Annotated in this window: 112 protein-coding genes and 1 other RNA gene (2 of these 113 cut by a window edge); 40 read left to right on the forward strand and 73 right to left on the reverse strand. The window is 58.1% G+C overall.

Going from position 1 to position 112797, the window contains the following annotated elements:
* Positions 1-426, forward strand: partial view of an adenosine kinase gene (locus BSK21_RS02615; protein ID WP_067550021.1) — the final stretch only. The gene continues 567 nt to the left of window position 1, outside the view; the window shows 426 of its 993 coding nt (coding positions 568-993); the start codon falls outside the window, past its left edge; it ends in the stop codon at positions 424-426.
* Positions 427-439: 13 nt separating this feature from the next.
* On the opposite strand, the gene BSK21_RS02620 is transcribed toward BSK21_RS02615, so the two are convergent.
* Positions 440-1387 carry a 1-phosphofructokinase family hexose kinase gene (locus tag BSK21_RS02620; protein WP_067550539.1) on the reverse strand — a complete coding sequence of 316 codons (948 nt, stop codon included), beginning with the start codon at positions 1385-1387 and terminating at the stop codon, positions 440-442.
* 66 nt (positions 1388-1453) lie between these two features.
* Entirely contained in the window at positions 1454-2371 is a 918-nt protein-coding gene (locus BSK21_RS02625; RefSeq protein ID WP_067550019.1) for an MBL fold metallo-hydrolase, read from the reverse strand.
* Positions 2372-2530: 159 nt separating this feature from the next.
* Here BSK21_RS02625 and gltX point away from each other — a divergent pair, with 159 nt between their 5' ends.
* Positions 2531-3853, forward strand: coding sequence for a glutamate--tRNA ligase (gene gltX, locus BSK21_RS02630; protein WP_067550017.1), 1323 nt, complete (start codon positions 2531-2533; stop codon positions 3851-3853).
* 6 nt (positions 3854-3859) lie between these two features.
* On the opposite strand, the gene BSK21_RS02635 is transcribed toward gltX, so the two are convergent.
* The 21 genes from BSK21_RS02635 to secG form a co-directional block, all read right to left on the reverse strand.
* Positions 3860-4990 carry an MFS transporter gene (locus tag BSK21_RS02635; RefSeq protein ID WP_067550015.1) on the reverse strand — a complete coding sequence of 377 codons (1131 nt, stop codon included), beginning with the start codon at positions 4988-4990 and terminating at the stop codon, positions 3860-3862.
* Between the two features lie 111 nt (positions 4991-5101).
* Positions 5102-5611: a copper chaperone PCu(A)C gene (locus BSK21_RS02640; RefSeq protein ID WP_067550012.1), complete on the reverse strand. Its 510-nt coding sequence runs from the start codon at positions 5609-5611 to the stop codon at positions 5102-5104.
* A 39-nt stretch (positions 5612-5650) separates the two neighbouring features.
* A complete protein-coding gene (locus BSK21_RS02645) occupies positions 5651-5998 on the reverse strand; it encodes a hypothetical protein (protein ID WP_067550010.1) in 348 nt (115 codons plus the stop codon).
* A gap of 117 nt (positions 5999-6115) precedes the next feature.
* On the reverse strand, positions 6116-6397 hold the full coding sequence (gene rpmB / locus BSK21_RS02650; RefSeq protein ID WP_067550008.1) for a 50S ribosomal protein L28: 282 nt from the start codon (positions 6395-6397) through the stop codon (positions 6116-6118).
* A 126-nt stretch (positions 6398-6523) separates the two neighbouring features.
* Positions 6524-7321: a hypothetical protein gene (locus BSK21_RS02655; RefSeq protein ID WP_067550006.1), complete on the reverse strand. Its 798-nt coding sequence runs from the start codon at positions 7319-7321 to the stop codon at positions 6524-6526.
* Positions 7314-8303: a methylmalonyl Co-A mutase-associated GTPase MeaB gene (meaB, locus tag BSK21_RS02660; protein ID WP_067550004.1), complete on the reverse strand. Its 990-nt coding sequence runs from the start codon at positions 8301-8303 to the stop codon at positions 7314-7316. The genes BSK21_RS02655 and meaB overlap by 8 nt, the downstream gene beginning before the upstream one ends.
* Positions 8304-8401: 98 nt before the next feature.
* The gene (locus BSK21_RS02665; RefSeq protein WP_067550002.1) at positions 8402-8725 is read right to left on the reverse strand and encodes a hypothetical protein; all 324 of its coding nucleotides are present in this window, start codon (positions 8723-8725) and stop codon (positions 8402-8404) included.
* A gap of 160 nt (positions 8726-8885) precedes the next feature.
* On the reverse strand, positions 8886-10082 hold the full coding sequence (locus BSK21_RS02670) for a DegT/DnrJ/EryC1/StrS aminotransferase family protein (protein WP_067550000.1): 1197 nt from the start codon (positions 10080-10082) through the stop codon (positions 8886-8888).
* Positions 10083-10163: 81 nt separating this feature from the next.
* A complete protein-coding gene (locus BSK21_RS02675; protein ID WP_067549998.1) occupies positions 10164-11468 on the reverse strand; it encodes an FAD-binding oxidoreductase in 1305 nt (434 codons plus the stop codon).
* Positions 11465-11692, reverse strand: a complete 228-nt coding sequence (locus BSK21_RS02680; RefSeq protein ID WP_067549996.1) for a hypothetical protein — start codon at positions 11690-11692, stop codon at positions 11465-11467. The genes BSK21_RS02675 and BSK21_RS02680 overlap by 4 nt, the downstream gene beginning before the upstream one ends.
* On the reverse strand, positions 11692-13050 hold the full coding sequence (locus tag BSK21_RS02685; RefSeq protein ID WP_074038950.1) for a glutamine synthetase family protein: 1359 nt from the start codon (positions 13048-13050) through the stop codon (positions 11692-11694). Before BSK21_RS02685 ends, BSK21_RS02680 begins: the two co-directional genes overlap by 1 nt.
* A complete protein-coding gene (locus BSK21_RS02690; protein ID WP_067549994.1) occupies positions 13047-13733 on the reverse strand; it encodes a type 1 glutamine amidotransferase in 687 nt (228 codons plus the stop codon). Before BSK21_RS02690 ends, BSK21_RS02685 begins: the two co-directional genes overlap by 4 nt.
* A gap of 60 nt (positions 13734-13793) precedes the next feature.
* Positions 13794-15128, reverse strand: a complete 1335-nt coding sequence (locus tag BSK21_RS02695; protein ID WP_067549992.1) for a glutamine synthetase family protein — start codon at positions 15126-15128, stop codon at positions 13794-13796.
* Between the two features lie 178 nt (positions 15129-15306).
* Positions 15307-16113 carry an ABC transporter permease gene (locus BSK21_RS02700; protein WP_067549990.1) on the reverse strand — a complete coding sequence of 269 codons (807 nt, stop codon included), beginning with the start codon at positions 16111-16113 and terminating at the stop codon, positions 15307-15309.
* Entirely contained in the window at positions 16110-16994 is an 885-nt protein-coding gene (locus BSK21_RS02705; protein WP_067550537.1) for an ABC transporter permease, read from the reverse strand. The genes BSK21_RS02700 and BSK21_RS02705 overlap by 4 nt, the downstream gene beginning before the upstream one ends.
* 78 nt (positions 16995-17072) lie before the next feature.
* Entirely contained in the window at positions 17073-17801 is a 729-nt protein-coding gene (locus BSK21_RS02710; protein ID WP_067549988.1) for a transporter substrate-binding domain-containing protein, read from the reverse strand.
* Positions 17802-17920: 119 nt separating this feature from the next.
* Positions 17921-18694: an ABC transporter ATP-binding protein gene (locus tag BSK21_RS02715; protein ID WP_067549986.1), complete on the reverse strand. Its 774-nt coding sequence runs from the start codon at positions 18692-18694 to the stop codon at positions 17921-17923.
* A 145-nt stretch (positions 18695-18839) separates the two neighbouring features.
* Positions 18840-19277, reverse strand: coding sequence for a TerB family tellurite resistance protein (locus BSK21_RS02720; RefSeq protein WP_067549984.1), 438 nt, complete (start codon positions 19275-19277; stop codon positions 18840-18842).
* Between the two features lie 42 nt (positions 19278-19319).
* Complete coding sequence (locus BSK21_RS02725; RefSeq protein ID WP_067549982.1) at positions 19320-20102, reverse strand: 23S rRNA (adenine(2030)-N(6))-methyltransferase RlmJ; 783 nt, start codon at positions 20100-20102, stop codon at positions 19320-19322.
* 98 nt (positions 20103-20200) lie between these two features.
* Complete coding sequence (locus BSK21_RS02730; protein ID WP_067549980.1) at positions 20201-21844, reverse strand: CTP synthase; 1644 nt, start codon at positions 21842-21844, stop codon at positions 20201-20203.
* Between the two features lie 175 nt (positions 21845-22019).
* Positions 22020-22391 carry a preprotein translocase subunit SecG gene (gene secG, locus BSK21_RS02735; protein ID WP_067549978.1) on the reverse strand — a complete coding sequence of 124 codons (372 nt, stop codon included), beginning with the start codon at positions 22389-22391 and terminating at the stop codon, positions 22020-22022.
* Between the two features lie 242 nt (positions 22392-22633).
* Between secG and BSK21_RS02740 the strand changes: the two genes are divergently transcribed.
* Positions 22634-23929, forward strand: a complete 1296-nt coding sequence (locus BSK21_RS02740; RefSeq protein WP_067549976.1) for an adenylosuccinate synthase — start codon at positions 22634-22636, stop codon at positions 23927-23929.
* Positions 23929-24141 (forward strand): DUF2842 domain-containing protein, encoded by a 213-nt coding sequence (locus tag BSK21_RS02745; RefSeq protein WP_067549974.1) that lies wholly within the window; start codon positions 23929-23931, stop codon positions 24139-24141. The genes BSK21_RS02740 and BSK21_RS02745 overlap by 1 nt, the downstream gene beginning before the upstream one ends.
* 68 nt (positions 24142-24209) lie before the next feature.
* Here BSK21_RS02745 and BSK21_RS02750 read toward each other — a convergent pair whose 3' ends face one another.
* Positions 24210-26093, reverse strand: a complete 1884-nt coding sequence (locus BSK21_RS02750; RefSeq protein ID WP_231924788.1) for a hypothetical protein — start codon at positions 26091-26093, stop codon at positions 24210-24212.
* 239 nt (positions 26094-26332) lie between these two features.
* Here BSK21_RS02750 and BSK21_RS02755 point away from each other — a divergent pair, with 239 nt between their 5' ends.
* The gene (locus BSK21_RS02755) at positions 26333-26980 is read left to right on the forward strand and encodes a thiamine diphosphokinase (RefSeq protein ID WP_067550535.1); all 648 of its coding nucleotides are present in this window, start codon (positions 26333-26335) and stop codon (positions 26978-26980) included.
* Here BSK21_RS02755 and BSK21_RS02760 read toward each other — a convergent pair.
* The 3 genes from BSK21_RS02760 to BSK21_RS02770 are packed head-to-tail and all read right to left on the reverse strand — an operon-like array spanning position 26977 to position 29981.
* Positions 26977-27897 (reverse strand): DMT family transporter, encoded by a 921-nt coding sequence (locus BSK21_RS02760; protein ID WP_067549970.1) that lies wholly within the window; start codon positions 27895-27897, stop codon positions 26977-26979. The genes BSK21_RS02755 and BSK21_RS02760 overlap by 4 nt on opposite strands.
* Positions 27898-27933: 36 nt before the next feature.
* Positions 27934-29307, reverse strand: coding sequence for an L-serine ammonia-lyase (locus BSK21_RS02765; protein ID WP_067549968.1), 1374 nt, complete (start codon positions 29305-29307; stop codon positions 27934-27936).
* On the reverse strand, positions 29307-29981 hold the full coding sequence (locus BSK21_RS02770; protein ID WP_197498171.1) for a glutathione S-transferase family protein: 675 nt from the start codon (positions 29979-29981) through the stop codon (positions 29307-29309). Before BSK21_RS02770 ends, BSK21_RS02765 begins: the two co-directional genes overlap by 1 nt.
* 154 nt (positions 29982-30135) lie before the next feature.
* Here BSK21_RS02770 and rpiA point away from each other — a divergent pair, with 154 nt between their 5' ends.
* The 6 genes from rpiA (at position 30136) to BSK21_RS02800 (ending at position 36231) form a co-directional block, all read left to right on the forward strand.
* Positions 30136-30924 carry a ribose-5-phosphate isomerase RpiA gene (gene rpiA / locus BSK21_RS02775; RefSeq protein ID WP_067549966.1) on the forward strand — a complete coding sequence of 263 codons (789 nt, stop codon included), beginning with the start codon at positions 30136-30138 and terminating at the stop codon, positions 30922-30924.
* A gap of 86 nt (positions 30925-31010) precedes the next feature.
* Positions 31011-32366 (forward strand): glutathione-disulfide reductase, encoded by a 1356-nt coding sequence (gene gor, locus BSK21_RS02780; RefSeq protein ID WP_067549964.1) that lies wholly within the window; start codon positions 31011-31013, stop codon positions 32364-32366.
* Between the two features lie 75 nt (positions 32367-32441).
* The gene (hflK, locus tag BSK21_RS02785; RefSeq protein WP_067549962.1) at positions 32442-33587 is read left to right on the forward strand and encodes an FtsH protease activity modulator HflK; all 1146 of its coding nucleotides are present in this window, start codon (positions 32442-32444) and stop codon (positions 33585-33587) included.
* The gene (gene hflC / locus BSK21_RS02790; protein ID WP_067549961.1) at positions 33587-34456 is read left to right on the forward strand and encodes a protease modulator HflC; all 870 of its coding nucleotides are present in this window, start codon (positions 33587-33589) and stop codon (positions 34454-34456) included. The genes hflK and hflC overlap by 1 nt, the downstream gene beginning before the upstream one ends.
* The gene (locus tag BSK21_RS02795; RefSeq protein WP_197498169.1) at positions 34456-34653 is read left to right on the forward strand and encodes a DUF2065 domain-containing protein; all 198 of its coding nucleotides are present in this window, start codon (positions 34456-34458) and stop codon (positions 34651-34653) included. Before hflC ends, BSK21_RS02795 begins: the two co-directional genes overlap by 1 nt.
* Positions 34654-34827: 174 nt before the next feature.
* Entirely contained in the window at positions 34828-36231 is a 1404-nt protein-coding gene (locus BSK21_RS02800; RefSeq protein ID WP_231924796.1) for a Do family serine endopeptidase, read from the forward strand.
* 45 nt (positions 36232-36276) lie between these two features.
* Here the strand turns inward: BSK21_RS02800 and BSK21_RS02805 are convergent, their stop codons facing one another.
* On the reverse strand, positions 36277-36804 hold the full coding sequence (locus BSK21_RS02805) for a peptidoglycan-binding protein (protein WP_067549958.1): 528 nt from the start codon (positions 36802-36804) through the stop codon (positions 36277-36279).
* 159 nt (positions 36805-36963) lie between these two features.
* Here BSK21_RS02805 and BSK21_RS02810 point away from each other — a divergent pair, with 159 nt between their 5' ends.
* Both BSK21_RS02810 and BSK21_RS02815 read left to right on the forward strand, forming a co-directional pair.
* Positions 36964-37287, forward strand: coding sequence for a 2Fe-2S iron-sulfur cluster-binding protein (locus BSK21_RS02810; protein WP_067549956.1), 324 nt, complete (start codon positions 36964-36966; stop codon positions 37285-37287).
* Positions 37287-37985 (forward strand): hypothetical protein, encoded by a 699-nt coding sequence (locus BSK21_RS02815; protein WP_067549954.1) that lies wholly within the window; start codon positions 37287-37289, stop codon positions 37983-37985. Before BSK21_RS02810 ends, BSK21_RS02815 begins: the two co-directional genes overlap by 1 nt.
* Here BSK21_RS02815 and cobS read toward each other — a convergent pair.
* A complete protein-coding gene (cobS, locus tag BSK21_RS02820) occupies positions 37971-38741 on the reverse strand; it encodes an adenosylcobinamide-GDP ribazoletransferase (protein WP_067549952.1) in 771 nt (256 codons plus the stop codon). The two genes, BSK21_RS02815 and cobS, sit on opposite strands and share 15 nt — an antisense overlap.
* 78 nt (positions 38742-38819) lie before the next feature.
* On the opposite strand from cobS, the gene cobT reads away from it, so the two are divergent.
* Entirely contained in the window at positions 38820-39836 is a 1017-nt protein-coding gene (gene cobT, locus BSK21_RS02825; protein WP_067549950.1) for a nicotinate-nucleotide--dimethylbenzimidazole phosphoribosyltransferase, read from the forward strand.
* On the opposite strand, the gene BSK21_RS02830 is transcribed toward cobT, so the two are convergent.
* Positions 39833-41767 carry a monovalent cation:proton antiporter-2 (CPA2) family protein gene (locus BSK21_RS02830; protein WP_067549948.1) on the reverse strand — a complete coding sequence of 645 codons (1935 nt, stop codon included), beginning with the start codon at positions 41765-41767 and terminating at the stop codon, positions 39833-39835. The two genes, cobT and BSK21_RS02830, sit on opposite strands and share 4 nt — an antisense overlap.
* An 85-nt stretch (positions 41768-41852) precedes the next feature.
* A complete protein-coding gene (locus BSK21_RS02835; RefSeq protein ID WP_156894206.1) occupies positions 41853-44408 on the reverse strand; it encodes a hypothetical protein in 2556 nt (851 codons plus the stop codon).
* Between the two features lie 164 nt (positions 44409-44572).
* Here BSK21_RS02835 and BSK21_RS02840 point away from each other — a divergent pair, with 164 nt between their 5' ends.
* Positions 44573-45301, forward strand: a complete 729-nt coding sequence (locus BSK21_RS02840) for an SIMPL domain-containing protein (RefSeq protein ID WP_067549945.1) — start codon at positions 44573-44575, stop codon at positions 45299-45301.
* A gap of 38 nt (positions 45302-45339) precedes the next feature.
* Here BSK21_RS02840 and BSK21_RS02845 read toward each other — a convergent pair whose 3' ends face one another.
* Complete coding sequence (locus BSK21_RS02845) at positions 45340-46626, reverse strand: O-acetylhomoserine aminocarboxypropyltransferase/cysteine synthase family protein (RefSeq protein ID WP_067549942.1); 1287 nt, start codon at positions 46624-46626, stop codon at positions 45340-45342.
* Between the two features lie 90 nt (positions 46627-46716).
* Positions 46717-47535 carry a sulfotransferase family protein gene (locus BSK21_RS02850; RefSeq protein WP_067549940.1) on the reverse strand — a complete coding sequence of 273 codons (819 nt, stop codon included), beginning with the start codon at positions 47533-47535 and terminating at the stop codon, positions 46717-46719.
* A gap of 152 nt (positions 47536-47687) precedes the next feature.
* Here BSK21_RS02850 and BSK21_RS02855 point away from each other — a divergent pair, with 152 nt between their 5' ends.
* From BSK21_RS02855 to modA, 3 genes are read left to right on the forward strand one after another with little or no spacing between them, the layout of a single operon-like run.
* Positions 47688-49265, forward strand: a complete 1578-nt coding sequence (locus BSK21_RS02855; protein ID WP_067549938.1) for a DUF5928 domain-containing protein — start codon at positions 47688-47690, stop codon at positions 49263-49265.
* A gap of 8 nt (positions 49266-49273) precedes the next feature.
* Positions 49274-49639 carry an HIT domain-containing protein gene (locus BSK21_RS02860; protein ID WP_067549937.1) on the forward strand — a complete coding sequence of 122 codons (366 nt, stop codon included), beginning with the start codon at positions 49274-49276 and terminating at the stop codon, positions 49637-49639.
* 4 nt (positions 49640-49643) lie between these two features.
* A complete protein-coding gene (modA, locus tag BSK21_RS02865; RefSeq protein WP_067549935.1) occupies positions 49644-50384 on the forward strand; it encodes a molybdate ABC transporter substrate-binding protein in 741 nt (246 codons plus the stop codon).
* Here modA and BSK21_RS02870 read toward each other — a convergent pair.
* The gene (locus tag BSK21_RS02870; protein WP_067549933.1) at positions 50381-51313 is read right to left on the reverse strand and encodes an ABC transporter ATP-binding protein; all 933 of its coding nucleotides are present in this window, start codon (positions 51311-51313) and stop codon (positions 50381-50383) included. The genes modA and BSK21_RS02870 overlap by 4 nt on opposite strands.
* A 93-nt stretch (positions 51314-51406) precedes the next feature.
* On the opposite strand from BSK21_RS02870, the gene BSK21_RS02875 reads away from it, so the two are divergent.
* Entirely contained in the window at positions 51407-51589 is a 183-nt protein-coding gene (locus BSK21_RS02875; protein ID WP_067549931.1) for a zinc-finger domain-containing protein, read from the forward strand.
* Positions 51590-51592: 3 nt separating this feature from the next.
* On the opposite strand, the gene BSK21_RS02880 is transcribed toward BSK21_RS02875, so the two are convergent.
* A complete protein-coding gene (locus BSK21_RS02880; protein ID WP_067549929.1) occupies positions 51593-52054 on the reverse strand; it encodes a hypothetical protein in 462 nt (153 codons plus the stop codon).
* Positions 52055-52095: 41 nt separating this feature from the next.
* Here BSK21_RS02880 and polA point away from each other — a divergent pair, with 41 nt between their 5' ends.
* Positions 52096-54903, forward strand: a complete 2808-nt coding sequence (gene polA / locus BSK21_RS02885) for a DNA polymerase I (RefSeq protein WP_067549926.1) — start codon at positions 52096-52098, stop codon at positions 54901-54903.
* A 259-nt stretch (positions 54904-55162) separates the two neighbouring features.
* On the opposite strand, the gene BSK21_RS02890 is transcribed toward polA, so the two are convergent.
* Positions 55163-55630, reverse strand: coding sequence for an Hsp20 family protein (locus BSK21_RS02890; protein WP_067549924.1), 468 nt, complete (start codon positions 55628-55630; stop codon positions 55163-55165).
* A gap of 124 nt (positions 55631-55754) precedes the next feature.
* The gene (locus tag BSK21_RS02895) at positions 55755-56546 is read right to left on the reverse strand and encodes a serine protease (protein WP_067549922.1); all 792 of its coding nucleotides are present in this window, start codon (positions 56544-56546) and stop codon (positions 55755-55757) included.
* 112 nt (positions 56547-56658) lie between these two features.
* Here BSK21_RS02895 and BSK21_RS02900 point away from each other — a divergent pair, with 112 nt between their 5' ends.
* Entirely contained in the window at positions 56659-57357 is a 699-nt protein-coding gene (locus tag BSK21_RS02900; protein WP_067549920.1) for a DUF599 domain-containing protein, read from the forward strand.
* Here BSK21_RS02900 and BSK21_RS02905 read toward each other — a convergent pair.
* From BSK21_RS02905 to BSK21_RS02920, 4 genes are read right to left on the reverse strand one after another with little or no spacing between them, the layout of a single operon-like run.
* Positions 57354-59420, reverse strand: a complete 2067-nt coding sequence (locus tag BSK21_RS02905; protein WP_067549918.1) for a hypothetical protein — start codon at positions 59418-59420, stop codon at positions 57354-57356. The genes BSK21_RS02900 and BSK21_RS02905 overlap by 4 nt on opposite strands.
* Positions 59417-62170, reverse strand: a complete 2754-nt coding sequence (locus BSK21_RS02910; RefSeq protein ID WP_067549916.1) for a DUF4159 domain-containing protein — start codon at positions 62168-62170, stop codon at positions 59417-59419. Before BSK21_RS02910 ends, BSK21_RS02905 begins: the two co-directional genes overlap by 4 nt.
* Before the next feature lie 2 nt (positions 62171-62172).
* A complete protein-coding gene (locus tag BSK21_RS02915) occupies positions 62173-63036 on the reverse strand; it encodes a DUF58 domain-containing protein (protein ID WP_067549914.1) in 864 nt (287 codons plus the stop codon).
* On the reverse strand, positions 63033-64037 hold the full coding sequence (locus BSK21_RS02920) for a MoxR family ATPase (RefSeq protein WP_067549912.1): 1005 nt from the start codon (positions 64035-64037) through the stop codon (positions 63033-63035). The genes BSK21_RS02915 and BSK21_RS02920 overlap by 4 nt, the downstream gene beginning before the upstream one ends.
* A gap of 69 nt (positions 64038-64106) precedes the next feature.
* Here BSK21_RS02920 and BSK21_RS02925 point away from each other — a divergent pair, with 69 nt between their 5' ends.
* From BSK21_RS02925 to BSK21_RS02945, 5 genes are all read left to right on the forward strand, one after another.
* A complete protein-coding gene (locus tag BSK21_RS02925) occupies positions 64107-64670 on the forward strand; it encodes a DUF1285 domain-containing protein (protein WP_067549910.1) in 564 nt (187 codons plus the stop codon).
* 178 nt (positions 64671-64848) lie between these two features.
* Positions 64849-65733 (forward strand): formyltetrahydrofolate deformylase, encoded by an 885-nt coding sequence (gene purU, locus BSK21_RS02930; protein WP_067550526.1) that lies wholly within the window; start codon positions 64849-64851, stop codon positions 65731-65733.
* Between the two features lie 143 nt (positions 65734-65876).
* Positions 65877-66236: a VOC family protein gene (locus BSK21_RS02935; RefSeq protein WP_067549908.1), complete on the forward strand. Its 360-nt coding sequence runs from the start codon at positions 65877-65879 to the stop codon at positions 66234-66236.
* Positions 66236-66946: a YafY family protein gene (locus tag BSK21_RS02940; RefSeq protein WP_067549906.1), complete on the forward strand. Its 711-nt coding sequence runs from the start codon at positions 66236-66238 to the stop codon at positions 66944-66946. Before BSK21_RS02935 ends, BSK21_RS02940 begins: the two co-directional genes overlap by 1 nt.
* Before the next feature lie 30 nt (positions 66947-66976).
* Entirely contained in the window at positions 66977-67591 is a 615-nt protein-coding gene (locus BSK21_RS02945; protein ID WP_067549904.1) for a bifunctional 2-polyprenyl-6-hydroxyphenol methylase/3-demethylubiquinol 3-O-methyltransferase UbiG, read from the forward strand.
* On the opposite strand, the gene BSK21_RS02950 is transcribed toward BSK21_RS02945, so the two are convergent.
* Both BSK21_RS02950 and BSK21_RS02955 read right to left on the reverse strand, forming a co-directional pair.
* Positions 67588-68574 (reverse strand): NAD(P)H-quinone oxidoreductase, encoded by a 987-nt coding sequence (locus BSK21_RS02950; RefSeq protein ID WP_067549902.1) that lies wholly within the window; start codon positions 68572-68574, stop codon positions 67588-67590. The genes BSK21_RS02945 and BSK21_RS02950 overlap by 4 nt on opposite strands.
* A gap of 12 nt (positions 68575-68586) precedes the next feature.
* Entirely contained in the window at positions 68587-69279 is a 693-nt protein-coding gene (locus tag BSK21_RS02955) for a COQ9 family protein (RefSeq protein WP_067549900.1), read from the reverse strand.
* A gap of 106 nt (positions 69280-69385) precedes the next feature.
* Between BSK21_RS02955 and rpsU the strand changes: the two genes are divergently transcribed.
* Positions 69386-69592 (forward strand): 30S ribosomal protein S21, encoded by a 207-nt coding sequence (gene rpsU / locus BSK21_RS02960; RefSeq protein WP_067549898.1) that lies wholly within the window; start codon positions 69386-69388, stop codon positions 69590-69592.
* Positions 69593-69649: 57 nt separating this feature from the next.
* Here the strand turns inward: rpsU and BSK21_RS02965 are convergent, their stop codons facing one another.
* Positions 69650-70123, reverse strand: coding sequence for an Lrp/AsnC family transcriptional regulator (locus BSK21_RS02965; RefSeq protein ID WP_067549896.1), 474 nt, complete (start codon positions 70121-70123; stop codon positions 69650-69652).
* Between the two features lie 120 nt (positions 70124-70243).
* Between BSK21_RS02965 and ald the strand changes: the two genes are divergently transcribed.
* Positions 70244-71356, forward strand: a complete 1113-nt coding sequence (ald, locus tag BSK21_RS02970; RefSeq protein ID WP_067549894.1) for an alanine dehydrogenase — start codon at positions 70244-70246, stop codon at positions 71354-71356.
* A gap of 72 nt (positions 71357-71428) precedes the next feature.
* On the opposite strand, the gene mscL is transcribed toward ald, so the two are convergent.
* Positions 71429-71863, reverse strand: coding sequence for a large conductance mechanosensitive channel protein MscL (gene mscL, locus BSK21_RS02975; protein ID WP_067549893.1), 435 nt, complete (start codon positions 71861-71863; stop codon positions 71429-71431).
* 145 nt (positions 71864-72008) lie between these two features.
* Between mscL and BSK21_RS02980 the strand changes: the two genes are divergently transcribed.
* Positions 72009-72704, forward strand: a complete 696-nt coding sequence (locus BSK21_RS02980) for a glutathione S-transferase N-terminal domain-containing protein (protein ID WP_067549892.1) — start codon at positions 72009-72011, stop codon at positions 72702-72704.
* Here the strand turns inward: BSK21_RS02980 and BSK21_RS02985 are convergent.
* From BSK21_RS02985 to rpe, 5 genes are all read right to left on the reverse strand, one after another.
* On the reverse strand, positions 72701-73381 hold the full coding sequence (locus BSK21_RS02985; RefSeq protein WP_067549891.1) for a glycosyltransferase family 2 protein: 681 nt from the start codon (positions 73379-73381) through the stop codon (positions 72701-72703). The genes BSK21_RS02980 and BSK21_RS02985 overlap by 4 nt on opposite strands.
* Positions 73378-74010, reverse strand: a complete 633-nt coding sequence (locus BSK21_RS02990) for a DedA family protein (protein ID WP_231924785.1) — start codon at positions 74008-74010, stop codon at positions 73378-73380. Before BSK21_RS02990 ends, BSK21_RS02985 begins: the two co-directional genes overlap by 4 nt.
* Positions 73956-75095, reverse strand: a complete 1140-nt coding sequence (locus BSK21_RS02995; RefSeq protein ID WP_067549885.1) for a ceramide glucosyltransferase — start codon at positions 75093-75095, stop codon at positions 73956-73958. The genes BSK21_RS02990 and BSK21_RS02995 overlap by 55 nt, the downstream gene beginning before the upstream one ends.
* Positions 75092-76009: a UDP-2,3-diacylglucosamine diphosphatase gene (locus BSK21_RS03000; RefSeq protein WP_082959419.1), complete on the reverse strand. Its 918-nt coding sequence runs from the start codon at positions 76007-76009 to the stop codon at positions 75092-75094. The genes BSK21_RS02995 and BSK21_RS03000 overlap by 4 nt, the downstream gene beginning before the upstream one ends.
* Before the next feature lie 213 nt (positions 76010-76222).
* Positions 76223-76912, reverse strand: coding sequence for a ribulose-phosphate 3-epimerase (rpe, locus tag BSK21_RS03005; RefSeq protein WP_067549883.1), 690 nt, complete (start codon positions 76910-76912; stop codon positions 76223-76225).
* A gap of 124 nt (positions 76913-77036) precedes the next feature.
* On the opposite strand from rpe, the gene BSK21_RS03010 reads away from it, so the two are divergent.
* Positions 77037-77885 (forward strand): helix-turn-helix domain-containing protein, encoded by an 849-nt coding sequence (locus tag BSK21_RS03010; protein WP_074038951.1) that lies wholly within the window; start codon positions 77037-77039, stop codon positions 77883-77885.
* A 278-nt stretch (positions 77886-78163) separates the two neighbouring features.
* On the opposite strand, the gene BSK21_RS03015 is transcribed toward BSK21_RS03010, so the two are convergent.
* The 8 genes from BSK21_RS03015 to BSK21_RS03050 form a co-directional block, all read right to left on the reverse strand.
* Positions 78164-78844, reverse strand: a complete 681-nt coding sequence (locus BSK21_RS03015; RefSeq protein ID WP_067549881.1) for a DUF1523 family protein — start codon at positions 78842-78844, stop codon at positions 78164-78166.
* A 7-nt stretch (positions 78845-78851) separates the two neighbouring features.
* Entirely contained in the window at positions 78852-79118 is a 267-nt protein-coding gene (locus tag BSK21_RS03020) for a hypothetical protein (protein ID WP_067549879.1), read from the reverse strand.
* 1 nt (position 79119) lies between these two features.
* Positions 79120-80466, reverse strand: coding sequence for a DUF6638 family protein (locus BSK21_RS03025; protein WP_067549876.1), 1347 nt, complete (start codon positions 80464-80466; stop codon positions 79120-79122).
* Positions 80466-80795: a hypothetical protein gene (locus BSK21_RS03030; protein ID WP_067549873.1), complete on the reverse strand. Its 330-nt coding sequence runs from the start codon at positions 80793-80795 to the stop codon at positions 80466-80468. Before BSK21_RS03030 ends, BSK21_RS03025 begins: the two co-directional genes overlap by 1 nt.
* Positions 80792-82723 carry an ATP-binding protein gene (locus tag BSK21_RS03035; protein WP_067549869.1) on the reverse strand — a complete coding sequence of 644 codons (1932 nt, stop codon included), beginning with the start codon at positions 82721-82723 and terminating at the stop codon, positions 80792-80794. The genes BSK21_RS03030 and BSK21_RS03035 overlap by 4 nt, the downstream gene beginning before the upstream one ends.
* Before the next feature lie 12 nt (positions 82724-82735).
* The gene (locus tag BSK21_RS03040; protein ID WP_067549867.1) at positions 82736-83863 is read right to left on the reverse strand and encodes a hypothetical protein; all 1128 of its coding nucleotides are present in this window, start codon (positions 83861-83863) and stop codon (positions 82736-82738) included.
* A gap of 6 nt (positions 83864-83869) precedes the next feature.
* Positions 83870-84949, reverse strand: a complete 1080-nt coding sequence (locus tag BSK21_RS03045; RefSeq protein ID WP_067549864.1) for a hypothetical protein — start codon at positions 84947-84949, stop codon at positions 83870-83872.
* 126 nt (positions 84950-85075) lie between these two features.
* On the reverse strand, positions 85076-85912 hold the full coding sequence (locus tag BSK21_RS03050; RefSeq protein WP_067549862.1) for a L,D-transpeptidase: 837 nt from the start codon (positions 85910-85912) through the stop codon (positions 85076-85078).
* 168 nt (positions 85913-86080) lie between these two features.
* On the opposite strand from BSK21_RS03050, the gene BSK21_RS03055 reads away from it, so the two are divergent.
* The 3 genes from BSK21_RS03055 to BSK21_RS03065 all read left to right on the forward strand — a co-directional run bounded on the left by BSK21_RS03055 (position 86081) and on the right by BSK21_RS03065 (position 88671).
* Positions 86081-86665 (forward strand): TetR/AcrR family transcriptional regulator, encoded by a 585-nt coding sequence (locus BSK21_RS03055; RefSeq protein WP_067549860.1) that lies wholly within the window; start codon positions 86081-86083, stop codon positions 86663-86665.
* A 14-nt stretch (positions 86666-86679) separates the two neighbouring features.
* Complete coding sequence (locus BSK21_RS03060) at positions 86680-87102, forward strand: hypothetical protein (RefSeq protein ID WP_067549858.1); 423 nt, start codon at positions 86680-86682, stop codon at positions 87100-87102.
* Positions 87103-87198: 96 nt separating this feature from the next.
* On the forward strand, positions 87199-88671 hold the full coding sequence (locus tag BSK21_RS03065) for an NAD-dependent succinate-semialdehyde dehydrogenase (RefSeq protein ID WP_067549857.1): 1473 nt from the start codon (positions 87199-87201) through the stop codon (positions 88669-88671).
* Positions 88672-88707: 36 nt separating this feature from the next.
* On the opposite strand, the gene BSK21_RS03070 is transcribed toward BSK21_RS03065, so the two are convergent.
* Positions 88708-89343, reverse strand: coding sequence for a ribonuclease T2 (locus BSK21_RS03070; RefSeq protein ID WP_067549856.1), 636 nt, complete (start codon positions 89341-89343; stop codon positions 88708-88710).
* A gap of 132 nt (positions 89344-89475) precedes the next feature.
* On the opposite strand from BSK21_RS03070, the gene BSK21_RS03075 reads away from it, so the two are divergent.
* Positions 89476-90243 (forward strand): DUF1013 domain-containing protein, encoded by a 768-nt coding sequence (locus BSK21_RS03075; RefSeq protein WP_067549854.1) that lies wholly within the window; start codon positions 89476-89478, stop codon positions 90241-90243.
* A 57-nt stretch (positions 90244-90300) separates the two neighbouring features.
* On the opposite strand, the gene recR is transcribed toward BSK21_RS03075, so the two are convergent.
* From recR to BSK21_RS03095, 4 genes are read right to left on the reverse strand one after another with little or no spacing between them, the layout of a single operon-like run.
* Complete coding sequence (gene recR / locus BSK21_RS03080; RefSeq protein WP_067549850.1) at positions 90301-90894, reverse strand: recombination mediator RecR; 594 nt, start codon at positions 90892-90894, stop codon at positions 90301-90303.
* A 2-nt stretch (positions 90895-90896) separates the two neighbouring features.
* Positions 90897-91241, reverse strand: a complete 345-nt coding sequence (locus tag BSK21_RS03085) for a YbaB/EbfC family nucleoid-associated protein (RefSeq protein ID WP_067549847.1) — start codon at positions 91239-91241, stop codon at positions 90897-90899.
* A 1-nt stretch (position 91242) separates the two neighbouring features.
* Positions 91243-91650, reverse strand: coding sequence for a hypothetical protein (locus BSK21_RS03090; protein ID WP_156529574.1), 408 nt, complete (start codon positions 91648-91650; stop codon positions 91243-91245).
* The gene (locus BSK21_RS03095) at positions 91626-93386 is read right to left on the reverse strand and encodes a DNA polymerase III subunit gamma/tau (RefSeq protein ID WP_067549841.1); all 1761 of its coding nucleotides are present in this window, start codon (positions 93384-93386) and stop codon (positions 91626-91628) included. Before BSK21_RS03095 ends, BSK21_RS03090 begins: the two co-directional genes overlap by 25 nt.
* Before the next feature lie 134 nt (positions 93387-93520).
* Between BSK21_RS03095 and BSK21_RS03100 the strand changes: the two genes are divergently transcribed.
* Positions 93521-93871: a DUF6404 family protein gene (locus BSK21_RS03100; RefSeq protein WP_067549839.1), complete on the forward strand. Its 351-nt coding sequence runs from the start codon at positions 93521-93523 to the stop codon at positions 93869-93871.
* Between the two features lie 12 nt (positions 93872-93883).
* Here BSK21_RS03100 and ffs read toward each other — a convergent pair.
* Positions 93884-93982, reverse strand: an RNA gene (ffs, locus tag BSK21_RS03105) — signal recognition particle sRNA small type.
* Positions 93983-94156: 174 nt separating this feature from the next.
* Here ffs and BSK21_RS03110 point away from each other — a divergent pair.
* The gene (locus tag BSK21_RS03110) at positions 94157-95770 is read left to right on the forward strand and encodes an FMN-binding glutamate synthase family protein (RefSeq protein ID WP_067549837.1); all 1614 of its coding nucleotides are present in this window, start codon (positions 94157-94159) and stop codon (positions 95768-95770) included.
* A 1-nt stretch (position 95771) separates the two neighbouring features.
* Here BSK21_RS03110 and BSK21_RS03115 read toward each other — a convergent pair whose 3' ends face one another.
* The 3 genes from BSK21_RS03115 to BSK21_RS03125 are packed head-to-tail and all read right to left on the reverse strand — an operon-like array spanning position 95772 to position 98855.
* Positions 95772-96803 (reverse strand): ABC transporter substrate-binding protein, encoded by a 1032-nt coding sequence (locus BSK21_RS03115; protein WP_067549835.1) that lies wholly within the window; start codon positions 96801-96803, stop codon positions 95772-95774.
* The gene (locus tag BSK21_RS03120) at positions 96800-98191 is read right to left on the reverse strand and encodes a sensor histidine kinase (RefSeq protein ID WP_067549833.1); all 1392 of its coding nucleotides are present in this window, start codon (positions 98189-98191) and stop codon (positions 96800-96802) included. Before BSK21_RS03120 ends, BSK21_RS03115 begins: the two co-directional genes overlap by 4 nt.
* Entirely contained in the window at positions 98184-98855 is a 672-nt protein-coding gene (locus BSK21_RS03125; protein ID WP_067549823.1) for a response regulator transcription factor, read from the reverse strand. The genes BSK21_RS03120 and BSK21_RS03125 overlap by 8 nt, the downstream gene beginning before the upstream one ends.
* A gap of 186 nt (positions 98856-99041) precedes the next feature.
* On the opposite strand from BSK21_RS03125, the gene BSK21_RS03130 reads away from it, so the two are divergent.
* The 3 genes from BSK21_RS03130 (at position 99042) to BSK21_RS03140 (ending at position 102096) form a co-directional block, all read left to right on the forward strand.
* Positions 99042-100031 carry a tripartite tricarboxylate transporter substrate binding protein gene (locus BSK21_RS03130; RefSeq protein WP_067549822.1) on the forward strand — a complete coding sequence of 330 codons (990 nt, stop codon included), beginning with the start codon at positions 99042-99044 and terminating at the stop codon, positions 100029-100031.
* Between the two features lie 85 nt (positions 100032-100116).
* The gene (locus tag BSK21_RS03135) at positions 100117-100548 is read left to right on the forward strand and encodes a tripartite tricarboxylate transporter TctB family protein (protein WP_067550522.1); all 432 of its coding nucleotides are present in this window, start codon (positions 100117-100119) and stop codon (positions 100546-100548) included.
* Between the two features lie 9 nt (positions 100549-100557).
* Positions 100558-102096 carry a tripartite tricarboxylate transporter permease gene (locus BSK21_RS03140; protein ID WP_067549821.1) on the forward strand — a complete coding sequence of 513 codons (1539 nt, stop codon included), beginning with the start codon at positions 100558-100560 and terminating at the stop codon, positions 102094-102096.
* Positions 102097-102154: 58 nt separating this feature from the next.
* Here BSK21_RS03140 and BSK21_RS03145 read toward each other — a convergent pair whose 3' ends face one another.
* The 6 genes from BSK21_RS03145 to BSK21_RS03170 form a co-directional block, all read right to left on the reverse strand.
* Positions 102155-102838 carry a TetR/AcrR family transcriptional regulator gene (locus BSK21_RS03145; RefSeq protein ID WP_067549819.1) on the reverse strand — a complete coding sequence of 228 codons (684 nt, stop codon included), beginning with the start codon at positions 102836-102838 and terminating at the stop codon, positions 102155-102157.
* A complete protein-coding gene (locus BSK21_RS03150; RefSeq protein WP_067549817.1) occupies positions 102835-105879 on the reverse strand; it encodes an efflux RND transporter permease subunit in 3045 nt (1014 codons plus the stop codon). The genes BSK21_RS03145 and BSK21_RS03150 overlap by 4 nt, the downstream gene beginning before the upstream one ends.
* Positions 105876-106922 (reverse strand): efflux RND transporter periplasmic adaptor subunit, encoded by a 1047-nt coding sequence (locus tag BSK21_RS03155; protein ID WP_067549815.1) that lies wholly within the window; start codon positions 106920-106922, stop codon positions 105876-105878. The genes BSK21_RS03150 and BSK21_RS03155 overlap by 4 nt, the downstream gene beginning before the upstream one ends.
* Positions 106919-107959 (reverse strand): efflux RND transporter periplasmic adaptor subunit, encoded by a 1041-nt coding sequence (locus BSK21_RS03160; RefSeq protein ID WP_067549811.1) that lies wholly within the window; start codon positions 107957-107959, stop codon positions 106919-106921. The genes BSK21_RS03155 and BSK21_RS03160 overlap by 4 nt, the downstream gene beginning before the upstream one ends.
* A gap of 271 nt (positions 107960-108230) precedes the next feature.
* On the reverse strand, positions 108231-110423 hold the full coding sequence (locus BSK21_RS03165) for an NADP-dependent isocitrate dehydrogenase (protein WP_074038953.1): 2193 nt from the start codon (positions 110421-110423) through the stop codon (positions 108231-108233).
* 153 nt (positions 110424-110576) lie between these two features.
* Positions 110577-111683 carry a class I SAM-dependent RNA methyltransferase gene (locus BSK21_RS03170; RefSeq protein WP_067549809.1) on the reverse strand — a complete coding sequence of 369 codons (1107 nt, stop codon included), beginning with the start codon at positions 111681-111683 and terminating at the stop codon, positions 110577-110579.
* A gap of 605 nt (positions 111684-112288) precedes the next feature.
* On the opposite strand from BSK21_RS03170, the gene BSK21_RS03175 reads away from it, so the two are divergent.
* Positions 112289-112797, forward strand: the 5' portion of a protein-coding gene (locus BSK21_RS03175; RefSeq protein ID WP_156529573.1) for a hypothetical protein. It continues 130 nt past the right edge of the window; only the first 509 of its 639 coding nucleotides appear in the window; its start codon is at positions 112289-112291; the stop codon falls past the right edge of the window.

Raw genomic sequence — 112797 nt, forward strand, 5'->3', positions numbered from 1 at the left:
TCTGACCCGTTCTGTGTCGAGCGCCATCGCGATGCGTTCCGCATGATGATCCGCGAAGACGTGGACCTGCTGTTCTGCAACCGCGCTGAAATGCTGTCGATGTATCAAACCGAGGATTTCGACGCGGCCTTGGCCATGGCGGCGAAAGAAGTGTCCATCGTCGCCTGCACGGACAGCGATAATGGTGCGCATATCATGTCAGGCGGTCAGCGTTGGCACGCGCCCGCGGTTCCGACACAGATCGTTGATGCAACGGGTGCGGGCGATCTCTTTGCGGGTGCATTCCTCTGGGGCCTGACCAACGGCCATGACCTAGAGACCTGTGGCCGTATGGGCTGTGTTGCGGCAAGCGAAGTGATCAGCCACATCGGCGCGCGCGCTGAAAGCGACTTGAAGGCATTGTTCGCGCAACACGGCCTTATCTGATGTCGACGTGGCGCTAGAGCGGAGAGGTCGCCGTTCTAGCCAAACACTCGGCAAAGTCGTCTTTGCGGCATAGCTCTGTTCCGTCGGTCATGCAGGCGGCAGAAGCAGCGGCAGAGCCGTGGGCGAGGGCTGTTGGTAAATCATGGCCCTGCGCAAGCGCCCACGTGAAACCGCCGACAAAGCTGTCACCCGCGCCGACCTTCGATTTAACAGTGACGTTCACGGCAGGGCAGAACCAACGGTTTGTCCCGTCCGAGAGGATGTTTCCGTCTGATCCGCGCGCGATAATCACGATGTCGGCGGCGCCTTTGGCAACCAGACCAGTGGCAAAATCAGCCGTGTCCGTGCGGGTGGTGAGGGGCAAGGCGCTGATTTCTTGGGCTTCGGCTTGATCGATGCGCAGCACGTAAGGGCGGATGGCGTGACCTTCGGCCAAATGCGACAGAGCCGCGCCTGAGGTGTCGACGACAACCTGCACGCCACGCCCTACGAGGTCTGCGCATAGCTGCGAATAGAGCGACGCCGTTGTACCTGATGGTCCAGACCCCGACAAAACCACATACCCGCCTTCGGGCGCATTCGCACAGATGGCCGCGCTGGCAGATGCGACGTCGGTGTCGCTCCAGTTTGGACCGGGCAGCATAAAGCGGAACTGATTGTTGATGGACAGATCGGTGACGGCGAGGCTCTGCCGCGTGTCGCCGGGTGCGGCGTGGGCAATGACGGGGATGCCCGCCGCGTCCAGTAGTCGACGCAGATGCGCACCCGTATCGCCGCCCAAGGCTACAAACGCCGATGCGCGCCCGCCAAGTTGAATAATCGCGCGGGCCACGTTGATGCCACCACCACCCGGATCGATCTGCGGGTCAGAGCAGCGCAGCTTATGCCCCGCCGTGACCTGCGGCGCGGATGTCGCGATATCGAGCGCTGGGTTGAGCGTGACAGTTAAAATTTCAGGCATCGGGGCCGCCATCAAAGCGTTTCGTTAGCCCTAACTTAGAGCGCTGACGGCCCCGACGCCACTGTCTTACATCAATTGATAGCTGTGCGGTACGAAGTGATATCCACCTTCGCCACGCTTCTCCACAAAGCCAAGCCCGGGGAAAGGCATGTGGTAACCGATCAGCGGAATACGATCGGTAGAAGCCATGTCAAAGATGGTCTTGCGGGTCTGGGCTGCAGCGGCCTTATCCGCGTCAAAACGCACCTCCCACTCAGGGTTTTGCAGCGACCATACATAGTGGTTCGCAACATCGGCCATCAGCAATAGTTCTTTTCCGCCAGACTCGATCATGTATGCCATATGTCCGGGGGTATGCCCAAAGGCTTCGACCGCGGTGATGCCAGACCGAACACTGTCGCCGCCATTCAAGAATTGCATACGATCAGCGAGGGGGCGGACCTTTGCTTCGAACCCTTCGTTACCCGACATATCCCAGTGGTCGTATTCCATTTGCCCTGTGATATAGGTCGCATTCGTGAAGGTTTCGCCTGCGTCGCCTGTCAGGCCGCCGATATGGTCGCCATGCATATGGGTTAGAACGACATGAGTGACGTCAGAGGTCTGGTATCCCGCGGAATTCAGCGCCCACGTTAAACCGCCTGCATCGGTCCCTGTGTCGAACAGAATAACATCTGACCCCGTGTTAATGATTGTCGGTGTGAAAAAGAACCGCGCAACATCCGACGGAATAAACGCTGCCTCTGCTGCCGCGTTAAAGTCGTCATCTGACACATTGGTTCCAAATATCTGATGCGGATTTTCCACGTTACGAGATCCTGCAAGCAGGGTCGTTACCTTGAAATCGCCCAAGGTAAAGTCGCGGTGCGTTGGCAGTTTGGATTCCATGGTCATAGCATGTCCCTCTGCACGAGTCGCCAAAGGCACGGCGGCCATGGGCAGTGATGCACCAGCTAATAAAGCCTGACGGCGTGTAAGTGTCATTCTAAAACTCCCCCGATGGATGAATGGGTGAGATGTAGCGCATGGTTCCATCTTGCCAATCACAGCGATGTGAAATGGTGTCTTCAAGGGGCCGAAACCACAGCCGATATGGACAAAAGCGGGCCAATATGAAACAGGCGAGGGGAACAGGAGATACACATGACCACAACCCGTTTCGCCCCTTCGCCCACTGGCTGGATGCACATTGGTAACCTGCGCGCCGCGCTGATGAACTTCTGTATTGCCCGACAGCAAGGCGGCACGTTTATCCTGCGGATCGACGACACCGATCAGGAACGGTCGAAGCCGGAATATGTGGACGGTATCTTGGATGCGCTGGCTTGGCTGGGCATCACCTACGACCGTATCGAATATCAGTCCAAGCGTCTGGAACGCTACGAAGCCGCTAAGGCGCAGCTCATCGAGATGGGCCGCCTCTACGAGTGCTTTGAAACGCCGACCGAACTGGACCTGAAGCGTAAAAAGCAGCTGAACATGGGCAAGCCACCGGTCTATGACCGTTCGGCTCTGGACCTGTCGGAAGCCGACAAAGACCGCCTGCGCGAAGAGCGTGGCGGGTCGCACTGGCGCTTTAAGCTCGACTGGGAGCGCATCGAATGGACCGACGGTATCCTCGGCGATATCTCGATTGATGCGGCTTCTGTATCTGACCCCGTTCTGATCAAAGAAAGCGGTCAGTTCCTCTATACCCTCGCCTCTGTTGTGGATGACGTGGATATGGGCATCACCAACGTTGTGCGTGGCTCTGACCACGTGACCAACACCGCGACGCAAATCCAGATGATCCGCGCGCTTGGTGGCACTGTTCCGCAATTCGCGCACCATTCGCTGCTTACTGGTCCGCAAGGCGAGGCGCTGTCGAAACGTCTGGGCACTCTGTCGCTCAAAGACCTTAAGGCCAAAGGCATCGAGCCGATGTCCGTGATGAGCCTGATGGCGCGTCTGGGCTCTGCTGATCCCGTCGAACTGCGTGACACGGTTCAAGAGATCATTGACGGCTTTGAACTGGGCAAATTCGGCGTCGCGCCGACCAAATTCGATGTCCTCGACCTCGAACCGCTGACCGCCCGTATCAACGCCGCGAAACCGTTCGACGCGGTCAAGGATGAGGTTCTGGCATTGGGTGTTCCTGCACATCTGGCCGAAACGTTCTGGACCGTTGTTCGCGAGAACATCACCTTCATGAGCGATATGGCCGAATGGTGGACACTGTTCCGCGATGGCGCACCTGCCTTGGTCGATGATGAAGACCGCGAGATGATCGAGACGGCGTTCAGCCTCTTGGGCGAGCCTGCCTACAACGCCGACACATGGGGTGAATGGACCAACGCCGTGAAAGAGGCCACTGGTCGCAAGGGTAAGGGTCTGTTCATGCCGCTCCGCAAGGCGGTCACTGGTCGCGCAAGCGGTCCAGACATGAGCAACGTCATGCAGCTGATGCAGGTAAAACCACGCTTCTGATTGGGGTTAGCGGCGTAACGCTCCGGCCATAGAGAGCGTGACGCCGGCTAAGGCGATCAACAGCCACAACGATCCGTTCAGTGATGTGGCTTCGGCCACGAAACCGATCAACGGCGGCCCAATGAGGATGCCGCCGTAGGTCAGTGTTGCGACGCTCGCGATGGCACGGCCTGCGGGCACGTCGGGGTCATTGGCCGCTCGCGAAAACGCCAATGGGATGATCATCGCGTAACCGATGCCAAAAGCGGCAAAGCCGATCAACGCGATGGCGAGGGACGGTGCCACGAGGACCAATAGCCCGCCGATCATCGCGCTTGCTGCCGAAACTCGGGTGGTGTGCGCGGGTCCCAGTTGAGCAACCAGAATCGGTCCAGCGAGGCGCGTTGCCACCATCAGGGTCGAAAACACCGTGTAACCCAGCGCCGCCTGTGCCTGATCGACGCCTTTCGCAGCAGTCAGGATAAGCGCTGACCAATCGACCATCGCACCCTCGCCGATGGCCGACGACAAGCCGACGATCCCTACCATCAACAGCGGGCCTTTGGGGAACGCAAAGAGTGGGCCGTGTTCTGCGATGCCAGTGACGCTGTTCCACGGGATAAAGGCAAAGAGTGCGACGAACGCGGTGACCCCTAGGCCGCCGAGCCAGAAGTGCAGCACAACGCTTGCCCCCCAGTTGATCGCGATAAACCCAGACCCTGCACCGATCCCCGCGCCCAACGAAAATGCGGCGTGGAAGCTCGACATGACGGGACGCGCCATGTGTCGCTCAACCTCAGCCGCCCAAGCGTTCATCGCAACGTCTTGCCCTCCGTGGGCCATGCCGAACAGGGCGAGGATAGGGGCGAGAACCCAGACGTTTGGCGCAAGCGGTAGACAGAGGAACGCGACGATGTAGAGCGCGCCATAGAGCATCGTTGCATTGCGTGCGCCGCGCAGGTCAGCGGTGCGCCCAGCAAGCGGAAAGCCGACAATGGCACCCGCCGCCAAACACAACAGCAGCAAGCCCAGGTTGGCCGGGGAAAGCGCAAAACGCTCCGCAAAAGCAGGGATGCGCGAGGCCCAAAGCCCGAACAGGGCCCCGTTAAAGAAAAACACTGAGGCAACAGCGCGCCAAGGGCCTGACAGTCGGATCACTTTCGTCTCCTAAAACGATTTCGGAAAATCTAGCCGCGCCGAATGCCCTGCACAATGAAAAACGGCTCACCACGAGGGTGAGCCGTTCTTTGGTTTAACTGTCGGTATCGATCAGTTGTTCATGTTGCCGTGGCCCATATTGCTGTGGTCCATTTGGCCTTGGTTCATCTGACCGCCTTGGGGCTGACGTTCGAGGTCGACAGGGATGTCGACGGTGATTTCGCCCGCTTCACGGAAGACGAGGGTGACGGTGACGGTATCGCCTTGTTCCATCGCGCCCTTGAGGCCCATGAACATCACGTGGTCAGCGCCACGTTGCAAAACATGTTCGCCGCCAGCAGGGATCGGAAAGCCACCTTCGACCTGACGCATCTTGGCAACGCCGTCTTCCATAATGTGCGTGTGCAGTTCGACCTTGGCTGAAATGTCCGAGCGAGCATCGATGAGTTGGTCATCGGTATCGCCGGTGTTGGTGATCACCATAAAGGCAGCGCCAGCCATCGCCGACATGCCAGACGACCGCGCATAGGCGTCGTTGACGGTGATGATGCTCTCAGCAGAAGCAGCGGTTGCGAAAAGGGTAGCGGCAACTGCCGCCAGTTTAACGGATTTGAAAAACATTGGTTTGTCCTGTGATGTGTAGATGTTCGATGTTGGGGATCAAACGATCACAGGTGGTCCTCTGGCGGAGTGAGAAAGGCGCTGCGCTTCGGCTGCATGGATGTCATGGACCGGAAGAAGGGTTAGAGCACGGCCAATGACGACCCGTTGAGGCAGATCCGGTGTCGCCAGCGCGACGATCACATTCAGGGCACAGTCTGGACAGATATGACGCGGACCGACGGGTTTCCCGTCCGCATCTACGGCGACTTCGACAGCGACCTCACCGATACACAACACAGTCGTGCCAACGGCGCCGGTCTGCCCACGCAATATCGCCATTTCCTGCGAGGTGACGGTCACCAGCAGGGCAAGCGCGACAGCAATGAGCGATCTGAGCCAAACCATAGCTCACCATTATCACCGCCAATCAGGCGGGAAAAGGGTCAGCGCGTCGCAGGGGCTGGAAACGAAAAAGCCCAGACAGTGATGTCTGGGCTTTGTCGAATTCGATAGTGAGTCAGATTAAGCGGATGCTTTAACGACTTCTTTTTTGATTTTGAGTGCTTCGCTCGACAGCTCGGCGTCTTTCGCCTTGAGGAGGAACGCATCAAAACCACCGCGGTGGTCAACGGTACGCAACGCAGCGGACGAAATCCGCAGGCGGAACGAACGGCCCAGTACGTCAGAGATCAGTGTAACGTCCTGAAGGTTCGGCAAGAACCGGCGGCGGGTGCGGTTTTTAGCGTGGCTGACGTTGTTGCCCGACATCGGGCCTTTGCCAGTGAGTTCGCATTTACGCGACATGGGTATATCCTTATTTATTGGTTCCAGCCACCAGGGCCAGTTTGTTGAACGGGCAATAGCCCAACGGGCCCCACACCTCGTGGAACCAGTTATGAGCGCTGGCAATAGGTCGATTCCGCGAAACGGTCAAGCCTGCAATGATGCGGACCGTCGTTTTGCCCATGCGGCGGCCTCTGGAAACCTGACTTTGCCGCGTTGTGACAGTCGGTCGAGGTAGAATGGCACGTCGCGGCGCAAGTCGCGATGCATCTTGGTCAGCACCGTCGGATCGGGCGGATCAGAGAGGAGCGCCCGCACAGTGGCACCATACCGACCGCCCCGCGTGATGACTTGGGTCGCTGGGTGCCCACCGAACGCGAGCCGTGCGATGCGCAGGGCGGGAAAGATCATCTGAAGCCGCTCAGCGTGCCACAGGTCCAGACGGTTCATCGGGTCGACGGCGATGATCCCTCTAAGCGTCGGCACAGCTCTGGGCTCTAGTGCGCCGAGCCGTTGGTCATAGTCGCTTGCCTCAGTGCGATAGCGTTTGTCGAACGGCACATCGTCAGGATGGATGGACCATTGGGGGGAAACAGAGAGCACCCGGGTGGCCCCAATCGCGCGGGCAAAGCGGAGGGCACCATAGGCCCCCATCGAAAACCCGACCGTGGCCACATCGCGATAAGGTTTCGCGACGGCTTCTAGCACGCGCTCAGCAGCAGTAGTTTCACCGTTGATGAACCAATCATTGACTGATGTACGCACGGAAATCTGGTCATAGCCACGCCGATCATAGACGTTGATCATATTGGGCGGCTTAAAACCTGTGCGGCCAATCTCGCGGCTGTCAAATGACACGAGCAGTTTGTCATGGCCCCGCGCAAAATGGGTCAGGCGCAAACGGGCGCCGTCGAATATTCGGATGCCGTTGTCGGCCTCAGCCACCTGTGAACCCGTCCAAGACCCGCGCGGCGGCTTGGGTCGGGGTCGTTTCGCCACGTTGCAATTGGTCCTCAGCCTGCGCCAATCGTGCCGCGAGCGCTGGATCGCGTTGGAGCCGTTCAAGCAGTTGCAAACGCACCTCTTCGTGGAACCAATACCGCGCTTGCTCTGAACGACGCGCATCCCAATGCCCCTCGTCACGGCGCCATTTGGCGAGTGTGGTCATTTCCTCCCATGCCTTCGCGATGCCATCGCCTGAGTAAGCGGACACCTTCATAGCCTTGGGGAAATCGGCGGGGTCTTGGGGGCGTTTGCGCAGGAGGCGCAGGGCGCCCGCATAGTCCGCACAGGTGCGGGTCGCTTGCGGTTTGAGGTCGCCATCTGCCTTGTTCACAAGGATCAGATCGGCAATTTCCATGATGCCGCGTTTGACGCCCTGTAGTTCGTCGCCACCTGCAGGAGCAAGCAGCAGGGTAAAGATATCGCACATCTCAGCGACCATCGTTTCGGACTGACCGACGCCGACGGTTTCAATCAGAACCACGTCGAACCCTGCCGCCTCACAAAGGGCGATAGCCTCACGCGTACGGCGCGCCACGCCGCCCATTTGTGCCTGCGACGGCGAAGGGCGGATAAAGGCATTCGGATCGCGGCTCAGCTGCTCCATCCGCGTTTTGTCGCCGAGGATCGACCCGCCAGACCGTGCGGAAGACGGATCAACGGCAAGTACGGCGACACGCAAGCCAGAGCTAGTAAGCGCGAGGCCGAAAGCTTCGATGAACGTGGATTTCCCGACGCCGGGGGTGCCAGAGAGGCCGATGCGGAGCGCCTGTCTATCCGTGCCTAGCGCATCAAGAAGGTCCAGCGCAAGCGCGCGGTGATCAGCGCGGCCGCTCTCAACGAGGGTGATCGCGCGAGCAAGAGCACGGCGGTCGCCTTGTTTCAGGGCTGCGGCGGTCGCGGGAATATCGAATGGTTTAGCCATGCAAACTGTTTAGCGGATGGCACGAGCCTGTCCAGTGCGGCGGTGGGACGCGGGGTGATTTCGACGGACGGAAAGAGGGGGCAGAGCCCCCTCTTGGTTTACTGGAACACGTCGTTCAGGTGGTCAAACATGCCCCAGCCACAGGCGTAGTAGAGTTTGTACTGATCGGTGGTGCGATACCAAATGTAACCCGCACCCTGTAGGTTCCCACGGATCGACATATAGGTGTCGTAGGCGTTCTGGTTGGGTAGCCAGTAGTCCCGCCCGCAAGCGGTAATCTTGGCAATGCCGGACCCGTCGGTGGTCACCCCGATCGAGTAGGTCCCGTCGCTGAGGCGCGGAGGACCTTGTATCTGCTGGGCTTCGGCGCCAGAAACGCTGGCCGCGAGGATCGCAGCCGCAAGAATATGTGTCCGTTTCATAGGTGAACTCCTCTTACTCGAACTAGCTATTACAACTTTAACATGTGTTCTCAGAGGGTTCATTGACATCAGTCAAAGAGAGGCAGCGGGGCACGCAAAATGTCCCGCCGTCGTTCTTTCTACCTTGAGGGTATTTGCCGCACAAAGGCTGGTGGCACGGTTATTCCGCGGCCACCGTGTCGAGCGATTGGCCCATGACCGTTTGTGCAGCGTCAACCAGAGCGCCAGCGACGACGTCACATTCTTCGAGCGTGAGGCGGGCAGGGAGGCGCACGTCGCAGGCATTCATTAGCATCGCGCGGGTTTGTGGTAGGTCGGGCGTGTCACCCAAAAACTGCCAATTCCAAAATGCACGCGCGTTGTCTTGGCTACGGCCAAAGACCTGCACCTTGATGCCGCGTTCTGCGGCTGCGGCGGCAAAGGCCTTGACCGCGTTGTCGCCCATACCAACGAGGTTAAACTGGATCGAGTCTGGTGCGCGGTCTTCGGCGGCGAGCTTGTCGGGGACCGAAATCCAAGGCGAGGCGTTCAATTGCGCCGCCACGTGGTCATGGTTGCGACGACCGTCGGTGATGCGGCGGTTGATCTCTGGGATCTGGGCGCGAACAATGGCGGCAGAGAGGTTGTTGAGGCGCACGTTGTAAAGCGGCAGTTGGTTCTGCCAGCGTTCAAACGCCTCCTTGAGGCCCATGTTTTTGTTCCAGTTGTGCTCATACGCGCCCGACATAATGACCGCGCGGGCGATCAGGTCGGCGTCGTCGGTGACGAGAATGCCGCCTTCGCCAGAGTTGAGCATTTTGTAGCTCTGGAAGCTGAAACAGCCGATCTGACCAATGGTGCCGATGTTTTTGCCGTGCCATTTGGTGCCGAGGCTGTGGGCGGCGTCTTCGACAACGGGAATACCTGCGGCGTCACAGGCCTCCATAATTGCGTCCATGTCAGAGGTGTGGCCACGCATGTGGCTGATGATGACCGCGTCCACATCAGGCAGTTTGGCACGGAAATCATCCATGTCGATGCGGTAGTTGTCCCCGCATTCGCACAGAACGGGGATGCAATCAGCGTGCACGATCGAAGACGGCACGGCAGCGAAGGTGAAAGCTGGGATCAGGACTTTTGCGTCGCGGGGTAGGCCAAGCGCCTTGAGCGAGAGGAACAGCGCCGCAGAGCAGGACGATACCGCCAGCGCGTATTTAGAGCCGAGGAATGCTGCGAATTCTTGTTCCAGAAGATGAACTGGGGAACCCTCGTTTGTGTAGCGAAACAGATCGCCAGAGGTCAGGAGGCGTTCGACTTCGGCCAATGCAGAGGCTGGGATCGCTTCGGCGTCATATACATTCGGCGGCAGTGTAGTCATTTTGGGATTCCTGAAAACTCATTTCGGAAATCCTTAACACATGAATTGTTACAATTCTACGAAAGTCTGCCTTAGAGGCGATTAAATGCCGAGCTTATCGCGCAGTCGGAACCATGCCATTGCGAGCGTCAAAAGCGGTCCTTGGGCCATATGGCCAGCCGGATAGGTGCCTTGGGGGAGGGTGCTGAACGTGTCAAAACGTTCGGCTTGACCCGCGACCGCTTCGGCCATGAGTTTTCCCGCAAGACCTGCCAAAGCAACGCCGTGACCAGAGTAGCCAGATATCGACAAGACATTCGGAGCAACACGTCGAACGACGGGCAGGCGCTTTATTGAAATACCAAGCGACCCACCCCATATGTGGGTAAAAGGCACATGCCGTATTTGCGGGAACATTTCGCCCATACGTTTGTGTAGCTTGCTGCCGATATCGTCGGGAAACTGGCGCGTATAGTTCGCGCGGCCACCAAATAATAGGCGGCGGTCTTCGATCAGGCGGAAATAATTCACCACATTCGATGAATCGCAGGCGGCAATGTCTTCGCCCAGAACCGTTTCGGCCAAATCGCCCAAGGGTTCGGTCACGCCGATAAAGCTATTCACTGTCATTACGCGCGCATCGTTCCCACGATCAAGGCCACGCATATAGCCATTGCCCGCAAGGATCACATGATCCGCCGCAACGGTTCCGTTTTCGCAATGAACGACGGGCTTTGCGCCGTGCTGGATGCGCTTTGCCTCGGTCATCTCAAAAATTTTGGCACCTGCGGCCTCTGCCTCACGGGCGAGGGCAAGCACATAGCGGAGAGGATGAACATGGCCCGCGCGACGGTTGATGGTGCCGCCCGCGTAGAGCTTGGAATTGACCAAACGGCGAAACGCTTTTTCGTTCAGGACCGTCGTCTCATGGCCCGGATAATGTTTGTCCATCAGGTCGTAAACGCGGCGCTCCATCTCAACATCTTTGGCGTCAAAGCTGCCGTGCGCGATCCCATGGCGGAAATTTGCTTCGGGGGCGTAGGTGGTGCAGAAATCCTTGACCATGTCGGTGGCTTCGTGCGCCAGCTTCCATAGGTCTTGGGCCAGAGGTTGGCCGATCCGTGCACCCAGCCAAATCTGGCTTTTGTTGTAATCGCTGCCGACCTGCCCGCCATTGCGACCAGAGGCTCCCCATCCTGCGCGGTGCGCATCAAGGACGATCACCGACAGCCCGCGTTTGCGCAATTCCCACGCCGCATGGAGGCCCGTGTAGCCCGCGCCGATAACCACAACGTCCGCCTTTTGATCCCCTTTCAGGGACGGGCGCAGCGCAGGAAGTGGAGTGGTTGCCGCATACCAAGAGGGTGGAAATTCACCGCGCGTGTCGTTGCAATAGAGCGGGTTCATTCGTCACTCTTGGGCTCAATGGCGACCGTGAATTGGGTTTTCTTTACGGGCTGCGCGACCTCGACTTTATCTTCGCGAAAGGCCGAAATACCATTGAGGGAGGGGCTATTTTTCATGCTCAGCCGTCCTGCGGATTTCTGCGCTTTGCCCCCATGCGAAAACATCCCCGCCGACCGTGGTCCGGTTGGTTTTTCCATCTTTGTCGGGCGGCGGGTTGGTTTCATCAGACGTTCAACAGCAAATGTTCACGTTCCCACGGGCTGATCACCTGAAGGAATTCTTCATATTCGGCGCGTTTCACGATGGAATAGACGCGGGCGAATTCTGGGCCGAGAATGTCGTGCAGCGTGGTCGCCTCCTCGAAGAGGTCGAGAGCATCACCCATCACACGCGGCAGATCTTCGTCCCCTTCATAGGCGTCGCCTTTGAACGACGGACCTGCGCGGTGTTCTTCCATCATGCCCAGATAGCCGCAGGCCAAGGACGCAGCGATGCCAAGGTATGGGTTGCAGTCCATCCCAGCCAGTCGGTTCTCAATCCGACGCGAGGACGGACCAGAGAGCGGAACACGGATACCCGTTGTGCGGTTGTCACGGCCCCACGCAAGGTTGATCGGTGCGGCGTGGTCGCGCACATAGCGGCGGTAGCTGTTCACATAGGGCGCCATCACTGCAATCGCCGACGGCAGGTATTTCTGCATCCCACCGATGAAGTGATAAAACGCGTCCGTTTCGCCACCCTGCGGACCAGAAAAGATGTTCTGACCCGTTTCAATCTCTTTGACCGAATGGTGGATGTGCATCGCGCTGCCGGGTTCATCGGCAATCGGTTTCGCCATGAAGGTGGCAAAGCAGTTGTGACGCAGGGCGGCTTCGCGGATCAGGCGTTTGAAATAGAACACCTCATCGGCCAGTTTCACGGGGTCGCCGTGCTGGAGGTTGATCTCGAGCTGACCTGCGCCGCCCTCTTGGGTGATGCCGTCGATCTCGAACCCTTGGGCTTCGGCAAAGTCGTAGATGTCGTCGATCACAGGGCCGAATTCGTCAACGGCTGTCATCGAATAGGCCTGACGTGCCGCAGCAGGGCGACCAGAGCGGCCCATCATCGGTTCGATGTTTTTCGCAGGGTCGAGGTTGCGGGCAACGAGGTAGAATTCCATCTCGGGCGCAACTACGGGTTCCCACCCTTGCTTGCGATACAGTTCGACCACGCGTTTCAGAACGTTGCGGGGTGCGTATTCGATCGGGTTGCCCTTGCGGTCGTAAGCGTCATGGATCACCTGCAGCGTCCAGTCGCCCGTCCACGGCGCAGCGGTCGCCGTGTCGAGGTCTGGTTTCAGGATCATATCACGCTCGATAAAACCGTCCTCACCTGCGGCGTCACCCCATTCACCTGTGATGGTTTGGTAAAAGATGCTGTCGGGCAGATGAAAGTACTCTTGGCGTGCGAATTTGGACGCGGGAACGGCCTTACCGCGGGCAATGCCGGGCATATCGGCGATGATACATTCAACTTCGTCTAAACGGCGGTCCTTCAGGTATTCCTGAGCCGCCTCGGGTAATTTTTCAGTCCAGTCGGTCATGACTGTGGCTCTTTCTGTTTAAAAAATGCACCGATGCGACGGGCCAGAATGGCGCTATCGGTCGGCTTTTCCGTGTTTTCGATCGCAATATCGATCAGCGGATCAGGCACCACGCCCCGTCCACGGCTTTCGGCCAATTTGCCGAGGAAACCGTTCGAGAACTCAGGGTGCGCCTGCACGGTGAACGCTTTGTGCCCATAGCCGAGAGCGGCATAGGGGCAGGTGTCGTTGTAGGCGATGACTTTGGCATCTTTGGGCAATTCGACCACTTGGTCCTGATGCCACGCGTTAAGCGCCACAGCCTCGCCTTCGAAGTTGTAGACCTGACGACCAACCATCCAGCCCTTATCGGACTTTTCGACCTTGCCGCCGAGGGCTTGGGCGATGATCTGGTGACCAAAGCAAATCCCGACCAGAGGCACAGCCGCCGCATAGACCGCGCGAATGAAGTCTTCGAGCGGGGGAATGAACGGCAAGTCCTCATATGCGCCGTGGCGCGATCCAGAGATCAGCCAGCCATCCGCCGCATGCACGTCGTCGGGTAATTCGCCATCAACGGCAAACCACGTTTGAAAGGTAAACCCCTGACCAGCCAGCAGGTTTTGAAAGAACACGTCATATTCGCCGTGTTCCGGCCTTAGGTTTTCGGGCGAATGCCCAGCGATCAGAATGCCGATCTTCATAAGTCACCAAATAAGGAGCGTTAACTCAGGCTACCTGCGGTTTTCACAGGCGGCAATGGGTCAGACGGTATCCAGATAAAGGTCTAGGATTTCCTGTTCCGACAACTCGCCCAGATAATGGAGTTCTTGGCGCTTCGTCATCACAAGGTTGTCAATCAGTGTCCGTGGAAAGACACGTTCCGCAAGGAATGAGGTCTCGAACCGATCAATGGCTTGAGCCCACGTATCGGGGATCTGGGCCATTTCCTGTTCGTAGGCGTTCCCGCTGATGGGCGGCGGCGGGGTGAGTTTGTCCTCAATCCCAACCAGAGCCGACCCCAGCACGGCAGCGAGGAACAGATAGGGGTTCACGTCGCCCCCTGCCACGCGGTGTTCGATCCGACGTGCAGCGGGGTTACCACCTGGTACGCGGATGGACGCGGTGCGGTTGTCGTAGGCCCAGCAAATGCCTGTTGGCGCATGGCTTTCGGGCACCAGACGCGCATATGAGTTTTCATGCGGGGCAAAGACCAACGCCAAATCAGGGATACCACGCAGACAGCCCGCAATCGCGTGCTTGAGCGTATCTGTGCCCTCAAAGCTGCCATCGGCAAAGACGTTGTTCCCATCTTCATCCACGACCGAGAAATGGACGTGCAGACCGTTGCCCGCGTATTCTTCATAGGGCTTTGCCATGAAGGACGCCGCCATCCCGTGTTTACGGGCGAGGCCACGCACCAGCATCTTGAACAGATAGGCGTCATCCGCAGCTTTAAGTGCGTCTGCCACATGGACGAGGTTCATTTCGAACTGCCCTACGCCAACTTCCGAGGTCGCCGCCTCAGTTTCGATCTCCATCAGATCGCAAGCGTCGTAGAGGTCGTTAAAGAAGTTATCGAAGGCATCCAACGCACGGAGCGATAGGATTTCACCACCCGCGCGGCGTTTTCCGGAACGCGGACTTTTCGGCTGCTGGATTTCTTTGCCGCTGTCATCGATGAGGTAGAATTCCATCTCGAAGGCGACGACAGGTTTCAGGCCCAGTTCGGCATAGCGTTTCACGACACGCGACAGTGCGTGGCGCGGGTCACCGTCAAACGGGACGCCCTCTTCGGTGAACATCCACATCGGCAAGAGCGCTGACGGGGTCTGGAGCCACGGCATCGGAACATAGCCGCGCTCTGTCGGGAACAGCATTCCGTCGGGGTCGCCAACTTCGAAAACCAATGGGCTGTCTTCTACGTCTTCGCCCCAGATATCGAGGTTCAAAACCGACAGCGGGAACCGCATGCCTTCGGTTTCCATCTTACGCGCAAATTTAACAGGGATGCGTTTGCCCCGTGCCTGACCGTTAAGGTCGGCAGCGCCCGCACGAATGCTGCGGATATGCGGATTCTCGTCCAGCCAACTACTCATGTCTCACCCGTTTAAGAGGGCCGTTGACAAGGCAATGGTACGGGGTGGCGCGCGGAATACGCAGCCACGTCACAGGTCCATGCCCTTGGCCCTTCATTGATCGGATCAAACCCCGTCGCTTGGGTTGTAGCTGCCGCTTGCGCGGACCCACCCGGTAAATTTGATCAAATTATGTATACTACCGGATCAGATTTAGACGCAAGCGTATTTTAGCACGATTTGTTTGCGGTAAATGGCGGTTAAGCTGTTTGTTAATCAGCCCAAAGGTGCCGATCACAGTCAATGTCAGCAGGATAAAGAACCCAGCGAGGATCGGGTAAGGGATGAACGGGTTGAACGTTTTGTCCGCAAAATAGCTCGCGTAGTAAAGCGCATCACCCATTTGGCTTCGCGCTGGAAAGCCCGACATGAACACCAGTGTTGTGGCGTGGAACAAGAAGATCGCTTCGTTCGTGTAGGCAGGCCACGCAAGGCGGAGCATGGTCGGGAAGGTGATCCGACGGAACCGTTTCCAGCCTGACATGCCATAGGCGTCTGCAGCTTCAATGTCGCCTTTTGGGATCGACATCAGCGCGCCGTAAAAGATCTCTGCCGAATAGGCCGCTGTGTTGAGGAACAGCACGATCAACGCGCCGAGCCAAGCCGAGGTCAGCGGCGTAAAGATCGGATAAGCGCCCTTGAGGCTCTGGAAGGTGAAGTAGGCAAAGAAGAACTGGATGAACAACGGCGACCCACGGAACACAAAGATGAACCATTCAGCGGGTTTGCGGAACATCGGGTTGTGGTGCGATTTGCCTACTGCGGTGGCCACGGCCAAGAAGAACCCAGACACCAACGCCAAAAGGCCAAAGTAGATGTTCCAGATCATACCCGATCCGATCAGCACGACCTGCTGACAGATGGTAAAGTTATCACGCGGCAGCAACCGTTCGCCAAAGCCCACGCTGCGCAAGCCGTAGTCCGATAGGATATCCCAACAGGTCATGCTGCGGCCTTTCTCTGGGCTTCGCCAGCAGCGGTCGCTTGACCACGTGTGAGGCGCGACATGATTTTATCGAGCACGACTTCGGACACTTTGGTGAAGCCGAGATAGAAGACCAAGAGAGCGAGGAAATACCACATCCGCCAATCACCGTGTGGGTAGTCGGTGAACTTGGCGGTTTTCGTCGCGCCCAATTCGCGGGCCCAATAGACGATATCCTCAACGCCGAGGAGGAACAGAAGGGGGGTCGCTTTGATCAAAACCATCCAGAGGTTCGATAGACCAGGCAAGGCGTAGACCCACATCTGCGGGACCAGCACGCGCCAGAAGGTTTGGCGCTGCGTCATGCCGTAGGCCTCTGCTGTTTCGAGCTGGGCATGAGGCACGGCCCGCATTGCCCCAGACAATACGTTCGCGGCAAACGCTCCAAACACGATCGCAAAGGTCAGAACGGCAAGAGAGAATCCGTAGGTTTCATGTACCCACTGAGGCGCTGTGCCCAATGGCAGCTTTGCCTCTGGGCAGACGACAAAATCGTTGCCCTGTCGGATTGGCATATCCCAGTCGGGACATTTTACCTCGTGTCGGATCCATTCAAAGAACTGATCGAGCGCGATGACGAAGAATAGGAAAAAGGCGATATCGGGCACGCCTCGAACGATCGCGGTATATCCCTTCCCGAACCAAGCAATCGGAAGGATGCGCGAGCGTGCGGCGCTTGCCCCTGCAAAGCCGAAAAACAGCGCAACGGGTGCGGTGATGGCCAGCAACAACAGGACCGTCCCAATAGACCAGTAGATCCCCAGATGTTTGCCTGTGGTCAAATAGCAGCTGAGCCATTCGATGCCTTCGAGCGAGGCTGGATCGGAACAGAAACTGAAAATAGCTGCCACCGTCTGTTGAGAGGATAGAGAAAACGGGGCGACTGGTGTCAGTCGCCCCGCGAAATTCAGGTCAGGCGATTAGAACTGTTCGCCGATTTCCCATTTTGCGATCATCGCGTTGAGCGAGCCGTCTGCTTTCATCGATTGGATCGCAGCGGTGAACTTGTCGCGCAGTTCGGTATCCGACTGACGAACGCCCATGCCAACGCCGCCACCGATGAGAACGTCGTCACCAGTGAATGCGAGGTCTGCTTCGGCTTCTACGACAGGAGCAAGGAATGCTTTGTCAGCGAGAACCGCATCAGCTTCGCCGTTGCGAACCGCTGCAATCGACTCTTCAGGAGTTGCGAACTCGAGCAGGGTTGCGCCCATTTCAGCAACGTAAGACGCCTGAATGGTGGCTGCCTGTGCTGCGATCACTGCGCCAGCGAGGTCAACATCGTTGCCTGCAACAGCGACGAATGCCGACGGATCCGGCTGGGTGTAGTTTTCGGTGAAGTCGATGACTTGCTTACGCTCGTCGGTGATCGACATGCCAGCGATGATGGTGTCGTAGTTGCCCGATACGAGGTTCGGGATGATCGAATCCCAATCGTTGGTCACCCACTCACAGGTCAGTTCAGCGCGTGCGCACAGCTCGTCGCCCAGTTCGCGCTCGAAACCGTCAACTTCGCCAGCGTCGTTGATGAAGTTGTACGGAGGGTAGGCGCCCTCGGTGCCCATGCGAACGGTTGCGCCATGGCCTTCAGCCAGTGCTGCGCCAGCGGCCAGCGCGGCAATCGCGGTGCTGAGGATAAGGGTTTTCATTGGTCTCTCCCAAAGGTTGGTGGGCTGTTGCCCGTGGAATCGCCCCTTAACGGGACTTTGTGGTTGTCTATGTGCCGCATCGTGCCAAAATTGACCATTGGGTCAATCAGCACGGCTCCTTAATGGAGCGAATGCGACAAAAATTGTTGAAGACGCTCGGATTTGGGCGCCCCAAAGAGCGCATCTGGTGCGCCTTCTTCTTCGATCAAGCCTTGGTGCAGGAACACGACATGATCTGAGATATCTCGTGCCATCCGCATGTCGTGGGTCACGATCATCATCGTGCGGCTTTCTTCGGCGAGTCCACGGATCACTTTCACCACTTCCTGCTCTAGTTCTGGGTCCAGAGCCGACGTCGGTTCGTCGAACAATAGCGCCTCGGGCTCCATGCAGAGCGCGCGCGCGATTGCAGCGCGTTGCTGCTGCCCGCCGGACATCTGCGCAGGATAAACATCGCATTTGTCCCCGATGCCCACTTTGTCGAGATACATCCGCGCCTTTTCTTCGACCTCGGCCTTATCGCGGCCAAGCACGGTCACAGGCGCTTCCATAACGTTCTGCAGAACCGTCATGTGCGCCCAAAGGTTAAACTGTTGGAACACCATCGACAGGTTCGTGCGAATGCGCAGCAACTGTTTGCGATCCGCAGGTCGGCGCTGGAGGCCTTCGCCCTTCCACGCAACAGGCTCACCCTTGAACAGGATGTCGCCTTTTTGGCTGTCTTCCAGAAGGTTGGCGCAGCGCAACAGCGTTGATTTCCCTGACCCCGACGAGCCAATGAGCGAAATGACCTGTCCGGCCTCGGCGCTAATATCCACACCCTTAAGAACCTCCAAGGCGCCATAGGCCTTGTGTAGGTTGCGAATTTCGATGACGGGGCTGTTCAAAGTCACGGCGTCTGTATTCCCTGTTTGGCTGCGGAGTAGTGCGGAATTTTCTGTCCAGCGCAACGTCCATTATGGGTTGACGTTAGGGCCACTCGACCGATTTGCGCAATCCATTTGCCCGTTTTGTGCATTTTGCTCGCTTAAGGTGCGATTAGTTTTTCGTAATCGCGATACGGATGCGGTTGCTGTCCTGATCGGTAAAACCCAGCAGCGGCGCGACCATCCGCATCAATGCGTCCTCATGCTGGTCCCGTGATCCGTCCGTCAGAACAACCTCCCACATGGCACGCACCACGGCTTCGCGGTCGTCCAACGGAATGGCTTCTTTGATCACGCGGGTGAAACGAACAGTGTCAGGCGCCTCGGCCTCAATCGTTTCGCATTCCTCGCGGAGCGCCTTTGCCTCCACGTCATTTAGCCCAAATCGCGTTCCCAAAATCCGATCAATCCGCGCCTTTTCGTCGGGGGCGTAGTGGTTGTCGGACCGCGCGATCCGAACCAAAAGCGCACCGATCGCACGGCGGGCATCTACATCGGACAGAGGGTCTTGGGCGGGGGCGGTCAGACGCCGCAGAAAATCAGCTATCATAAGAGAGGTATAAGCCCCTGTAGACCCGTGGGAAAGTCCCGCTCACGCCAAAGTGCCAAAGAGCTTGGACAGACGCGCCGATTCTTCGGTGAACCCGTAGGGCGCGTTCACTACAAACATGCCCGATCCGATCATACGGTGCCCATCCCGAGCGGGTGGGAATTTCACCTCATGGCGGATCCCATCAGGAATCGCCTGCTCTAACGTGCGCAGCATCGGCTTGTGCGGCCCATCCTTCAGAATCGGATACCAGAGCATCAAAACGCCCACGTTCCACTTTTTGTGCACCTGCACCAAAAGGTCCGCCATCGTTTTGTAATCGTCTTTGATTTCGTAAGGCGGATCAACGAGCAGCACACCACGCCGTGGTTCTGGGGGCAAAATAGACTTCGCATATTCGACGCCGTCCCGCTTCACGCGAACCGCGCGCCCCGCCATCAATTCATCCAGTACCGCGAATTCCTTAGGGTGCAACTCGGCGAGCTGCAGGTTGTCCATCGCGCGCAGTACCCCCGCTGCGACCAGCGGTGATCCGGGATATGCGTCGGGCCCATGCTCTTCCCGAACGTCCTTCAGGACCTTTGCATAGGGATGATCTGGCCCAAACCAATCGCGCTCTTCTGCGACAGAAATCCCCGCCGCGGCTTCTCCCGTTTTCAACGCTTCAAACGACCCAAGGTCATAAAGCCCGCGCCCCGCATGCGTCTCTACATATGTCAGAGGCTTATCTTTCTTGGTTAGATAGGCCAGCACCCACGCCAACAGCGCGTGCTTTTGCACATCGGCCAAATTTCCAGCGTGATAGATATGTTGATAAGAAAGCATCGCCCTGCCTTTGTGCCCCAAATATCCCGGGGGGGTCTGCATCGCAGACGGGGGCAGCGCCCCCAATGAAACACGGCGCCCGAAGGCGCCGCAATCCGTTAAACCAGCCGCGAGTTTTCGACCGCGGCCCGAACGAAGTCCGCAAACAGCGGGTGCGGTTCGAACGGCTTGGATTTGAGCTCGGGGTGGAACTGAACGCCTATGAACCAAGGGTGGTCTTTCCACTCAACGATTTCTGGCAGGCGACCATCAGGCGACATACCGGAGAAGCACAAACCTGCCTCTTCAAGTTTCTCGCGGTATTTTACGTCGACTTCATAACGGTGACGGTGACGTTCTTCGATTTTTGTCCCGCCGTAGACGTTCGCCACTTTGGACCCCTCTGCCAGCGTCGCGTTGTACGCGCCAAGACGCATGGTGCCGCCCTTCGCGTCATCCGCTTTGCGGGTCACAGTATGGTTGCCTTGGACCCACTCTTTGAGGTGGTAAACAACGGGTTCAAAACGCTTTTCGCCTGCTTCGTGGTCGAACTCTTCCGAGCCTGCTTTGGCGATGCCAGCCGCGTTTCGCGCCGCTTCGATGACTGCCATTTGCATGCCGAGGCAGATGCCAAGATATGGGATGTTTCGTTCACGTGCGAATTGCGCCGCTTTGATTTTGCCTTCGGTACCGCGTTCGCCAAAGCCACCGGGAACCAGAATTGCGTGGTAGCCCGACAGGTGTTCACCAACGTCTTCGCGGTCGAACTCTTCGGCGTCGACCCAATTGACGTTGACCTTAACGCGGTTGGCCATGCCACCGTGAACCAGCGCTTCTTTGATCGACTTATAAGCGTCCTCAAGCTGCACGTATTTCCCAACAATCGCGACGTTCACTTCGCCGTCGGTGTTGTGGATGCGGTCTTGAACGTCGAGCCAGCGATCGAGGTTCGGTTTCGGCGCCGGCGCGATACCAAAGCAATCGAGAACCGCCTGATCCAGACCTTCGCCGTGGTAAGCCAGCGGGGCCTCGTAGATCGACTTCAGATCGTAAGCTGCAACGACATGCTCTTTACGGACGTTACAGAACAGAGCGATCTTCTCGCGCTCACGCTCTGGGATTGGCTGTTCGGAACGGCAGACCAGAACGTCGGGGGCCAGACCTATGGACTGCAGCTCTTTTACAGAGTGCTGGGTTGGTTTGGTTTTCAATTCGCCCGATGCAGCGAGGTATGGCAACAGCGTCAGGTGCATCAGGATGCATTCGCCACGTGGTTTTTCGTGGATGAACTGACGGATTGCTTCAAAGAAGGGCAGGCCCTCGATGTCGCCCACGGTGCCGCCAATTTCGCAAAGCATGAAATCAACTTCGTCTTCGCCGATGCGAATAAAGTCTTTGATTTCGTTGGTGACGTGCGGAACCACCTGAATGGTTTTACCCAGATAGTCGCCACGACGCTCTTTCTCGAGAACGTTGGAATAGATGCGGCCCGAAGAAATAGAATCGGTCTTGCGGGCAGGAACGCCAGTGAAACGCTCGTAGTGACCGAGGTCGAGGTCGGTTTCTGCACCGTCGTCAGTCACGAACACTTCGCCGTGTTCAAACGGGGACATCGTGCCAGGGTCGACGTTCAGGTAGGGGTCAAGCTTGCGCAGGCGGACCGAATAGCCACGCGCCTGCAACAGCGACCCGAGCGCAGCAGAGGCAAGCCCCTTGCCGAGGGAGGACACAACACCACCAGTAATAAAAATGAAACGTGCCATGGTCAGGCATCCCCCGTGAGTCAATCCGAAATCATGTGGAAACGCTGTCCGAATCTATCGAACAAAACGCAGTATCACGGGAGTTAAGTATAACCGGAATCGCCCCGCGAACGCAACCGGGTACGCAATATGATGTTGGGGCAAATGCCCCAAAACCTATACGTAGTGGTAAGACTTAGTTTGCAGGCGCTGGCGGCAGAGTGCTGTCAACCGACGGCGGAAGCAGGTCGCTCCCCAAGCCAGGCAGTGCAGGCGCATCAGCCGCAGGGGCTTCTTCGACCGCAGCAGGTGCCGCAGTGTCAAGAGCAGACGCGGTGCTTGCGTTCTGCTTTGCAATGATCGTCAAGGTGATCGAGGTTACGATAAACGCAGCCGCCAGACCCCACGTCACTTTACCCAATGCAGTTGCCGCACCACGTGCAGACACGAGGCCGTTACCGCCGCCGCTGCCCATGCCAAGGCCGCCGCCATCAGATTTCTGCATTAGCACAACGCCAATGAGGCTGAGGGCGAGGATCAGGTGGATGACCAGTACGACGCTTTCCATAGGGCTCTTCTCTGCACTTTCGTGAACGGTGGGTATCTAGAAGGTCAGTGCGCTCCCCGCAACCCCTCAACGTGACCGAGTGTCGGTTTTCTGCAGTCTTGCATCTTTGACGGGTAAGTCAGCAAACTAAATTGGACGAAACACGCTTTCGTATCGGTTCTATGACAGATTGCGGTTTCCTGCCTCGTCTGACCCCGTTATACGGGCGCGGGTTTTGAGCCGGAAATCGAGGAGACTCAGGTATGGCCAACGTAGTTGTCGTCGGCGCTCAGTGGGGCGACGAAGGAAAAGGTAAGATTGTAGACTGGTTGTCGGAACGCGCTGACGTGATCGCGCGATTTCAGGGCGGTCACAATGCAGGCCATACGCTCGTTATCGACGGGAAAGTTTATAAACTTCACGTGCTGCCGTCTGGCGTTGTGCGTGGCGGCAAGCTTTCGGTCATCGGCAACGGCGTCGTTCTCGATCCGTGGCACCTCGTCAAAGAGATCGCGACCGTTCGCGAACAGGGCGTGGAAATCACACCGGAAACGCTGATGATCGCGGAAAACACTCCGCTGATCCTGCCGATCCACGGTGAACTCGACCGTGCTCGCGAAGAAGCCGCAAGCCAAGGCACAAAGATCGGCACCACCGGTCGTGGCATTGGTCCGTGCTATGAAGACAAAGTAGGCCGCCGCGCAATTCGCGTTGCTGACCTTGCGGATGAGGCAACCCTCATCGCCCGTGTTGACCGTGCTCTCCAGCACCATAACCCGCTCCGCAAAGGTCTGGGAATGGAAGAGGTCAACCGTGACGATCTGATCCAGCAACTCAAAGACATCGCTCCGTCGGTTCTGGAATTTGCGGCTCCTGTTTGGAAGGTTCTGAACGAAAAACGCAAAGCAGGTAAGCGTATCTTGTTTGAGGGTGCACAAGGCGCGCTGCTCGACATCGATTTCGGCACATATCCATTTGTGACCTCCTCGAACGTGATCGCAGGTCAGGCGGCTACGGGCGTTGGCATTGGTCCGGGCTCGATCGACTACGTTCTGGGTATCGTCAAAGCCTACACCACCCGCGTTGGCGAAGGTCCGTTCCCGACCGAACTGCACGACGCTGATGGCGACCGCTTGGGCGAACGTGGTCACGAGTTTGGCACCACCACTGGCCGTAAGCGCCGTTGTGGTTGGTTCGACGCCGCTCTGGTCCGTCAGACCTGCGCGACCTCGGGCATCACTGGTATTTCGCTGACCAAGCTGGACGTTCTGGACGGCTTTGAGACGCTGAAAATCTGCGTGGGCTACGACCTCGACGGTAAGCAAATGGATTACCTGCCGACCGCAGCTGACGAACAAGCACGTTGCACACCGATCTACGAAGAAATGCCAGGCTGGTCAGAATCGACCGAAGGTGCACGCTCGTGGAACGATCTACCTGCTAACGCGATCAAATACGTCAAACGCGTTGAAGAGCTGATCGAATGCCCCGTGGCACTTCTGTCGACCTCGCCAGAGCGTGACGATACGATCCTTGTCACTGACCCGTTTGCGGACTGATGGACTATAAGAAACGGAAACGCCTGTCGCTGTTGATCCTCATTGTGGGGATGCCGCTCTATGTCATTTTCGCGGTGACGGTGATGTCGAACATCGACCGACTGCCAAAATGGCTAGAGCTGCCCACCTATGTGGTCTTGGGAGTTGCATGGGCGTTGCCGTTCAAATGGGTCTTTCTCGGGATCGGCAAAGAAGATCCCGATCAGAAATAAGCATTTGCGATGACAAACGTAAAAAGGGGGCCGGAAAACCGACCCCCTTTTTTCATTTTGTGGTGCCCTTATCCGCGAGCGGCGCGGGGTTCGGGGCGAAAGCGTGTGCCCTCGGACACTTGGAACCGACCGTTTCGGACTTTGCTGATCCGGCCTTCGCGCAGGAGCGTGCCGAAAACACGCAGACCGTCTTCGCGGTTAAAGTCGTCGTCTTGCAGAACCTCACGGACTTTTTTCATCACATGAGGACGCGAGAATTCCTCGTGGCCCTCGACGAAGGACGTGTAAGCCGCTGCCGCTTCGAGAAGATCAGGCAGGCTATGCGCACCCATTTCCTCGACATAGTCGGCAAAGCTCTCTGAGTCGCGGGCATCAATGGATGAGACCGATTCCGTTGCGACACGGCGCGGACGCACGGGTGCGACGGGACGAGCGGGGGCGGCCTCTTCGGGGGCCAGATCAACGCGCTGGGCGGCAACCAGTTTGAGCGGCGCAGGACGCGGACGCTCAGTGCGTGGCTGGTCGTTTCCACGTTCGGCGCGACGGGGCAGGACGCCACCAGCGGTCGGACGTGTCGGGCGAACTACCGCGCTCAGATCGCTACGGAAATCGGTCTCTTCGTCTTCTTTCGATTTGACCGGCTCACCCATGCGGCGGGCCGCTTCGGTCGCAGCAACAGCGGCCTTAAGGTGGCTCAGCGTGCGACGGCGCAGATCGGTTTCCGGTGCGCGAAGCTGTTCGTCCGTGCGGTCCATGATACGGGACATGTCACGTTCGTCTGCCTCGGGTTCGCGGTCCAGCAGGGCGCGGGCACGTTGGTCGGCACGCGCATCTGCAACAGGCTCTTCGTCCTCATCCTCGTAGTCGTCTTCCATAACGAAGGCGTTCTGCGATTCGACTTCGTCTGCGTCATAGTCGTCTTCGTCGTCATCCAGAGCAGACAATTCACGCAGTAGGTCGGCTTCTTCTTCGTCAGAGAGAGAGCTATCCGCGTCGAAATCAATGTCGTCCGCACCATCCAAAGAGGCGAGGTCGAATTGGTTTGCTTCGGCTTCGTTCGCATCAACCTCTGCAGCGGCGAGTTTGGCCATAATGCTGGCCTCAACGACATCCGCATCGTTATAGGTTTCGTCGTAGTCGTTTGCGGTGGTGGTATCGGCCCAGTTTTGGACCTCGTCGACTGGCTCTTCGGTCGGTGTCGCAGCAAGCGCAGCGGCGACAACATCCTCATCAGCTTTGTCAGCCACCGCTTCGATGGTGCCGTTGTTCAGCGCGCGGTTAAATTCCGAACGCTTCAAACGGATCACACGAGTGCGGCGGAGTGGGGCGGCCTCCCGCGGCGATGCCACATCGGCAACAGGAGCAGACTGTTGCGCAACGGGTTCAGCCGCAGGGGCGTCCTCACCAAGCGTGTCCTCTGGGTCATCAAAGGTCACTTCGGTCTCTGCAATCGACACATCCATCGGCGCGACCTGAGCGGGCGCTTCTTCCGTGGCATCAATAACAGAGCCAAGGTCAAAGTCCTCTTCGGGTTCGGCCGCGTGAATGTCTTCGATGTAATCGGATTCGCCAGTCGACGATTTGCCGACGACAGCGCGGATACGCTGAAGTTTCGCGGCAACGCTTTCGGACATTGCGGGCGCTGGGGCAGGTTGCGGTGCAACCTTTTCCACGACCTCAGGGGTCTCGACGGGCGGCGGCATAACGGGTGCCACGCTCGGCGCTACGGCCTGCGGTTCTTCTACCACGGGTTCGGCCGCGCGGTTTTCTGAGGCTGCCAAAGCAGCCGCACGCAACACGATCCCAGATGATTCCATACGGGCTTCGACCCGACGCGCAATTTCGTTTTCGGCAATGCGCGCCAGCATTTCTGCATCTGGTGTTGGGGGTTCAGCCCCAAAATATCTATCGTCCGCCGCCAGATCGCGGAAATATTCCGCAATGGCCTTCATCGTGTCGAAGGAATCATCGAATCCCTCAAGTGTGCACGCGAAGGTTCCGTAGGAGACGGTTAAAATCTTGCTCGATCCAACCATAACTACATGCGCTCGCTTTCTTTCCCCTAGTCCAGTAATTCACTGTCTGACGTCCAATTGGTTCGTAAAACGGAACGAAATCAGGTTATGGACGGTATTATTTCGTGACCCTTTTGGGGCAAGTTGCGAATTTGTGGACAATCAATGGGTCGGTAATGGGAACTGTTGCTTATAACGAACCAGTCACGCTGATCGGCGGTGCGCAATCTGGCAACGATGAGATTAGCACCGCTATGCGATTGGCGCCAAGGATTGTTGCAGCCGATGGTGGTGCGGCGCATGTGATTGCCGCTGGATACCGCCCTGAGCGGGTCATCGGTGACCTCGACAGCCTCTCCGACGATTTGCGTCTGAGCTTGGCCGATGTGATCGAACAGGTCAGCGAACAAGACACGACTGATTTCGAAAAATGTCTTATGCGCATTGATGCGGCGCGCGTGCTGGCCTTGGGGTTCATGGGCGGTCGGATCGACCACCAGCTCGCCGTTCTCAATGTCTTGGCCCGTTATGCGGATCGCCGCGTGGTTCTTTTGGGCGTTGGGGATTGTGCCGTTGTCGTTCCCAAAGAGGGGTTGTCCCTTACACTGCCCGTTGGGGAGCGAATTGCCCTGATGCCTTTGGGGGCGTCGCAAGCATGGACAACGGGGTTGCGGTGGAACCTCGACGGTCAGACCCTCGCACCCGATGGTAAGATCAGTTCGTCGAACGAGGTCGCTGGCCCGATCACGGTCCGTGCTGAGGGGCCAGTGCTTCTATCCACCTCTGCCGCAAATTTACCCGCGCTTTGGTCCGCGCTGGATTAAAGTTCGGCTGGAACTTTCAAACGGACCTTGCCCTTTTCGGTCAGCCGTTCGCGGTGGATGATGTAGAGCCCTGACGACACGATGATCGCGATGCCTGCCCACGTCAGCGTGTTCGGGAAGTCTTGGAACACCAAGAGGCCCAAGATCGCGGCGCTGATGATTTCCAAATAGTGCAGCGGCGCGAGGGTCGCAGAAGGTGCAAACCGCAGGGCGTAGGTCATCATGATATGTGCCAGCGCCGACGCCGCACCGACGCCAAAGAGCCAGAGCCACGTGACCCCTTCGGGCATCACGGGGGCATGGGCATCCCACTGACCGATCCACGCGACCCCAACAAAGAGACTGCAGAACAACGCGGTCAGAACCGAAGTCGCGAACTGCATCGGGATCGGGTGCATCTTTCGGCTCAGGGATCGGGTCTCCAGCATATAGAGCGCGAAACACAGCGCTGTCCCGAGAGGGTAGAGCGCGACAAGGCCAAAGGTCACGAGGCTCGGTTGAATGACCAAAAGCGATCCACCGAAGCCGACAACCGACGCGATGATCCGCCGCATCCCGACCTCATCACCGAACAGGAATTTACCGAGGATCAGCAGAATGAACGGCTCTACAAACGCGATAGCAAGCGCGTCAGCGATGGGCATTTCATTCGTCGCCGCGACAAAGCAATAGGTCGAAATGCCGAGGAACAGCGCACGCCGCACCAGTGGCCAGCGCAGCGATGGATCACGCGGGATGGCGTGGCGTAAGAGAACCAGAACGGGCAACATGATCGCCGCCTGCACGATGAACCGCGCAGAGGCGATTTGCATCACGGGGGTTGTATCCGTCGCCAGCTTTGCGAAAACGTCCAAAATGGGCGCCGTCACACAAAAGCCGAGCATCAGCAGAATACCGGGCAGGATGCGGTCGTTCATGGTCTCTCCGACAGAGTGAGGATGTCCGCGCCAGCTTCAGCAGTTTGGCACGTTCACGGCAAGCCCGCCGAGAGAGGTTTCTTTGTATTTCGCGTTCATGTCGACGCCTGTCTGACGCATCGTCTCGATCGCGGCATCCAGCGGAACGAGGTGGGTGCCATCGCCGCGCAGCGATAGGGACGCCGCCGACACCGCCTTGATCGCGCCGAGGCCATTGCGTTCGATGCACGGCACCTGAACCAAGCCGCGCACAGGATCGCAGGTCATGCCGAGGTGGTGTTCAAGCGCGATCTCAGCCGCATTTTCGATCTGTTCGGGCGTGCCGCCCATGACTGCCGCGAGGCCCGCCGCAGCCATCGCCGACGCGCTGCCGACTTCGGCCTGACAGCCACATTCCGCGCCAGAGATGGACGCGTTGTATTTGATCAACCCACCAATCGCAGCGGCGGTGAGAAGGAACTCGGGGACTTTGGTAGCGGTCGCACCGGGAACATGGTCAAGCCAGTAGCGGATCACTGCAGGGATCACGCCTGCCGCACCGTTTGTCGGCGCGGTCACCACCTGACCGCCCGCCGCGTTTTCTTCGTTCACGGCCATCGCGTAGGTCGCCATCCAGTCGTTGATCTGGTGCGGGGCAGAGAGGTTCATTCCGCGTTCTGCCATGAGGCTGTCGTAAATCCCCTTCGCGCGGCGTTTCACGAATAGCCCGCCAGGAAGTATGCCGTCGCGGGCCAAACCGCGATCAATGCATTGGTTCATCACGTCCCAAATGCGCTCCACACCACGGTTCAATTCGTTCAACCCACGGCGCGAAAGTTCGTTCTTGCGTTTCATATCCGCAATCGACAGCCCGCTTTCCGCCGCCATATCCAGCATTTCTTTGGCGGACTTGAACGGGAAGGGCACAGGCGCGCCGTCGTCAGTGTCTTTCCCCGCAGCGAGTTCGTCAGCCGTCAGGACAAATCCACCACCGACCGAATAATAGGTCACTTCGGTGATCACGTCGCCTTGGGCGTCGAGGCCGCGTAGGATCAGACCGTTGGCGTGACCCTCAAGGTTAGGACCGTAGTCAAATATCACGTCGTCTTTGGGGTTAAAGGTCAGCACGGGCAGCCCTTCGGGCGTCACGGTCCCTTCGGCTTTGATGCGTTCCAGTTCTGCATCCGCTTTTTCAGCATCGTAAGTGTCAGGTAGAAACCCAGCGAGGCCGAGGATCACAGCGCGGTCAGTCGCGTGGCCCACACCCGTAAACGCCAACGACCCATGCAGCGACGCGCGTAGCCCGGCTACGCTGAACGGCTGTTTGCGCAGGTGGTCGAGGAACATCGCACCAGCCACCATCGGGCCCATTGTGTGCGAAGACGACGGGCCAACGCCCACCTTGAACATGTCAAAGACAGAGAGAAACATTAGAGTGCGCTTCCTTCGGGGGGATTAGGATATGACGGTTTAGAGAACGGCGTAGGCCCCAGACCTTCGGCCTGCATCGCGGCCAAGGTTGCGGGACGGTCGTCCATCATTGTGCAGAAGTCAAACAAGGCGGGCCACTTTGATAAATCGAACCACGTCGTGTCATCGATAGGGTAAAGCGCCAGCCACCGCAGCAGCGGCGCGACGTAAGTTTGCAGGATCGACGGTTCCATCAGATCAGGACCATCGGCCAAAATATCGAGCAGCCCCGCAATCCGCAATTTTGTCGAATCCCGAAGCGCGGTCGGGTGATCTGCGCTGAATTTCTCAGGGTAGAACAGCATCCGCAGGGCAGGGTGCAATGTGTTCGCCACCCAGAACAGCCATTTCAGGAAATCACCACGGGCAGGGCTCTGCGGATCAGGGGCGAGCGCACCGTGCCGATCAGCTAGCCACAACAGGATTGCACCCGTTTCAAACATCACCCCATCGGGGGTTTCCAGAACGGGGATGAGGCCATTGGGATTGAGGGCGAGGTAGGCTGGACCGCGCTGGGCAGACTGGCTCCGATCCACCAAAACGGTGTCATAGGCCACGCCCAATTCCTCTAGCGTCAATCGAACGCAGAGCGAGGCATTGTCAGGGGCGTAGTGCAGGCAATAGCGCGTCATCATTCTGCGAGTGTATCTGGCAAAACCACGCCGCTCTGTCAGATAACGACATTGGGGCAGAGTTTTACGCCCAGCGGTTCGGGTTTTTCGACCGCGCCCCTCGCCAGTTGTGGGGGAAGGCCCTACAAGATCGGCAACATCCATGAGGAGCTGCCATATGCCCATCGATCTGTCCCCAATCGACAAAGCCAAATTTGTCGCCGCGAAACGCGCAGCGCAGTTTGTAGAAAGCGGTATGAAGGTTGGCTTGGGTACGGGATCAACGGCGGCTTGGTTGGTGAAATGCCTGGGCGAAATGGTGCGTGAAGAAGGTCTAAGGATCAAGGGTGTGCCCACATCGACCCGCACAGCGATCCTTGCCCGTGAAGTCGGGATTGAAGTGATCACTTTGGACGAGGCGAAATGGCTTGACCTGACCATCGACGGTGCAGACGAATTTGACCCACAATTGAACCTGATCAAAGGCGGCGGTGGTGCTCATCTTCAGGAAAAGATTGTTGCGACCGCATCTGACCAGATGATCGTGATCACAGATGCATCGAAATCCGTCGAAACCCTCGGTGCGTTTCCTCTGCCGATTGAGGTGATCCCCTTCGGTTGGCAGACCACGAAATCCATCGTCGAAGAGGCGCTGATCGGCATGGACGTTCTGGGCCGTGATGTGACCCTGCGGATGAACGGCGATGCGCCCTTTGTGACCGATGAGGCGAACCATATCCTAGACCTGCATTTGAAACGGATCGGCAACCCACGCCAGTTGAGCTTTGTTGTGAACCAAATCCCGGGTGTCGTGGAAAACGGACTGTTCCTTGATGTCTGTGATGCGGTTGTCATCGGCTACGGCGATGGTCGCGTCGAAGTGCGCGATATCCACGAGGGCACAATCACCGAGGATAAATTCGATTTCCTTGCTGACGATAACATCTTTGGCGATATCGCAGATTAAGCGACTGCTGTGTGCGTGGGGGCAGATTGACCGCCACCTTTCGGCCCACCACATCAGGGCCAAACAGATTTAGACGGAGACATCCCATGTCCTTTGATTATGACCTCTTTGTCATCGGTGGCGGTTCGGGCGGTGTGCGTGCCGCACGCGTTGCCGCAGCCACCGGCGCAAAGGTTGCCTTGGCCGAAGAATACCGCATGGGCGGCACTTGCGTGATCCGTGGCTGTGTCCCGAAAAAACTGATGGTGTTTGCGAGCGAATTCCCCGACGCCATCGAAGACGCGCAAGCCTATGGCTGGGATGTATCTTCGGGCGATTTCGACTGGACCGATTTCCGCACCAAAATGCATGCCGAGCTTGATCGCCTCGAAGGTATTTATCGTCGCCTTTTGGACGGGTCGTCTGTCACGGCATACGACGCGCGGGCGACGATCAAGGACGAACACACGGTTACCCTGTCGACGGGCGAAGACATCACAGCGAAACACATCCTGATCGCGGTCGGTGGTCGTCCTGTGAAACCTGAACTGGCGAACGCCGATCTGGGCATCACATCGAACGAAATCTTCCTCCTCGAAGACCTGCCGAAATCGATCCTGATCATCGGTGGCGGCTATATCGCGTGTGAATTCGCGGGCATCCTCAATGGCCTCGGCGTTGAGGTCACGCAATACTACCGTGGTGCCCAAATCCTGCGTGGTTTTGACGATGAGGCGCGTGGCCTGATCGCGGACCAGATGCGCGACAAGGGCGTGAACCTGCATTGCGGCACCAATATCCTCGAAATGGAACGTCGCGACGGAAAGATCTGGACCAAAGCGACCAATGGAACCGAGGCAACTTTTGATCAGGTCATGTTCGCGACAGGTCGCACCCCGAACGTCGAAGGCCTTGGCCTCGAAAACGTCGGTGTGAATGTCGGCCGCCGTGGCGAAATCATCGTTGATGAATATAACCAGACCAACGTTCCATCGATCTACGCCGTGGGCGATGTGACCGACCGCGTCCAACTGACCCCCGTCGCGATCCGCGAGGCTATGGCTTTTGTTGAGACCGTGTTCAAAGGTAACCCCACACCCGTTGATCACGAACTGATCCCCTCTGCTGTCTTTACCCAGCCCGAATACGGTGCTGTGGGCTTGACCGAAGAACAAGCCCGCGATCAGGAGCCGATCGAAGTTTACACTTCGTCCTTCCGTCCGATGCAGACCCTCTTTGCTGGGCGCGAAGATCGCGTTTTGATGAAATTGATCGTCTCGCAGGCGACGCGCAAGGTTCTCGGCGTTCATATCGTCGCACCGCAAGCAGGCGAAATGATCCAGATGGTGGGCATCGCCGTTAAAATGGGTGCAACCAAAGAGGATTTCGACCGCGTTTGTGCTGTTCACCCGACCATGGCCGAAGAGCTGGTCACGATGAAATCGCCGACGCGAACGGCTTGAAATTCGGGGCTAAGTCCCCAAATCTGAATAAAGGCCCCGAATGACGGGGTATTACATAGGGATATAAAGAGGTTCATGGCTGGGAATAACGGTGGCCCATGGGGCGGCGGCGGAAATAGAGGCGGCTCTGGCGGAGACGACGACAATAACCGAAACAACGGTCCGCGGCGTCCGGCGGGCGGGGACCAGATTCCCGAACTCGACGACCTGTTGAACAAAGGGCGCGAACAGTTTCGCGTTCTGATGGGTGGCGGCAATGACGGTGGTAACCGTTCTGGCGGCGGCGCGCCCTCTGGGCCCGCGTTCACCCGTGGCACAATCGGCCTCGCTGCTTTGGCTGCTGTGGTCGTTTGGGGCATGGCGTCGTTCTACACCGTGAAGCCCGAAGAACAGTCGGTTGAACTGTTCCTTGGTGAGTTTCATCAGGTCGGCAATCCGGGCCTGAACTTTGCACCGTGGCCCTTGGTCACGCGCGAGGTTCTTGCTGTTTCGACCGAACGCAACATTGAAATCGGCACCTCTAGCGTCGGTAACGATGCAGGTCTGATGCTGACGGGTGACGAAAACATCGTCGATATCGACTTCCAAGTCGTATGGAACATCCGCGACCCACAGCGTTTCCTGTTCAACCTTGCTGATCCTGCCGCGACCATCGCTGCTGTGTCTGAATCGGCAATGCGCGAGATTATCGCTCAGTCTGAACTGGCTCCGATCCTCAACGTGAACCGCGCCTCGATTGCGCAGCAGTTGACCGACCTCGTACAGTCTACTCTCGACAGCTACGACAGCGGCGTGAACATCGTTCGTATTAACTTCGATAAGGCTGACCCGCCGCAACCTGTTATCGCATCCTTCCGCAAGGTGCAGGACGCCGAACAGGAACGTGACCGTCTGCAGTCGCTCGCCGATGCCTACGCAAACCGTGTTGTGGCAGAGGCCCGTGGTCAGGCAGCACAGCTTCTTGAGGAAGCCGAGGCGTATCGCGCGCAAGTTGTCAACGCCGCCGAAGGTGAAGCGAGCCGCTTCAGCTCGATCTTGACGGAATACCAGATGGCTCCTGATGTGACCCGCCAGCGTATGTATCTGGAGACCATGGAAAAGGTTCTGGGTAGCGTTGATCTGATGCTCTTGGACGACAACAACGGCGACGGTTCTGGCGTTGTGCCCTATCTGCCGCTCAATGAAATCCGCCGAAGCACCACAGCAGGAGGGTCAAACTAATGCGTAAGGCTGCGTTTTTTATCCCCGCCGTAGTGGTCGTAGGCGCTGTCGCCCTATCGTCGCTCTTCATCGTTGATGAACGCGAAAAGGCGCTTGTTCTTCAATTCGGTCAAATCGTCCGCGTCCAAGAAGAACCGGGCCTCGGTTTTAAAATTCCGTTCATTCAGGAGGTTGTCACCTATGACGACCGCATCCTGAGCCGTGACATGGAAGAATTGGAAGTCACGGCCTCTGACGGTCGCCGTATCGTCGTTGACGCATTCGCCCGCTATCGCATCACTGACGTGGAAACCTTCCGTCGTGCGGTTGGTGTCGGTGCTGAACGGGCTGCTGCATCACGTCTGGACTCCATCCTGCGGGCCGAAACCCGTCAGGTTCTGGGTAGCGTAACCTCGAACGACATTCTGTCGACTGACCGTGCCGCGCTGATGCAGCGCATCCGTAACGGCGCGATTGACGAGGCACAGGCGTTGGGCCTGCAAATCATCGACGTGCGTCTGAAACGCACCGACCTGCCGCCGGAAAACCTTGCTGCGACCTATGACCGTATGACGGCAGAGCGTGAACGCGAAGCCGCCGACGAAATCGCCCGCGGTAACGAAGCGGCACAGCGTATCCGCGCGCAAGCTGACCGTACCGTGACCGAACTTGTGTCGGATGCGGAACGTCAGGGCGAGATCATCCGCGGTGAAGCCGACGCAACGCGCAACCGCGTTTTTGCAGAAGCTTATGGCGCTGACCCAGAGTTCTTTGAATTCTATCGGTCGATGAACGCCTATGCGACCGCGCTCGAAAACGGCAACACATCCATGGTGTTGTCGCCGAATAGCGAGTTCTTCAAGTATATGAAGTCCTCGGAAGGCAACTGATGATTTGGATGATTGGCATCGCCCTCGGGTTGGTGTTCGTGATCGAGGGGCTGGCCTACGCGCTGGCCCCTTCTTTCGTTGAGAAAATGCTCGCCGCGCTGGCAGAACTGACGCACCAACAGCGGCGCAGGGTCGGCCTGATCGCGGTTTTTATCGGCGTTCTACTTGTGCATTTTTGCGCACGCGGCCTACACTGAAATTCACAGGTGGTTGAGGTGGCTGTAGCATGCCTTGAGTTACCTCGCGCCATGCATAAAGTTTGGATTGCCATCGGGGTGTGACACCCCGCAACCGCAAAAAGGAGAGGCACCGTGACGTCTCAAGCACTCACTGTTTCCCGCCACACAGAACAGACCCGTCTGTCCTATGCCGTGGCAATCTTGCTGTCTTTTGTATTCCTCTTGGCCCAAACCGTTGCGGGTTTCGCGCAATCGCGCCCCGACAGTTTTGCCGATTTGGCCGAGAAATTTAGCCCTGCCGTTGTGAACATCACGACGACGACTGTTGTGTCCACCAATGCTGGCCCACGTGGTGTGGTCCCAGATGGGTCCCCGTTCGAGGACTTCTTTAAGGACTTCCAAAACCAAGGACCGCGCCGGTCGTCGGCTCTGGGGTCTGGCTTTGTGATCTCGTCGGATGGTTACATCGTGACGAACAACCACGTCATCGAAGGCGCGGATGAAATCCTGATCGAATTCTTTCCCGGTGGGACCGAACCGCTCGCGGCGACCTTGGTCGGCACCGACCCGAATACCGACATTGCGCTACTGAAAGTGGACGCGACCGACCTGCCGTTCGTGAACTTCGGTGACAGCGACACGGCGCGTGTCGGGGATTGGGTGATGGCGATGGGTAACCCGCTCGGGCAGGGGTTCTCAGTCTCGGCTGGTATCGTCTCTGCACGAAACCGCGAACTGTCGGGCACCTATGACGACTACATCCAAACCGACGCGGCGATTAACCGTGGTAACTCTGGCGGTCCGCTCTTTAACATGGACGGCGATGTTGTCGGCGTGAACACTGCGATCCTGTCGCCCAACGGTGGCTCCATCGGGATCGGGTTTTCGATGGCGTCAAACGTGGTGAAAAACGTTGTGGCCCAGTTGAAAGAGTTTGGTGAAACCCGCCGCGGTTGGCTTGGCGTACGTATCCAAGACGTCACCCCTGATATGGTAGAAGGCATTGCTGGCCTTGATCACGCGGCTGGTGCTTTGGTCAGCTCGGTTCCTCCTGGTCCTGCGATGGACGCAGGTATTGAGGCTGGCGACGTGATCCTGACCTTTGACGGCAAAGAAATCACCGACACCCGCGAACTCGTTCGCATCGTTGCGGATGCCCCCGTGGGTCAAGAGGTCCTTGTGAACGTTCTGCGCAATGGTGAAACGGTTGAACTGACTGTCACTCTGGGTCGTCGCGAAACCGCCGAAGCCTCCATGCCCGGCTCTGAGGCTCCGATGGAAGACGCAGCACCGACACAGACCGAAATGCTCGGCCTGACGCTGTCTGAGGTGAACAAAGAGACGATCAGCCAGTTTGGCCTCGCACCGAATGCCTCGGGTCTGGTGATCACTGCCGTCGATCCGACCTCTGATGCAGCGTCGAACGGTCTACAGGCTGGCGATCTGATCTCTGAAGCTGGTCAGCAGCCTGTAACATCGGTCGCCGATTTCGAGGACCGCGTGAACGAAGCGCGCGACGCTGGTCGCAAATCCCTGCTGATCCTCGTGAACCGTGACGGTATGACCCGCTTTATGGCGCTACGCATCGTGGAATGATCGGAAGACGAACTTGATACAAAAAAGGCGCCTTCGGGCGCCTTTTTACATGCCTAGATCGGTTGGCGTGAGAGCGACAAGACCCAGTACCTTTGCCGCATCAACAGACAACAACGGACTGTCCACGCCTGTCTGTTGGCGTTGATAGAGCCGAACCGCTGCCGTCGTCGTCTCATCCATCACACCCGTGATCGGAGCCTGATAAAATCCGCGCGCGGCCAGCGCCCGCTGAACCGAGGCAATGAAACCGCTGTTCATCTCAGAGGGGCAGACGACCTCGAACAGCACTTCACGGCGTTCACGGATGATCTGTTGATTGGTGACTGTCTGGTAAACGGCTGGTTCTAAAACGCTGCCATCAGGTGCGAGGATTTCTTCTTTAACCAGTTCTTGATCCGTGACCGTATGGGTCTGTGCAGGGGTCACATCGCGGCCAAAACATTTGCCGTAATAGTCAGTCTCAATCCCAGCTTCGGTAAAGGCAGGCGGGTTGGAATACGGCGGCACCCCACCATCCGAACAAGCGGACAGCGCCAGCCCAAATAGGGCTGCGGAGTGGGTGACACGTTTCATCTGGGGCTGCTCTGCCTCTCTTTTATAAAAACTCTATGGCATTTTTCGACCAATGGCGCAAATTTTATGAACCGTGTCGGTTAAACTGCGACAGAAGGCTGGAACAGCCACGTACAACGCATTAAATCTACGCAGACTTTACAGGAACGAGAGCAGATCATGGCCAAAATCACCTACATCGAACACAACGGCACCGAACACAGCGTTGAGGTGAAAAACGGTATGACCGTGATGGAAGGGGCTCGAGATAACGGTATCCCTGGCATCGAGGCCGACTGCGGTGGCGCTTGTGCCTGTTCGACCTGCCACGTTTATGTGCCTGCTGAGTGGAAAGACAAAGTTCCGGGCATGGAAGCGATGGAAGAAGACATGCTCGATTTCGCCTACGAAGTGGACTCCGACCGTTCGCGCCTGTCCTGTCAGATCAAAGTGACAGATGCGCTGGACGGTTTGGTTGTGAACCTGCCAGAGCGTCAGATCTAATGCGCCTCTGGCCGCTCTTGGCTCTTTGGCCATGTGCGGTTAGCGCCGATCCCTTGACGGCTCGCTATGTGGACCCGACTGATGCCTATGGGCACGGGGCGGTTGCAAATGGCGAATTCGCAGGGCTTGAGGTCACGTGGCAGGGTCAGACCCATACATTTCAATTCAAAGACGCGGTGTTCGAAGATACGAACCCGCGTCTTTTTGATTTTAACGAGGATGGCACGGCTGAAGTCGTCACTGTCCTCAGCGGATTTAACGATGGTGCACGGATCGCGATCTTTGGCGTGTCATCCGACCAGATCGCACCCATCGGTTTTGGTGCGCCGTTTGGGCGACGCAATCGGTGGTATGCAATCGCAGGTATCGCGGATTTCGACGGTGATGGCGCGGCAGAGATTACCTATGTTGACCGTCCGCACCTCGCCAAAACGCTGCGGTTTTTAGAAATCGGGCCCTCTGAAGGCACGTGGACCCTGACGCCCGATGGCGCGGTTGAGGGGCTGACCAATCATCATCTAGGTTCTGCCGTGATCGAAGGCGGATTGCGCGATTGCGGTCAGCCAGAGGTCGTCACAGCCAACGCCAATTGGACCCGCATTATGGTCACGTCTCATGACGGCACAGGCTATACCACCCGCGATGTCGGCCCCTATTCGGGCCCCGATAGCCTCGCCGCCGCCTTAGCCTGCGATTGACGCCAACACGCCCAGAGCTGTGATCTCTGCGATCTGCTGCGCCGCGCCGAGGATATCGCCTGTTTGCCCGCCGATTTTCGCCTGCGCGATCAGCGCGACCTTAACCGTGGCGAGGGTAACAAAGATAAAGAGCGGGAACACAGTCCAGCCGCCCAAAGCGGCCGCAACGGCCAAGCCAATCAATAGCGCGACCCCAACAGGAGCCTTATCAGGCCGCCCGACAGAGCGGGACAAACCGCCCGCCCGTGCGGGCTCCATCAGGTGCATGAGGGCGACCATCGGAACGCGGCTCAGGGTGGCAATGATGGGCAGTGCGCACCACATCCAACCTGCGCTGATCAGGGTCTCAATCGCAATCCAGCGCGCCAAGAGCGACAGGCAGAGCGCGATTACCCCATAGGACCCGATACGGCTGTCTTTCATGATCTCAAGCCGACGATCCCGATCCCAGCCGCCCCAAAGCCCATCGGCACTATCGGCCAGACCGTCCTCGTGCATCGCACCTGTGATGATCACCATCACGGCCAGAACGGCGGCGGCCACCAGACCGTCGGACACCCCAAACCACTGCCAAACACTGCCGACACACGCGGCGATCACCCCGACTGTCAGACCTGCCAGCGGGTAGGCCCAGACGGCCTTGGACGCGCGTGCGCCTGCGGCCTCGTGGTCGACCTTTACGGGAAGGCGGGTCAAAAGACCCAGCGCAGCCAGCACATCGGCGGGTTGAAAATTGCGAATGTCGGAGTTGGACATAGGTGCGACCCTTTCTGACCTTTCATTCTGTGCCACGAGGGTTATTCAAGGCGCACAAAAAGTGCAACGAGGACCGCCATGACCCGCCCATTTTCTAGTCTCGCCGAATTTCGCGCTCTTCTGTCTGCCGCCCCGTCGCTCGATAGCGAGGCTAAGGCTGGCGCAGAGGAGCGCAACGGCCAGTTGACGAAACCTCCAGGGGCATTGGGCCGTCTCGAAGATCTGGCGATCTGGTATGCGTCGTGGCGCGCCAATCCGCGTCCGTCGATTGAAAACCCCCAAGTGATCATCTTTGCGGGCAATCACGGCGTTTGTGCGCGTGGCGTTTCTGCCTTCCCGCCTGAAGTCACCGTTCAGATGGTTGCGAACTTTGAACACGGCGGCGCTGCGATCAACCAATTGTCCAAGGCGTTTGGCGCCGACATGTCGGTCGTGTCCCTGTCGCTCGATACGCCGACCGCCGATTTCACCACGGCCCCCGCAATGACCGAGGACGAAGTGGTCGATGCGCTGGTTGCTGGCTGGACCGCCGTCAAAGACACAAGCGATCTGTTGGTCGTAGGAGAAATGGGTATCGGAAACACCACCGCTGCGGCGGCTGTTGCTGCGGCCTTGTTTGGTGGTGACGCTGCCGATTGGACGGGCCGTGGAACTGGCGTCGATGATGAAGGTCTAAACCGCAAAACCTCTGCTGTCGCGGATGGCCTCGCGCTTCATGCTGATGTGATCGCTGACCCGCTAGAGGCACTGCGCTGCCTCGGTGGTCGTGAATTGGCGGCGATGGCGGGTGCAATCGCACGGGCGCGGAACCTGCGCATCCCTGTGATCCTCGACGGGTTCATCTGCACGGCTTCTGCCGCTGCGCTGGAATGCGCTGTTGCTGGGTCGCTTGATCACACTGTAGCGGGCCACGTCAGCGCCGAAGGCGCACATGCGAAACTGCTGGCGCACTTGAAAAAAGCCCCGCTTTTGAACCTTGGTCTGCGTCTGGGCGAAGGCTCTGGCGCGGCATTGGCTATCGGCGTCCTCAAGGGCGCGATTGCGTGTCACTCTGGCATGCTCACCTTTGCAGAAGCAGGTGTATCGGACGCCTAAGCGTCCCCTTGATCCTTAGGCAGTAGGGCGCTGTCGCTACGGCGGCGCCCGATGCCACCCTTGGATTCAGTCTCAGCTTCGGCCTCTTCTTTTGACGCAAGCGACAGCTCCAAATCGGAATTCAATTCCTTTGCCCGTTTAAGATAGGCCGTGTTTTTCGATGTCGGCACATCGGGTTTCCAGAGCGTTGCCAATTCCTTCATCATGCCGCGATCATGGTGGTAGAACATGGTTTCTGCCTCGGCCGCCTCGTATTCCGACAGCCCAAGGTTTTCGAGCGCATAGCGCCCTGCACGCAGCGAACTGTCGAACAATTCACGCACGATGTCATTGGCGCCCGCCGCGTAGAGTTCATAGACATGCTGCCGATCCCGTGCGCGGGCAACGATGTGGATGTCATCGCGCATTTGACGGGCATAGCGCACCAATGCCGTCGCCTTGTCCCGTCCATCGACGGCCACGACCAGAACCTTTGCCTCTGCAATCCCCGCAGCCTTCAGCAGGTCAGGCCGTGTCGGATCGCCAAAGAAGCCCTTGAACCCGAACTTACGCATGGTCTGAACGGTTTCCAAATCCGAATCCAGAACCACGGTGGAGAATCCAGCCGACTGCACCAGTCGGTTCACGATCTGCCCAAACCGCCCGATCCCCGCAATGATCACCGTGCCCGTTTCATCGATATCGTCGGCGTCATGGGTTTCATCCTCGCTCGCCATTTTGCGAGTGCGATATTCGTAGAGAATAAACAAGAGCGGCGTGATCAGCATCGACAGAGCGATCATCAAAAGCAGCTTTTGCGCGAGCGCAGGAGACAGCGCGCCGATCCCCAAGGCAAAGCTGATCAGGACAAAGCCAAACTCGCCCGCCTGACCGAGGCTGAGGGTAAACAACCAACGGTCATGGGGCTTCAGCCTCCAAATCCGAGCTAGACCATAGAGGATGCCACCTTTGACTGCGATCAGAAGGAAGGTCAGCAGCACGATCCGCACGGGGTCGCCAAAGAACGCTTGGAAATCAAAACCCGCGCCAACGGTGATGAAAAACAGACCGAGCAGCAGCCCTTTGAACGGTTCAAGGTCGGTCTCTAGTTCGTGTTTGAATTCAGAGTTCGCGAGCACCACGCCCGCAAGGAACGTCCCCAGCGCAGGCGATAGGCCAACCATCTGCATCAGCACAGCAATCGCCACGACCATAAGAAGCGCGAGCGCCGTATACATTTCCCGAATGCGGGCTTGATGGATGTAGCGGAACACGGGCCGTGTGAGGAACACACCCGCGAGAATGATCACCGCGATTGCGCCGACAGTGACCAATGTGACGCCCCATCCTGGTAATCCTTCAACGAGCGAGAACGTGCCATGGTGCGTGTCGTCCGCGGCGCGTTGGATTGATCCATCGGGCGAAATCATCATCGGTGCGGCCACAGCCAACAGCGGCATGAGCGCCAGCATGGGGATCACGGCGATATCTTGCGTCAGCAGAACAGAGAACACATTACGCCCACCCGCTGTTTGCACCAGCCCCTTTTCCGACAGGGTTTGCAATACGATCGCGGTTGAGGACAGCGCGAGGATCATCCCGATGGCGATGGAATCCCGTGCCGTTTCGTTCATCAGATAGGCTAGCCCAGACAGGGCCGCGACGGTCAGGATGACCTGCAGGCCGCCCAGTCCCAAAAGTTTGGCCCGCATCCGCCAGAGGACGCGAGGTTCCAGCTCTAACCCGATCAGGAACAGCATCACCACGACGCCAAATTCGGCAAAGTGCTGGACGTCTTTGGATTCAGAGCCGACCAATCCGAACACGGGCCCGATGACGATCCCTGCCAACAAATACCCCAGCACAGACCCAAGGCCCAAACGTGCTGCCAAGGGCACCGCAATCACTGCTGCGCCTAGGTAAATGGTTGCCTGAAAGAGAAAGCTTTCCATCGGTATCCGTCTTAATATCTGAAATCAAAGGGCAGCGTGGAGGCCGTCACTTACACTTGGGGCAGGAATTGGAAATTGCTAGGGATCAACCCCTCGGCATTTCCAAAGACACCACGCGACCCCGTTTTTCGTAGTTCAAAACAGATTCGCCAATCGCGGTGACCCGACCTCCGTCGAGGGTATCACCTACCCGAACCGATACAATCCGCCCGTTGCCCATCCGCACCAAAGCGATCCGGCTGGAACTGCTGCCCGCGATCCCGATCAGGGCGATATCGCGCATCGTCAAAACGTTGTTTTCGGTTGCTGCGCGGGCCACGCCACCAGGGACAGAGCCCGTAGGCCGCATGGTGGCCGATGCATCTGTTGGTGCGCTTGCCTCGGGTTCTGATTGGAGCGAGGCGGCAGTTGCCGTGACGATCCGATCAAAGTTGCGTGGACGCGAGATCGGAAGCGGCGACGACGAAACCGCGTATTGGGACGCCCCTGCAGTCAAATCTGGCGGAGCCGCAGCCGCGATCGCGGCGGCGATGGCGTCAACGTCGGCTTCGGGGATTGGCAGTGGCTCGGGCTCTGGCGCTACGATGACCAAGTTGTCAGGACGTGCACGCGGACGCAGCGCGGCCAACTCTGACGCAGTATATCCGCCCAGAGTATCCCGTTCGATGTTCTCAGCGAGGTTATCAGGACGGCTCCGCGGACGGAGACTGGCCAGTGAGACACCACCAGCGGTCACAAGGTCAGGATTGGTGGTCGGCGCGGCCTCTAGATTTGGCGCAATCCCGTCTGGACGCGCAATCGGGCGGGTCGTGGTGGCGGTTGCCGCAAAGACAGTGATGCCCGTTGGCAGAACGGTGCCCGCTTCCGTCGCGCGGATATTACCGTTCGCGTCACGGTCAAATTCGGTTCCCGCGGCGGGTGGTGCGAGAGGGGACACAACGGACAGATCGGGTTGCATTGCCGTGATCGAAGGCAATGCAACCGCATCTGTCCCGAACGTTACGGGGTCGATGGCGGCGATGGTGACACCGTCTGTCGTCTCTATCTTGGGCGTGTAGGGGAAGGTCGGCGCACGCTGCCAAACACCCGTTGCGGCATAAAGGCGTTGCGCCTCTGCGGGGCTGAGCACTTGACCAAGCGGCAGGTCAGTCGGGGGCAAGAGCGCCCCGTCTTGGGTCAGATTTTCAATCGCGATATCCACGTCAGACATCGCATCGCCAAGGTCGGCCGCGGCTTCATCTTCGGGGGCAGGGTTGTCGGCGTCGAGCGTGGCAACCGTCACGTCACTGCCGCCGAACAATCCCGCGATCCCGTTTTCCAAGGTCGACGACCAGATCGCGACGGCCAGAAGGAAGGCCAACAAAAGCGCCATCAAAATCGCAAAGACGTATTTGGGCCGTTTGATCGCTTTGGCTTGTGCTTTGCGGCGGGCACCGAAAATGGTGAGCCGCACTTTTTCGTCGGCGGGCTCAGCATCGCCGTCGAGTTCGGCTACCACTTCCTGCGCTTTGGCCTCCAACTTGGCCAAGGCAGCGGCATCGCGTTCCGCATCCTTTTCCGTGCGGCGGGCCTTACGACGGTCGTTCAGCGCCGTGAGACCATTGGCGAGCGCCGCCTTTGCAGAGGTCGCCGCCGCCATTACAGGTGCGAGCGGCGAGGTCTTGTCCTCTTGTTTGGTTTCTGTCGGGATGGTGCGTGGCGTTGCTGCGAAAACAGGTGCGGCGTCCAGATCACTTGGAGCAGGGGGAATACCTACCGTAGGGGTGATCGTCGGCGTGATCCGTGGCTGGATCGTGGCCGTCGCTTTGTCGCCCGTGGTTAACGTCGGTGTCGTGGCATCAGACGTCCGCGCGCGGCTCGAGAATACCACAGGCTCCGCAGGCTCTTCCACCGGTTCTGGTGCAGCTTCTGGTTCTGCCTCTACGGGGGCAGGGGTCTCTTCAATGGCGGACAAGTCGATATCGAGGTCGATATCAAACTCTAGCTCGACCTGTTCGGCCTCAGCTTGCGCCTCTTCCGTAGGTTCGACGACGGCCTCAGGTTCAACCACGGGCGGCTCTTCGACCATCTCAGGTTCAAGTTCGGGCTCAGGCTCTGGATCCGCAACGCGACCCACGACCACCACGGCATTCACGTCACGTTCGATGGTCTGCCCGTCGGCCAGCAGGCTTGCCGCCGCACTTGTCCTGCCAAAAAACGCCTCGCCGACAAAGGTGAAGGCATCAGGTACAGCCGCGAAACTGACAGGGTTAAACCCATATCCCGCAGCAAAGCCCTCGGCCTCGTCTAACGTTTCCCGCGCGATCGCTGCCACATAGGTGCGGCCACCGCCACGCGAATAGTCGAACACCAGATCATCGAGAGCATATGGCGTCGCCCCGTCGAGAGACGCGCGAATGTCGTCTTCGTCGGCACGGGGATTATCCAACGCAAGATACCGAATCTGATCGTTCGGAATCAGAAGCTTGGTCCGCAGCGGCGAGGGGTCGAGCTGCGCCGCCCGTTCCTTCATCCGTGCAAGGGCAGCGCCTAGATCGGTGTCATCCAGCGCGACCTCGTCCACCAAAAGCCAGCCGTCGGAACCCCGTTGCAATAAACGGATCCCTTCGAACGACAATGAAAGTGCAAAATTTGGTGTCATAAAATTGGGACTAACATGATTTCTTCGGAGCGGAAATGTAACGGCGCTCAATGATTTAAGCTACAGCAACTTCCCGCCCACTCGGAAAATTTACTCGTGTTCTACCGCTGACTGTGATCGCCTGACGGTTGATTAAGAATCGTTTCCAGTGAAAGGATCAAACGATGATGACCTTTATGCGTGTAGCGCTGATCTCTGGCCTCATGGCCGCGCCCCTTGGTGCGATGGCACAGGATCGCGTTGTGCCGTCGATTTCCGTCTCGGGTGAGGGTATTGTCACCGCCCCCGCAGATATGGCCGTGGTCACAGTCGGCGTTATGCACGAAGGCAAAACAACGGGCGAAGTGTTGGATGCGGTCAGTATGGCAACCACCGGTATTCTTGCCGTGCTAGAGGCAGCTGCGATCCCGCAGGGTGACATTCAAACAGGCCGCGTGTCACTGATCCCGCGCTACGGGCGGACCGTTTTGGGTGCTCCCGATTACACCCAGATCGAAGGATACACCGCCTCGACCACGCTTTCGGTCACGACCCATGATCTCACGACGCTGGGCGGATTGCTATCCGACGTGGTCGCGGGCGGGGCAAATACGGTGAATGGTGTGTCGTTTGGGATCGACGATGATTCCGCCCTCATGGACGAGGCCCGCGCAAAAGCAGTCGAAGACGCCCGTCACCGTGCAGAGGTTTATGCGCAAGCCGCAGGTGTGAACTTAGGCGGAGTTCTGACGCTGAGCGAAAACAGCTATGGCGGCTATGCCCCCGTCGTGATGGAAGCCCTAACAGCTCGTTCGTTCGATAGTTCGGCCCCGAAAATGGACGTGCCGTTGGCTGCAGGAGACATCACCGTGTCGGCGCAAGTCAGTATCGTCTACGGTATTGCCACCGAGTAACAAAAAGGCCGCCCACTGGGCGGCCTTTGGCTTTTGTATTAGGCGGTTGCCTTGGCGAGCGCCTGATCGAGATCGGCGATGATGTCCTTCGGGTCTTCGATACCGATGGAAATCCGCACGACCTCTGGTGCCGCACCTGCTGCGCGCTGTTGATCCTCGGACAGCTGGCGGTGGGTCGTAGACGCAGGGTGGATGATCAACGACCGTGCATCACCAAGGTTCGCCACGTGGCTGAACAGCTGCAGGCTATCCACCAGCTTCACGCAGGCGTCATAGCCGCCCTTAACCGCAACGGTGAACAGCGCACCCGCGCCTTTGGGGACCAGACGTTCGGCACGGTCCTTGTAGGGGCTGGAATCCAGACCCGCATAGGTCACGTAATCCACGCGAGGATCCGCTTCGAGCCAGTCAGCGACCTGCTTTGCGTTGGCCACGTGTTTGTCCATGCGCAGCGAAAGCGTTTCCAGACCCATCAGCGTGTAATGTGCCGCCTGCGGGTTCAGCGTCATGCCGAGATCACGCAGACCGATGGCGATGCCGTGGAAGGTGAAGGCCATCGCGCCCAATGCCTCGTGGAATTTTAGGCCGTGGTAAGCCGGCTCTGGTGCCGAGAGCGACGGGAACTTGTCCGATGCGGACCAATCGAACTTGCCCGAATCCACGACCACACCGCCTGTGACGGTGCCGTTGCCCGTCATGTACTTGGTCATCGAATGCACAACGAGCGTCGCGCCATGTTCGATCGGACGGCAGAGATACGGGGTCGCCGTGGTGTTATCGACGATCATCGGAATGCCGGCCGCATCTGCGATGGCTGCAATTGCGTCAAGGTCGGTGATATAGCCGCCTGGGTTTGCGATGGTTTCGCAGAATACAGCGCGGGTGTTGTCGTCAATTGCAGCCTTCACCGCATCGAGATCGTCGAAATCAACGAATTTGGCCGACCAGCCGAACCGTTTGATCGTCTGACTGAACTGGGTGATGGTGCCGCCATATAGGCGTGTCGATGCCACGATGTTCAGGCCAGGCCCCATCAGCGGGAAGAGCGCCATGATCTGCGCCGCGTGACCCGAAGAACAGCACACAGCACCCGCACCGCCCTCAAGCGCCGCAATACGGTTCTGAAGCGCACCAACGGTTGGGTTGGTCAGGCGCGAATAGATGTAGCCGACCTCTTGGAGGTTGAACAAACGCGCGGCGTGATCCGCGTCTTTGAACACGTAAGCGGTGGTCTGATAAATCGGCACCTGACGTGCGCCAGTGGCTGGATCCGGCTCTGTTCCAGCGTGAATTTGTAGCGTTTCAAAACCGAGGTCTTGGGTCATTGCATCCTCCCATGAGTTATTGTTGCCCAGACGTTACGTCAGGCTCACCCACAGGACAATGCAGCAAAATCCTAATGTATTACGATGGTTCTAGTCGCCGAGTTTGGCGTGAACCTCGGCCAGATCGATCTCGCCGATTGGCATCTTGTTCCCCGGATTTTCAAAGTCGTATTTGAAGAGGTTGAAATCCTTTTTGTAGATTTCATAAACGAGGTGCATCGACAGATCGTCAAAGTAATCTTCAACAGGATGCGCCCGCTTCGGCCCGTGCCCTTCGCTTTCGTTAAAGCGGGGGATGGTTTTCAGGTCGATGGGATGCGCGGTTTCGCAGTTGTCGAGAACGACCTGCATGCCTTCGTTGAACTTCTCGGTAAAGAAGATGTGGTCGTAGCTGCCGCCGTTCGCAATGAAGGTCGCGATATGGCCAGACATAGCCGACCAGTGAATGTCAGGCTCCATCGGGCGTTTCCAGCGGATGGTGTCGCGCGCGAATAAGAGGAACCGACGGAACGATTTGATCTGGTCGAAATCGAAATCATCCTCGGGCGAGCCGACCTCGATCCCATATTTCTGCGCCAGTTGCGGCACAAGGTTCCCACGGTAGCGTTTCCCGTTACGCTGAATGCCGCAAATTTTGTCAAAGAACGAGGACAGGATACGGGTGTAGGGGTTCCGTACGCAGGTAAACGCATAGCTCTTGTGGGCTTTGACGTTGTCGGTGATCAGCGGTTGGCTGGCCTCAAACGCCCATTTGTGCATCCGGTCCGTGGCATCGTGGATGTCGCCGTCAAAGAACTCTCCGTGGTCGGAGTAATACATAATCTGACCAATGGAAGAGCAGGCGCATTTCGGCACAACCCGATACACCATGCTTTCGCTCTCAGTCATCCACGTTCCGGGAAAGCCCATACTCGTCGCCCCTTGTTACCCTTTGTCCCTTGTTGCCAGATCGTGCGGGACATTATCCACCATAAAAATCAAAGAAACGCTGTTTATTCAACGGGTCTTCGGGTTATCAAGGGGGAAACTGATCAGTTCGACCGCAGGGTTTTGTTTCCAATATGGCAAAAATCGCCTTCATTCTCCTGTGCCACAAGAACCCCGAGGCGATTGTGCAGCAAGCCCAACAGCTCACCGCGGTTGGGGATTACATTTCGATCCACTTTGATGCCAGCGCGTCCAAAGACGACTATCAGGTGATCCGTGAAGCCTTGGCCGACAACCCAAATGTCACCTTCGCGAAAAAGCGGATCAAATGCGGCTGGGGTGAATGGAGCCTCGTTCAAGCGACACTCTACGCTATTGAATCCGCCGTCGATGCCTTCCCACGTGCGACCCATTTTTACATGGTGTCTGGCGATTGCATGGCTATCAAATCGGCGAAATACGCGAAAGAATTCCTCGATTCCCGTGACGTTGACTACATCGAGAGTTTTGATTTCTTTGAAAGCGATTGGATCAAGACGGGGATGAAAGAAGAGCGCCTCATTTACCGCCATTGGTTCAATGAGCGCGTTCATAAACGGCTGTTCTACTGGTCCTTCTGGTTCCAACGTTGGGCAGGGCTGAAACGGGCGATCCCCGACGACATTCAGGTCCAGATCGGTAGCCAGTGGTGGTGCCTGCGTCGCCGCACGATCGAATGGATTCTCGACTTCACCCGCCAGCGCAAAGACGTGATGAAGTTTTTCTCGACCACGTGGATTCCCGACGAGACGTTTTTTCAGACCCTCGTGCGGCACCTGATCCCCGCCAAAGAGATCGACACCCGCACGCTGACCTTCCTGATGTTTACCGACTACGGGATGCCTGTGACGTTCTATAACGACCACTTTGACATGCTGTTGGCGCAGGATTCCCTCTTTGCTCGCAAGATCAGCCCCGAAGCGGTGGACCTTAAAAAACGGCTCGGTCGGCTCTATGCCTCTGATCAGGACGATTTCAAAATCTCGAACGAAGGTCGGAACCTGTTCAAATTCCTGTCTGGCCGTGGTCGCGAAGGGCGTCGCTTTGCCCCTCGTTTTTGGGAGGCCGAAGCCAGCCTTGGTCGTGAACGTGAACTTCTGATCGTAGCTTGCAAGAAATGGCACGTGGCTAAGCGTTTGATCGACGCGATCAACCAGAACGCCAGTATCCCGACCGTCGCCTATTTGTTTAATGAAGAATCCACGCCGCTCCCTGATTTGGGTGGTATTCAGGCGACATTGGGTAAACGGCATCGTCACAGACGGGCGATGATGCGGATGCTGTTCGACTATTACCAGACCGATAAAATGGTGATCTGTATGGATACGGCAAACCTCGATCTGATGCAGGATTTCGCATCCGACCGCGCGACGACGAAAATCCTAGAAATTCAGTGCGAATTTTCGGACGAATATCTGATCGGTCACTCCAGCCGCGTTGGTCTGATGGGGCACCAAACCCCGCCTGATACCGTGGCGCGGCTTTTGCCGACGGTGCGCAATGACTTTACGCACGAAAGTGACCGCATCCGTGATGGTGGATTCGAGCACTACTTCCGCATTCGCGAATTGGTCCCACCCGAAGACAACGCGGCGGCCATTGCGTCTTTCTTGTCTGTGTCCGATGATGTCGCACGAACGATCGCACAGACCCCTTACCTTTACGTCGACTGAGGCACCTCATGGACTTTAACTACGATCCGCAGAACATATTTGCGAAAATCTTGCGCGGCGAGATTCCGAATAAAACTGTCTATGAAAATGATTACGCCCTCGCGTTTGAAGACATCGCACCGCAAGCGCCCGTCCATATCCTGATCATCCCCAAAGGGCCGTATATGTCGCTGGATCATTTCGCGATGGCGGCGTCTGCCGAAGAACAGGTCGGCTTTATGCAGGCGGTCGCTGAGGTCTGCAAAATCGCAGGCGTAGAGGACGGCTTCCGTGCCATCGCCAACACCCGCGAGGCAGGTGTTCAGGACGTTCCGCACTTCCACCTGCACATCTTGGGGGGCCGTGTGCTGGGTCGGATGTTGCCAAAGGCCTGATGCCATGTGGCGCACGTTGAGCCTCTGCACCGTATTGGCGGCCCAAACTGCGGCTGCGGATACGGTCGTGGTCTTTGCCGCTGCCAGCACCAAAACCGCGCTCGACCAAATCGCGGCAGAGTTCACGCAGACGACGGGCCACGATGTGGTCCTGTCCTACGCGGGATCATCTGCGTTGGCCCGTCAAATCACCCAAGGCGCGCCCGCGGATATCTTTATCTCGGCCAACATTGACTGGATGGACGCGGTTGAGGCTGAGGGGTTGATCGAGGACAGATCCCGCCGCGATCTGCTGGGCAATACGCTCGTCCTGATCGGCAGCGCAGAGAGTGCGGCATCCGTCGAACTGGCCGACCTGCCCGAAGCCCTCGGAAACGAACGGCTCGCAATGGGTATGGTCGATTCGGTGCCTGCGGGGATTTACGGAAAAGCGGCGTTGGACACCTTGGGCCTTTGGGCTGACATCCAACCGCAGGTCGCCCAAATGGATAACGTGCGGTCCGCGCTGGCGCTCGTTGCGCTGGGGGAGGCGCCGTTCGGGATCGTCTACGCGACGGATGTTCTGGCCGATCCTTCGGTCCATGTGGTCGCCGAATTCCCGACCGACAGCTATCCCGCTATCGTCTATCCCGTAGCCGATATCACAGGGCGCGACAGCGAGGCCGAGAACGCATTCCTCGACTATCTCACTGGCCCCTCCGCCCGCGCCCTATTCGAGGCGCAGGGGTTCACCGTTTTGGATTAACGGCTCGACGTCAACGCGAGGAACACATCCTCGAGGTCGGCTTCTTCGGTTTTCACGTCCGCGATGCGAATGCCTGCGGCGTGAACCGCTGCCAATACTGCCTCAGCCGAAGTTTCGCGGGGTTTGTAGGTAAAGGCCAGCGATCCATCCTTGCGCGATGCAACGGTGATACCAGCGGGCACATCAGGCTGCGCGATGGGCTCGGCTGGGGTGATCACCATCGTTTTGCTGTCCAAACGGCCCAAAAGGTTCGCTGTGGTGTCCCGCGTGATCAGCTCGCCATGGTTGATGATCGCGATCTCGTCGCACATTTCTTGTGCTTCTTCGAGGTAGTGTGTTGTTAGAATGATCGTCATGCCCAACTCTTCGTTCAGGCGACGCACGTTCGCCCAGAGCATGTTGCGCAATTCGATATCTACACCCGCCGTCGGTTCATCGAGGACGAGGATCTGGGGGCTGTGTACCAGCGCTTTGCCCAGTAAGAACCGCCGCCGCATCCCGCCGGACAGTGACCGCGCATAGGCTTCTGCCTTATCGGTCAAGCCAATCAGTTCGAGAATCTCATCCGTGCGTCGCTGCGATTTCGGAACACCATAAAGGCCCGCCTGAACCTCAAGGCTCCCACGTGGGGTAAAAAACGGATCGAGGTTCGGTTCCTGCGGCATGATGCCGATGGCCGCGCGGGATTGGCGTGGGTTTTTGTCCTGATCGAATCCCCAGATGTTCACCCGACCAGCAGATTTGTTCACCAGACCCGCCAGAATATTGATGATCGTCGATTTCCCCGCGCCATTCGGCCCCAAAAGGCCAAAAATCGAACCACGGGGGATGTTTAGGTCAATGCCTTTTAACGCTTCTTTGGCCGCAGATCGGCCTGTCGCCGCGTAGGTTTTCCGCAGACCTTCGATTTCAATCGCATTTTCGGTCATCTTGCTTTCCCGCTTGCCCGTGCGTGGGGTTGATATAACTTACAACCCGATCTAAAGCGGACGAAGTCCCGCGACAACCAGATAGGCCAAGTGATGACCATTCCTGCACCCGAAACCAAGATCGTCGATCAATGGAAAGTCGCCTGTGATGGCGGTGAGGGGGCTCTGGGCCATCCACGTGTTTGGTTGACCATCCCGCATGACACGAAATACGTGGAATGCCCCTATTGCGACTGCCGCTACGAAGTCAGCGCAAACGCAAAAGATCATCACTGATCTTTAGCTGATTGGGATCGCCGCGCCGTTACACGGCAGCATGGCGATCCGTTGTCCTGTGTCACCGCGCAGATAGGCCAGCACATTATTGCCGGACCAAATCTTTATGCCTTCGCCTGTGTTCATCAGGCCGTTGCCAATCGCAGTGCCCGTGTAGCTGTCTTGATAGGTGTAGTATACGCGGCCCGAACGCCCGTCTTCGCAAGTCACGTCCGCTTGTCCGAGGCCCATAAAATTGCGCGACATCCATGTGCCATCACACAGCGTCCCGTCCGACAATTTGCCCACAAAGGTCCCTTCGCCGCGCCCAAACGCCCGCCCATTGAACCAAAGCCCATCTGACCCCACACAAGCCACCACGCGGTTACAGTTTTCCGCGTCATCGGTCATCGAACAGGATGTGTTGGATTGAGCGTTTACTGTGCTGGCACAGAGAATGGCGACTGGTAGGAGGACGCGGAACATGTCAAAACCTTTGGTAACTGAAAAGCGAAGGGGAAAAATGCATGAGCGGGTTCGGAAAAGGCTGTCACCTCCATCTTATTGATGGATCGGCGTTTATCTTTCGCGCGTACCATGCGCTGCCCCCTTTAACCCGCAAATCGGACGGCCTTCCTGTTGGTGCCGTCAGTGGATTTGTGAACATGCTTCAACGCTATGTCGAGGGGAATTCTGGTCCCGATGCAGCCACCCACGTCGCAGTAATCTTTGATTATTCGGGCAAAACCTTCCGCAATGATCTCTACGACAAATACAAGGCAAACCGTCCGCCCGCGCCCGAAGACCTGATCCCACAGTTCCCCCTGACCCGTGAGGCGACACGAGCGTTCAACATCGCATGCCATGAAATCGAAGGCTACGAGGCCGACGATATCATCGCGACGCTGTCCTGTCAGGCGCGTGAATTGGGCGGCCGCGTCACCATCGTGTCCTCGGACAAGGACCTCATGCAGTTGGTCGGCGGCGGTGTCGAAATGCTCGACCCGATGAAGAACAAACGCATCGACAGCGATGGCGTGGTCGAGAAATTCGGCGTCGGCCCAGAGCGCGTCGTCGATGTGCAGGCGCTTGCGGGCGATAGCGTCGATAACGTGCCGGGTGCACCCGGGATCGGCCTGAAAACCGCGGCCCTTTTGATCGACGAATACGGTGATCTCGAAACCCTTCTGGACCGCGCGGGTGAAATTAAACAGCCGAAACGCCGCGAGACCCTGATCGACAACCGCGCGCAGATTGAACTGTCGAAACAACTGGTGCAGTTGGACTGCAACACGCCCTTGGATTTCAGCATCGACGATCTGGAAATCCGTGATCCCGAGGCCGAGAAACTCTTGGCCTTCCTCTCCGCAATGGAGTTCCGCTCCGTGTCAAAACGGATCGCGGACAAGATGGGCGTCGACAGTCCCGTGATCCCTGACACCACCCCCGAAGGCGCGGACCCAATCGCGGCGGACATGCCGGCGCAGTTGCCCTTTGATCATGAGAAATATGAATGTGTCCGCGACGCAGGGGCGTTACAGGCCTGGGTCGCCCGTGCCTATGATCGCGGCTATATCGCCTTTGATACAGAGACGACGGGCCTAGATGAGATGGTCGTGGACCTCGTCGGTGTATCGCTCTGCGTTACAGCGGGCGAGGCCTGTTATATTCCTCTCACTCATAAATCCTCTGCGGCGGATGACCTCTTTGGGGGTGCTGAACTTGCCGCGGGTCAGATGAATTTGGAAGAGGCTATCGCGATCCTCAAACCGATGCTTGAGGACCCTTCCATCCTCAAAATCGGCCAGAACATCAAATACGATGCCAAAATACTGAGCCGCTACGGCGTACAGGTCGCGCCCATCGACGACACGATGCTGATGTCCTATGCGCTGAACGCGGGGCTCCACGGTCATGGGATGGATGCGCTGTCCGAACGTTATCTGTCCCACAACCCGATCGAGATCAAATCGCTCTTGGGGTCGGGTAAATCCATGATCACCTTCGATCGGGTGCCCGTCGATGATGCTGTGAAATATGCAGCCGAGGACGCTGATATCACCCTACGCCTCTGGCAATTGTTCAAACCGCAACTGACCCAGAAAAAAGTCACAACCGTCTACGAAACGTTAGAGCGTCCACTGGTCCCCGTCCTCGCTCGGATGGAACAAGCAGGCGTAAAAGTTGATCGCGATACGCTGTCCCGCATGTCCAACGCCTTTGCCCAGAAAATGGCAGCGCTTGAGGACGAAATTAAAACGACAGCGGGCATGGAATTTAACGTCGGCTCACCCAAACAATTGGGTGAAGTCCTCTTTGACCACCTCGGCCTTCCGGGGGGAAAGAAAGGCAAGACGGGCGCCTATGCTACCGGTGCTGACATCCTCGAAGACCTCGCCACGGAACACGAACTGCCGCGCTTGGTTCTCGACTGGCGTCAGCTCTCGAAACTGAAATCGACCTACACGGACGCCCTGCAAAACCACATCAACGCGGACACAGGGCGTGTGCACACGTCCTACCTGCAAACGGGTGCGAACACGGGGCGGTTGGCCTCGACCGACCCGAACCTGCAAAACATCCCCGTCCGTAGCGAAGAAGGCCGCCGTATCCGCGAAGCCTTTGTCGCAGAAGAAGGCAAGGTCATCGTTTCGCTCGACTATAGCCAAATCGAACTGCGCATTCTGGCGCATGTGGCGGGGATCGAAACCCTGAAACAAGCCTTCCGCGACGGCCATGACATCCACGCAATGACCGCATCTGAAATGTTCGATGTGCCGCTGGACCAGATGACCTCGGACATCCGCCGTCAGGCCAAGGCGATCAACTTCGGTGTGATCTACGGCATCTCGGGTTTTGGTCTTGCGCGCAATTTGCGTATCCCACGGGCCGAGGCGCAAGGGTTCATCGACCGATATTTCGAACGCTTCCCCGGCATCCGCGCTTACATGGACGACACCGTCGCCTTTGCCAAAGAGCACAGTTATGTTGAAACGCTCTTTGGCCGAAAAATCCATACGCCAGAAATCAACGCCAAAGGCCCGACTGCTGGCTTTGCCAAACGTGCCGCCATCAACGCCCCGATCCAAGGCACCGCCGCCGATGTGATCCGCCGCGCTATGGTGCGGATGGACGACGCTATCGCCGATCTGCCAGCAAAGATGCTCCTTCAGGTCCACGACGAACTCATCTTTGAGGTCGAAAAAGGGTCCGAGGACGCTCTGATCGAACGGGCCCGCGAGGTGATGGAAAATGCGGCCGATCCTGCGGTGAAGCTCGACGTTAAACTTAGCGTCGATGCAGGCGTTGGCGCGAATTGGGCCGAGGCGCACTAAGGGGGCTCTGCCCCCGCGCGTTCCGCGCTCCCCCGGGATATTTCAGGCACAAAGGCACGAAAAAGCCCGACGAGAGAGTGTCTCTTGTCGGGCTTAGGCTTGCGCCTTCGTGCACGGTCATCGGCGTCCCCGCCTGTACCGCACACTCAGTTTGGCAGCGAAAAGTTAACAATGCCTTTGTGCCGCAAATATCCTCGGGGGTGAATTGGCCCCAAAGGGGACAAGAGGGGGCCGACAGCCCCCTCCCTTTAAGCTTTGATTAATTCACAGCCTTCGTTTCGATGACTTCGGCGTCATACGCGGGCGATTTGCCGATCTCGATCCGGCGCGGTTTGAGCGCTTCGGGCACTTCGCGCACGAGGTCGACGTGGAGCATGCCATTCTGGTGGCTTGCGCCCGTGACGCGGACATGGTCAGCGAGGTGGAAGCGGCGGTCAAAGGCGCGGGTGGCGATGCCACGGTGCAGATAGGCGCGCTCGCCGTCTTCTTCGGGTTTGCGGCCCGAAACGAGAAGGGCGTTTTCACGCAGCTCTACTGTCAAATCTTCGTCTGAAAATCCAGCAACAGCCAGCGAGATACGCCACGCCTGTTCGCCGGTTTTCTCGATATTGTATGGGGGGTAGCTGGTTTGTGTCGTCTCGGTCGACATGACGCGATCCATGAGATCAGCGATTTGGTCAAAACCGACAGTGGCACGATATAGGGGGGCTAGGTCAAAACTACGCATGGGTTATCCTCCATTGAGCGATACCAAAATTACGCCTTCCCTCATGGGACAGGCTATCGAACAGGACCCGTTGTGGCGTCCTGTTCATCTGATTTGGGGATGCGATTTTAGGATTTCAAGCCTGTCAGGGGCGGATGAATTTCGCGCCCGTGTCGCCGCGTTGGCCTGGCATAATCGCGCGGGGAAGGATCGACTGCGCGCCCATGTCGTAATAGGCCAGCAGTTCGGACAAAGGTTGGTCGAGCGACGCGCCGAGCGACACAGCCGTGCCGTCCAGATTGGTCATCGCAGAGACGACAGATACGATTTCGGCAACGCCATTTCTGACCCTGAACACCGGCGACCCTGAGGCGCCAAAATTCACGTCGCAGGTCATAACGACAACGCCGTTCTGTCTCCCCAGAACATCGCAGATTTCTTGGAGCGAAGGGGCGCCCTCACGTCCGCGGGCGTAGGATACGACGCCGACTTGATCGCCTGCGCGCGGCGTGGCGGCGATGGGGTAGGGGAAAATACGGGTGGTGCGGATCGGTTGGTCGAGTTCCAAGAGCGCTAGATCGCGGGCCACTTCTTCGCCTGTTGTGCCGACCCCAAAGCGGTAGTTGGGATGGGCGACGACGCGGCGAACGTTGCGGTAGGCTTCGGCCCGACCTTCGCGCAGACCCGCGCCAAAGCTGAAACGACCAGCCTCAATCGGGCGTCCGTCGCGGTCATAGACGCAATGGGCTGCGGTAAGGATGAGGTCATCACGGATCAGCGCGGCAGTGCAGAACCCTTTGCCCGCGATGTCGAGGCGACCGACAGCTTCCCATCCTCGGCCATCGTTCGACGTTGAGAGGGTCACGAGCCGACCATCCTGCGCTGCGACCGAAGTCGCGCCCAGCATCAGAGCGATGAATAAGGCGATCAAACGCATTGTGGTTCCCTAGTTCGCGGCCCTTTTGCCAGAGCCATGCGGCAGCATTATGGCAGCTATCTCTATGTTATAGCCTCTGGCAAGAAATCACAGGCGCGCATAGTCTGGGCATATGACTTTGATAGATCACCTGACTTTGCTGACATTGGGCGACGGGCTCGCCGCTGCCTTTATTCTAATGGCTTGGGCCATTGTGGGATGGGTGATCGAACATCCGCCTGCGGGCCGCCCTTCGGTGTCCACGTTGATGGTGTCGTACCGCATGGATTGGATGCAAGCGTTCGAGGCCCGCGACAACCGTATCTTTGACGCGCAGATCATGGGCACTTTGCGGCAGGGCACGTCGTTCTTTGCTTCGACTTCGATCCTTGCGATCGGTGGTGTCTTGGCTTTGATCGGTAATACGGATCAATTGCGCGGCGTGGCGCAGGAGTTCGCCAATGCCGACGCGCCCGAATTCATCTGGCAACTCAAGCTCGTGCTTGTTGGGTTCTTTCTGACCTTTGCGTTCTTAAAATTCGTCTGGGCTCACCGTTTGTTCGGCTATTGCGCCGTCGTGATGGGCGCCGTAGGGCGCGCAGGCGAAGAGCGCGGCGCACGCCTTTGGAAACAAGCGGCAGAGTTGAACATCCACGCGTCCGTAAATTTTACCCGTGGCCTACGAGCTATGTATTTCGCACTGGGGGCTTTGGGCTGGCTCGTTGGACCGATTGCATTGGCTGTGACCACAATCGGCATCACTTATCTCTTGTGGAGCCGTGAATTCAGCTCTGCCCCTCGCGAAATTCTACTGGAAAAGAACGGCGATTAACGCCGCCCTTCACGTAGCCACGCGGCAAGGATCAGAACCGCCGCCAGCATCAGGAACAACCATGCTGGGACGAGCGGGAAGACCGCGACTTCTGCCGTGCGATAGGCCCCGCGTGGCGTGATGCCGATCCAACCATTGCCTGCCGCCACGCGTCCTGCGCGCACTGGGCGAACGTCGAATGTGCCATCCTCCATCCGCAAGCTGCCGCCGCCTGTAGCTTCGATCAGGGGGGCGATAACGGTTTCGGTTGCGATGGTTTCTTCGAATTCTTTGGGGGCGGCAGGGCCAGCGGCAATGACCGTTTCCTGATCGCCTTCACGAATGCGGTAGAGCCCCATTTCGACTGCATCAAAGCTGGTTTCAAACCGACCAGGAGCCGTCTGCGTGAGGCTCATCTGAACCTCCGCTCCATCAGGCGAGATAACCGTGGCACTGCCGACCGTATCGCCCAAGGTGCGCCGAATAATGCGGATCGACTGACCTGTGACCTCAGCCCAGAGTGCTTCTTCTTCGAGCTCGGGTTCCTTCATCATCCAATGTGCCAGACGGCGCAGCAGTTCGAGCTGTGGACCACCGCCCTCAACTCCACGATCCCAGAGCCATGATTGATCCGAGGTCAGCAAGGCGACACGCCCATCGCCCACACGGTTCAGCACCAAAAGCGGACGATCATCGGGGCCTGTCATGACGACTTCGGCGTCGGGCGAGGGCACTACGTCCATCAGCCTAAACCAACGACCCCAACCCGCCGATCCATCCTCGCGGCGGTCGGTGTAGTCCTCTAGCCCCTCGGTCACGGGGTGCCGCTGGCCTAGGTCGGATACGGTCGGAACAAAGCCTTCTTCGATCACGCGTGCAGTAGGTGCGCCGGGGATCACATCGCCCAAGGCGCTGCGGTAGATGCTATCGGCGGTTCCAAACTCTGGCCCAGAGGACACCAAGAGCGCGCCGCCCTGTTCCACGTAATTCGTTATGTTTTCATAGTAGGCATTCGGCAGAATGCCGCGCCGCCGATAGCGATCAAAGATGATCAGGTCGAAATCGTCGATCTTTTCGAGGAACAATTCGCGGGTCGGGAAGGCGATCAACGATAGCTCGTCCACGGGCACGCCGTCTTGTTTCTCTGGTGGACGTAGAATGGTGAAATGGACCAGATCCACGGCGCTGTCCGATTTCAACAGGTTCCGCCACGTCCGTTCGCCTGCATGAGGTTCGCCAGAGACTAGCAAAACGCGCAACCGGTCCCGCACGCCGTTGATTTGCACCACGGCAGCATTGTTGCGGTCGGTCAGTTCGGTCGGATCTGCAGCAGTCGCGAATTGTAGAACGTTCATTCCGCCATGCGGCAGCGTGATCGGCAGGTCGATATCTTGGCCCAAGGGCACGTCAAACCGCATCGGCACACCGCCATCAATCGCGATCGTCAGTGGCGCGAGGCCAGCGTTCGTCGGCGCGTAGCCCTGATCTTCGATCCGTAGGGTGAGCGAAACAGGTTCGCCGATGATGGCAAAGGCAGGGGCGTTGCGCACGATCAGGCGGCGGTCCCAATCGGTGGCTTTGCCCGACTGCAACAGATGCACGGGCGCAGGCACGGTGGGCATTCGGTCCATGTCGTGGATGCGCCCATCGGACAGCACCACAACGCCCGCAATCCGCCCAGATGGTTCCTCGGCCAAGGCTTCGGTCAGGGCGGTCATAGCGTGGGTTCCTGTGTCACCTGTCCCATCTGGCACAGTGATTTCACGCAGTTCGGTATTGGCAAAACCCGCCACCTCGCGCCGCAAATTCGCCAGTGCATCAGCAGTTTGGCTTGGCCGGTCGCTGACGGATTGGCTCGCACTATCATCGACTACCGCGATCACGATGTCAGAGAGAGCCTCGCGGTTTTCGCGTTGCAGGGCAGGGTTCGCCAGAGCGATCAGCAACGCCACAGCCGCCAATCCGCGCAGCCACCAGCCACGTAATCCGCGCCAAAGCGACAGGCCAATCGCCGCCGCGCTCAGCGCTGCAACCGCCCAAATGAACGGCCACCCGATCAGCGGATCAAACACAACACCCGTCATTGGCCCAACCTATCAAGTAGCGCAGGCACGTGGACCTGATCCGATTTATAATTGCCCGTCAGCACATGCATCACGAGGTTTACGCCGAACCGATAAGCGATCTCACGTTGGCGTTCGCCAGCCATACCGCGCCCAACAGGAAGCAAGCGGCGCCCTGCTTCATCCATCGCCCAAGCCGACGCCCAATCGTTGCCGCCGATCACCACGGGCGTGACCCCATCGTTAAGGTTGCGGAACGGCATCCCGTCGATCTGTTCTGCGTCAGGCGGCGAGGCTTCGACCCAGACCTCGGGCGAATTATAGCGACCTGGGAAGTCTTGGAGCAGGTAGAAGGTCCGCGTCAGAACGTGGTCTTCGGGGATCGGTTCAATGGGTGGAATGTCGAGCCCAGCCGCAATCGCCTGCAGTTTGCGTGCCTCAGGGGTGGAGGTACCATATTGCGCCACATCGCCGTCACGCGTGTCAAAAAGGATCATCCCGCCGCTGCGCAAATAGCGGTTCAGTTTCGCATAGGCTTCGCGGCTGGGCATAGGTTGGTTGGGGGTGATCGGCCAGTAGAGCAGCGGAAAGAACGACAGTTCATCCATCTCGATATTCACGCCGATCGGGTTTGCGGGTTCAATCGATGTCCGCCGATAGAGCGTGTCTGAAAGCCCATAAAGGCCCGCGTAAGAGATATCATCAATCGCCTGATCGCCCGTGATGACATAGGCCAACACCACGTCTGAGGTCGCCGCGATGGCAAAACTATCATCCTGCGCTATGCCGTCCCGCGGCATCAGGCCGATCGCGATCAGCCCGAGCAGCATCGCTCGTGCGCCGCGTAGACGGCCCGAGAGGGACAGTGATGCAATGATATCAGCCATCAAAACCAGCAGCGCAGCAAAGAGCAACGCCCCCTTGAGCGGGGTCGTCGTCGCATCGCGCGTGCCCTCAACCGTGATCCCAGCGGGCCATGTTGCGGGGGCAAGCGTGCTGTCCTGAGCCAACACATTCACGGCCAAGGCGCGGTCTTCGCCGCTATACAAACCGGGGTGGAGGTCTGCGCCAACTGTGCCTTCGGCAATGCGTTCGCCGCTGACGCCCGCTAGCGTTGCCGCATCCCGCAACGTGCCCGTGGCGTTCAGAACCCGCTCTGGCATCCATGTGGTGCCTGCGAGGTCGTCCAATGTCGGTTGCGAGGGCCGCGTCGATACCGCCAGCCGTTCGAGCATCTGAACAAAGAGGCCAGAGAGCGGCAGGTTTGACCATTCCGCATTGGCGGTGACGTGGAACAGGACGATCTGTCCCGCCCCCAATTCCGCTCGCGTCACAAGCGGGGTGCCATCGGTTAGTTGCGCAATCACACGCTCTGCAAGGGTTGGATCGGGTTGGGCCACGACCTGCGATGTCACCTCTACATCGTCAGGCACGGTGAGCCCCGCAAAGGGCGAGGTCGCCGCAAAGGTATCGAGCGTTTTGGGCGCGCCCCAGCTCATCGTGCCGCCGACGCTGCGTCCACCTGACCGTAGGCGCACAGGCATCAACGGATCCTCCTCTAGCAGCGACAGATCCGCCGCAGCCATCCGTGGCCCTGCGAACCGCACCAATAGCCCTCCGTTTTCGACCCAAGCAGTGATCGCCTCGGATTCCAGCGGGGACAGCGTTGCCACATCGGCGAGGATGACCACGTCGGGATTGGCGGGGATCACGTCACCGAGCGGTAGTTCGAGGAGATCCGCATTTTCCGCAAGCGCTTCGCGGAGATAATGAAGGGGAGAAAGCAGTTCCAACCCCTCGCGGGATGCCCCGCCAGAAATCAGCGCCACCTCGCGCCGTTTCAGGCTATCGTCAGTCAGCGTAACTGCGCCCGCCGTGGATTGGCCGATCAGTTCAAACCGCGTCACCCGATTGCGCAATTCTGGCGGCAGGTCAAAGGTGATGGAGGCCTCAACAGCTTCAGTGGCAAAGGTCACAGGCTGCGTGGCAAGTTGACGTTCGATGCCTGATGGGTCGAGGCCGATTGCGGCGACCGATAGCTCAACTTCTACACCCGACAGGCTACGCAGGGCGGTCAGCGTGACTTTTCCATCCGCAAATTCGGCTGGGCGCAGGGCATAGACGGGGCGTGCGGTTTCGAACACGCGCAGATCGCCGTGGGATTGGAATGCAGTGACGAGGTCAGCCCGCGTGTCGCGGCCCAGCCCATCGGATAGCCAATAGGTGTCGAACGATCCCTCTAACCCCGCGATCCATGCGGCGAGGTCGTTCATCGATGGCTCCCACGGGTTCGGCGTCAGCCCTGCAACTGTACGGCCAACGGCATCCGCCGATTGAAACGCAATTCCATCTTCAGGCAAATCGGTCAGCGATACGACGGCGACCGTGCGCCCTTGCCGTCCTGCGGTCGCCACCATCGCGTCGATACGGTCCAGCCGCGTCGCCCAATCCCGCGCACTCGCCCATGTGCCATCCGTGACGATTAACAATGGGCCAGCGCCGTTCTCGGTTTGTTGCGGGTTCAACACCGGACCAGCAAAGCCGATAATCATCGCCGCCACTGCCAAAGACCGCAAAAGCAACAGCCACCATGGCGTTCGGTCCGTCTGAACCTCATTGTCCGATAGCCCGAGGAGGAGCGCCACCCCAGGGAAACGGCGGCGGATTGGGGCAGGGGGCACAGCACGGAGCAAGATCCATAAGATCGGGAGCGCGACCAGCGCGATCAAAAGCCAAGGGGCTGCAAAACCTATGGGGCCGAGTTGGAACATCGTTATTTCCGCTCCATCGCGCCGTAGAGCCAAAGAAGGGCCGAGGCCGCGCTTTGCCCTGTGTGATGCGTGTGAAACTGCCATCCCGCCACACGGGCCAGATGCGCCAGCCGATCTTTGCGTGCGGCGAGCCGTTCGAGGTAGCGTTCCTTTAGATCGCCCGCTTTTTGCGTTTCATGGGTCAGGCTACCGCCCATCGACTGAAACACCGTCCGTCCGTCAAATGGAAAGGCCTCTTCTTGCGGGTCGAGCACCTGAAGGATCGCGCCGCCGATACCACGATCCGCTGCTCGCAACATCGCGTCCTCGACGCCTGCGATGTCCCCCATAAAGTCAGAGACAAAGAGGGCGCGGGAATGGGGTAACATCCCATCCGTATCAGGGCTGCCGTAATCGTCGGTCGATTGTTCCGCCAACAGCTCTGCCAGATAGAGCGCCTGCGCTTCACCGCGTTTCGGCGGGAGCCGTAGCCCCGTTAGACCCACCCGTTCGCCCCCCCTCAACAGAAGGATCGCAAGGGACAGGGCCAGTACACTCGCGCGGTGGGCTTTGGTCTCATCGCCTGAGGTGAACGACATCGACGCCGCGCGATCGACCCAGAGGATCACCGACTGCGCGATTTGCCATTCCTTGTCCTGAATAAAGGCCGTGTCGGATCGTGCCGACCGTCGCCAGTCGATCAGACGTGCTTCATCGTGGGGCTGCGCTGGGCGGTATTGCCAAAATGTATCGCCCAGACCGGCGCGCCGCCGACCGTGATCGCCGAGTATAACAGTGGTCGCCAAATGCTCTGCCTGCGCGAGAAGCGCAGGAAGCGGGGCCGCTAAACGCTCTGCCCCAGCACGCAAGGCAAGCGCGTCACTCACGCGGCTGCCTCAACCTTGGTAATCTGGGCGGAGACGGTGTCGATGATCGACGTGAGGTTTTCACCCCGCGCCCGTGCCGCAAAGGACAATGCCATACGGTGCGATAGAACAGGGGCCGCCAGCGCACGCACGTCTTCGGGCGATGGGGCGAGGCGCCCGTTCATCAGCGCCTCTGCCCGTGCGCAGAGCATCAACGCCTGCGCTGCACGGGGACCCGGACCCCAAGCTACGTTTTGGCGGATCACGTCAGGAGCATCCGCGTCAGGACGGCAGGCCCGCACCAGATCGAGGATCATTTCAACGATGTTTTCACCGACTGGCATCCGACGCAGCAACGCTTGGGCCGCGATCAGTTCATCTGCGGTAAAGACGGCATGGGCCACATCTTCGGTCGCGCCTGTGGTCGCCAGTAGGATTTCTCGCTCCACATCGCGGGTCGGGTAGGGCACGTCGATCTGCAACAGAAAACGGTCGAGCTGCGCTTCGGGGAGGGGGTATGTCCCCTCTTGTTCCAATGGGTTCTGGGTCGCCAGAACGTGGAACGGTTTGCCCAAGGGGCGATGCTGCCCCGCAATCGTCACCTCGCGTTCCTGCATCGCTTGCAATAGCGCGGATTGGGTGCGCGGCGAGGCACGGTTGATCTCGTCCGCCATAAGAAGCTGGCAGAATACGGGGCCTTCAACAAAGCGAAATGCCCGTGTGCCATCCGCCGCTGTTTCCAGTACCTCGGAGCCAAGGATATCCGCTGGCATCAGGTCAGGCGTAAACTGCACACGGTTCGCATCCAGCCCCATCACAGTGCCGAGCGTGTTGACCAAACGCGTTTTGCCGAGACCAGGAAGGCCGACCAATAACGCGTGTCCGCCAGAGACAAGCGCCGCCAAAGTTAGGTCAACAACCCGTTTTTGTCCGATGAATTGTTTGGCGATACTATCCCGCGCCAGAACGAGCTTTTCGCCCAATGCTTCGATTTCGACGACAAGATCGGCGGGTGCTGCCATGACAATGCTCCTCGGTCACACTATGTTCCTAAAGAACCAGATATCACCCCTGATCCCAATGGGAAAAACATGACTACACAAAAGAATGTTACCCCGTCGGCGGAAAGTCTCGCTTCTGCTGCGAAAGCTGCCTCAAAAAAGGGCCCGCCGCCTGTCGAAAAATGGAACCCGCCGTTTTGTGGGGATATCGATATGCGGATCGCCCGTGACGGGACATGGTTTTATTTGGGCACGCCGATTGGCCGTAAACCGCTGGTAAAATTGTTCTCGTCTATCATTCGCAAGGATGGCGACGATTATTTCCTCGTCACGCCTGTCGAAAAGGTGGGCATCATTGTCGATGACGCGCCTTTCGTTGCGATTGATTTTGAGGCGACAGAGGGCGGGTTAGAATTCGTGACCAATGTTGATGACGTTGTGACCGCAGGCCCTGACCATCCGATCCGCGTCGAACGCGACCCTGAAACGGGCGAACCGTCTCCCTACGTATTGATCCGGCGTAACCTCTGGGCGCTGATCGACCGCAAGTCTTTCTACCGCCTCGTTGATCTGGGTGAGGTCGAGGGCGAAATGTTTGGCGTTCGGTCGATGGATACATTTTTTGGAATCATCCCCGCAGCCGAGCTGGACTAGTCTAGGTCGCAGTTCAGGGAACGAATGTCGCTTATGATAAACAGCGGTGAACGTCAGGAAATTTCTGACCGTTAGCGGTGTCGTAAATGACGTTTCAGTCTGGAAAATGACGTTTCGCGCACCTTTCCATAGTGCATTTGGCGTGTATGACCGCATTAAATCCAACGCGGAGTCCTCCATGTCCAAATACGCCCTCACAGTGACCTGCCAATCCACCCGTGGGATTGTTGCTGCAGTCGCAAACTACATGGCCGATACTGGCTGTAACATCACTGACGCATCGCAGTTCGACGACGCTGGCACGGGTCAGTTCTTCATGCGCGTCAGCTTTACCTCGGAAAAGGGCATGTCGCTTGCCGATCTGAACGCTGGCATGGCCGCGACGGCTGAAAAGTTCGGCATGGACTATGCGTTCCACGATGAATCCGTCAAAATGAAAGTCGTGATCATGGTGTCCCGTTTCGGTCACTGCTTGAACGACCTTCTTTACCGTTGGAAAATCGGTGCGCTGCCGATCGATATCGTTGCGGTGATTTCGAACCACATGGATTACCAGAAGGTCGTCGTGAACCACGACCTGCCGTTCCACTGCATCAAAGTGACCAAAGAGAACAAACCGCAGGCAGAAGCCGCGATCATGCAGGTTGTCGAAGACACCGAAGCAGAACTGATCGTTCTGGCTCGCTACATGCAGGTCCTCTCGGATGATCTCTGCACAAAGATGTCTGGCAAGATCATCAACATCCACCACTCGTTCCTGCCGTCCTTCAAAGGCGCGAACCCCTACAAACAAGCCTACGAGCGCGGCGTTAAGCTGATCGGTGCAACGGCGCACTACGTGACCGCTGACCTCGACGAAGGTCCGATCATCGAACAGGACATCGTTCGTATCACTCACGCTCAGTCGGCCTCTGACTATGTTTCGCTCGGCCGCGACGTAGAGAGCCAGTGCCTGTCCCGCGCCATCCACGCGCACGTTCAGCACCGCGTTTTCCTCAACGGCAATAAGACCGTCGTATTCCCCGCCTCCCCGGGTGCATACGTTTCGGAGCGTATGGGCTAATCTCCCACTTCCATATTCTCCCTCGGTGGGCGGCCTTCGGGTCGCCCTTTTCTTTTTCTGCTTAGGCGTGCAAAGATACTGACAGTACGCTGTCAGTAGGGGTGTGTCATGACAGGGCATCACAAATCCAAAGGAGATTGGAAATGACTGCCCAACCTGTTGTTATCTGGACTGAAACCCCCGTGCGTGATCTGGACGCCGCTGCCGCATATTACGCGGCCATCCTGAAAATTGATGTCACCTTCCGCGAAGAAGGCGGTCGTCGTGTCGCAGCTGTCGCAACCGAAGGCAGCGTTGGAACTGACCTCTTTGTCGATCCCGCTGCGGGTCAAGGCGTCAGCGTTTTGCACATGACCGTGACCGACGGTTTGGAAAACGCTCTCGCTCGGGTGCCTGCGAATGGTGGCGCGGTCGATAGCCCGATCATCGACATCCCACAGGGCCGTTTTGCCTATACCCGCGATCCCGATGGCAACCGCATCGGCCTGTTCGAGGCCGCCTGATGCGCCGCGCTGACCGTCTTTTTCAGATCGTTCAACTGCTGCGCGGCGGGCGTTTGGTGACGGCAGCGCAACTCGCTGAAAAACTAGAGGTCACGCCGCGGACGATTTACCGCGACGTGGCCGACCTTATGTCGACAGGCGTTCCCATCGAAGGCGAAGCAGGCGTCGGTTATATCATGCGGGATGGTTATGACCTGCCGCCCCTGATGTTCACCGAGGCCGAGATCGTGGCTTTGGTCGCGGGCGCACGGATGATGCAAGTCTGGGGTGGCGCTTCGATGGCCGAAGGCGCCACCGAAGCGATCGTCAAAATCGAAGCCGTGTTGCCTCAGCGATTGCGACAAAGGGTCAACGCGGTCGGTGTTAATGCTCAAGAGATGAATGATCTGACCCCTGACGTGCGCAGGTTGATCGATCAGATCGAACAGGCTTCTTATCAAAAACACCGCCTGACGATGACATATCGCGATGAAAACCACGTGGCGACGACCCGCACCGTTCGGCCCTTGGGGCTGTGGTATTGGGGGAAGGTCTGGACGATGGTCTGTTGGTGCGAACTGCGTGCGGGATTTCGGATGTTTCGTATCGACCGCATCACAAAGATATCCGAGGGTGAACTGTTCAAGGATGAAGCCGGAAAAACCCTGCGCGATTTTTACGCATCCCATGATCGCAGACCACTCATGGTCACTCGGCCGCAAAACACCTAAATGGGTTGTGAACCACGAGAGGAGATACCTATGGCCCTTCCGACACTCGATTGGGAAGCTCGCTTTGCCAATGCTGACGGTTACCTATTCGGCGAAGAGCCAAGCTATTTCCTCCGTGATGTGACACGTCTTTTGCCGACTAAGGGAACAGCCTTGGCTGTGGCGGATGGCGAGGGTCGGAACGGTGTTTGGCTTGCGCGTCATGGGCTCGCTGTAACATCGGTCGATGTGTCGCCCACTGCACAGTCGCGGGCCCAAGTGTTGGCTGATAAGCACGATGTGTCGATAACACTGACCCTCGGGGATGCCCATGATTGGGACTATCCCGAAGCCACCTTTGATGTTGTTGTGGAAGTCTTCACGCAATTTAGCAAACCGGATGAACGGGATCGCAAATGGGCGGGGATGCGCAAGGCGCTGAAATCAGGTGGCTATCTGGTGATTGTCGGCTATCGCCCCGAGCAATTGGCGTTCAACACTGGTGGGCCGCGCGATGTGGCGCACCTCTATTCCGAAGCCCTCTTGCGCGAGGCCTTTGCCGACTACACACTATTGCGTCTGTCGATTGATGAACTTCAGCTTCAAGAGGGTCGCGGACACGATGGCATGTCCGCAACCATTGGCGCGGTCTGGCGGAAACCTTAACCGCCGACGTTTAGGACGATTTTTCCAATATGCGCGCTGCTCTCCATCAGGGCATGCGCATCTGACGCGGCGTCTAGCGGAAATTCGCTGTGCATGACGGGGCGCACCTTGCCCGCGTCCAGCAACGGCCAGACCTTTGTGCGCAATTCATCCGCAATGCGGCCTTTCGCCAGATCGGATTGGGGGCGCAGGGTCGAGCCTGTGAACGTCAAACGGCGCATCATCAGTTGCGCCCAGTTCACTTCGACCTTGGAACCCTGAAGGAATGCGATCTGAACGAGCCGCCCATCATCGGCCAGCGATTTGATGTTTTTGTCGATATACGACCCACCCACCATATCGAGGATCAGGTTTGCGCCGCCAACAGCTTTCATCCCCGCGACGAAATCCTCGTCACGATAGTTGAAACACTTTTCCGCACCGAGGTCTTCGCAGGCCTGACATTTGTCAGCTGACCCAGCGGTCGCAAAGACTCGTGCGCCAAACGCTTTGGCGAGTTGGATGGCCGTTGTGCCGATGCCCGATGACCCTCCGTGTACGAGTAACCGCTCACCGCCCTGCAATCCGCCGCGCATAAATACGTTGGACCAGACGGTGTAGAAGGTTTCGGGCAGGCAGGCGGCCTCTTTCAACGACAGTCCGTCAGGGACGGGCAGACAATGCGCGGCAGGTGTCGCTACATATTCGGCATAGCCCCCACCGGGGAGGAGTGCGCACACCTGATCACCGACTTTGACGCCTTCGGCCCCTTCGCCGACCGCCACCACGGTGCCCGACGCCTCTAGGCCAGGAAGGTCGCTCGCCGTCGGAGGAGGCGCATAGAGACCCGCACGCTGCAGGGCATCGGGACGGTTCACGCCCGCATAGGCCACTTTGATCACGACCTGCCCCGCTTCGGGCGTGGGGATCGGGCGTGAACACAGTTGCAGAACTTCTGGTCCGCCGGCTTGGGTGATTTCAACCGCGCGCATCATATCGGCCATTGGCCGTCCTCCTTAGTCGTTTAGGGTCCAGCGTCCCGGCAGGTCTTCTGCCGCGCCCCGTTTCGGGGCTTTGATGCCAGATAGTAGTTTTTCCATTCCCGTTGCGAATTGCCCCAGAACGGGGGTCTTTTTCACGGTGGATTTGAATTTCTCGAACTGCATGACGTTGTCGATCCGACGGTCGATAAAGGCAGCGGTCGCCTCACCGCCGGTTTCGTCGCCGAGCCAATAGACCACGCAGGACGCATAGACGCCTGACAGGATCGTGCGTTTCGAATACCAGTTTATGTCGTCCGAAGTGTCGCCCAGCGTTTCCCAGATAAGGTCTGCGGTTCCCCAAACCAACTGTGTCCCAATCGGCGCGAGGTGAGGCATCGAAAACAGCGTCATGCCACGACGCACCATATCGCGATCCACGACCTCGAGGCGGAACCGGATCGCGGCTGCCACACGTTCACTGTAGCGCATCGATGCGAGGTCGGTGGCCTCCATCTGTGCGACCATCGCCGCATCGCCCCGCTGGTGATAGGCCACGGCAAGGTCGGTCGCACCACGTGGGCACGCGGCGCGGGCGTCAGCTTCGCTCAGTCCAGAATCCGCGATCGCCATCTTAAAGGCGTCCTCGCTCCACCCGTCGAAAATGACATGGGGTTCGATAGCGTCCAGCAGGCGATTTTGCATCGGTGATAGGGGGGTGATCGGCATAGCGTTCTCCTTCTGGGGGCAGACTAGACAAAACATAGTGCCATTGCTATACGCGGCCATCCTGCAATCTTTTGCAAATCCAACTTAGAAAGGTGGTGAAAACCACATGCAGGTTAGTGTTCGCGATAATAACGTAGAACAGGCGCTCCGTGCGCTTAAGAAAAAACTGCAGCGTGAAGGCGTCTTCCGTGAAATGAAGCTCAAGCAACATTTCGAGAAGCCCTCCATCCAGAAGGCCCGTGAAAAGGCTGAGGCGATTCGTCGTCAGCGCAAGCTGGCTCGTAAAAAGCTGCAACGCGAGGGTATGCTCTAAGAGCAAACCAACGTGGCGAAATTGGCCCCCGTAGCTTTGGCTGCGGGGGCTTTTTCTTTAGACGGGCAGGGCAGTGGTTTGCCGCACCTGTTTCAGCGAAAATGACGATTGCAGCGTCTGCACCCCCGGTAGCCCCGCGAGGTGACGACGGTGAATGCGGGCAAAATCTTCGGCGTCCTCGGCCACGACTTTGAGTAGATAGTCCGCAGACCCCGCCATCAGGTGGCATTCCAACACGTCAGGTATCAGCGACACGGCCTTTTCAAAGCCGCTGAGGATTTCATCCGCCTGACCGCTGAGCGTGATCTCAACGAACACGGTGGTTTTGCGGTTGATTTTGCGTGGATCGACGAGGGCGACATAGCCTTTGATGAACTTGTCCTTCTCGAGCCGTTGAACCCGTCGATGACAGGCAGAGGCTGACAAGTGGACCTTATCCGCCAGTTCCGCGTTCGAGATTCGCCCATCCTTTTGCAGAACCTCCAGAATCCGACGATCTATCGAATCCAATCCATCTTCACGCGAGTTCATCCCAGTAATTCCGTTATTATTCGAATAATCTTCGAAAAATTATACCATCGGCACTTAAAATGTCCAAGTAATTGCGCAATGGGCGCGTCATCTTGATCACAACGAACAGGAGAGACCCCAATGCACATCGGCTGCCCCAAAGAAATCAAACCCCAAGAATTCCGCGTAGGTCTGACACCTGCAGCTGCTCAGGAAGCAGTTGCAAACGGTCACACCGTCACCGTTGAAACCGCTGCTGGTATGGGCGCTGGTTTCACCGACGAAGACTACATCGCGGCTGGCGCGAAAATCGCTGCGACCGCTGCCGAAGTTTTCGCTGCTGCGGACATGATCGTAAAAGTAAAAGAGCCTCAGGCGGTTGAGCGTAAGATGCTCCGCGAAGGCCAGCTTCTGTTCACATATCTGCACCTCGCTCCCGATCCGGAGCAGACCAAAGACCTTCTTGCGTCTGGCGCAACCTGCATTGCCTATGAAACCGTAACCGACGACCGTGGCGGACTTCCCCTGCTTGCCCCGATGTCTGAGGTTGCTGGCCGACTGGCGCCGCAAGTTGGTGCCTACACGCTGCAAAAAGCGAATGGCGGTCGTGGGGTGCTGTTGGGTGGCGTGCCAGGCGTTGCACCCGGTCGCGTGCTGGTTATCGGCGGCGGTGTCGTCGGCACCCACGCGGCGAAAATCGCTGCGGGCATGGGCGCTGATGTGACCGTTCTCGATCGTTCGCTGCCGCGCCTGCGTTACCTCGACGACGTATTCGGTGGCACTTTCAAGACTGCATACGCTTCGGCTGCAAACACCATCGAACTGGCGCGTCAGGCTGACATGATCATCGGCGCAGTTCTGATCCCGGGTGCGGCTGCGCCGAAATTGATCTCCAAGGCGCAGCTCTCCGAGCTGAAGCCGGGTGCGGTTCTGGTTGACGTTGCAATCGACCAAGGCGGCTGTTTTGAAACCTCCCGTGCAACCACCCACCAAGACCCGATCTACGAAGTTGACGGCATCATGCACTACTGCGTCGCCAACATGCCGGGTGCTGTGGCGCGTACATCGACCCTCGCGCTGGGCAACGCGACCCTGCCGTTCATGATCGCTCTGGCGAACAAAGGTTGGAAGAAAGCCTGCGCAGACGACAAACACCTGCTGAATGGTCTGAACGTTCACGCTGGTCAGTTGACCTACGCTGCCGTGGGCGAGGCTCTGGGCCTGCCGACTGTCGACGCTGCTTCGTTGCTCTGATTTCCTCCCCTGTAGGAGTAACGCAAAAGGCCCGCCGTTTGGCGGGCCTTTTCATTTGTCATAGCGGACAGCTTACTTTTTCAGGCTGTCGCGGATTTCCATCAGAATATCCAACTCGGTCGGACCTGCAGGTGCCGCAGGCGCTTCGACGGCTTCTTCTTTTTTCGCGGTTGCGTCTTTGATGCGGTTCACTTGTTTGACCAGCATGAACACAACGAATGCGATGATCAGGAAGTTGATCACAGCCATCAGGAACGACCCGTAGGCAAAGACCGCAGCGCCTGCCTCGCGTGCCGCATCAAGGCTGGCCCCAGCTGGAACATCGCCGCTCAGCACGACGTAGAGGTTAGAGAAATCGATGCCGCCGATGATCAGACCGATGATAGGGTTGATCAGATCGGCAACGAGCGATGATACTATGGCCGTGAATGCGGCGCCGACGATGATACCAACGGCCATATCCATGACATTGCCTTTGGAGATAAAATCTTTGAATTCATTTAGCATTGTATGCCCCCAATTTTCGCTGCCCACGCATAGGTTGTTTTCCTGCGCGGGTGCGCACAGGTATATCCTACCTTGGGGATGTTTCTATGCATATTTTTACAGTGTAAGGATGAGCAGTAGAATTCATTTACCATAGGGTATTCCAATGGCCGATCTCTCTGATTTCCTCGTCACAAAACGCTGGCCCGCGCAAAATCCTGACATTCTGCAGGTTTATGCCTTCGGCACGCCCAATGGCCGTAAAGTCCCGATCGCGCTCGAAGAGATGGGGATCGAGTATGAATACCACTCCACGGGTGGTCTGTCGGATGACATCATGCGCAGCCCCGAATTTCTGTCGCTGAGCCCGAACAACAAAATCCCCGCGATCCTTGACCCGAATGGGCCTGACGGAACCCCGCTCGGTCTGTTCGAGAGCGGCGCGATTCTGCAATACCTTGCAGAGAAGTCGGGCAAGTTCGCGGGCACCACGGCCTCCGAGAAGTTCACCGTTTATCAATGGCTGATGTGGCAGATGGGCGGCGCGGGTCCGATGTTTGGGCAGCTCGGCTTCTTCTACAAATTCGCCGGTGCAAAGATGGAAGACCCTACTGCCCGCGACCGTTATATCACTGAATCCAAACGTCTTTTGAACGTGCTGAATACGCAGTTGAACAAACACGATTGGGTGGCTGGTGACTATTCGATTGCGGATATGGCAATCGTGCCGTGGCTCACCACGCTGGACTACTACGGCGCGCGTGATGTTTTGGGCTGGTCTGATTTCACCAACGTCGTGGACTACGAAAAACGGTTTTACGACCGCCCAGCCGTTCAGCGCGCGCTAGAGCGTATGGCCTAAACGACCCTCTGGCGGCGCATGCGATAGACCTGCGCTGCCAACCCCAACAGTCCGACAGTCTGCGCCATGTCGCGGATCATCTTTACGTCGCGCTTTAGACCTTCTGCCCAGCCGAACTTTGCCCCCTTGAGCGGGCTTTCCACTTCGGGCCACTGCACAATTGCTATACGGGCGGATTGGCGGATCAGGAGGCTGTTCATAAACACCTCCAAACCGAACTTCGGCAGCGCCCGCATCGCATCGATCTGATCGATCAGCAACCCGCGCGGCATCACCCGTTCACCCGAAATATAATCAATGCCGATCCAGTGCCACGGTCGCGGCGCATTGGCCCGCAGGCTTATCGTGATATCCGCCTTGCCCTGTTGAACAGGCGCGATCAGCGCGGTCAGGTGCGAGGCGTCCAGGCCCAGCAAATCCGCATCCACGAACATCAGCGTGTCACCCGTCGCAGCCTCAATCCCGACGGTGACGGCCCATGTCTTGCCCTTGTTCTGGGGCAGTTCGATCAGGCGAACGCCGTCGATCCCCTTGACCACCTCCGCCGTGCCATCCGATGACCCGTCATCCACAACGATCACCTCATTGATCAGCGGATGACCGACGACTGACTGCAATACGGCCTCAATGCGACTAGCCTCATTGTAGGCGGGGATGATGCAGCTGAGTTTAGTCATTCAGAGGCCTGTGATCTGCCGCGCAGATACCAAACAACAACGCCTACGGCGATGAGGGCTGCAAGGATCAGTGTGGCGCGGAAAATGTAATTATCGATGGTCGAATAGGCGTAGCCGAACATGTAGCCGATCACGACGAACAGCAACGTTTTCGGTAATGTGCCCAAGAGGTTCCAACCGAGGAATGCGCCAAACGGCATCTTGCCCGTTCCCGCGGCGAATAGCACCGCTGCCCCCGCCGAATGGGTGAGCTTCCCGATCAAAAGCGTCCGTCCGCCTGTGTCGCGAAAGTGATCCTTGAGCCCATTTCGGCGACTGCGGTTCAACCCCAGCCGCACCTGCCACCGACCAGGGAGCGTCTTTGGCCCCCAACGGCCCAGCGCGTAGATGGCCGCGTCACCGACCAGATCGCCCAGCACGCAAATGACATAGACCGCATAGAGGTTCAGCAACCCGAGCGAGGCCACATAGGCCGCGATTACCGTCACAATCGGGCCTTCCAGAACCGTCACGGGCGCAAGCAGCCAAAGGCCGTGCGCCTGAACAAGCGATTGGATCGTCGAGAGGTCCATTCTTAGCTTTCGGTCGTTGTGTCCACGGCGTCCGAGGACATCGAGTTGCCGCGCCATTCGAACCCTTTTCCGCGCCATCCCGCTACCCAAAGGGCAGGGATCATCGCGTCGCGCATGATCCACGTCACGATGTCGCGTGGTTTCGCGGGCCATCCCGCACGGCGGGCCAAGAGATATTCGAGGCCGAACCACAGGATTGGCAGGGCCAAGAGGCTCGCCCAATTCAGGGTGCCGTCAAGGGTCAGCAACAGCGTCAAAAGCATCGGCACCGCAATCCCCGATAGGACCTCAGCGGCGTAGAGGGCAGGGAACCCCATGCGGCGCACCTTGGCCCAACGAACCTGACGGGTCCAAACGCTTTGCCAATCACGGGACCCGATGGGCTGAGGTAGGAGGCTGCCCAAGAGACGGACTTTTAGACCAGCTTTGCGGACAACTTTGGTTGATGCGACGTCTTCGGCCATGTCACGACCCAAGGTGATCAGCCCGCCCGCGTTTTCCAGAATATCCCGACGCCAGAACAGCATTTTGCCCTGAGCGTAACCATTGCCGAAGACGTCGGAGGAGAGCTGCCAGCGGCCTTGATAGGTGTTGAGGAACGCGGCCTCCAGATCGCCCCACAGGTTCGTTGCGCGTATGCCAGACGGGGGCGAGGTGACAAGGCCCGTGCCTTCGGTCCAGCGGGAAAAGAGGCGCTGGATATAGTCATGTGGCAACAACACGTTGCTATCGGCCATCAAGATGTAATCATGTTCTGCCGCTGCCCAACCTTTGACGAGGTTATTCAGCTTTGGATTGCCCGACAGGCGGTCATCACCGATCAAAAACGTCGCGTTGACCTCGGGGTGCGCTTCGATCAACCGATTGACCAGTGGAACCACGGGGTCATTGGCGTCAGAGCAGCAAAAGATGATCTGGAGCGGCCCGCGATAGCTCGACCGGAACGTGGTGCGGAGAGTGTCTTCAAGGTTGTTCTCCAACCCACATACTGGCCGCAGCACCGTCACGCCTGGGTTTCCCGAGATCACGGATTTCTGGAGCGAGCGTTCCGTCGCCCAAAGCGCTGCGCCAACGGACGCAACCTGCAACGCCGATGTCGCGCCCAAAAGGCCAACCGCCAGTCCTGTCAGAATATCGGTCATGCGCGTGCCGTGACTGAAGCATCGCTGCGTGTCGCAGCCCGAGCCTCTTTGCGGGCCAGTGCGCTGTGTGCCGACCAATCGAGCATCATCAACTGACCGCTGGCCGTCTCAGCAAGAGCGGTGCAGTTTTCAGTCCAATCGCCGCAGTTCGCATAGATGATGCCGTGATCATCGTGCAGCGCAGATTGGTGGAAGTGCCCACAGACGATGCCGTCGGCTTCATGCGTTCGCGCCAGATCGGCCAGACGGATTTGAAACGATTCATTGGCGCGTACCATACGGTTCCCAAAGGCGACCAAACGATCAACCCCGCACCAGTCTTGGCGCCCAAAGGCATTCAGGCCACGGTTCACCAGCAATTGCACGCCGCGCAGCAGGTTTTCGGCATGAGCGCCAAGTTTCGACAACACAGGCGCCTTACGTTCGAACAGGTCGACACAGTCGCCGTGAATGACGAGGAACTTCGTGCCGTTCGACGTGGTGTGATAAACGTAGTCAGCAACAGTTAGGTTGCCAAAGTATTCGCCAAAGTAATGACGGAAGAATTCATCGTGGTTGCCGGGGGTGTAAACGATCCGCACGCCAGACCGCATCCGATCCAGCAGCAGGTTCACGATCTTATGGTGAACAGGTTTCCAGTTCGACCCAATCGGCCGCCAGATATCAAAGATATCACCAACCAAGTAAATCGTATCAGCAACGTGGCATTCGAGGAACGACAGCAGGGCGTCTGCTTGGCAGCTATGGGCGCCTAGGTGCATGTCCGAAATAAAGAGCGATGGAAAATAGCGTTGGCCGGGTTGGATGCGCTTTGGCGTTTGGTCTTTGGTCGCGATGGTGCCCAGCACCTCTTTGACCAGATCAGCCGGAAATCCTGCAAAAGCGTCAAAGCCGTTCGTCGAATGTTTTGTCATAGTACGACGCCTCAAGTGTCGAAAATATACGCAGACGCTTAAATGGCTAATGTGACAGCTACGTTTCGATGAGCCGGAAAAACATCTTCAGACTGAAATTTCTCTAATCTGCACAATGAAACGCCGATCCCTGTCGTTTCCGTCGAAAATTATACAAAAAAGTAAGGCCGCACCTTTCGGCACGGCCTCTGTCATTCAACGTGGGTTTTGGTATCAGAGCGCGGCGTTTGCTGCTGCGCGAATGGCGCGAATGTTATCGCCGTAAACCTCTGGTGCGTGGACAGAACCACCTTTGAACACCGCCGACCCAGCAACGAGCGAATCCGCACCCGCAGCAGCCACGAGCGGCGCAGTGTTCACATCAACGCCGCCATCGACCTGAATGTGGATTTCGCGGTCGCCGATCATCTGACGGACTTTGCGGACTTTCTCGACGCCCGAATGGATGAACTTCTGACCGCCAAAACCTGGGTTCACCGTCATCACCAGAACCATGTCGACCATGTCCAAAAGGTATTCGACCGCCTCGGCAGGGGTGGCTGGGTTCAGCGCCACGCCAGCCTTAACGCCTTGGGCTTTGATCGCCTGAATGGTGCGGTGAATATGCGGGCCAGCCTCGATGTGTGCGGTGATCATATCGGCACCCGCTTCGGCATAGGCTTCGATATAGGGATCGACGGGCGCGATCATCAGGTGCACGTCCATGAACGTCTTCACATGCGGGCGGAACGCTTTGACGGCAGGCGGGCCAAAGGTCAGGTTCGGGACAAAGTGACCATCCATCACGTCCACATGAACCCAGTCAGCGCCCTGCGCTTCGATGGCCTGAATTTCTTGTCCGAAATTTGCGAAATCGGCAGAGAGAATCGACGGTGCGATCTTGATCGAGCGGTCAAACGACATTGGAGTGCTTTCTTTTGCGGCAACGGCAGGGTTCTAGCGCGGAAAACGCGCAAGGTCACGCCTTCTTTGCAGGCGCGGCATCATAGCCAAAGACCTGTTACAACGACTGTGTTAAACTGCGGATATGAATGTGATTGTGCTTCGCCATAAAGAGTTCCTGCCCGCCGATTTGGCGTGCCAATTGTCACGCGCCATGCTGACGAGCCAGCGGCCCACGGCGCTGCACACCCATGATTTTCCCGAACTGATCTGGGTGCAAAACGGTCGTATCCGTGAATATGGACCCAAAGGGCATACCGATCACAAAGAGGGCACGCTCTTGTTTGTGCGGCCCACCCATGCCCATGCCCTTCAGGGTAAGGGCGAAGACGCGATGGTCGTGTCGATTGCCTTTGACCCAAAGGTGATTGAGGCGATCGGGCAGCAATATCCGCAGGTTGCTAACCGTTTCTTTTGGGGGAACTCTGAGCGGCCAGAAACCTACACCCGCGACATGCAGCAGATGGCAGACCTTAACCGCGCTGCCGTGCGGCTCGAGCGTCGCAATGGCACCGCACTCGATGCAACGGCGTTTCTCTTGCCGCTCTTATCCGAATTGATCGACGAAACCGTTTCGCTCGCCGCTGGTGCGCCGCGTTGGCTGGCTGACGCCTGCGCCGCCGCCCGCAATCCCGACGTGTTCCGTGATGGGGCCGCTGGGTTCGTGCGGGTCACAGGCCGCGCCCATGCCCACGTCAGCCGCACCGCGCGTCAGTTTTTGGGGCAGAGCCCGTCCGAATACGTCAACGGCATTCGTATGGACTATGCAGGGCGGCAATTGATCGGATCAACCGACAGCTTGGCCGAGATCGCCGCCGACTGTGGCATCCCCAACCTATCCCACTTCCACAAACTCTTCCTCGCCCACCACGGCATGACGCCCGCCCAATTCCGCAAAACCCGCCAACGCAACACGGTCCAACCTGTTTTGTGAGGTGGGGCGCTGCGTGATCGGGCGGTGTAAGAGGGAGAGTAGACTTAGCGACACAGCTCTTCGCTGATCGCTCTCCAAATTTAGCAGGTCATTCTTGCGTTCTTGTCCCGATGCACAGTGGCGAACTCTGATGTGGGATCGTCTGGGTTAGCAAACCGATGGCCATGTATTGCACGGTTCCCTCGCTCGATAATTTTTGATGCTTGGAGTGCGCGGCGAACCCGTTTCAGTTCGTCAACGACATTTAACAGCTTGCCTCGCTTCCAGCACTCACGCCCTCACTTCCCGCGCCAGCTTCCGAACCAGCGTTTGAGGCGGGACTGGCGTTCGGCGACGCCTGCTTCGACGCGGTCCCATTCATCACCGACTTTGTCCAAGGTCGGGTCCAGTGCCCGTTCGCGGAATTGCAGCCAGACGGCGCGTAGGAACAAGATGCCTGCCATCAGCGCGATAAAGAACACGATGTTGAACCAAGGGATGATGGTCATGTTCGGATCGTCGATGCGTTTGATCGAAATCGCGTTCGGGAACACGGTAAAGAAACGGTTCCGCCAGCCGTAGTGCGTGATGCTCACCCACTTTGGTGCTTCGGCGGTAGAGGTGTTCTCTTGGGCCTCGCCTTGCAGGTCGCGGCTGTCGAATTTGAAGTAGGGCGGCCAGATCCAGCCCGTATCTTCGTTGCGGTAAATCATCACGTCGTTGGCTTCTGCGCCACGGATGAGGCCGAACAGATAGGTCGGGCGACGCATTACGCTGATGAACTGCACATCGCGGGTCGCGCCATCAACGTTGCCGCTCTCGGCCTGTGCAAAGAAAATGCGGTTCACAGAGCTAAAGTCCTGACGGATCACCTCGGTGCCTGTGATGCGGGCGATGTCGTGTTGGGGCAGGACGTAATGCAGGAACATGCCCGCAAACAAAATCACGATGACCCGAACGCCGGTTTTCAGTTTTTGCATCTCAGCCTCAATTCGTCAGATATAAAATTGCCGTCACCAAAACGACGGGCACAACATAGACCAGCACGATCAGCTTTTTGCGAAACCCATGTTCGTATTGTGCCATGCCGTTTTCGATATAGGCGGTACGGGCGTCGCTATCACCCCCTTGATGATCCTCGGCCCATTGTTTCTCTAGTTTTTCACGACGGACAGAGCGCGAATAGACCGAGATCATGAAATACAGCAGGGTCGTGATGACGAACCAGACCACCAGCATATAGAGAAATTTCATCTTATCGGCCTCTCATCACCGCGCCCCAAGGGCCAACTAAATCAATCACATCGCGTTTTGTGGCGGGACGTGCCGTGCGCGTATCCTCGCGATGCCCGAACAGCCGATCCCGTGTGCCTGCTTTATCAACCGCATATTCGCGGGCAAGGAAATCCGCCACGTAGTCCCGTTTTTCATCGGGCCATGTGGTGTAGGCGGCATAGAACGCGTCCTTATGGCAGATAAAGAGCTGGCGAATGTCCATCGGGCAAAGCTGCGCCAAGAGCATGTTCACCAATTCCACATCGTCATGCCGCGCCGCGCGGAGCGTGTAGAAATACGCAGGGTGATTGCTGTCGATCTTGGGCCACGGCCCGCCATCTTCGGCCCAGCGCGCAAGCGCGGCGAGGCCCTGCCATTCCTCGGGCAACTGCGCCGCGTATTTTCGCCCCAGCGCCCGCAGGTCGCGACGGGTTGCGCCGACCAACCGTTCACCATGACGGCTCGCAACCTCGGCCACCATAAAGTCCATCTTTTGGTGCAGGATCGCCGCTGCATCAATGCCACGCGCATCGACCAGAGGTTCAGCTAGGTTGTGTTCCTTCAGGAACTTCGCCACCGCTGTCCGATCTGACATGTTTATCACGCGGATCGGGAAATTCCCCGCATCTGCCTGATCCGAAACGCGGATCATTGTTGGGGGCTGGTCGCCACGGAACACATAGAACCCGCCGAACATCGCAGTCCAAAAGTTCTCTTGCTCAAAAGTCATCTGGGGCAGGGTGACGGGGTTACGGGTCACATCGCCAGTTTTTTTGGCCAGCCCGATCATCTGCCCGATCAGAACGTCATCCCACCACGCGTCCTTGTCTGATTTGAACCGATCAATCATCCGCCCCAACTCTGCCGCCGTGCGGACGGTGCCAGACGTGGTGTCGGCCTCAATCTCGATCTTACGGATATCGAGAAGCTCTTCGGGCCGCGCGGCCCGATAGACCGAGTTTACCAATTCACCCGCTACCGCGTCTTGGGCGGTGAGCGCGAAAAGCTGCGGTTGGTTCGTATCGATGAACTGCCGTAAAATCCCGCGCGAGGTCGAAAATTTTGCGTTCAGGAGGGGCGCGGTTTTCTGATCGGTCGTCAGCAGGATGAACTGACGGTTCACCCCCTCGCGATTGAGGTAGAGGTCATCACCCAACTCGTCGCCAACTTCGGGCGAATAACCCGACATATCGATGTGGAACTCTGTCAGCGCGGTCGTTCTACCCGTCAGGTGCTGCAGCGCCCGATTGTAGCGGTCGACCTGCACAGGGCTATCGACGCGGATCAGATTGCCGAACATCAGGCCTTTTTCGATCAACCGATGCATCACCAGACCGCCTTTTTCCAACGCCGCACGAGGCCCATCACCGACAAGAGCATCACAGGCCCCCACAAGAGTGTAGAGATCAGCGACAAACGTCCGAAATGCACGATGGTGTCGGCGAAGTTTCCACCGAACAGTTCAGAGATCGGAAAGCCTTGGATCAGGTAAAGCACGATGAAATAGCCGATGCCCACGATCCCCATTGTTAGGGTCGACACCAGCGCAATGACCATCAGCGGCTTTATCCCCTCGGGCAGAACCTTGGCCCAGAGGCGGGGGACGAACCAACCAATTGCCGCGAGGATCAGCGCAGGGATCAAAAGATCGGTCAAACTTTGCCCTCCAGATAGCGGCGCTTGGCCTCTTCGCTGCGGCCCAGATCGCGGACCATTGCGTCAATCGCGGCCTCATCCGATTTGTCAGCGTAGCGGAATTCACTATCAGCGTAGCGGTTGATTTCCTGAAGCACCATGGCGGTGGTGATCGGCTGGCGTAGGTCCTCGATCATCGCCTTTTTGGTGTCGTAGTCCTTCCACAGGAACAGCTCTGGGTTCTCCATCCATTCGTCGGGCAGTTCAAAGTCCATCGCACGCACCTTTACCGCATCGGTGATGTTTTTGATCGCGCGGCCCGTGAACCGTTCATCGGCCTCTTGGATCGCTTTGAGGTAGCTGCCTAGTTTGGCGATGGTGTCCAATTCCCCATACAGACCCACGATGCGGTCGAACACCGATTTCAGTCCATCCTCATGCGGGCGATTGTGCCCTTCAAAGCTACGGGCCACGGCGCGTTTGATCTCTTGGGCGGAAAACAGATCGTGGTCGCCCAGCGGAATGTCGTGCCGTTTACCCAACAGCAGGGACAGAATGTCGATGTAGTCTTCGCGCGTTTGCGGCCCATCCACGAGGAACCGCGCCCCCGCCCGTTGCCGCAAGGCATCGTCGACGTTCTCAGGGTAGTTCGAGAACATCCCAAAGGTGCAGTTGCCCCGCACAACCGTATTCGCACCCGCAAAGGCCTCCATAAAGACGGCGGTGACCTCTTGCTGGCCCGCGCTCGACTGACGGTCGCCGCGTTTGCCTGCGATCTGGTCGATGTCGTCGATCGTGCCAAAGCCGATCACCGACGGGTCGAGGATCGTGTTGATAAACGCCTTAGCGTTTTGGCCCGATTTACCCTGATAGCTGTCGATATTGTCGATGCCAAAGTTCTGATACCTAAACCCATAGCCCGCCACCTGACAGTAGTCGTTCACCAACCCCGCCATCATCTGAATGAGCGTGGTTTTCCCCGTCCCGGGTTTCCCGTCCCCCATAAAGGTAAAAATGAACCCGCCGAGTTCCGCGAACGGGTTCAATCGGCGGTCAAAGTCGTAGGCCATCAGCATCTTGGCCAGCTTCATCGCCTGATACTTTGCGATGTGGTTGCCCACGACCTCATGCGGTTTCTTGAACTGCATGGTCAGCGGTGTGCCCTTGGCGCTGCGGGCAGGAGTAAAGCCGTTGATCGTGAAACCCTCGGCCTCAATCCGCCAGCTTGCCGTGGTAAACGGGTCGAGTTGCGCAGCCGTGCTGGCCCTTGCGGCGACCTTCTCCATCAGAGACTCAGCGTAGGCGAGGGTGGTCGCGACCAAACGTGACTCTGACGTGGCAAAACGGGCGATGTCTTGATCCAGCTCCCACAGCACACCTTGCAAGGCGAGCGGGGCGTTTTCGGTCAGAACCTCATCGACGCTGCCGATCTCAACCGTGTCTTCGCTGACATGTGAGGCGAGTGTGAACGACAGGTAAGACGCAAAGACTTGCAATGCGATCAGCGCCTCAGCGGTCAGAAGTTCCGAAAACTCTACTGATTTCGCGGCAGGCAATCCGCCCTGCAGGTTTGCGCGTTTTAGCTCCGCTAGACCCGTCCGCTCCTCGTATTGATCCGCGACGGCCAGCGCCACGGCGATCCCACGGCGGAGGCCTTGCAGAACGGCGGCCTGTACCGGTGAGGTCAGCCCATCCCCCGCCTCAAGCCCGTTGATCCGTTCAACCAGCCGCACCCCTTCGCTGCGGGTGGTGCGCTGTGTCACCAGGCCGGGGGTCGTGGATCGAAACGCGCGGCGTGTGCCGATGCCAGACGATTTTTCCTCGGCCACCGCGGTCGTCGCCCCGATCCGCGGCGCATGATCGAACCCTTGCAGCAGAGAGAGGGCGGCGGGGTAGTGGCTGCGGATGTCGTCTTCGCGCAGTTCCATCTGTCCGGTGGATTGGCTCATGTCTTTGGCCTCTTACTTGTAACTCAATACGCGGCCCGTCGGACTGACCACGAACTTGCGCACATCATCGAACCCGTCGGGTTTCAACTCAGCGAGCGACTGGAACGGGCGTTCAGGCATGATGATCGACCGCGCCATCGCCGTGGCCCCCGTATCCGCCCCGCGCCCCGCAAAGGGATCGATCGCGTAAATCTCGCGCTCGACCTTGCCGAACCAGCCTGATTTCACTTCTTCCACGCGGTCGCTGCGCAAGTCCTCTTCGGTCCAGACCAGCGCCCAGTCTTCGCCCACAGGCGATTTGGCCTTTTCCAGAACCTCGCGCAGAGGGCCAGTTTGCTGGGTAAAGGCGTGGGAATACATCGGGCCGATGTGGATGCGCCGCAGCCGTTTGGGGTGCAGATCGTCGAAATCTTCGTCAAAGCCTTTGGCGATGGTCAACAGTTTCAACCCGCCGACCGATTGCGCCATGAGATGCGCCATAACCTCTGGCCAGCGGCGTTCATCTTTGGGGAGGCCGACCTTGCCCGTGTCTTCTAGCTCCATCAGGTAAATTGTCGGCAGGTTGATCTGGCTGTCATAGACCGCCCAATGCAGAAAATACTGCCGCCGCCCGTCACGATCCCCGCGCCACTGAATGTCGGGATCATTGCGGGACCAGAACAAACCGCCCTTTGCCAGCTCTTCGTAATAGAGCCGTTGTGATAAGGCATATTGCAGCTTGGTCGGGATTTCTTGGTCCCCGACGATCACCCGCACCATCTGATCCTTGAGCGCCTCAACGGACGGCATATTCGCCAAATGCCGATCCGCCTGCTGCGCATCATTCGCCGCCTCAAGGAGTTCAGCATAGACGGGAAACCCGCTCTCGATCCGATCAAAGGTCAGCTTGCCCGCATGGGCGGCACGACCAGAGAAGTGGTATTTGTACCCCAAGGTCCGAAACGTCAGGTTCAACGCCACGAGGTAGCGCGCAATCGCGCTGATCTCGTGCCGCTGATAACGTCCCTCGACCTCCATCACAGCGGCCACTTTGCCCAGATACCCCGTGATCTTTTCGAACTTGTCGAAATAGCGCCGTGTGACGCGGGTATCTTCGAGCGTGAAGTGATCGAGGGTCAGGTCTGTTTTCCCGTCGCTCATCGCAGCTTACGGTTGGCCGTAGGCGTTTTTGTCGTGCTTCTCGACGATCTTTTGGAAGCGGCGCATGAACCGTTCATCGGCCTTTGCTTTTTCCTCAAGCACCTTGCGGGCAAAGACCATGTGATCCTCGTGCGATTCCAGCATGTCCGCCATTCGGCTGTTCGTCGCCGCGCCAATGGCGGCCATCGCTTGCTGGGCTTCTTTGTCGGTCTGCACGCCGATTTCGTTGATGCGGTGAGCAACGTCCTGCTGCTGCGCGGTTTTCAACGATTTCGTCAGCGCATCATACAGGACGACACGTTGGCGCGTATCGGTCATCAGCTTGTTGATCAGAACCATCTGCGTCGCCGATTGGTTCTGCAAACTGTCGAGCCACGTTTTGCCCTTTTCGATATACCGCTCCAGCGTCTGGGATTTCGCCAGTTGCACCTGTTCCTGTTGGACCAGCTCGTTGTAGCGAGAGTTCAGTTCCGCCAGTTCGCTTTCCAGCGCGGTGCGGGCTGCGGCGTCTTGCTCGACCGAGATCTTGTTTTCGAGCGCGATGATTTTGGGATCAAGCGCCAGAACATCCGCCCGCGTTTTTTCCAGCGTGCTCACGGTGGTTTCCCGTTCGGTCAGCGTTTCCGAGAGGTTACTCTCAACCTTGATCTTCTGGTCCTCAAGCACCGCCAACTGACCCTCAAGCAACTTTTGGATCACGTTGGATTTTGAAATCAGGTCTTGCAGTTTGTCGTCAATCGACGCGGTGCGCATGCGTTCCTGACGCATTGCCTCTGCTTTGCCTTTGGAAAAAATCCCGATCAGCTTTTCCATGCCTGTCTTTGACCGCATCTCGTCAAAGTCTTGCTGGAACCCAGCCGTCACATCATCGAGCCCCATAATCAGCTCTGCGATATTGGCGTTCATCGCGTCGGTCTGCGCATGAACATCGTCCAAGGTCGCGTTTTCGATATCAATCGTCACATCCGTACCCGCAGCCATTTTGCTGCGTGCGGCCTCAATGCGGGTGGTGAGTTCGGAAATCTTTGCTTGTGCGTTTACCACTTGGGTTTGGCTCTCGCGGATCTGTGTCTCAAAATCGGCCATTGTCTGCCCTCGTTAAAATACGTTGTCCTGAATGTAGGACGCCTTTGAATTGTAAATAAGACTTATTTTGCACTTTTTGAGGAAGTTGCGGCAAAAAAGAAAGGCCGGTGAAACACCGGCCCTTTTTTACATTTCTGATGCGTCCGTTTCAGGCTCTGTCGGTTTTTCCGCCAACTGATCCGCGAGGATCTCTGACAGTGGTCGATCGGCCATCAACGCCTCTTCGCCGTAGATGGCATCGGGATCGACCCGCCGCGCAGGGAGTTCTTCACCACGGTTGAAGTACTCTTCTTCGATCCGTTCGGAATCCGCCTCGCTGCGCATCACAACGCGGGTGCCGTTGGGAACCATCTCAAAGAGGTGGATAATGTCATGGTTGAACATACGAATGCAGCCGGCAGAACCAGAGTTGCCAATCGATTCCATGTCATTGGTGCCGTGGATACGGTAGTAGGTGTCGCGATCCCCACGATAGAGGTAGAGCGCGCGCGCGCCCAAGGGGCTCCGCAAACCGCCCGGAATGCCGCCCGCGAAGTCGCCATAAATTTCTGGCTCCGTGCGCAGCATATTTGCGGTAGGTGTCCAACCTGGCCATTCGACCTTGCGGTTGATCACCGTGTCACCGTTGATCGACCGCCCCAAGCGGCCCACGGCGATAGGGTATCGCCATGCGGTGCCGTCATCCATGACCCAGTAGAGAAACTTGGCATATCGATCCACTTCGATCGTGCCGGGTTTTTCGTCACCTGTGTAATAGACCAGCACGCGGCGATTAGGCTCTTCGAGGAGACGCGGGGGAACAGGCGGCAAGGCATACCCATTGTCCATCAAGAGCGCATAGCCCGGCACAACAGTCGGTGCAGGCGCGGGTTCGGGCACAGGTTCTTCGGCGCAGGCCGAAACAAAGACCAAAGCGGTCAGCGCCAAAAATGCGCGCAAGGCAGAGGATATATTCAAAATCATCTAAAACGTCCGGAATCCATTTAGGCTCTGATACCATTTCATCCGCAAAGCGCAAATTTTTCGCGGGATAATTGCATTGTTGTGATGAGGTGTGACTTAAAATGCAGGGTGGGCAATAGGGAAAAGCCTGCGTATCCTGCCCGCAACAGACCAATCACGGGGTATAATATGACCGACCGTAAAGATGCGATCAAATCTGCCGCTCAGGCGATCTTTTTGTCGTCAGGCTATGCTGCGGCGACCATTGCGCAGATTGGACGGGACAGTGCATCGACAGTTGGTTCCATCTACCATGCTTTTAAGGGTAAAGCCGCGATCGCGCGGGCGTTGCTCTTGGAGGCACGGTCCACGTGGACGATTGAGGCGTTGGGGATCACGGGCAAAGATAAACCGCGCAAAGCGATCACCGCGATGATCCAAGCCTTCCTGTTCTGGGGTCGCGATAATCCCGACCTCTTCCGCCTCCACGAAGAGCTTTCGGCCAGAGCGGTCAACGATCCTGACTTCGCCGATTTTGCCCAAGATTTAAGCGATGAGAGCGCAGCAGGCGAAGCGATCTATGCGAAATGGGCGTCCAAGGGCACGGTCAAGGATCTACCATGGCCGCTCGCCTCTGCGATCATCTATGGCCCCGCACGGGAATTTCTTTCGGCGGGTGGCGTGCCTGATGATGAAACCGTCGAGGTTCTGTCCCATGCCGCGTGGCAAGCCGTCAAAGGCGACGCTGCGCAAAAGAAGAAATCCAAACCTTAACATCGGTCTGTCGTATGAGCTTTTGGCGTGAACTCTTTGATGTCGCAGCACAAAGCGACCAAGACGACGATACCGTCCCCACCACGCCCGAGGGCAAAGTGCGCCTTTATGTCTTTGCGGGGCATTTCCCCGACGAAGAGTCGCTTCTGTCCTACTGTTTCGACCAGCCCGCCGAAGGGCTGCCTGTGCCGTTCAACCGCGATCTGACGGGGGCCTTCGTGGATGCGACCTATGTCGTCACGGGTTTTGGGGCAGGGGTCAAAGAAACGCTCGATGACTTCTTTGTCGGCGACGTCGTGGCCGAAATCCTTCTGCGGATCGGCGACGGGAATTCCGTGGTTGTCGTTTCTGAATATGCCTTTGGAGATTTCCCGTTTTCCCTCAATGACACGCCCCGATTGTCCTATTTGGGCCATTGGTTGGTCACGCGGGACTAGATCGACGGAATTATTGGTCAATCTGGCGCGAATGGACTGGACGACTGTGATTTGCCGTGGTTCACATATGATCAAATTTTTCGACCGGAGGACCAAATGCCCGAGACGAACCTGAAATCCCTACTGTCCAACCCCGCTCTCGTCCGTGAAGAAGCCTATCTCGCTGGTGAATGGGTTATGGCCCAATCGGGTGCGACCTTTGACGTGATTAACCCTGCGCGCGGTGACGTTATCGCCAAGGTCGCAGACATTTCTCGCGAAGAAACCGCCAAGGTGATTGATGCAGCCTATGATGCGCAAAAATCATGGGCGGCAAAAACGGGCAAAGAACGGGCAAAGATCCTGCGCAAATGGTTCGACCTGATGATGGAGAACCAAGAGGACCTCGCCATCATCATGACCGCTGAGCAGGGCAAACCACTGGCTGAGGCCCGTGGTGAGGTCGCCTATGGTGCGTCCTTTGTGGAATGGTTCGGCGAAGAGGCAAAACGCATCTACGGCGAAACGATCCCGGGTCACATGGCCGACAAACGCATTACCGTGATCAAACAGCCGATCGGCGTTGCTGCTGGTATCACCCCTTGGAACTTCCCCAACGCGATGATCGCGCGCAAGGTGGCTCCGGCGCTGGCTGCAGGCTGTTCGTTTGTCATTCGTCCTGCCTCGCAGACGCCGCTGTCCGCGCTCGCCATGGCGGTTCTGGCAGAACAAGCGGGCGTCCCAAAAGGCGTCTTTAGCGTTATCCCATCCGAGGACGCATCGGGTGTCGGCAAAGAGTTCTGCGAAAACTTTAAGGTGCGCAAACTAACCTTCACTGGCTCGACCCAAGTGGGCCGTATCCTGCTGCGTCAGGCGGCGGACAACGTGATGAAATGTTCGATGGAACTGGGCGGCAACGCACCGTTTATCGTGTTTGACGACGCAGACATTGACGCTGCGGTTCAAGGCGCCATCGCCTGTAAATTCCGCAACAACGGCCAGACCTGCGTCTGTGCTAACCGCATCTACGTGCAGGACGGCGTTTACGACGAATTCAGCGCGAAACTCAAAGCTGCGGTTGAAGCACTGACCGTGGGCGACGGCCTTGAGGCAGGCACCGACCTTGGCCCGCTGATCGAACCGAAAGCGGTTGAAAAAGTGCGCGAACACCTCGCGGATGCGCTGGCTAAGGGCGGCAAGGTTCTGACAGGTGGTGAGGCTGGTCCGCTGGGTGGTCAGTTCTTCTTGCCGACGATCGTATGTGACGCGACGACCGACATGAAAGTCGCGACCGAAGAAACCTTTGGCCCCTTCGCGCCGCTCTTCCGTTTCAAGGACGAAGATGACGTGATCGCCATGGCGAATGACACGATCTTTGGCCTCGCCTCTTACTTCTACGCCAATGACCTATCCCGCGTGATCAAGGTTCAAGAGGCGCTGGAATACGGCATCGTCGGTGTGAACACAGGCATCATCTCGACCGAAGTTGCGCCCTTCGGCGGCGTCAAACAATCGGGTCTTGGCCGCGAAGGCAGCCACCACGGGATTGAGGACTATCTCGAACTGAAATACATCTGCACTCAGGTGTAAAACGGACAAGGCGGTCCTGAACGGGCCGCCTTTTTTCTATCTCACAGGGTCGAACAGCGCATCATCCAGCGTGCAGTCGCGTGATACATCACCGCCGCAGCGTCGGAATTCCAGATCCTTGGTCAGGCAGATACGGACCTCTTGGATATAGCCCGACATGCAGGTCACGGTGATTTCGTTCGCATCCAAGCCATCGTTTTGATCCATGAACGCTTCTTCGATCAAGGATGCAGGCAGGCTCACCTGTCGTTCCAATTTACGGAACGCCTGCGGGATCGTCAGCGTTTCATAGGCTTCACGGGCGAGGGCATAGTAATCGGTCGAGGTTAGCCCCGAACAGACGCCGTGTTTGTTCCACTGATACCACGCGAGGCCCGATGTCCCCATAATGTCCGCCATCGCTTCGGTCTGGCGGCGGGTCGGGGCAGGGATCGTGGTGCGGCAATAGTCAGGCCAGCCCGTTTCATACTGCGGCCAAAGCCCGTGTAGAACCCAGCCGAAATCCTCGCTCTCGTCACATTGCGGCGAGTCGCGACCGTCCCCTTCGAGGGCGCACCAATTGGGCGACCACGACAGCGACATCACATAATAATCAAAATCTCCGGCCGTTCCGTCCGCCTGCGCAACAAGCGGAGATAGGCCCAAAGCCAGTGCCAATACAGTCTTTCGCATAATTTAGTCTTTTCTATTGCTTTTGCCCCGACTATATACGGTCCGAGTTCCCCGACAATGTGAACTGGGCCGAAAATTCCGGCTCGCCTTCGAAAGAAGGCAGCGGGGAAGATTTGCGTTAGGAGACAAACCATGTCCGACAAACCAATTATGGCGAAAGCCACCGCCGTCTGGCTGATCGACAACACCACGATCAGCTTTAAACAGATTGCCGATTTCGTCGGTATGCACGAGCTGGAAATTCAGGGCATCGCTGACGGCGATGTGGCTCCTGGTGTGAAAGGTTTTGACCCTGTGTCGAATAACCAGCTCACCGAAGACGAGATCAAAGCGGCAGAGGCTAACCCGCTTCACAAACTGAAGCTGAAGTTCAACCCTGCTGCTTCGGGCGAAGAAAAACGCCGTGGCCCGCGCTACACTCCGCTGTCCAAACGTCAGGACCGTCCGAACTCGATCCTTTGGTTGGTGAAATTCCACCCAGAACTGTCGGACGCTCAGATTGCGAAACTGGTTGGCACCACCAAGCCGACGATCCAAGCGATCCGCGAACGCACCCACTGGAACATTGCGAACATGCAGCCGATCGATCCGGTGGCACTTGGCCTGTGTAAACAGTCTGAACTCGACGGCATGGTGCAAAAGGCAAACGCGAAACGCGCGGCCGAAGGCACTGCAATGACCGATGACGAGCGTCGCAAACTGGTGTCGACCGAACAGTCGCTCGATATGCCTGCAGAGCCGAAAATCCCGACCGCGATTTCTGGTCTGGAAACCTTCACTCTTGGTGACGGCGGCCTCGGCAACGACCCGCGTGATGACGAAGAAACCGATTTCTCGGATGCTGATAGCTTCTTCAACCTGCCGGGTGGCAATGACGACGAAGACGAAGACGACAAATAAGGTCGCCTGATCGAAATACAAAAAGCCCCGCAATTTGCGGGGCTTTTTTGTTGTGTCCTACAGACTTCGCCGCGCCCTAAGCGCTGCCGTGATCGTTCCATCGTCAAGGTAATCCAGCTCCCCACCCACGGGCACACCTTGGGCCAGCGATGTGACCGTCACATCGGGCAATTGGTCAGCGATGTAATGCGCCGTGGTCTGACCATCGATCGTTGCAGAGAGCGCGAGGATGACCTCGGTCACAGCCTCGGACGTCACACGGTCGAGGAGCTTGGGAATACGCAAATCCTCTGGCCCGACCGCATCGAGCGCCGACAACGTCCCGCCGAGCACGTGATAACGCCCTTTGAACACGCCAGAACGCTCCATCGCCCAGAGGTCAGCGACATCTTCAACGATGCAAATCTCACCATTGGCGCGCCGCTCGTCCTGACAGATCGGACAAATATCGGCAGTGTCGATGTTCCCGCAGTTCAAACATTCCTTCGCCGATTGGCCGACCCGTGTCATCGCGTCGGCCAATGGGATCAAATGCTGTTTGCGTTTTTTAATCAGGTGCAGGACAGCACGCCGCGCCGACCGAGGGCCAAGCCCCGGTAGCTTTGACAGAAGGCCGATCAGGTCTTCGATATCCTGCGGACCCTGAGCCAATTTTAGAACGGCATCTTAAAGTCGGCGGGCAGGCCCAGACCTTGGGTGATCTTTGCCATTTCCTCTTGGGCGCGTTCACCCGCTTTGGTCTGCGCGTCTTTGACTGCCGCGAGGATCAGGTCCTCAACCATTTCCTTGTCGTCAGCCGAAAAAATCGACGGATCGATATCCAGAGCCTTCAGCTCGCCCTTTGCCGTTGCGGTCGCTTTGACCAGACCGGCGCCCGCTTCGCCCGTGACCGTGATGTTTTTCAGGTCATCCTGCATCTGGGTCATTTTGGTCTGCATTTCTTGTGCGGTTTTCATCATCTTGGCCATATCGCCAAGACCGCCCATTCCTTTGAACATGTTACTTCCTCTGACTAAGGATGCGCCGTGCGGCGCGGGTGATTGTATAAACGGTAAGCGCCGCTGCAAAGGCCGTTGCGACATAAGGCGGCGCAAGGCAGCCCTCTCTTGTGGCCCGTGCCCAGATGCCTAGGTGATCCGTTGCCCATAGGCGATGCGATACGAACATTAGCAGGAACGACGAGGCAAGGATCCCAGCCATCTGCAAGGCTATATGCCGGAATACTGATCCCGCCAATGCGATGACGATCATTATGAACAACAGCGGGTTGGTCAGCGTATAGAGCGGTTCTGACCAAATGGTCACATCAATCCCGGGCGACCACAGCGGCCGCACCTGTTGACAAACTTCGGCAAAGGCAGGCGCGGGCAGTGCCGCTAGGATCAATCCTCTTCGAAGGGGTCCCATTCATCTTCCACTTCTTGCAGAGCTTCAACCTGCGCCTCTTGGGCGAGGTCGGCAGCCGTCCGAACTTCGGTAATTTTGGCTTTCGGAAAGGCAGCGAGGACGGCTTGCACCATCGGCAATGTCGTGGCCTCGGCCTTTTTGGCGTTTTCTTCGGCAGCACGCACTTCGGCAACTGTCGGAGCGCCACCCTCATTCACGAGGATCACCGCCCAGCGGTTCCCCGTCCACGCTTGCAACCGCGATCCGAGCCGCTGTGCCAAATCGCTGGGCGCATCATCCGCGGGTTGGAATTCGATACGACCGGGTTGGTAACGGGCAAGACGGATGTAGTTCTCGGCCTCAACGAGCAGTTTCACATCGCGGTGCGCGCGGATCAGTTCCAGCACGGATTCAAACGTCGCATAGCGTGCCAACGCATGTTCCGCCAACTCTGGCGCGGCTTGCGACACAGGACCGCTCGGCCCGTTGTGGGTTGGGGTGTGCTGCGATCCATAGGCGTTTGTCGTGCCGCCAGCGGGCGCAGGGCGCGCACCGCCACCACCTCCACCACCGTTCGGACGGGGCGGGGGCGCGGTGTTCGCAATCTTCCGCAACAGCTCGTCGGGCGTTGGCAGGTCCGCCACATGGGTCATGCGGATCACAGCCATTTCTGCCGCCATCATTGCGTTCGGGGCCTGAGACACCTCATCAATCGCCTTGAGCAGCATCTGCCACATGCGCGTCATCACCCGCATCGGCAGGGTCGCAGCGGCAGCTTGACCACGGGCGCGTTCATCAGGGGACACGGTTGGGTCTTCGGCGGCATCAGGAGTGATTTTGATCACCGAGACCCAATGGGTGATCTCTGCCAAATCGCGCAGGATCGCCATCGGGTCCGCGCCATCGGAATATTGCGTCGACAGCTCTGCCAAGGCCTCTGCCGCATCACCGCGCAGGATCATGTCAAAGAGGTCAAACACACGCCCACGGTCCGCCAAACCGAGCATCGCTCGCACCTGATCCGCCGTGGTTTCCCCTGCACCATGCGAAATCGCCTGATCCAAAAGGGACGTCGCATCCCGTGCCGACCCTTCGGCGGCGCGGGTGATCAGCGCGAGCGCATCATCGGTGATCTCTGCGCCTTCGCTGCTGGCGATCTTGCGCAAGAGCGCGATCATCACTTCGGGTTCGATACGGCGCAGGTCAAACCGCTGACAGCGGGACAGAACCGTCACCGGAACCTTGCGGATTTCCGTGGTCGCAAAGATGAATTTGACGTGGGCGGGCGGTTCCTCAAGCGTCTTCAAGAGCGCGTTGAACGCGCCCGTCGACAGCATGTGAACTTCGTCGATGATGTAGACTTTGTAGCGGGCCGAGGCAGCGCGGTAGTGGACCGAGTCGATGATCTCGCGGATGTTGGCGACGCCTGTGTTCGATGCCGCGTCCATCTCGATGACGTCGACATGGCGACCTTCCATGATGGCGGTGCAGTGTTCGCACTGGCCGCAAGGTTCGGTCGTAGGACCTCCCTGACCATCAAGGCCAACACAGTTCATGCCTTTCGCGATAATCCGCGCAGTCGTGGTTTTACCCGTCCCGCGGATACCTGTCATGATAAAGGCTTGCGCGATCCGCCCTGCCTCAAACGCATTCTTGAGCGTGCGCACCATCGCGTCTTGACCGACGAGGTCGGCAAACGTTTCGGGGCGGTATTTACGGGCAAGAACCTGATAGCCGGCTTGGGGCGTGTCGGTCATGTATTCCTCAATCGTCTAGTTCCCCCAACCTAGGGGCAGAGGGGCGCGGCGTCCAGCACGCAGGATGCAACTATCGGGTTGTGATCGGGATTTCCTGCGATACGGTGGGCGCATTCGAATAAGAGCGCCATCAGATGACCGAATTTGAAACAAAATACGCAAAAGCCGTCGAGAAACTCATCGAGGCGGGCATCCCCCGCCGTGCCTACGACCCACCGTTCAATATTATCCTGCGCCGTTTGGGGTTAGAGATTCGTCCCGTCCATTTCATGACCTTTTGGCAGATCGTCACGGTCCAAGGCACGACCTTTGGCGCGATGTGGGGCCTTTTGATGTGGACCTTCCTCTGGCGCTACAACGATATGGGTATACCCGAGGCGATACTGGGGTCACTCTTTGCTGGATTGCTGTTTGGAACGGTTATGGCCGTTGTTGTAAAACGCAAATCCGACAAAGCGGGCTTGCTCACATGGGGCGAACTTTAACAATGGGGGGTAAGGTGAGAGGCTGGACAACGACCCAAGCGGGGCTCGTTACGGCTGCTTCCTTCCGGACCTGACCGGGTTGGCGAGGCGCTCGCCCGCGCCAACCTCTCGACGCATCAGATAGGCGACGATGCGGCTGGATGCAAGGGGCTAGACGGGGGGCAAACCACGCCAAAACGCCCCAATCTATAAGAAACCAGTTACAGATGTCGTCTAAACATAGGGAATGATCGCACGACATAGACCGTGCCTCGTTCGAGAACTACGCCTGAATAGGGGACTTGTATGACGTCTTTCTTACTGCGCTACGCGACGTTTTTCGGGGTCGCGATTGCCTTTGTGCTCTCGCTTTTACTTCCGCAAAACAACATCTTCACGCCGATTGTATCAGTCATCTTGGGCGTTCTGACGCTGCTGGGCCTCTTGGACGCGATCCAAACAAAGCACGCCGTTTTGCGGAACTTTCCCCTGCTCGGTCGGGTGCGTTATTTCTTTGAAATGATCCGCCCTGAAATTCGTCAATACCTCCTTGAGGGCGACGACGAAGAGGTGCCGTTCTCCCGCGATGCCCGCGCCATCGTTTATCAACGTGCCAAAAACGTTGAGGATAAACGTCCCTTTGGTACGAAAAAACGCGTCTACGAGAGCGGCTATCAATGGCTCACCCACTCGATCCGTCCTGTCAAAATCGAGGATAAGGATTTCCGCGTCTCCGTCGGTGGCCCCGATTGCACGCAGCCCTATAACCTCTCGATCTACAACATCTCTGCCATGAGCTTTGGCGCGCTATCAGCCAATGCGATCTTGGCGCTGAACAATGGCGCGCGCATGGGTGGTTTTGCCCATGACACGGGCGAAGGTGGGATCAGCCGTTACCACCGCGAAGGCGGCGGCGACCTGATCTACGAAATCGGCACGGGCTATTTTGGTTGCCGCGATGACGAAGGTCAATTTTCCCCCGAACAGTTCGCGAAAACGGCCTCTTCTGATCAGGTCAAGATGATCGAGATTAAGCTCAGCCAAGGCGCCAAACCCGGTCAGGGTGGTGTGCTGCCTGCCGCGAAAATCACGCCCGAAATCGCAGAGGCCCGCCATATCCCGATGGGCGTCGATTGCGTGTCACCGTCCAGCCATTCGGCCTTTGGCACTCCGATCGAAATGATGCGGTTTATCGCGCAATTGCGTGACCTGTCAGGGGGCAAACCCGTGGGCTTTAAGCTCTGCATCGGGCACCGCCGCGAATTTATGTGCATCGTTCGCGCTATGTTGAAAACGGGCATCACCCCCGATTTCATTGTGATCGACGGCAAAGAGGGCGGCACGGGTGCGGCCCCTCTGGAATTCGCGAACCACATGGGGATGCCCTTAGTCGAAGGTCTGACCTTTGCGCACAACACGCTCCGCGGCGTCGGTCTGCGCGACAAAATCCGTCTGGGTGCTTCTGGTAAATTGGTCCAAGCCTTTGACATCGCCCGCGCCCTCGCGCTGGGTGCAGATTGGGTGAACTCCGCCCGTGGGTTCATGTTCGCGGTCGGCTGTATTCAGGCGCAGGCCTGTCACACAAACCATTGCCCGACGGGTGTCGCCACGCAGGACAAAATGCTGCAACGCGCACTGAACCCCGTGGACAAGGCGACCCGCGTTGCGAACTTCCACCGCAACACGCTCAAGGCGCTGGCGGATATGACGGGGGCTGCGGGACTGTCGCACCCAAGGAAATTCCTGCCGCACCACCTGATGATGCGCGAAAAAGCGGGCGATATGGTCACAGGCCATGAGGTCTACCCCTACCTCCCCGAAGGGTTCCTCTTGCGTGAAGAAGAAGACACCCAAGGCTACCTGAAACGCTGGCGGCGGTCCTCTGCAGAGAGCTTCTATCCCTTCGACGACGGGATTTGATCTACGGGATTGGCGGGGCTGCGAATGCGTCCCGCCATTGCGCAATAAACCGTTCCGTTGCATGGCGATCCAACGCCACCAATAACGGCGGCCTTAACGGAATAAACCGCCGCGCACTGGGCAAAAGCCCCGTCTCTGACCGATCGTCTGGAAACACGAGCCCCATCTGTTGGACAATCCTTTGCCCCTTGGGGGATAGGATGAAATCCAACAGACGCGCCGCCTCGGACGGGTGGGAAGCATTGGCGGGGATCATATAGGCGCGGGACAAAAACAGCGTGTAATCTTCGGGCAGGATCACACCCACGTTGGTGGCGGTTGCGTTCTGCACATAGGACCCAAGCACATTATATGCGATCAGGAACCGCCCCGAGGCCACGTCATCAATGATCTCAGCCGAACAACAGGTGGCAACCGCATCGGCCCGCGCAAAACCTTCGAGAAGCGCACCAAAGGTCGTCGCCTCAAGACTGTCGTTGAACGCATAGAGATACCCGAGGCCGGAGGCCTCAATATCATAGGTCGCAATATGCCCGCGATATTTCGTTGGGTTCTGACGCATCAGGTCCAGTAGTTCGAACCGACTGTGCGGCACTTCATCCGCATCAACGAGGTCGGTGTTATAGGCCATGACTGCGGGTTCTTCGGTCAGCCCCCACAACTCGTCCCGCCATCTGCGCGAGGGGGGCAGGGCTGTCGTTAGGTCCGACACATAGCGCGCCGCACAGGCCATATTCACAAGGTCAAGCATCTGGTGCACCGCCGAGGAAAATACCGCATCCGCAGGGCTATTGTCGGTCAAACAGGCCTCTTTGCTCACTTCATAGAGCGCGTTTGACCCCCATTGTTCGTAGTGCACCGACAGGTCGGCGTTATCCTCGGTAAAGGCCTCTAGCACAGGCGCGATGATCGCGATGTCGGTCGTGGACCGCAGGGTTAGAACGGTCGGGCCGCTGCCAAAACTGATTGTGGCTTCTTGGGCGGCGAGGGGTGCAGAGAGGGCGATCAGTGCCGCCGTGATGATCGGTTTCATGCCTGATCCTCCGCCACATGAGGCAGGACGAGCGCGACCGAAAATCCATGCTCTGTCTTTTGCATTTCGACTTTCCCGTCAAAGGCTTGAGCAACCGCCATCACAATCGAGAGCCCAATCCCAGCGCTATCCTCACGCGATGATGCCGTGCGTTCAAACCGCGATCCGAGGCGTGCAAGCACCGCATCATCAGGCCCTTTGCCCGCGTCCTCGACCCAAAGGATCGCACGATCCCCGTCTTGTTTGACCCCGATCCGAACGGGCGGCGTGCCGTACCGCAGCGCATTCGTCAAAAGGTTTTTTATCGCCTCAGAGAGCGAAAATTCATCTGCGCTCACCAATACAGGGTCGCTGCCGATCACCAGTTCAACTTCGACATTCGGGGCCAGCAATTCATGGTCGCGACTGTCCACAATGTCCAAGGCCACATCGCGCAGGTCCACCAACGCCCGCGGCACGCTGTCCGTGCGGTGAATAACCAGGGCGCGTGACAACATCTGATCCAGCAGAACCCCCAGCGACCGCGTTCGTTTCAACAACCGCGCAATCGCGACCTGCGCCCGTTCTGGATCGTCCTCTTCGGTCACCGATTCCGCTTGGGCGCGGATCGCGGCAACGGGGGTACGCAATTGGTGCGCGGTGTCCGAGATTAGATTTCGCATCGCGTCGATCTGCCGATCCAACCGCTGCATAAACCTGTTCATCGCATGGAGGATCACCCCCACCTCTGCAGGCACGTTCTGATCATCCAAAGGTGTCAGGTCATAGGGGTCACGCTGCGAAAACCCGCCCGCAATCGCCTCGAGCGGACGCAAGGCCGACCGAACGATAAAGAACGCGACCAGCACCAGCGCGGCACCCGCGACCCCCACAGGGATCAGCGCGTCCAAAGTCAAATCGAATGCCATTTGGTCCCGCGCCCGTCGGGTTTGCCCAACCGTCACTCGCACCACGCCCGAAAAATCACGTTCGGAAAAACGGCGGGTCACATCGACAAATCGTGCGTCTTCGCCGTTCATTTCCCCATCATATAACTGCGCCGCATCCCCGCGTCCCTCGCGCAGTGGGGCCGTCTCGTGCCCTGTCAAAAGCGTCAGATCAGGGCCGCGCACGGCATAGGTGATCCGATCATCAGGGGCTTGGGCCAGCAGTTCAAAGGCTGAGACGGGCAAGTCCGTCACAGGTTGCCCGTCGATGATCCGAATGGACTCCGCGATGTCGTTTGCCGCGCCGATCAGGATGCGGTCATAGGCTTGGCGGGCCGCTTGTCGCCCGTTGCTCCACGCGGTCAACGTCACCAGAACGCCGCCTAAAAATAAGATCGTCAAAACGCCCGTCATCACGCGGGCCAAAAGGCTTTTGGCGCGGGGGAGGGCGAGGCTACCCATCAACGCTGATCCGATAACCAACACCGCGCTGGGTCGCGATGGTGATCGGGCTGCCCGCGAATTTCTTGCGCAGCCGCGCGATGTATAGCTCAATCGCGTTCAGCCCCACATCGGCATCCGAAAAGGTAAACAGCCCGTCATAAAGCCGCTCTTTGCTCAGCGGTTGACCCGGGCTGCGCATCAATAGTCCCAGCAGCGCAGCCTCACGGCGCGTCAAATCCAACCGTTCGCCATTCAGCGTCGCCGTCATCTGCGCGGGTGAATAGTGCAAAGGCCCCAGCGCGATTGTGTCGCTTTTCTGTTCGGACTCGCGGCGCAACAAGGCCCGCAACCGTGCCTCTAATTCGCGCTGATCAAAGGGTTTCACCAGATAGTCATCCGCCCCAAGATCCAGCGCCCCAACGCGGTCATCGACTGAAAAGAGCGCGGTGAGCATCAAGACTGGCGTCCGATCCCCGCCCGCCCGCATTTTGCGCAAAAGTTCGGTGCCGGACCCATCAGGCAAATTGATGTCGAGGATGATCGCGTCATAGCTCTGAACGGCCAGAAAATCCTCCGCCCCTTCGACGCTATCGGCATGATCGCAGGCCATTCCTGACCGCGACAGGCTGGTCACAACCGCCTCGGCCAGATCGGTGGCATCTTCGACCATCAAAACGCGCATCGCCGTGATTCCCTTTGGTAAGGTCCTGATTTGCCGCGAAAATCCCAGTGACAGGTTCGTGACAGGTTTATCGGGTACTGATCTTGCTTAACCCGCGATGAGGATGCTGCAAAGGGCGGCATGGGACGCGGGTCGAATTCCAAAGCAGGGGCCAAGCCCATTGTTTGACACACCAAGGAGGAAACCATGAAATTCAAAGCGACTCGTATTGCGATCATCGCGACCCTGCTGGGCGCAAGCGCACTGACCGCATCTGCCGAAGGCTTTACCCCTGAAAACCCAGAGTGCATCGCACCTGCGAACCCCGGTGGTGGCTGGGACTTCACCTGCCGTCAGGTCGGTAAATCGCTTCAGGATCAGGGTCTGATCGGCTCAACCATGCAGGTTGTGAACCTCGCTGGTGGCGGCGGCGGCGTTGCTTACGCTGAAGTTGTGAACAAGCGTAGCGACGACAACGACCTGATCGTTGCCGCATCCTCGGCAACCGCAACCCGTCTGGCTCAGGGCGCATACCCGGGCAACACCATGGACCAAGTCCGTTGGCTGGCATCGGTCGGCGCTGACTACGGCGTGATCGCTGTGGCTGCTGACAGCGAAATCGACAACCTGACTGAACTCCTCGACATGGTTAAAAACGACCCGACCTCGATCTCGGTCGCTGGTGGTTCGGCTGTTGGTGGTTGGGACCACCTCAAGGTTCTGATCGCAGCAAACGCTTACGGCATCGACGATGTTCGTTCGGTTAAATACATCGCGTTCGATGGCGGCGGCGAAGCTGTAACCCAGCTGCTCGCTGGTTCGGTTCAGGCCTTCACTGGCGACATCTCCGAAGCCAAAGGTTTCGTAGACTCGGGCGACATCCGCGTTGTGGCTGTTCTCTCTCCTGAACGTCTGGGCGGCGATTTCGCTGAATTCCCGACCGCACGTGAGCAGGGCGTAGACGCAATCGGCGCGAACTGGCGCGGGTTCTACGCACCGGGTAACATGTCGGACGAAGCATACGATGCTTGGGTTGCTCAGATCGCAACGCTCTACGCATCGGACGAGTGGAAACAGATCATGGCTGACAACGGCCTTGCTCCGCTCGACCTGCAAGGCGCTGAATTCGAAGCCTTTGTTGCCAACTCCGTTGCTCAGATCGAACAGATCTCGCGCGAAATCGGCATCATCCAGTAATTAGGTCACTAACCTTTTTATGATCGGACGCCGCGGGGTTCTGCGGCGTCCACATTACACCATCCGCCCCAAAATGGAGATCCCAATGAGCGATCGTATTTTTGGCGTCGTCGGAATTCTTCTGTCCATCGGTTTTGCAATTTCTGCATTCGCGATCCAAGAAAGTTTCCTATCCGACGCTGTTGGTCCCAAAGCATTCCCCCTGATCATCGCAACGATCCTCGGTCTGTCGAGCGCGGTCATCGCGCTCCGTCCCGATCCTGAACCCGTTTGGCCCGCCTTTGGTCGTCTGGTCGAAGTCGGCGCTTCTGTCGTGGTCATGCTGCTCTACGCGCAACTTCTGCCAGAGCTTGGTTTTGTGATCTCGACCGCATTCGCAGCGGCCTATCTGTCGTGGCGTCTGGGGTCGTCGGTGATCGGTTCGATCCTGACAGGTGTCGGCACCTCTGTGGGGATCTACGCAGTGTTTCATCTCATTCTCGGCCTGTCGCTCGCGCGCGGCCCGTTCGGTTTCTAAGAGGGCAGCATGGAACTTCTCGCAAACCTAGGCGATGGTTTTGTCATCGCACTGACATGGCAGAACATCGGCCTCGCGCTGTTGGGCTGCTTCTTGGGCACCGTGATGGGTGCCCTGCCGGGCCTCGGGCCGTCGAACGGCGTGGCTATCCTTATCCCGCTGGCCTTCACACTTGGACTTGGCGCGACACCCTCGCTGATCCTTTTGACCTCAGTCTACTACGGCGCGATGTATGGCGGCCGTATTTCGTCGATCCTTCTCAACATTCCGGGTGATGAACCCGCGATGATGACCTGTCTCGACGGCTATCCGATGGCGAAAAAGGGCATGGCGGGCGAAGCCCTCTCTCTGTCCGGTATCGCATCCTTTGTTGGCGCTTTCCTCGCCACGTGGGGTCTGATCCTCCTCGCGCCGCAGCTGGTGAAAATCGCGCTTTTGTTCGGACCTGCCGAATATTTTGCGCTCTTTGCCTTGGCCTTCATGACGCTTGGGGGCGTTTCCTCCACGAACCAAGCGAAATCGGCCTTTGCTGCGGCGCTTGGCCTTGGGCTGGCGATGATCGGTGTGGATACGCAAACGGGCGTGCCGCGCTTTACCTTCGGCGAAGTGCACCTCTACGACGGTCTCGACTTCCTCGTGGCGATTGTTGGCCTCTTTGCGCTGTCCGAAGTGTTCATCTTCCTCGAAACCCGCCACGGTGAAGCCAGCGGTTCGGGCCGTAAGCTGGAAATCGGTCGTCTGACACCGCCTTGGGCGATGATCAAACAATGCACGCCGACAATGCTGCGGACCTCGTTCCTTGGCTTCCTCGCGGGTGTTTTGCCTGGGGCCGGTGCATCGCTGGGGTCGTTCATCAGCTATTCGATGGAAAAGCGTCTGGTCGACAAAGAAGGCACCTTTGGCACGGGTGACCCGCGCGGTGTTGCGGCGCCTGAGGCCGGCAACAACGCGGCGGCTGGTGGTGCGCTGGTGCCGATGCTGGCGCTGGGCGTTCCGGGGTCGGGCACAACGGCGGTTCTTTTGGCCGTGCTGCTGTCGCTCAACATTACACCGGGTCCGCTGCTGTTCACCCAAAACCCTGACGTGGTCTGGGGCCTGATCGCAGCGCTCTTCATCGCGAACTTCATGCTCTTGGCCATGAACATCCCGATGGTGGGCCTTTTCACACGGCTCCTGCTTATCCCGCCACGTATCCTGATGCCGATTGTTGCGATGGTTAGCTTTGTCGGGATATACGGGATTTCGGGATCGACCTTTGACCTCATGGTAATGATTGCCTTTGGCGTGATGGGCTGGATCCTACGGAAATTCGATGTGCCGCTGGTGCCGATCATCCTCGGGACGCTCCTTGGCAACGCAATGGAGAACAACCTCCGCCGCGCGATCACCATCGACAACGGCGACTGGTTCACCTTGATCGACAGCCCGCTTGCACTGTTCCTCTGGGCGATTGCGATCATCGGCTTCATCCTGCCTCTGATCATCGGTGCCAAAGTGAAAAAGGGTATGCACGAACGCCGTGACGAAGAAGGCGCGATCAGCGACTGATCCTGCCCTCTCTGAAAAAACCAAAGGCCGGTGTCATCACGACGCCGGCCTTTTTCGTTTATGTGGTAGAGCGCCCTGCGCTGCGGGCGATCAGCAGATCGTCGGGCACCGTGATGTCCGGCACAGTCCGCGCTGCAATCTCTGCGGCCTCATCAGGCGCAATCCCCAACATCCGCAAGATCGCCGCCGCGTAAGACGGCAGATCGACCGTTTCCCCCGCCAACAACCGCCGCAAAATGGCGAGGCCGGTTGTCTCTAGAATGTCTGCCGCTGTTTGTTCCGACATCGCACAGAACCGGCCCGTCTCAATCCCCATGCGGATGATCGGCGGGGTGGTTTCGCGCATCATGCTGCCTTGGCCCAACCCCCGGGTGCCGAGTTTCGCGGTGAAATCCAAATAGAGCGGATATTCCATTGCGATCCGAATGAACCAGTTCAGCCCGTAGGACAGGGCGACGGCGGGGTCCGTCTCTTTGCTGGCCGTCGTCGACACGACCGAGATGATCTCTTCGGCGAGGTTGAATTTCGCCTCTTCCAACAACTCGTCGATAGAGCGGAAGTAGTTATAGAAACTGCCCCGCGAAACGCCCGCCTCGTGGATGATGTGGTCGATCAACGTGGCCTCTGGCCCACGTTCCGCAAAGACCAACGTCGCAGCCTCGATCAAACGTTTGCGCATCTGCACCCGCCGCTTTTTCGCGACGAGTGTTCGATGATCGATGCAGCGTTTCAGCGGGCTCATGCGGACTCCTTGGGGGCTTTGACGTCAAAGACAGCACAATATAGCGCGGGTGCAAAGAGGAGCGTGATCAACGTCCCCGCAATAATCCCGCCCATCATGGCATAGGCCATCGGCCCCCAGAAAATCTGGTGCGAGATCGGGATCAGCGCCAATGACGCCGCCGCCGCGGTCAACAGGATCGGACGGGCACGGCTATCGGATGCCTCATAAACCGCATCCCAACGGGATTTGCCTTCGGCCCGCAGATCTTCGATCGCTTGAACCAGAATGATCGAGTTGCGGATCAAAATCCCGACCAAGGCCAAAACGCCCAAGATCGCGACAAAGCCCAAAGGTGCGCCCGAACTTAGCAGCGCGGCGACAACACCGATCAGACCCAGTGGGGCGACGGCCAGAACCACGAACATCAGTCGGAAGCTCTGCACCTGCACCATCACGAGGAACAAGAAGATGATCAGCATCAACGGCACCACCGCCGCAATCGGAGCCTGACTTTCAGCGCTCGATTCCACAGGGCCGCCGACCTCGACCTTATAGCCGTTCGGCAGATCGGCGCGGAACGCATCAATCTGATCCGCCAGATCATTGACGATGGTGGCGGGTTGGTCATCGGTATTGATCGCCGCAACGACCGTGATCGTCGGAACGCGGCCTTCTTGTTTGATGACGGGGGCCTCGGTCGTCCAATCCAAGCGCGCAATCGACGCCAGCGGAATGAGCGTTCCACCCGCCGTGGTGACCTGAAGGTTTTCCAAGGCGCGCAGGGTGGTGCGGTCTTCTTCGGCACCACGGGCCACTACGTCGATCAACGCGGTATCATCGCGCAATTGGGTGATCGTGGTGCCTTCGTAAAGGCTCGACAATACGCCCGCGACATCGGCTTGGGTTAGACCCAACTGTCGTAAACGGGTTTGGTCCACATCGACACGGACAACGCGGGTCGGTTCGTTCCAATCAAGGCTGATCGCCCGCAGACGGTCATCGGTGGACAACAGCGACGCCAGTTTGCGAGCCTCGTCGCGCAGCACATCGTAATCCTCGCCCGAGACGCGATATTGCACGGGTTTGCCAACCGGCGGTCCCAGCGCAATAGAGGTCGGGAAGAACTCGACGCCGACGCGGGCCTCGGAATAAGCGTTGACCGCGGCGATCAGAGTATCACGCTCTGCGATGCCTTTGGTCTGAATGATGATTTGTCCGGTCGATGGTGCCGACGGCGGGCTGTTCAACGTCAGAACAAAGCGCGGCGCACCTTCGCCCACATAGGCAGTCCAGTAATCAACGCCCTCTTGATCAGCGAGCCACGCCTCGAACGCCGCAACCTCGCGGTTGGTCGCGTCAAAGCTGACGTTTTGGCGCATGGTCACATCCACTACCACCTCAGGACGGTCGCCCGTCGGGAAGAACTGCTGTTCGACGAACTGCATCCCCATGACCGAGACGACGAAAATCCCGATGGTGGAGGCCAATGTCACCCATTTGAACCGCATCGCTTGAATGAGGATCGCATGGAAGGATTTGCGCAAACGGCCTGCCTCCGCCTTGTGGTGTTTCAACTGTTTCGGCAGGAACGCCACGCCCAGCACGGGCGCAAAGAGCACTGCGACCACCCAGCTGAGGAGGAGCGAGATCGCGATCACCCAGAAAAGGGAGTTGGTGAACTCACCCGCGCTCGACCCGTTCAGGCCGATCGGGATAAAGCCCGCCGTTGTGATCAAGGTGCCCGTCAGCATCGGAAACGCGATAGAGGTCCACGCATAAGACGCGGCCTTGGTCAGGCTTTCGCCAAGCTCGAGCCGCGAAATCATGGTTTCAATCGCGATCATTGCGTCATCGACCAAAAGGCCGAGCGCGATAATCAACGCACCGAGAGAAATCCGCTGAAGCGTAATGCCCATTGCGTCCAAGATGACAAAGGTCATGGCAAGCACGAGAGGGATCGCAAGCGTCACCACCAGACCCGCCCGAATGCCGAGCGAGATAAAGCTCACGGCGAGAACGATCACGACCGCCTCAATCAGGGCTTTGACAAAGTGGCCGACGGATTCCTCAACGACCTTGGGCTGGTCGGCGACCAGATTGACCTCGATCCCGATGGGCAGACGGGTTTGCACATCTGCCATGAGGGTCTTCAGTTCTTCACCAAAGTTCAGAATGTTCTGGCCGTCGCGCATCCCGATGATCAGGCCAATCGCGTCCTGCCCATTATAGCGGAACAGTTTCGACGGCGGATCGTCGTAGCCCGCAGTGACGGTCGCAACATCGGCCAAGGTAAAGAACGTATCGCCCGACCGCAGCGGCGCATTTGCCAGTTCGTCAGCCGTGTTGAACTGACCTGAAACGCGAATTTTGATGCGCTCTTGGGGTGTGTGAATGGTGCCTGAGGGCACGATTTTGTTCTGGGTGGCCAGCGTGTTCAGCACGGTCTGCGCATCTAAGCCCAGAGCGGCAAGGCGAGAATGCGAAAATTCGATAAAGATCGCCTGATCGCGGGTGCCGATGAGATCGACGCGCCCCGCGGCGTCCAAGAGTTGCACCTCGTCCGCGATATCCTCGACATAGGCTTTCACGTCCTCAGGTGCGAAACCATCCCAAGTAAAGGCGTAGACGTTGCCGAACACATCGCCAAAGCTGTCGTTGAAGTGGAAACCCTGAAATTCGGCAGGAAAATCACCACGAATGTCCGACATCATCGCACGAACGCGGGTCCATGATTGATCAATGTCGCGGCCCCGCACCGTGTCGAGAAGGTCCACATAGACAATCGCGCGGCCCGCATAGGTAACGGATCGAGTGCTATCGAGGCTGTCCAGCTCTTCGAGCTTGCGTTCGATGCGGTCGGTGACTTGGGTCAGGGTTTCTTCGGCAGTGGCACCGGGCATGACGCCTGTGATGACCATGGTGCGGATGGTAAAGGACGGGTCCTCTTCGCGGCCCATCGAATTGTAGGACACCAGACCTGCGACCAGTGACATGATCATCAGGAACCAGACAAAGGATTTATGGCGGAGCGCCCAATCAGAGAGGTTAAAGCTTTTCATTCGATGCGGTCTCCGACGATCTGGCCTTCGGTCAGGGCATGAACGCCACGGGTGATGATTTCGTCGCCGATACGGACGCCTTGGGTGATCACGGTGCGATCCCCCAGTTCAGCGCCCCGCGTGACGGGGGTAAAGTGAACGCTGCGGTCGGGCGTGGTGATGGCCCAAACGCCATAGCCACCGTCCTTGTCCAAAATCGCATTGGTGGGCAGTGTGACAAAGGGTGCGTTGTCGCCCAGAGGGGCCGCTGTGACCAAGGCCCCGATGCGGTAATCCTCTGGCGGATCGATCAGCGTCAGACGCAGGCGGCGGGTGTCCAGACGGCCTTCGGCCACGGGATCGACCAGACGCAGTTGCGCGGTGACGGGGGCGATGCCACTGGTGTGGTGCTGAATGTCGAACATCGCGTCATCAGGCAGCAGATCGAGGATCGCGGTGGGCATGTCGATCACGGCTTCAAGGCCCGACAAATCAGACAGCGTCAGGATTGCGGCCCCCGCATTGACGGTCGATCCCACTTCGACCTTGCGGGCTAAAACGATACCGTCATAGGGCGCGGTCAACTGTCCGTATTGCGCGGCCTCGGTTGCTTGGCGCAGGGTGGCATTCGCGTTTTCCAACTGCGCAATGGCCGCGTCATTATTGGCGCTGATCGCTTCGAGTTGGGCATCGGAATAAACGCCTCGCGCGGCGAGTTCGGTTGCGCGATCAAACTGGCTCTGTGCGAGGTCGGCGGCGGCACGGGCGGAATCCACGCCAGCGGTCGCCGCGAGGAAGTCCTGCTGAAGCGTGATCTGGTCAAGTTCGGCCAGAACCGCCCCTTTGACCACGCGGTCCCCTACATCGACCGACAGGGTCGCCAAACGACCGCCCACGCGGAACGCGAGGTCGGTTTCGGTACGTGGTTCAATCAGGCCTGTAAAGGCGCGGTGGCTGGCGATATCTGCGCTGACGATTTCGGTCACGACGGGGCGGGGGGTGGCGTCTTGGGCCAGAGCAGGCGTCGCGGCAAAGAGCGCGAGGATCAGGGCAAAACGGGTCATTTCTGCACCTCCGTATAAACTTCGCGGCCCGCATAGAGGACTTGCGAGCCTGCGCCGACGATCTGTTCGCCAGCGGTGATGCCGTCCGAAATGGCGATCTCGGCTTCGCGGTAGCTGGCGACGGTGATTGCCCGTGGGCTGACGGTCAAGGTGGCGGGGTCAACGACCCAAACTGCGGGGCCGTGCGCGGTGACAAACAGCGCGTCAGCGGGGAGGGTGATGACAGGATCGCTGTCCAAGGTCACGCGCGCCTCGACCAATCCGCCCAAGGGCAGGTCGGTGTCATTGGGCAAATGAGCCGTCATTTCGACGGTCCCAGCGACGCTCCCCACGGGGGACACTTCGGCCACGAACGCGATGATCGTTTCGCCGCCGTCAATCGGCGTGATCGCGACGGGGAGGCCGATGACTGAATTCAAATTGGCGATGTCAGGCACATAGAATTTCGCATCGAGCCGCCCGTCCGTTGCCAGTTCGAGGACCGATGCCCCCGCGCCGACGATTTCGCCCTGTTCGGCGTTGCGTTCGGTGACGATGACATCCTCAATCGCGTGGAGCGTGGTGTCGTCCAGTCCTTGCTGCGCCTTGTCCAACTGGGTTTGCGCCTGACGGTAGGACGACTGGGCGCTGAGGAAGGACTGCACGGCTTCGTCCAGATCAGCTTGGGTCGCGGTGCCACGGGAGAGGGAGGCCTCAACGCGGTCCCGCGATTGTTCCGCCTGTTTGAGGCGTGCCGCGACAGCCTCTAGCGTGGCCTGCGCTGCATCGCGTTGCGCCTGCGCGGTGGTGGCATCGAGGCGGGCGATCTCTGCTCCTGCGGTCACATGGTCGCCCACGTCCGCGAAAATATCGGTGATTAAACCGCCCGACCGAAAGGACGCGGGGTAGCTGTTTTGCGCCTCGACAATTCCGACCAGCGTGTAGTCGCGGGTGGGGGACGATTGTTCAGCGGTGACAATTTCGACGAGCAGGGGCGGCTCTGCAAAAGCAGGACCAGCGAGTGCTGCCAGAAACAGGAGGGGGGATAGAAATCGCATGTGATCCGACTCGGTTTTCAAGTTAATTGACAGAAATATCAAAATGACACTGGTGTCAAATTTAAATTTTGACGGGGCCAAGGTTAGGGCAATAGAGGCCGTTCGAGTCGATCATGCCAAAAAAAGTTTACGACCGTGCTAATGCACCGTGACGGTCGTTCGAGGGGGCATATCAAAGGGCGGTTAATGGAATGTAAATTCTACTTTTCCAACCTCGAGAACGAAAAAGGGCGGGGAAAACCCCGCCCTTCTATCAGTATTTCAATCTGAATTAGCCGATGATGGCATTCAGCGTTGCCGAGGGACGCATCACGGCTGCGACCTTGGCGACGTCTGCGTGGTAGTAGCCACCCAGATCAACTGGCTTGCCTTCGCCTGCTTTCAGTTCGGCGAGGATCGCTGCTTCGCCGTCGGCCAGAGCCTTTGCGATCGGTGCGAAATGCGCTGCCAGATCAGCGTCGTCCGACTGTGCGGCCATTGCATCCGCCCAGTAACGCGCGAACCAGTAGTGGGACGAACGGTTGTCGGCCTGACCCACTTTGCGCTCTGGCGAGTTGTTGTTCTCGAGAACTTTCTGGGTCGCATCCTCAATCGCGGCACCGATGACGCCAGCCTTGGCCATGCCTTTGTCGGCGAGGAACTTGAACGATTCACCCAGCGCACAGAATTCGCCGAGGCTGTCCCAACGCAGGTGGTTTTCTTCCATCAACTGCTGAACGTGTTTCGGAGCCGAACCACCAGCGCCCGTTTCAAACAGACCGCCGCCCTGCATCAGGGATACGATCGACAGCATCTTTGCCGAGGTGCCCAGTTCGAGGATCGGGAAGAGGTCGGTCAGGTAGTCGCGCAGAACGTTACCGGTGATGGTGACGACGTCATTGCCTTTGCGCATTTCCAGGAGGGTAAAGCGGGTGGCTTCACGCGGTGCCATGATCGGAATGTCGATACCTGCTTCTTTGAGCGCGGGCTCAACGTATTTGATCAGTTCAGCATCGTGTGCACGGTTCGCATCGAGCCAGAACGCAGCCAGACCAGTTGCCTTAGTGCGGCGGATCGCGAGTTGGATCCAGTCCATGATCGGTGCTTTTTTCGCGGTTGCCGAACGCCAGATGTCGCCTTTTTCAACTGCGTGCTCAGAGATCACGTCGCCGTTGTCGAGAACGATACGAACGGTGCCTTTGGCCGCGATTTCAAAGGTGGTCGGGTGCGAGCCGTATTCTTCGGCTTTTTGCGCCATCAGACCAACGTTGGACACTGCGCCACAGGTGGTGACGTCCAGTTTGCCGGTTTCTTTGAAGTAGTTGATGGTCTCGTCGTAAACGCCTGCATAGGAGTTATCCGGAATGCAGCATTTGGTGTCAGCCGCTTTGCCGTCAGGACCCCAGCCGATGCCGCCAGCGCGGATCACAGCAGGCATGGATGCGTCGATGATCACGTCGGACGGCACGTGCAGGTTGGTGATGCCTTTGTCGCTGTCGACCATATACATCGCAGGACGTGCAGCGAGGGTCGCCTTGAGGTCAGCTTGCAGCTCTGCATCGCCAGCGATCAGTTTTTCCAGATCGCCGATGCCGCCGTTCGGGTTCCAGCCCAAAGCGTCCAGTTTCGCGCCATGTTTCGCGATGAAGTCTTCGAGGTAGACCGATACGAAGTGACCAAAGATGATCGGGTCCGAGACCTTCATCATGGTGGCTTTCAAGTGGACCGAGAACAGAACGCCCGGTTCCATGCTGTCGATCTCTGCCTTTACGAAGTCACGCAGCGCAGCCGCCGACAGGAATGTCGCATCGACGATTTCGCCGTCTTGATACTTCAGGCCCGATTTCAGAACGGTCTCGGTACCGTCTTCTGCGGTGTGAACGATTTTCGCGCCGCCAGCTTGGGCTGCGGTGATCGTGGTCGAAGTTTCATTCGCAAAGAAGTCATTGCCCGGCATCGACGCAACGCAGGTTTTCGAGGTCGATTTCCACTCACCCATCGAATGCGGGTTGGCTTTTGCGTATTCTTTAACAGCCTTAGCCGAACGACGGTCAGAGTTACCTTCGCGCAGAACAGGGTTCACAGCAGAGCCCTTGATCGCGTCGTAGCGTGCCTGAATTTGCTTTTCTTCGTCCGATTGCGGGTCGGTCGGGTAGGCTGGGATCGCGTAGCCTTGGCCCTGAAGTTCTTTGATCGCCGCAACGAGCTGCGGAACCGATGCGGACACGTTCGGCAGTTTGATGACGTTTGCTTCGGGTGTTTTCACCAGTTCGCCCAGCTCTGCGAGGTCGTCATTGACGCGCTGCTCTTCGGTCAGGAACTCGGGGAACGCCGACAGGATACGAGCCGCGACCGAGATATTGCGGGTTTCTACGGTGATACCGGCAGCGCCAGCAAACGACCGAATGATCGGCAAGAGCGATGCGCTCGCCAGTTCGGGGGCTTCGTCTACGGTGGTGTAGATAATGTCGGGGGTGTTGGCCATGGGTCGCTTCTCCGCTGTTGTCGCTGGCGCGTAGGGCAAAAATACAAAGGCGCAGAACGCCCGTGCGGTTGCGTTCCGCTTAATAAACAAAGGCACTCAAGTCAATGTGTGCCATTGTATACCGAACGATTTTTGGCGGGCGTATTGTCGCGCTTAGGGCAGGGGCGCTGTTTGCCACAACTGAATACGCAACCCGCCGTGCGACACGGGTTTGTTTTCGGGCAGGAATTTCAGGCCAGTTGTATGGGCGAGAGCAGGTTCTGAGGTGATGATCCCAACGCGCCAACCGCTGAACCGTTCCAGCAGCGTTTTGCCCAAGGCGCCATAGACTGCATAGAGCAGTTTCTTATTGCCGATGCGGGCACCGTAGGGCGGGTTAACGATCACGATGCCCTTTGGCCCTTCGGGACAAGGCAAGTCGCTGACCGCATGATTGGCAAAAGTCACCATATCGGCGACGCCCGCGCGTTCGGCGTTTTCCTTAGCGCCTTTGACGGCCCCTGCATCGCGGTCGGACCCGTAGAAGGTCAGCGCGGGCCGTTCCGTCGGCGTCGTCGCGCGCATCGCATCCCATGCGGCGGCGTCAAAATTTGACAGCAGTTCAAAGGCAAAGTTGCGATCACATCCAGGGATCAGGCCCGCCGCGATTTGGGCGGCCTCAATCACAAAGGTGCCAGAGCCGCACATCGGGTCCACGACGGGTTCGGACCCATCATAACCCATCTGCCGCAGGAACAGCGCCGCGAGGTTTTCGCGCATCGGTGCCTTACCGACAAAGGATTTGTGTCCGCGTTTGTGCAGGCTTTCGCCCGAGGTATCGATGCTGATCGTGCAGAGGTCGTCCTCGATCCGAACTTTCACGGTGATCGGGGCATCCTCTGCTAGCGTCGCGCCGAAATCTTCGGTCAGGGCGGATTCGATCCGTTGGCGGGCGGCCTTGTCGTGGTAAATCTTGGACTTGCGGCAGGTGACTTCGACCTTGAGCGGCACGTCCTGACGCAGCACATCGCCCCACGGAAATTTCCGCGCCCGTTTGTCGAGCTGGGCAAGGTGCATCACCCGAAACGACCCGATCCGCACCAGAACCCGCGCGGCACCGCGCAGCTGTAGGTTGGCGCGCCACACATCCGCCCATGTTCCGCGAAAACTCACCCCGCCCATGCTGGTGACGGGATCGGCAAAGCCCGCCGCAACAGCTTCTTCAGCGAGGACGGTTTCAAGGCCAGGGGCAACGGAGAGGAAGATATCTAAATCGGTCATGCGGCGTCTTTATCGGGAAAACCACCGCCGCGCGAGGGGCAAGCGTATCACGCGACCGTCACCGATGGTTAATGCGGACTACAATTGCGCGGGCGACGCGGGACGGGGAATCGTGGACCGTGGTCATCGTCACGCCCGTATCGGTTCCCGCGATTGTTCGACCGGCCCCGATCGTCGTCCCACTCACGCCCATAGGATCGCATAATTTCGCGAACAGGCGATACAACCCTTTGGCGATTCGATTGCTGCAACATGGTGCGAACGAGATACCCGCGGTCCAACTGGCTGGAAAAGCTCTTTGCCTGCGCACTAGGGGCGAAAAATAAGGCGATAATTGCACTGATCATAATTGAACGCATTTCACACTCCTGAACGCAAACCTGAACCTGTTGTTGCATAAATCGTGGATTTTCTCAAACCACCCAGTGACAGAAAGTCCTTAAAAATAAGCTAAAATTTGATCCTTAGAGGAATGTCGAAGATCATCGCCCGCGTTAACCAAATATGCGGTCTTTGCTTGATATTTTCTTGTCAGTGATTCCTTCTATGGTTGTTTTCTGTCTCGCGCCCCGCTGTTGGAAAGATGTTCAGTGCTAAGAGTTTTGTTGATCGCCATCTCTATGGGAATGATCGTGGTGACCTTGCCGATGATCCGGTCAGAGCATGCCGGCCTCTTTACCTATTTTCGCGATTTCGCGGAGTTGGATGAGGCTACGCGGGATGGCGCCCTTCCGCCCGCACGGTCGCGGTTCGTGCAGGTCGGTCAAATGTGGTCCTGTGACGCGTTGTTTTCGACCGCCGCGCTTGACGCGGAACCGCAGGACAGAACCCGAGTCGCGCGGGCGTGTCTGGCGCGGGCTGAGGCGATTTTGGATAGCGTGCCGACCATGTCAGCAGCGCATCAGGCGCGGGCGGCGGCGCTATACACTTTGGGCGACACCGAAGAGGCGATCTATGCCAAAGCCTTGTCGCGGATCACGGGCCCGAATGAGGGCGGATTGGCGCTGCGACGTCTGGGCTTTGCCTACCAGTTGGCCACAGAGAGACCGTTTAACCATGGCGATGAGGCGGACGCGATCCTGATCCTCGGCTCTGCAGGCTATCGCGACTATTT

The organism is Marivivens sp. JLT3646 (assembly GCF_001908835.1).
GTDB lineage: Bacteria > Pseudomonadota > Alphaproteobacteria > Rhodobacterales > Rhodobacteraceae > Marivivens > Marivivens geojensis.

Excerpts from the sequence above, each read along its gene's own strand:
- BSK21_RS02620 (WP_067550539.1), bottom strand. The coding sequence starts at position 1,387 with ATGCCTGAAATTTTAACTGTCACGCTCAACCCAGCGCTCGATATCGCG.
- BSK21_RS02625 (WP_067550019.1), bottom strand. The coding sequence starts at position 2,371 with ATGACACTTACACGCCGTCAGGCTTTATTAGCTGGTGCATCACTGCCC.
- gltX (WP_067550017.1), top strand. The coding sequence starts at position 2,531 with ATGACCACAACCCGTTTCGCCCCTTCGCCCACTGGCTGGATGCACATT.
- BSK21_RS02640 (WP_067550012.1), bottom strand. The coding sequence starts at position 5,611 with ATGTTTTTCAAATCCGTTAAACTGGCGGCAGTTGCCGCTACCCTTTTC.
- BSK21_RS02645 (WP_067550010.1), bottom strand. The coding sequence starts at position 5,998 with ATGGTTTGGCTCAGATCGCTCATTGCTGTCGCGCTTGCCCTGCTGGTG.
- rpmB (WP_067550008.1), bottom strand. The coding sequence starts at position 6,397 with ATGTCGCGTAAATGCGAACTCACTGGCAAAGGCCCGATGTCGGGCAAC.
- meaB (WP_067550004.1), bottom strand. The coding sequence starts at position 8,303 with ATGGCTAAACCATTCGATATTCCCGCGACCGCCGCAGCCCTGAAACAA.
- BSK21_RS02665 (WP_067550002.1), bottom strand. The coding sequence starts at position 8,725 with ATGAAACGGACACATATTCTTGCGGCTGCGATCCTCGCGGCCAGCGTT.
- BSK21_RS02670 (WP_067550000.1), bottom strand. The coding sequence starts at position 10,082 with ATGACTACACTGCCGCCGAATGTATATGACGCCGAAGCGATCCCAGCC.
- BSK21_RS02675 (WP_067549998.1), bottom strand. The coding sequence starts at position 11,468 with ATGAACCCGCTCTATTGCAACGACACGCGCGGTGAATTTCCACCCTCT.
- BSK21_RS02680 (WP_067549996.1), bottom strand. The coding sequence starts at position 11,692 with ATGAAACCAACCCGCCGCCCGACAAAGATGGAAAAACCAACCGGACCA.
- BSK21_RS02685 (WP_074038950.1), bottom strand. The coding sequence starts at position 13,050 with ATGACCGACTGGACTGAAAAATTACCCGAGGCGGCTCAGGAATACCTG.
- BSK21_RS02690 (WP_067549994.1), bottom strand. The coding sequence starts at position 13,733 with ATGAAGATCGGCATTCTGATCGCTGGGCATTCGCCCGAAAACCTAAGG.
- BSK21_RS02695 (WP_067549992.1), bottom strand. The coding sequence starts at position 15,128 with ATGAGTAGTTGGCTGGACGAGAATCCGCATATCCGCAGCATTCGTGCG.
- BSK21_RS02700 (WP_067549990.1), bottom strand. The coding sequence starts at position 16,113 with ATGACCTGTTGGGATATCCTATCGGACTACGGCTTGCGCAGCGTGGGC.
- BSK21_RS02710 (WP_067549988.1), bottom strand. The coding sequence starts at position 17,801 with ATGAAAACCCTTATCCTCAGCACCGCGATTGCCGCGCTGGCCGCTGGC.
- BSK21_RS02720 (WP_067549984.1), bottom strand. The coding sequence starts at position 19,277 with ATGATAGCTGATTTTCTGCGGCGTCTGACCGCCCCCGCCCAAGACCCT.
- BSK21_RS02725 (WP_067549982.1), bottom strand. The coding sequence starts at position 20,102 with ATGCTTTCTTATCAACATATCTATCACGCTGGAAATTTGGCCGATGTG.
- BSK21_RS02730 (WP_067549980.1), bottom strand. The coding sequence starts at position 21,844 with ATGGCACGTTTCATTTTTATTACTGGTGGTGTTGTGTCCTCCCTCGGC.
- secG (WP_067549978.1), bottom strand. The coding sequence starts at position 22,391 with ATGGAAAGCGTCGTACTGGTCATCCACCTGATCCTCGCCCTCAGCCTC.
- BSK21_RS02740 (WP_067549976.1), top strand. The coding sequence starts at position 22,634 with ATGGCCAACGTAGTTGTCGTCGGCGCTCAGTGGGGCGACGAAGGAAAA.
- BSK21_RS02745 (WP_067549974.1), top strand. The coding sequence starts at position 23,929 with ATGGACTATAAGAAACGGAAACGCCTGTCGCTGTTGATCCTCATTGTG.
- BSK21_RS02750 (WP_231924788.1), bottom strand. The coding sequence starts at position 26,093 with ATGAAGGCCATTGCGGAATATTTCCGCGATCTGGCGGCGGACGATAGA.
- BSK21_RS02755 (WP_067550535.1), top strand. The coding sequence starts at position 26,333 with ATGGGAACTGTTGCTTATAACGAACCAGTCACGCTGATCGGCGGTGCG.
- BSK21_RS02760 (WP_067549970.1), bottom strand. The coding sequence starts at position 27,897 with ATGAACGACCGCATCCTGCCCGGTATTCTGCTGATGCTCGGCTTTTGT.
- BSK21_RS02765 (WP_067549968.1), bottom strand. The coding sequence starts at position 29,307 with ATGTTTCTCTCTGTCTTTGACATGTTCAAGGTGGGCGTTGGCCCGTCG.
- BSK21_RS02770 (WP_197498171.1), bottom strand. The coding sequence starts at position 29,981 with ATGATGACGCGCTATTGCCTGCACTACGCCCCTGACAATGCCTCGCTC.
- rpiA (WP_067549966.1), top strand. The coding sequence starts at position 30,136 with ATGCCCATCGATCTGTCCCCAATCGACAAAGCCAAATTTGTCGCCGCG.
- gor (WP_067549964.1), top strand. The coding sequence starts at position 31,011 with ATGTCCTTTGATTATGACCTCTTTGTCATCGGTGGCGGTTCGGGCGGT.
- hflK (WP_067549962.1), top strand. The coding sequence starts at position 32,442 with ATGGCTGGGAATAACGGTGGCCCATGGGGCGGCGGCGGAAATAGAGGC.
- hflC (WP_067549961.1), top strand. The coding sequence starts at position 33,587 with ATGCGTAAGGCTGCGTTTTTTATCCCCGCCGTAGTGGTCGTAGGCGCT.
- BSK21_RS02795 (WP_197498169.1), top strand. The coding sequence starts at position 34,456 with ATGATTTGGATGATTGGCATCGCCCTCGGGTTGGTGTTCGTGATCGAG.
- BSK21_RS02805 (WP_067549958.1), bottom strand. The coding sequence starts at position 36,804 with ATGAAACGTGTCACCCACTCCGCAGCCCTATTTGGGCTGGCGCTGTCC.
- BSK21_RS02810 (WP_067549956.1), top strand. The coding sequence starts at position 36,964 with ATGGCCAAAATCACCTACATCGAACACAACGGCACCGAACACAGCGTT.
- BSK21_RS02815 (WP_067549954.1), top strand. The coding sequence starts at position 37,287 with ATGCGCCTCTGGCCGCTCTTGGCTCTTTGGCCATGTGCGGTTAGCGCC.
- cobS (WP_067549952.1), bottom strand. The coding sequence starts at position 38,741 with ATGTCCAACTCCGACATTCGCAATTTTCAACCCGCCGATGTGCTGGCT.
- cobT (WP_067549950.1), top strand. The coding sequence starts at position 38,820 with ATGACCCGCCCATTTTCTAGTCTCGCCGAATTTCGCGCTCTTCTGTCT.
- BSK21_RS02830 (WP_067549948.1), bottom strand. The coding sequence starts at position 41,767 with ATGGAAAGCTTTCTCTTTCAGGCAACCATTTACCTAGGCGCAGCAGTG.
- BSK21_RS02835 (WP_156894206.1), bottom strand. The coding sequence starts at position 44,408 with ATGACACCAAATTTTGCACTTTCATTGTCGTTCGAAGGGATCCGTTTA.
- BSK21_RS02840 (WP_067549945.1), top strand. The coding sequence starts at position 44,573 with ATGATGACCTTTATGCGTGTAGCGCTGATCTCTGGCCTCATGGCCGCG.
- BSK21_RS02845 (WP_067549942.1), bottom strand. The coding sequence starts at position 46,626 with ATGACCCAAGACCTCGGTTTTGAAACGCTACAAATTCACGCTGGAACA.
- BSK21_RS02850 (WP_067549940.1), bottom strand. The coding sequence starts at position 47,535 with ATGGGCTTTCCCGGAACGTGGATGACTGAGAGCGAAAGCATGGTGTAT.
- BSK21_RS02855 (WP_067549938.1), top strand. The coding sequence starts at position 47,688 with ATGGCAAAAATCGCCTTCATTCTCCTGTGCCACAAGAACCCCGAGGCG.
- BSK21_RS02860 (WP_067549937.1), top strand. The coding sequence starts at position 49,274 with ATGGACTTTAACTACGATCCGCAGAACATATTTGCGAAAATCTTGCGC.
- modA (WP_067549935.1), top strand. The coding sequence starts at position 49,644 with ATGTGGCGCACGTTGAGCCTCTGCACCGTATTGGCGGCCCAAACTGCG.
- BSK21_RS02870 (WP_067549933.1), bottom strand. The coding sequence starts at position 51,313 with ATGACCGAAAATGCGATTGAAATCGAAGGTCTGCGGAAAACCTACGCG.
- BSK21_RS02875 (WP_067549931.1), top strand. The coding sequence starts at position 51,407 with ATGACCATTCCTGCACCCGAAACCAAGATCGTCGATCAATGGAAAGTC.
- BSK21_RS02880 (WP_067549929.1), bottom strand. The coding sequence starts at position 52,054 with ATGTTCCGCGTCCTCCTACCAGTCGCCATTCTCTGTGCCAGCACAGTA.
- polA (WP_067549926.1), top strand. The coding sequence starts at position 52,096 with ATGAGCGGGTTCGGAAAAGGCTGTCACCTCCATCTTATTGATGGATCG.
- BSK21_RS02890 (WP_067549924.1), bottom strand. The coding sequence starts at position 55,630 with ATGCGTAGTTTTGACCTAGCCCCCCTATATCGTGCCACTGTCGGTTTT.
- BSK21_RS02895 (WP_067549922.1), bottom strand. The coding sequence starts at position 56,546 with ATGCGTTTGATCGCCTTATTCATCGCTCTGATGCTGGGCGCGACTTCG.
- BSK21_RS02900 (WP_067549920.1), top strand. The coding sequence starts at position 56,659 with ATGACTTTGATAGATCACCTGACTTTGCTGACATTGGGCGACGGGCTC.
- BSK21_RS02905 (WP_067549918.1), bottom strand. The coding sequence starts at position 59,420 with ATGACGGGTGTTGTGTTTGATCCGCTGATCGGGTGGCCGTTCATTTGG.
- BSK21_RS02910 (WP_067549916.1), bottom strand. The coding sequence starts at position 62,170 with ATGTTCCAACTCGGCCCCATAGGTTTTGCAGCCCCTTGGCTTTTGATC.
- BSK21_RS02920 (WP_067549912.1), bottom strand. The coding sequence starts at position 64,037 with ATGGCAGCACCCGCCGATCTTGTCGTCGAAATCGAAGCATTGGGCGAA.
- BSK21_RS02925 (WP_067549910.1), top strand. The coding sequence starts at position 64,107 with ATGACTACACAAAAGAATGTTACCCCGTCGGCGGAAAGTCTCGCTTCT.
- purU (WP_067550526.1), top strand. The coding sequence starts at position 64,849 with ATGTCCAAATACGCCCTCACAGTGACCTGCCAATCCACCCGTGGGATT.
- BSK21_RS02935 (WP_067549908.1), top strand. The coding sequence starts at position 65,877 with ATGACTGCCCAACCTGTTGTTATCTGGACTGAAACCCCCGTGCGTGAT.
- BSK21_RS02940 (WP_067549906.1), top strand. The coding sequence starts at position 66,236 with ATGCGCCGCGCTGACCGTCTTTTTCAGATCGTTCAACTGCTGCGCGGC.
- BSK21_RS02945 (WP_067549904.1), top strand. The coding sequence starts at position 66,977 with ATGGCCCTTCCGACACTCGATTGGGAAGCTCGCTTTGCCAATGCTGAC.
- BSK21_RS02950 (WP_067549902.1), bottom strand. The coding sequence starts at position 68,574 with ATGGCCGATATGATGCGCGCGGTTGAAATCACCCAAGCCGGCGGACCA.
- BSK21_RS02955 (WP_067549900.1), bottom strand. The coding sequence starts at position 69,279 with ATGCCGATCACCCCCCTATCACCGATGCAAAATCGCCTGCTGGACGCT.
- rpsU (WP_067549898.1), top strand. The coding sequence starts at position 69,386 with ATGCAGGTTAGTGTTCGCGATAATAACGTAGAACAGGCGCTCCGTGCG.
- BSK21_RS02965 (WP_067549896.1), bottom strand. The coding sequence starts at position 70,123 with ATGAACTCGCGTGAAGATGGATTGGATTCGATAGATCGTCGGATTCTG.
- ald (WP_067549894.1), top strand. The coding sequence starts at position 70,244 with ATGCACATCGGCTGCCCCAAAGAAATCAAACCCCAAGAATTCCGCGTA.
- mscL (WP_067549893.1), bottom strand. The coding sequence starts at position 71,863 with ATGCTAAATGAATTCAAAGATTTTATCTCCAAAGGCAATGTCATGGAT.
- BSK21_RS02980 (WP_067549892.1), top strand. The coding sequence starts at position 72,009 with ATGGCCGATCTCTCTGATTTCCTCGTCACAAAACGCTGGCCCGCGCAA.
- BSK21_RS02985 (WP_067549891.1), bottom strand. The coding sequence starts at position 73,381 with ATGACTAAACTCAGCTGCATCATCCCCGCCTACAATGAGGCTAGTCGC.
- BSK21_RS02990 (WP_231924785.1), bottom strand. The coding sequence starts at position 74,010 with ATGGCGCGGCAACTCGATGTCCTCGGACGCCGTGGACACAACGACCGA.
- BSK21_RS02995 (WP_067549885.1), bottom strand. The coding sequence starts at position 75,095 with ATGACCGATATTCTGACAGGACTGGCGGTTGGCCTTTTGGGCGCGACA.
- BSK21_RS03000 (WP_082959419.1), bottom strand. The coding sequence starts at position 76,009 with ATGACAAAACATTCGACGAACGGCTTTGACGCTTTTGCAGGATTTCCG.
- rpe (WP_067549883.1), bottom strand. The coding sequence starts at position 76,912 with ATGTCGTTTGACCGCTCGATCAAGATCGCACCGTCGATTCTCTCTGCC.
- BSK21_RS03010 (WP_074038951.1), top strand. The coding sequence starts at position 77,037 with ATGAATGTGATTGTGCTTCGCCATAAAGAGTTCCTGCCCGCCGATTTG.
- BSK21_RS03015 (WP_067549881.1), bottom strand. The coding sequence starts at position 78,844 with ATGCAAAAACTGAAAACCGGCGTTCGGGTCATCGTGATTTTGTTTGCG.
- BSK21_RS03020 (WP_067549879.1), bottom strand. The coding sequence starts at position 79,118 with ATGAAATTTCTCTATATGCTGGTGGTCTGGTTCGTCATCACGACCCTG.
- BSK21_RS03025 (WP_067549876.1), bottom strand. The coding sequence starts at position 80,466 with ATGCATCGGTTGATCGAAAAAGGCCTGATGTTCGGCAATCTGATCCGC.
- BSK21_RS03035 (WP_067549869.1), bottom strand. The coding sequence starts at position 82,723 with ATGAGCCAATCCACCGGACAGATGGAACTGCGCGAAGACGACATCCGC.
- BSK21_RS03040 (WP_067549867.1), bottom strand. The coding sequence starts at position 83,863 with ATGAGCGACGGGAAAACAGACCTGACCCTCGATCACTTCACGCTCGAA.
- BSK21_RS03045 (WP_067549864.1), bottom strand. The coding sequence starts at position 84,949 with ATGGCCGATTTTGAGACACAGATCCGCGAGAGCCAAACCCAAGTGGTA.
- BSK21_RS03050 (WP_067549862.1), bottom strand. The coding sequence starts at position 85,912 with ATGATTTTGAATATATCCTCTGCCTTGCGCGCATTTTTGGCGCTGACC.
- BSK21_RS03055 (WP_067549860.1), top strand. The coding sequence starts at position 86,081 with ATGACCGACCGTAAAGATGCGATCAAATCTGCCGCTCAGGCGATCTTT.
- BSK21_RS03060 (WP_067549858.1), top strand. The coding sequence starts at position 86,680 with ATGAGCTTTTGGCGTGAACTCTTTGATGTCGCAGCACAAAGCGACCAA.
- BSK21_RS03065 (WP_067549857.1), top strand. The coding sequence starts at position 87,199 with ATGCCCGAGACGAACCTGAAATCCCTACTGTCCAACCCCGCTCTCGTC.
- BSK21_RS03070 (WP_067549856.1), bottom strand. The coding sequence starts at position 89,343 with ATGCGAAAGACTGTATTGGCACTGGCTTTGGGCCTATCTCCGCTTGTT.
- BSK21_RS03075 (WP_067549854.1), top strand. The coding sequence starts at position 89,476 with ATGTCCGACAAACCAATTATGGCGAAAGCCACCGCCGTCTGGCTGATC.
- BSK21_RS03085 (WP_067549847.1), bottom strand. The coding sequence starts at position 91,241 with ATGTTCAAAGGAATGGGCGGTCTTGGCGATATGGCCAAGATGATGAAA.
- BSK21_RS03090 (WP_156529574.1), bottom strand. The coding sequence starts at position 91,650 with ATGGGACCCCTTCGAAGAGGATTGATCCTAGCGGCACTGCCCGCGCCT.
- BSK21_RS03095 (WP_067549841.1), bottom strand. The coding sequence starts at position 93,386 with ATGACCGACACGCCCCAAGCCGGCTATCAGGTTCTTGCCCGTAAATAC.
- BSK21_RS03100 (WP_067549839.1), top strand. The coding sequence starts at position 93,521 with ATGACCGAATTTGAAACAAAATACGCAAAAGCCGTCGAGAAACTCATC.
- BSK21_RS03110 (WP_067549837.1), top strand. The coding sequence starts at position 94,157 with ATGACGTCTTTCTTACTGCGCTACGCGACGTTTTTCGGGGTCGCGATT.
- BSK21_RS03115 (WP_067549835.1), bottom strand. The coding sequence starts at position 96,803 with ATGAAACCGATCATCACGGCGGCACTGATCGCCCTCTCTGCACCCCTC.
- BSK21_RS03120 (WP_067549833.1), bottom strand. The coding sequence starts at position 98,191 with ATGGGTAGCCTCGCCCTCCCCCGCGCCAAAAGCCTTTTGGCCCGCGTG.
- BSK21_RS03125 (WP_067549823.1), bottom strand. The coding sequence starts at position 98,855 with ATGCGCGTTTTGATGGTCGAAGATGCCACCGATCTGGCCGAGGCGGTT.
- BSK21_RS03130 (WP_067549822.1), top strand. The coding sequence starts at position 99,042 with ATGAAATTCAAAGCGACTCGTATTGCGATCATCGCGACCCTGCTGGGC.
- BSK21_RS03135 (WP_067550522.1), top strand. The coding sequence starts at position 100,117 with ATGAGCGATCGTATTTTTGGCGTCGTCGGAATTCTTCTGTCCATCGGT.
- BSK21_RS03140 (WP_067549821.1), top strand. The coding sequence starts at position 100,558 with ATGGAACTTCTCGCAAACCTAGGCGATGGTTTTGTCATCGCACTGACA.
- BSK21_RS03145 (WP_067549819.1), bottom strand. The coding sequence starts at position 102,838 with ATGAGCCCGCTGAAACGCTGCATCGATCATCGAACACTCGTCGCGAAA.
- BSK21_RS03150 (WP_067549817.1), bottom strand. The coding sequence starts at position 105,879 with ATGAAAAGCTTTAACCTCTCTGATTGGGCGCTCCGCCATAAATCCTTT.
- BSK21_RS03155 (WP_067549815.1), bottom strand. The coding sequence starts at position 106,922 with ATGACCCGTTTTGCCCTGATCCTCGCGCTCTTTGCCGCGACGCCTGCT.
- BSK21_RS03160 (WP_067549811.1), bottom strand. The coding sequence starts at position 107,959 with ATGCGATTTCTATCCCCCCTCCTGTTTCTGGCAGCACTCGCTGGTCCT.
- BSK21_RS03165 (WP_074038953.1), bottom strand. The coding sequence starts at position 110,423 with ATGGCCAACACCCCCGACATTATCTACACCACCGTAGACGAAGCCCCC.
- BSK21_RS03170 (WP_067549809.1), bottom strand. The coding sequence starts at position 111,683 with ATGACCGATTTAGATATCTTCCTCTCCGTTGCCCCTGGCCTTGAAACC.